The organism is Nonomuraea dietziae (genome assembly GCF_014195505.1).
GTDB classification, from domain to species: Bacteria; Actinomycetota; Actinomycetes; order Streptosporangiales; family Streptosporangiaceae; genus Nonomuraea; species Nonomuraea roseola.
In genome coordinates, this window is the sequence record NZ_JACIBV010000001.1 from 2,682,688 (window position 1) to 2,796,023 (window position 113,336).

General features: G+C 71.2%; 101 protein-coding genes and 4 pseudogenes (2 of these 105 only partly in view). 63 read left to right on the forward strand and 42 right to left on the reverse strand.

Annotated features, from left to right (window positions below):
- The 7 genes and pseudogenes from FHR33_RS12915 to FHR33_RS12940 form a co-directional block, all read left to right on the forward strand.
- Positions 1 to 30, forward strand: partial view of a M20/M25/M40 family metallo-hydrolase gene (locus FHR33_RS12915; protein ID WP_183646490.1) — the final stretch only. Its footprint begins 1,068 nt before the window's first position; the window shows 30 of its 1,098 coding nt (coding positions 1,069–1,098); its start codon lies off the left edge, out of view; the stop codon is at positions 28 to 30.
- Positions 31 to 78: 48 nt separating this feature from the next.
- The gene (locus FHR33_RS12920) at positions 79 to 825 is read left to right on the forward strand and encodes a GNAT family N-acetyltransferase (protein WP_312895504.1); all 747 of its coding nucleotides are present in this window, start codon (positions 79 to 81) and stop codon (positions 823 to 825) included.
- A gap of 111 nt (positions 826 to 936) precedes the next feature.
- Positions 937 to 1,602, forward strand: a pseudogene (locus tag FHR33_RS53245) (Nramp family divalent metal transporter); the annotation flags it as partial.
- 109 nt (positions 1,603 to 1,711) lie between these two features.
- Positions 1,712 to 2,260: an Nramp family divalent metal transporter gene (locus FHR33_RS51725; protein ID WP_312895505.1), complete on the forward strand. Its 549-nt coding sequence runs from the start codon at positions 1,712 to 1,714 to the stop codon at positions 2,258 to 2,260.
- Positions 2,261 to 2,302: 42 nt separating this feature from the next.
- The gene (locus FHR33_RS12930; RefSeq protein WP_183646493.1) at positions 2,303 to 4,114 is read left to right on the forward strand and encodes a zinc-binding dehydrogenase; all 1,812 of its coding nucleotides are present in this window, start codon (positions 2,303 to 2,305) and stop codon (positions 4,112 to 4,114) included.
- Between the two features lie 16 nt (positions 4,115 to 4,130).
- Positions 4,131 to 5,081, forward strand: a complete 951-nt coding sequence (locus tag FHR33_RS12935) for a helix-turn-helix transcriptional regulator (RefSeq protein WP_183646496.1) — start codon at positions 4,131 to 4,133, stop codon at positions 5,079 to 5,081.
- Between the two features lie 34 nt (positions 5,082 to 5,115).
- Entirely contained in the window at positions 5,116 to 6,231 is a 1,116-nt protein-coding gene (locus tag FHR33_RS12940) for a C45 family autoproteolytic acyltransferase/hydrolase (protein WP_183646499.1), read from the forward strand.
- Here FHR33_RS12940 and FHR33_RS12945 read toward each other — a convergent pair.
- Complete coding sequence (locus tag FHR33_RS12945; protein ID WP_183646502.1) at positions 6,156 to 6,854, reverse strand: response regulator; 699 nt, start codon at positions 6,852 to 6,854, stop codon at positions 6,156 to 6,158. The genes FHR33_RS12940 and FHR33_RS12945 overlap by 76 nt on opposite strands.
- Entirely contained in the window at positions 6,851 to 7,957 is a 1,107-nt protein-coding gene (locus FHR33_RS12950) for a sensor histidine kinase (protein WP_183646505.1), read from the reverse strand. Before FHR33_RS12950 ends, FHR33_RS12945 begins: the two co-directional genes overlap by 4 nt.
- Positions 7,958 to 8,056: 99 nt before the next feature.
- Between FHR33_RS12950 and FHR33_RS12955 the strand changes: the two genes are divergently transcribed.
- Positions 8,057 to 9,040: a carboxymuconolactone decarboxylase family protein gene (locus FHR33_RS12955; protein ID WP_183646508.1), complete on the forward strand. Its 984-nt coding sequence runs from the start codon at positions 8,057 to 8,059 to the stop codon at positions 9,038 to 9,040.
- Here FHR33_RS12955 and FHR33_RS12960 read toward each other — a convergent pair.
- The 3 genes from FHR33_RS12960 to FHR33_RS12970 are packed head-to-tail and all read right to left on the reverse strand — an operon-like array spanning position 8,982 to position 12,582.
- Positions 8,982 to 10,409: an AMP-binding protein gene (locus FHR33_RS12960; RefSeq protein WP_183646511.1), complete on the reverse strand. Its 1,428-nt coding sequence runs from the start codon at positions 10,407 to 10,409 to the stop codon at positions 8,982 to 8,984. The genes FHR33_RS12955 and FHR33_RS12960 overlap by 59 nt on opposite strands.
- Positions 10,409 to 11,455, reverse strand: a complete 1,047-nt coding sequence (locus FHR33_RS52570) for an acyl-CoA dehydrogenase family protein (protein WP_183646514.1) — start codon at positions 11,453 to 11,455, stop codon at positions 10,409 to 10,411. Before FHR33_RS52570 ends, FHR33_RS12960 begins: the two co-directional genes overlap by 1 nt.
- Positions 11,452 to 12,582, reverse strand: coding sequence for an acyl-CoA dehydrogenase family protein (locus tag FHR33_RS12970; RefSeq protein WP_183646518.1), 1,131 nt, complete (start codon positions 12,580 to 12,582; stop codon positions 11,452 to 11,454). Before FHR33_RS12970 ends, FHR33_RS52570 begins: the two co-directional genes overlap by 4 nt.
- Before the next feature lie 148 nt (positions 12,583 to 12,730).
- Here FHR33_RS12970 and FHR33_RS12975 point away from each other — a divergent pair, with 148 nt between their 5' ends.
- Genes FHR33_RS12975 through FHR33_RS13000 form a run of 6 tightly spaced genes read left to right on the forward strand, consistent with a single transcriptional unit; the run spans position 12,731 to position 18,074 of the window.
- Entirely contained in the window at positions 12,731 to 14,071 is a 1,341-nt protein-coding gene (locus FHR33_RS12975; protein WP_246451808.1) for a sensor histidine kinase, read from the forward strand.
- Between the two features lie 3 nt (positions 14,072 to 14,074).
- Positions 14,075 to 15,430 carry a sensor histidine kinase gene (locus tag FHR33_RS12980; protein ID WP_183646520.1) on the forward strand — a complete coding sequence of 452 codons (1,356 nt, stop codon included), beginning with the start codon at positions 14,075 to 14,077 and terminating at the stop codon, positions 15,428 to 15,430.
- A gap of 14 nt (positions 15,431 to 15,444) precedes the next feature.
- Positions 15,445 to 16,047 (forward strand): TetR/AcrR family transcriptional regulator, encoded by a 603-nt coding sequence (locus FHR33_RS12985; RefSeq protein ID WP_183646524.1) that lies wholly within the window; start codon positions 15,445 to 15,447, stop codon positions 16,045 to 16,047.
- Positions 16,048 to 16,075: 28 nt separating this feature from the next.
- Positions 16,076 to 17,053 (forward strand): AurF N-oxygenase family protein, encoded by a 978-nt coding sequence (locus tag FHR33_RS12990; RefSeq protein ID WP_183646527.1) that lies wholly within the window; start codon positions 16,076 to 16,078, stop codon positions 17,051 to 17,053.
- The gene (locus FHR33_RS12995; protein WP_312895506.1) at positions 17,050 to 17,850 is read left to right on the forward strand and encodes an SDR family NAD(P)-dependent oxidoreductase; all 801 of its coding nucleotides are present in this window, start codon (positions 17,050 to 17,052) and stop codon (positions 17,848 to 17,850) included. The genes FHR33_RS12990 and FHR33_RS12995 overlap by 4 nt, the downstream gene beginning before the upstream one ends.
- Positions 17,851 to 17,873: 23 nt before the next feature.
- Positions 17,874 to 18,074 (forward strand): hypothetical protein, encoded by a 201-nt coding sequence (locus tag FHR33_RS13000; protein WP_183646532.1) that lies wholly within the window; start codon positions 17,874 to 17,876, stop codon positions 18,072 to 18,074.
- Between the two features lie 73 nt (positions 18,075 to 18,147).
- On the opposite strand, the gene FHR33_RS13005 is transcribed toward FHR33_RS13000, so the two are convergent.
- From FHR33_RS13005 to FHR33_RS13025, 5 genes are read right to left on the reverse strand one after another with little or no spacing between them, the layout of a single operon-like run.
- Positions 18,148 to 18,768, reverse strand: coding sequence for a class I SAM-dependent methyltransferase (locus FHR33_RS13005; RefSeq protein ID WP_183646535.1), 621 nt, complete (start codon positions 18,766 to 18,768; stop codon positions 18,148 to 18,150).
- 38 nt (positions 18,769 to 18,806) lie between these two features.
- Entirely contained in the window at positions 18,807 to 20,183 is a 1,377-nt protein-coding gene (locus tag FHR33_RS13010) for a glycoside hydrolase family 5 protein (protein ID WP_183646539.1), read from the reverse strand.
- Between the two features lie 3 nt (positions 20,184 to 20,186).
- A complete protein-coding gene (locus tag FHR33_RS13015; protein WP_183646542.1) occupies positions 20,187 to 21,011 on the reverse strand; it encodes a carbohydrate ABC transporter permease in 825 nt (274 codons plus the stop codon).
- Positions 21,008 to 21,955: a carbohydrate ABC transporter permease gene (locus FHR33_RS13020; RefSeq protein ID WP_312895507.1), complete on the reverse strand. Its 948-nt coding sequence runs from the start codon at positions 21,953 to 21,955 to the stop codon at positions 21,008 to 21,010. Before FHR33_RS13020 ends, FHR33_RS13015 begins: the two co-directional genes overlap by 4 nt.
- 2 nt (positions 21,956 to 21,957) lie before the next feature.
- The gene (locus FHR33_RS13025) at positions 21,958 to 23,244 is read right to left on the reverse strand and encodes an extracellular solute-binding protein (protein WP_312895508.1); all 1,287 of its coding nucleotides are present in this window, start codon (positions 23,242 to 23,244) and stop codon (positions 21,958 to 21,960) included.
- Between the two features lie 126 nt (positions 23,245 to 23,370).
- Here FHR33_RS13025 and FHR33_RS13030 point away from each other — a divergent pair, with 126 nt between their 5' ends.
- The 3 genes from FHR33_RS13030 (at position 23,371) to FHR33_RS13040 (ending at position 26,351) form a co-directional block, all read left to right on the forward strand.
- Positions 23,371 to 24,387, forward strand: a complete 1,017-nt coding sequence (locus tag FHR33_RS13030) for a LacI family DNA-binding transcriptional regulator (protein ID WP_183646546.1) — start codon at positions 23,371 to 23,373, stop codon at positions 24,385 to 24,387.
- Positions 24,388 to 24,486: 99 nt separating this feature from the next.
- The gene (locus tag FHR33_RS13035) at positions 24,487 to 25,530 is read left to right on the forward strand and encodes a Gfo/Idh/MocA family protein (RefSeq protein ID WP_183646549.1); all 1,044 of its coding nucleotides are present in this window, start codon (positions 24,487 to 24,489) and stop codon (positions 25,528 to 25,530) included.
- Entirely contained in the window at positions 25,527 to 26,351 is an 825-nt protein-coding gene (locus FHR33_RS13040) for a DUF6807 domain-containing protein (RefSeq protein ID WP_312895509.1), read from the forward strand. The genes FHR33_RS13035 and FHR33_RS13040 overlap by 4 nt, the downstream gene beginning before the upstream one ends.
- Positions 26,352 to 26,381: 30 nt before the next feature.
- Here FHR33_RS13040 and FHR33_RS13045 read toward each other — a convergent pair whose 3' ends face one another.
- The gene (locus tag FHR33_RS13045) at positions 26,382 to 26,990 is read right to left on the reverse strand and encodes a TetR/AcrR family transcriptional regulator (RefSeq protein WP_183646552.1); all 609 of its coding nucleotides are present in this window, start codon (positions 26,988 to 26,990) and stop codon (positions 26,382 to 26,384) included.
- An 86-nt stretch (positions 26,991 to 27,076) separates the two neighbouring features.
- Between FHR33_RS13045 and FHR33_RS13050 the strand changes: the two genes are divergently transcribed.
- The gene (locus FHR33_RS13050; protein WP_183646555.1) at positions 27,077 to 27,901 is read left to right on the forward strand and encodes an NAD(P)H-binding protein; all 825 of its coding nucleotides are present in this window, start codon (positions 27,077 to 27,079) and stop codon (positions 27,899 to 27,901) included.
- A 4-nt stretch (positions 27,902 to 27,905) separates the two neighbouring features.
- On the opposite strand, the gene FHR33_RS13055 is transcribed toward FHR33_RS13050, so the two are convergent.
- Positions 27,906 to 29,153, reverse strand: a complete 1,248-nt coding sequence (locus tag FHR33_RS13055; RefSeq protein ID WP_183646557.1) for an MFS transporter — start codon at positions 29,151 to 29,153, stop codon at positions 27,906 to 27,908.
- A 146-nt stretch (positions 29,154 to 29,299) separates the two neighbouring features.
- Here FHR33_RS13055 and FHR33_RS13060 point away from each other — a divergent pair, with 146 nt between their 5' ends.
- Both FHR33_RS13060 and FHR33_RS13065 read left to right on the forward strand, forming a co-directional pair.
- Positions 29,300 to 29,929: a copper resistance CopC family protein gene (locus FHR33_RS13060; RefSeq protein WP_183646559.1), complete on the forward strand. Its 630-nt coding sequence runs from the start codon at positions 29,300 to 29,302 to the stop codon at positions 29,927 to 29,929.
- On the forward strand, positions 29,926 to 30,951 hold the full coding sequence (locus FHR33_RS13065) for a CopD family protein (RefSeq protein WP_183646562.1): 1,026 nt from the start codon (positions 29,926 to 29,928) through the stop codon (positions 30,949 to 30,951). Before FHR33_RS13060 ends, FHR33_RS13065 begins: the two co-directional genes overlap by 4 nt.
- Here the strand turns inward: FHR33_RS13065 and FHR33_RS13070 are convergent.
- Positions 30,909 to 32,033: a hypothetical protein gene (locus FHR33_RS13070; RefSeq protein ID WP_312895510.1), complete on the reverse strand. Its 1,125-nt coding sequence runs from the start codon at positions 32,031 to 32,033 to the stop codon at positions 30,909 to 30,911. The two genes, FHR33_RS13065 and FHR33_RS13070, sit on opposite strands and share 43 nt — an antisense overlap.
- 54 nt (positions 32,034 to 32,087) lie before the next feature.
- Here FHR33_RS13070 and FHR33_RS13075 point away from each other — a divergent pair, with 54 nt between their 5' ends.
- A complete protein-coding gene (locus FHR33_RS13075) occupies positions 32,088 to 32,570 on the forward strand; it encodes a GNAT family N-acetyltransferase (RefSeq protein ID WP_183646564.1) in 483 nt (160 codons plus the stop codon).
- Between the two features lie 66 nt (positions 32,571 to 32,636).
- Here the strand turns inward: FHR33_RS13075 and FHR33_RS13080 are convergent, their stop codons facing one another.
- Both FHR33_RS13080 and FHR33_RS13085 read right to left on the reverse strand, forming a co-directional pair.
- Complete coding sequence (locus tag FHR33_RS13080; RefSeq protein WP_183646567.1) at positions 32,637 to 34,211, reverse strand: ABC transporter permease; 1,575 nt, start codon at positions 34,209 to 34,211, stop codon at positions 32,637 to 32,639.
- A complete protein-coding gene (locus FHR33_RS13085) occupies positions 34,208 to 35,095 on the reverse strand; it encodes an ABC transporter ATP-binding protein (protein ID WP_183646570.1) in 888 nt (295 codons plus the stop codon). The genes FHR33_RS13080 and FHR33_RS13085 overlap by 4 nt, the downstream gene beginning before the upstream one ends.
- Before the next feature lie 179 nt (positions 35,096 to 35,274).
- Here FHR33_RS13085 and FHR33_RS13090 point away from each other — a divergent pair, with 179 nt between their 5' ends.
- The 5 genes from FHR33_RS13090 (at position 35,275) to FHR33_RS13110 (ending at position 44,908) form a co-directional block, all read left to right on the forward strand.
- Complete coding sequence (locus FHR33_RS13090) at positions 35,275 to 37,854, forward strand: helix-turn-helix transcriptional regulator (RefSeq protein ID WP_183646573.1); 2,580 nt, start codon at positions 35,275 to 35,277, stop codon at positions 37,852 to 37,854.
- A gap of 61 nt (positions 37,855 to 37,915) precedes the next feature.
- On the forward strand, positions 37,916 to 40,531 hold the full coding sequence (locus FHR33_RS13095) for a CocE/NonD family hydrolase (RefSeq protein WP_183646576.1): 2,616 nt from the start codon (positions 37,916 to 37,918) through the stop codon (positions 40,529 to 40,531).
- Complete coding sequence (locus tag FHR33_RS13100; RefSeq protein ID WP_183646580.1) at positions 40,528 to 41,376, forward strand: ABC transporter permease; 849 nt, start codon at positions 40,528 to 40,530, stop codon at positions 41,374 to 41,376. The genes FHR33_RS13095 and FHR33_RS13100 overlap by 4 nt, the downstream gene beginning before the upstream one ends.
- Before the next feature lie 280 nt (positions 41,377 to 41,656).
- A complete protein-coding gene (locus FHR33_RS13105) occupies positions 41,657 to 43,738 on the forward strand; it encodes an ATP-binding protein (protein ID WP_246451810.1) in 2,082 nt (693 codons plus the stop codon).
- A 153-nt stretch (positions 43,739 to 43,891) separates the two neighbouring features.
- On the forward strand, positions 43,892 to 44,908 hold the full coding sequence (locus FHR33_RS13110) for a terpene synthase family protein (RefSeq protein ID WP_183646583.1): 1,017 nt from the start codon (positions 43,892 to 43,894) through the stop codon (positions 44,906 to 44,908).
- On the opposite strand, the gene FHR33_RS13115 is transcribed toward FHR33_RS13110, so the two are convergent.
- Positions 44,909 to 45,091 carry a hypothetical protein gene (locus FHR33_RS13115; RefSeq protein ID WP_183646585.1) on the reverse strand — a complete coding sequence of 61 codons (183 nt, stop codon included), beginning with the start codon at positions 45,089 to 45,091 and terminating at the stop codon, positions 44,909 to 44,911. It lies immediately after the preceding gene.
- 94 nt (positions 45,092 to 45,185) lie between these two features.
- On the opposite strand from FHR33_RS13115, the gene FHR33_RS13120 reads away from it, so the two are divergent.
- Complete coding sequence (locus FHR33_RS13120) at positions 45,186 to 46,091, forward strand: proteasome assembly chaperone family protein (RefSeq protein ID WP_183646588.1); 906 nt, start codon at positions 45,186 to 45,188, stop codon at positions 46,089 to 46,091.
- Between the two features lie 17 nt (positions 46,092 to 46,108).
- Here the strand turns inward: FHR33_RS13120 and FHR33_RS13125 are convergent, their stop codons facing one another.
- On the reverse strand, positions 46,109 to 47,014 hold the full coding sequence (locus tag FHR33_RS13125) for a cation diffusion facilitator family transporter (protein WP_183646591.1): 906 nt from the start codon (positions 47,012 to 47,014) through the stop codon (positions 46,109 to 46,111).
- A gap of 75 nt (positions 47,015 to 47,089) precedes the next feature.
- On the opposite strand from FHR33_RS13125, the gene cmtR reads away from it, so the two are divergent.
- Both cmtR and FHR33_RS13135 read left to right on the forward strand, forming a co-directional pair.
- A complete protein-coding gene (cmtR, locus tag FHR33_RS13130; protein WP_425567849.1) occupies positions 47,090 to 47,404 on the forward strand; it encodes a Cd(II)/Pb(II)-sensing metalloregulatory transcriptional regulator CmtR in 315 nt (104 codons plus the stop codon).
- 103 nt (positions 47,405 to 47,507) lie between these two features.
- The gene (locus tag FHR33_RS13135) at positions 47,508 to 48,548 is read left to right on the forward strand and encodes a Gfo/Idh/MocA family oxidoreductase (protein ID WP_183646594.1); all 1,041 of its coding nucleotides are present in this window, start codon (positions 47,508 to 47,510) and stop codon (positions 48,546 to 48,548) included.
- A 25-nt stretch (positions 48,549 to 48,573) separates the two neighbouring features.
- Here the strand turns inward: FHR33_RS13135 and FHR33_RS13140 are convergent, their stop codons facing one another.
- The gene (locus FHR33_RS13140) at positions 48,574 to 49,338 is read right to left on the reverse strand and encodes a tyrosine-protein phosphatase (protein ID WP_183646597.1); all 765 of its coding nucleotides are present in this window, start codon (positions 49,336 to 49,338) and stop codon (positions 48,574 to 48,576) included.
- A 122-nt stretch (positions 49,339 to 49,460) separates the two neighbouring features.
- On the opposite strand from FHR33_RS13140, the gene FHR33_RS13145 reads away from it, so the two are divergent.
- Complete coding sequence (locus FHR33_RS13145; RefSeq protein ID WP_183646600.1) at positions 49,461 to 50,276, forward strand: hypothetical protein; 816 nt, start codon at positions 49,461 to 49,463, stop codon at positions 50,274 to 50,276.
- Here FHR33_RS13145 and FHR33_RS13150 read toward each other — a convergent pair.
- The 3 genes from FHR33_RS13150 to FHR33_RS13160 form a co-directional block, all read right to left on the reverse strand.
- Positions 50,257 to 52,680: a tetratricopeptide repeat protein gene (locus FHR33_RS13150; protein WP_183646603.1), complete on the reverse strand. Its 2,424-nt coding sequence runs from the start codon at positions 52,678 to 52,680 to the stop codon at positions 50,257 to 50,259. The genes FHR33_RS13145 and FHR33_RS13150 overlap by 20 nt on opposite strands.
- A gap of 237 nt (positions 52,681 to 52,917) precedes the next feature.
- Positions 52,918 to 55,023 (reverse strand): M6 family metalloprotease domain-containing protein, encoded by a 2,106-nt coding sequence (locus tag FHR33_RS13155; RefSeq protein WP_183646606.1) that lies wholly within the window; start codon positions 55,021 to 55,023, stop codon positions 52,918 to 52,920.
- 180 nt (positions 55,024 to 55,203) lie between these two features.
- Positions 55,204 to 55,401: a hypothetical protein gene (locus tag FHR33_RS13160; protein ID WP_183646608.1), complete on the reverse strand. Its 198-nt coding sequence runs from the start codon at positions 55,399 to 55,401 to the stop codon at positions 55,204 to 55,206.
- Positions 55,402 to 55,436: 35 nt separating this feature from the next.
- Here FHR33_RS13160 and FHR33_RS13165 point away from each other — a divergent pair, with 35 nt between their 5' ends.
- Together FHR33_RS13165 and FHR33_RS13170 are read left to right on the forward strand one after the other, a co-directional pair.
- A complete protein-coding gene (locus FHR33_RS13165; protein WP_183646611.1) occupies positions 55,437 to 56,243 on the forward strand; it encodes a PucR family transcriptional regulator in 807 nt (268 codons plus the stop codon).
- 115 nt (positions 56,244 to 56,358) lie between these two features.
- On the forward strand, positions 56,359 to 57,333 hold the full coding sequence (locus FHR33_RS13170) for an amidohydrolase family protein (protein WP_183646614.1): 975 nt from the start codon (positions 56,359 to 56,361) through the stop codon (positions 57,331 to 57,333).
- A 6-nt stretch (positions 57,334 to 57,339) separates the two neighbouring features.
- Here the strand turns inward: FHR33_RS13170 and FHR33_RS13175 are convergent, their stop codons facing one another.
- Entirely contained in the window at positions 57,340 to 57,576 is a 237-nt protein-coding gene (locus tag FHR33_RS13175) for a MarR family winged helix-turn-helix transcriptional regulator (RefSeq protein WP_183646617.1), read from the reverse strand.
- Between the two features lie 151 nt (positions 57,577 to 57,727).
- Here FHR33_RS13175 and FHR33_RS13180 point away from each other — a divergent pair, with 151 nt between their 5' ends.
- The 5 genes from FHR33_RS13180 (at position 57,728) to FHR33_RS13200 (ending at position 64,736) form a co-directional block, all read left to right on the forward strand.
- Positions 57,728 to 58,945, forward strand: coding sequence for an MFS transporter (locus FHR33_RS13180; RefSeq protein ID WP_221241078.1), 1,218 nt, complete (start codon positions 57,728 to 57,730; stop codon positions 58,943 to 58,945).
- 10 nt (positions 58,946 to 58,955) lie between these two features.
- Entirely contained in the window at positions 58,956 to 60,512 is a 1,557-nt protein-coding gene (locus FHR33_RS13185) for a gamma-glutamyltransferase family protein (RefSeq protein WP_183646620.1), read from the forward strand.
- A 23-nt stretch (positions 60,513 to 60,535) separates the two neighbouring features.
- Positions 60,536 to 61,078: a hemerythrin domain-containing protein gene (locus FHR33_RS13190; protein ID WP_183646623.1), complete on the forward strand. Its 543-nt coding sequence runs from the start codon at positions 60,536 to 60,538 to the stop codon at positions 61,076 to 61,078.
- Positions 61,079 to 61,111: 33 nt separating this feature from the next.
- Complete coding sequence (locus FHR33_RS13195) at positions 61,112 to 61,429, forward strand: DUF5709 domain-containing protein (RefSeq protein ID WP_183646626.1); 318 nt, start codon at positions 61,112 to 61,114, stop codon at positions 61,427 to 61,429.
- A 163-nt stretch (positions 61,430 to 61,592) separates the two neighbouring features.
- Entirely contained in the window at positions 61,593 to 64,736 is a 3,144-nt protein-coding gene (locus FHR33_RS13200) for an AfsR/SARP family transcriptional regulator (RefSeq protein WP_183646629.1), read from the forward strand.
- On the opposite strand, the gene FHR33_RS13205 is transcribed toward FHR33_RS13200, so the two are convergent.
- The 4 genes from FHR33_RS13205 to FHR33_RS13220 all read right to left on the reverse strand — a co-directional run bounded on the left by FHR33_RS13205 (position 64,679) and on the right by FHR33_RS13220 (position 66,963).
- Positions 64,679 to 65,242, reverse strand: coding sequence for an SRPBCC family protein (locus tag FHR33_RS13205; protein ID WP_183646631.1), 564 nt, complete (start codon positions 65,240 to 65,242; stop codon positions 64,679 to 64,681). The two genes, FHR33_RS13200 and FHR33_RS13205, sit on opposite strands and share 58 nt — an antisense overlap.
- 86 nt (positions 65,243 to 65,328) lie before the next feature.
- Positions 65,329 to 66,000, reverse strand: coding sequence for an HAD family hydrolase (locus FHR33_RS13210; RefSeq protein WP_183646634.1), 672 nt, complete (start codon positions 65,998 to 66,000; stop codon positions 65,329 to 65,331).
- Positions 65,958 to 66,434: a DUF5360 family protein gene (locus tag FHR33_RS13215; RefSeq protein ID WP_183646637.1), complete on the reverse strand. Its 477-nt coding sequence runs from the start codon at positions 66,432 to 66,434 to the stop codon at positions 65,958 to 65,960. Before FHR33_RS13215 ends, FHR33_RS13210 begins: the two co-directional genes overlap by 43 nt.
- Complete coding sequence (locus FHR33_RS13220) at positions 66,418 to 66,963, reverse strand: TetR/AcrR family transcriptional regulator (protein ID WP_183646640.1); 546 nt, start codon at positions 66,961 to 66,963, stop codon at positions 66,418 to 66,420. Before FHR33_RS13220 ends, FHR33_RS13215 begins: the two co-directional genes overlap by 17 nt.
- 302 nt (positions 66,964 to 67,265) lie before the next feature.
- On the opposite strand from FHR33_RS13220, the pseudogene FHR33_RS50160 reads away from it, so the two are divergent.
- Together FHR33_RS50160 and FHR33_RS50165 are read left to right on the forward strand one after the other, a co-directional pair.
- Positions 67,266 to 67,985 (forward strand): annotated as a pseudogene (locus FHR33_RS50160) (CocE/NonD family hydrolase); the annotation flags it as partial.
- A gap of 97 nt (positions 67,986 to 68,082) precedes the next feature.
- A complete protein-coding gene (locus tag FHR33_RS50165; RefSeq protein WP_312895512.1) occupies positions 68,083 to 68,958 on the forward strand; it encodes a CocE/NonD family hydrolase C-terminal non-catalytic domain-containing protein in 876 nt (291 codons plus the stop codon).
- A 4-nt stretch (positions 68,959 to 68,962) separates the two neighbouring features.
- Here FHR33_RS50165 and FHR33_RS13230 read toward each other — a convergent pair whose 3' ends face one another.
- Complete coding sequence (locus FHR33_RS13230) at positions 68,963 to 69,763, reverse strand: DUF4253 domain-containing protein (RefSeq protein ID WP_183646642.1); 801 nt, start codon at positions 69,761 to 69,763, stop codon at positions 68,963 to 68,965.
- A 95-nt stretch (positions 69,764 to 69,858) separates the two neighbouring features.
- Here FHR33_RS13230 and FHR33_RS13235 point away from each other — a divergent pair, with 95 nt between their 5' ends.
- Genes FHR33_RS13235 through FHR33_RS13250 form a run of 4 tightly spaced genes read left to right on the forward strand, consistent with a single transcriptional unit; the run spans position 69,859 to position 73,521 of the window.
- A complete protein-coding gene (locus tag FHR33_RS13235; RefSeq protein WP_183646645.1) occupies positions 69,859 to 71,337 on the forward strand; it encodes a carboxylesterase/lipase family protein in 1,479 nt (492 codons plus the stop codon).
- A 2-nt stretch (positions 71,338 to 71,339) separates the two neighbouring features.
- The gene (locus FHR33_RS13240; protein WP_183646648.1) at positions 71,340 to 72,347 is read left to right on the forward strand and encodes a sensor histidine kinase; all 1,008 of its coding nucleotides are present in this window, start codon (positions 71,340 to 71,342) and stop codon (positions 72,345 to 72,347) included.
- Positions 72,344 to 72,943: a response regulator transcription factor gene (locus FHR33_RS13245; protein WP_183646651.1), complete on the forward strand. Its 600-nt coding sequence runs from the start codon at positions 72,344 to 72,346 to the stop codon at positions 72,941 to 72,943. The genes FHR33_RS13240 and FHR33_RS13245 overlap by 4 nt, the downstream gene beginning before the upstream one ends.
- Positions 72,940 to 73,521 carry an HAD family hydrolase gene (locus FHR33_RS13250; protein ID WP_221241080.1) on the forward strand — a complete coding sequence of 194 codons (582 nt, stop codon included), beginning with the start codon at positions 72,940 to 72,942 and terminating at the stop codon, positions 73,519 to 73,521. Before FHR33_RS13245 ends, FHR33_RS13250 begins: the two co-directional genes overlap by 4 nt.
- On the opposite strand, the gene FHR33_RS13255 is transcribed toward FHR33_RS13250, so the two are convergent.
- Both FHR33_RS13255 and FHR33_RS13260 read right to left on the reverse strand, forming a co-directional pair.
- Positions 73,511 to 74,158 (reverse strand): TenA family protein, encoded by a 648-nt coding sequence (locus tag FHR33_RS13255; RefSeq protein WP_183646657.1) that lies wholly within the window; start codon positions 74,156 to 74,158, stop codon positions 73,511 to 73,513. The genes FHR33_RS13250 and FHR33_RS13255 overlap by 11 nt on opposite strands.
- Positions 74,159 to 74,250: 92 nt before the next feature.
- Positions 74,251 to 75,378, reverse strand: coding sequence for a TIGR03118 family protein (locus tag FHR33_RS13260; protein WP_183646660.1), 1,128 nt, complete (start codon positions 75,376 to 75,378; stop codon positions 74,251 to 74,253).
- Between the two features lie 91 nt (positions 75,379 to 75,469).
- On the opposite strand from FHR33_RS13260, the gene ppgK reads away from it, so the two are divergent.
- The 3 genes from ppgK (at position 75,470) to FHR33_RS13275 (ending at position 81,230) form a co-directional block, all read left to right on the forward strand.
- Positions 75,470 to 76,207, forward strand: a complete 738-nt coding sequence (ppgK, locus tag FHR33_RS13265) for a polyphosphate--glucose phosphotransferase (RefSeq protein ID WP_183646665.1) — start codon at positions 75,470 to 75,472, stop codon at positions 76,205 to 76,207.
- Positions 76,208 to 76,361: 154 nt separating this feature from the next.
- A complete protein-coding gene (gene hrpA / locus FHR33_RS13270; RefSeq protein ID WP_183646667.1) occupies positions 76,362 to 80,225 on the forward strand; it encodes an ATP-dependent RNA helicase HrpA in 3,864 nt (1,287 codons plus the stop codon).
- Positions 80,226 to 80,243: 18 nt separating this feature from the next.
- The gene (locus tag FHR33_RS13275) at positions 80,244 to 81,230 is read left to right on the forward strand and encodes an ADP-ribosylglycohydrolase family protein (protein WP_183646670.1); all 987 of its coding nucleotides are present in this window, start codon (positions 80,244 to 80,246) and stop codon (positions 81,228 to 81,230) included.
- Here FHR33_RS13275 and FHR33_RS13280 read toward each other — a convergent pair.
- The 4 genes from FHR33_RS13280 to FHR33_RS13295 all read right to left on the reverse strand — a co-directional run bounded on the left by FHR33_RS13280 (position 81,193) and on the right by FHR33_RS13295 (position 84,808).
- Positions 81,193 to 82,005 (reverse strand): carbohydrate ABC transporter permease, encoded by an 813-nt coding sequence (locus FHR33_RS13280; protein WP_312895513.1) that lies wholly within the window; start codon positions 82,003 to 82,005, stop codon positions 81,193 to 81,195. The two genes, FHR33_RS13275 and FHR33_RS13280, sit on opposite strands and share 38 nt — an antisense overlap.
- Positions 82,002 to 82,808 carry a carbohydrate ABC transporter permease gene (locus tag FHR33_RS13285; protein WP_183646674.1) on the reverse strand — a complete coding sequence of 269 codons (807 nt, stop codon included), beginning with the start codon at positions 82,806 to 82,808 and terminating at the stop codon, positions 82,002 to 82,004. The genes FHR33_RS13280 and FHR33_RS13285 overlap by 4 nt, the downstream gene beginning before the upstream one ends.
- Entirely contained in the window at positions 82,805 to 84,010 is a 1,206-nt protein-coding gene (locus FHR33_RS13290; RefSeq protein WP_183646677.1) for an ABC transporter substrate-binding protein, read from the reverse strand. The genes FHR33_RS13285 and FHR33_RS13290 overlap by 4 nt, the downstream gene beginning before the upstream one ends.
- 129 nt (positions 84,011 to 84,139) lie before the next feature.
- Positions 84,140 to 84,808 carry a FadR/GntR family transcriptional regulator gene (locus FHR33_RS13295; RefSeq protein ID WP_183646680.1) on the reverse strand — a complete coding sequence of 223 codons (669 nt, stop codon included), beginning with the start codon at positions 84,806 to 84,808 and terminating at the stop codon, positions 84,140 to 84,142.
- A 76-nt stretch (positions 84,809 to 84,884) separates the two neighbouring features.
- Here FHR33_RS13295 and FHR33_RS13300 point away from each other — a divergent pair, with 76 nt between their 5' ends.
- The 9 genes from FHR33_RS13300 to FHR33_RS13340 all read left to right on the forward strand — a co-directional run bounded on the left by FHR33_RS13300 (position 84,885) and on the right by FHR33_RS13340 (position 96,177).
- Positions 84,885 to 86,033: an amidohydrolase gene (locus tag FHR33_RS13300; RefSeq protein WP_183646683.1), complete on the forward strand. Its 1,149-nt coding sequence runs from the start codon at positions 84,885 to 84,887 to the stop codon at positions 86,031 to 86,033.
- Positions 86,030 to 87,646, forward strand: a complete 1,617-nt coding sequence (locus FHR33_RS13305) for an ABC transporter substrate-binding protein (protein WP_183646686.1) — start codon at positions 86,030 to 86,032, stop codon at positions 87,644 to 87,646. Before FHR33_RS13300 ends, FHR33_RS13305 begins: the two co-directional genes overlap by 4 nt.
- Positions 87,643 to 88,572 carry an ABC transporter permease gene (locus FHR33_RS13310; RefSeq protein WP_183646689.1) on the forward strand — a complete coding sequence of 310 codons (930 nt, stop codon included), beginning with the start codon at positions 87,643 to 87,645 and terminating at the stop codon, positions 88,570 to 88,572. The genes FHR33_RS13305 and FHR33_RS13310 overlap by 4 nt, the downstream gene beginning before the upstream one ends.
- Entirely contained in the window at positions 88,569 to 89,366 is a 798-nt protein-coding gene (locus tag FHR33_RS13315; protein ID WP_183646691.1) for an ABC transporter permease, read from the forward strand. Before FHR33_RS13310 ends, FHR33_RS13315 begins: the two co-directional genes overlap by 4 nt.
- The gene (locus FHR33_RS13320) at positions 89,363 to 90,328 is read left to right on the forward strand and encodes an ABC transporter ATP-binding protein (RefSeq protein ID WP_183646693.1); all 966 of its coding nucleotides are present in this window, start codon (positions 89,363 to 89,365) and stop codon (positions 90,326 to 90,328) included. Before FHR33_RS13315 ends, FHR33_RS13320 begins: the two co-directional genes overlap by 4 nt.
- Positions 90,325 to 91,107 carry an ABC transporter ATP-binding protein gene (locus FHR33_RS13325; RefSeq protein ID WP_183646695.1) on the forward strand — a complete coding sequence of 261 codons (783 nt, stop codon included), beginning with the start codon at positions 90,325 to 90,327 and terminating at the stop codon, positions 91,105 to 91,107. Before FHR33_RS13320 ends, FHR33_RS13325 begins: the two co-directional genes overlap by 4 nt.
- Complete coding sequence (locus FHR33_RS13330; RefSeq protein ID WP_183646697.1) at positions 91,104 to 92,546, forward strand: amidohydrolase family protein; 1,443 nt, start codon at positions 91,104 to 91,106, stop codon at positions 92,544 to 92,546. The genes FHR33_RS13325 and FHR33_RS13330 overlap by 4 nt, the downstream gene beginning before the upstream one ends.
- 73 nt (positions 92,547 to 92,619) lie before the next feature.
- Complete coding sequence (locus FHR33_RS13335) at positions 92,620 to 94,581, forward strand: glycoside hydrolase family 71 protein (RefSeq protein ID WP_246451812.1); 1,962 nt, start codon at positions 92,620 to 92,622, stop codon at positions 94,579 to 94,581.
- Positions 94,582 to 94,728: 147 nt separating this feature from the next.
- The gene (locus tag FHR33_RS13340; RefSeq protein ID WP_312895514.1) at positions 94,729 to 96,177 is read left to right on the forward strand and encodes an ABC transporter substrate-binding protein; all 1,449 of its coding nucleotides are present in this window, start codon (positions 94,729 to 94,731) and stop codon (positions 96,175 to 96,177) included.
- Here the strand turns inward: FHR33_RS13340 and FHR33_RS50170 are convergent.
- Entirely contained in the window at positions 96,152 to 96,631 is a 480-nt protein-coding gene (locus FHR33_RS50170) for a hypothetical protein (RefSeq protein WP_246453656.1), read from the reverse strand. The two genes, FHR33_RS13340 and FHR33_RS50170, sit on opposite strands and share 26 nt — an antisense overlap.
- Between FHR33_RS50170 and FHR33_RS50175 the strand changes: the two are divergent.
- Positions 96,597 to 97,013, forward strand: a pseudogene (locus tag FHR33_RS50175) (ABC transporter permease subunit); the annotation flags it as partial. The gene FHR33_RS50170 and the pseudogene FHR33_RS50175 sit on opposite strands and share 35 nt — an antisense overlap.
- Before the next feature lie 394 nt (positions 97,014 to 97,407).
- Positions 97,408 to 97,794 (forward strand): annotated as a pseudogene (locus tag FHR33_RS50185) (ABC transporter permease subunit); the annotation flags it as partial.
- Between the two features lie 111 nt (positions 97,795 to 97,905).
- Here FHR33_RS50185 and yjfF read toward each other — a convergent pair.
- The 6 genes from yjfF to FHR33_RS13375 all read right to left on the reverse strand — a co-directional run bounded on the left by yjfF (position 97,906) and on the right by FHR33_RS13375 (position 105,708).
- Positions 97,906 to 98,874, reverse strand: a complete 969-nt coding sequence (yjfF, locus tag FHR33_RS13350; protein ID WP_183646702.1) for a galactofuranose ABC transporter, permease protein YjfF — start codon at positions 98,872 to 98,874, stop codon at positions 97,906 to 97,908.
- Entirely contained in the window at positions 98,871 to 99,863 is a 993-nt protein-coding gene (locus FHR33_RS13355; RefSeq protein WP_183646705.1) for an ABC transporter permease, read from the reverse strand. The genes yjfF and FHR33_RS13355 overlap by 4 nt, the downstream gene beginning before the upstream one ends.
- Positions 99,863 to 101,395 (reverse strand): sugar ABC transporter ATP-binding protein, encoded by a 1,533-nt coding sequence (locus tag FHR33_RS13360; protein ID WP_312895515.1) that lies wholly within the window; start codon positions 101,393 to 101,395, stop codon positions 99,863 to 99,865. The genes FHR33_RS13355 and FHR33_RS13360 overlap by 1 nt, the downstream gene beginning before the upstream one ends.
- A 313-nt stretch (positions 101,396 to 101,708) precedes the next feature.
- Entirely contained in the window at positions 101,709 to 102,689 is a 981-nt protein-coding gene (locus FHR33_RS13365; RefSeq protein ID WP_183646708.1) for an ABC transporter substrate-binding protein, read from the reverse strand.
- A 589-nt stretch (positions 102,690 to 103,278) separates the two neighbouring features.
- Positions 103,279 to 104,256 (reverse strand): LacI family DNA-binding transcriptional regulator, encoded by a 978-nt coding sequence (locus FHR33_RS13370; protein ID WP_183660059.1) that lies wholly within the window; start codon positions 104,254 to 104,256, stop codon positions 103,279 to 103,281.
- Positions 104,257 to 104,700: 444 nt separating this feature from the next.
- Entirely contained in the window at positions 104,701 to 105,708 is a 1,008-nt protein-coding gene (locus FHR33_RS13375; RefSeq protein WP_312895516.1) for a LacI family DNA-binding transcriptional regulator, read from the reverse strand.
- A 101-nt stretch (positions 105,709 to 105,809) separates the two neighbouring features.
- Here FHR33_RS13375 and FHR33_RS13380 point away from each other — a divergent pair, with 101 nt between their 5' ends.
- From FHR33_RS13380 to FHR33_RS13400, 5 genes are all read left to right on the forward strand, one after another.
- A complete protein-coding gene (locus FHR33_RS13380; RefSeq protein ID WP_183646714.1) occupies positions 105,810 to 107,060 on the forward strand; it encodes an ABC transporter substrate-binding protein in 1,251 nt (416 codons plus the stop codon).
- A 9-nt stretch (positions 107,061 to 107,069) separates the two neighbouring features.
- On the forward strand, positions 107,070 to 107,939 hold the full coding sequence (locus tag FHR33_RS13385; RefSeq protein ID WP_246451813.1) for a carbohydrate ABC transporter permease: 870 nt from the start codon (positions 107,070 to 107,072) through the stop codon (positions 107,937 to 107,939).
- 81 nt (positions 107,940 to 108,020) lie between these two features.
- Positions 108,021 to 108,788, forward strand: coding sequence for a carbohydrate ABC transporter permease (locus FHR33_RS13390; protein ID WP_183646717.1), 768 nt, complete (start codon positions 108,021 to 108,023; stop codon positions 108,786 to 108,788).
- On the forward strand, positions 108,781 to 110,661 hold the full coding sequence (locus FHR33_RS13395) for a glycoside hydrolase family 127 protein (protein ID WP_183646720.1): 1,881 nt from the start codon (positions 108,781 to 108,783) through the stop codon (positions 110,659 to 110,661). Before FHR33_RS13390 ends, FHR33_RS13395 begins: the two co-directional genes overlap by 8 nt.
- 45 nt (positions 110,662 to 110,706) lie before the next feature.
- Positions 110,707 to 110,985, forward strand: a complete 279-nt coding sequence (locus FHR33_RS13400; RefSeq protein WP_183646723.1) for a DUF4031 domain-containing protein — start codon at positions 110,707 to 110,709, stop codon at positions 110,983 to 110,985.
- Positions 110,986 to 111,034: 49 nt separating this feature from the next.
- Here FHR33_RS13400 and FHR33_RS13405 read toward each other — a convergent pair whose 3' ends face one another.
- Positions 111,035 to 111,682 carry a TetR/AcrR family transcriptional regulator gene (locus FHR33_RS13405; protein ID WP_221241081.1) on the reverse strand — a complete coding sequence of 216 codons (648 nt, stop codon included), beginning with the start codon at positions 111,680 to 111,682 and terminating at the stop codon, positions 111,035 to 111,037.
- A 103-nt stretch (positions 111,683 to 111,785) separates the two neighbouring features.
- Between FHR33_RS13405 and FHR33_RS13410 the strand changes: the two genes are divergently transcribed.
- Positions 111,786 to 112,619 (forward strand): alpha/beta hydrolase, encoded by an 834-nt coding sequence (locus tag FHR33_RS13410; protein WP_183646729.1) that lies wholly within the window; start codon positions 111,786 to 111,788, stop codon positions 112,617 to 112,619.
- Between the two features lie 63 nt (positions 112,620 to 112,682).
- Here the strand turns inward: FHR33_RS13410 and FHR33_RS13415 are convergent, their stop codons facing one another.
- Positions 112,683 to 113,336, reverse strand: the 3' portion of a protein-coding gene (locus FHR33_RS13415) for an HD domain-containing protein (protein WP_312895517.1). Its footprint extends 51 nt past the window's final position; only the last 654 of its 705 coding nucleotides appear in the window; its start codon lies off the right edge, out of view; it ends in the stop codon at positions 112,683 to 112,685.

The window sequence follows — 113,336 nt, forward strand, 5'->3', positions numbered from 1 at the left end:
GCGCTGGTCGCCTCCGTGCTGGCGCCCTGACCAGGCCCTTCGCTGACGGCGGGGGCCGGCTCGGATAAATTTCTGAGCGTGGAGGGAGACCGGGTGACGGTGCGGGAGCTGCACGAGATCGGCGAGTTCGCCGACGTGCGCAGCCTGTTCGACGCCATCTGGCGCCCCGACCCCGCCAACCCGCCCGTCACCGTCGAGCTGATGCGGGTCTTCTCGCACGCCGGCGGCTACGTCGCGGGAGCCTACGAGGACGGCGAGCTGGTCGGCGCCTGCGTGGGCCTGCTCGCCTCGGGCAACAGCCTGCACTCCCACGTCACGGGGGCCGTCCCCGGCAGGGGCGTCGGCCACGCGCTGAAGTCGCACCAGCGGCGGTGGTGCCTGGAGCGCGGCATCGACCGCATCACCTGGACCTACGACCCGCTGGTGCGCCGCAACGCCTACTTCAACATCGCCAAGCTCGGCGCCCGCCCCTTCGAGTACGTGGAGAACTTCTACGGCCGGATGGCCGACTCCATCAACGAAGGCGACGAGTCCGACCGCCTGGTGGTCGAGTGGCTGCTCAAGGAGGAGGTCGTGGCGCGGCGCCCTGACGAGGGGGTGGCGGCTCTGGTGGAGGTGGGGGGACGCCCGGTGAGGGAGCCCGCGCGCGGGCCCGTCGTGCTGGTCGGCACGCCCGCGGACATCGAGACGCTGCGGAGGGGGGATCCAGGGGCGGGCAGGGCGTGGAGGCACGCGATGCGCGAGGTGCTGGGCGGTTTGATGGCGGGCGGCGGACAAGTGACGGGCTTTACCAAAAAGGGTGACTATGTGGTGTCAGCCGGGTAGGTCCCGGCTGTGTTCACGCCGACGGTTCCACATCGCGTCCTGCCCCCCGTCACCGTCAGAGACCTACCAGACGCGCCCACCTCTCGGTGGCGGCTCATCGGCCCGGGGCTGGTGGGCGCCGGCGTCGGGCTGGCCAGCGGAGAGTTCATCCTCTGGCCCTACATCGCCTCCCAGGTCGGCCTGATCTTCATCTGGGGCGCGCTGGTGGGCATCGTGACCCAGTGGTTCCTCAACATGGAGATCGAGCGCTACACGCTGGCCACCGGCGAGACCGCGCTGACCGGTTTCAGCCGCTTCTGGAAGCACTGGGGCGCGGTCTTCGTCCTCATGACGTTGCTGTCGAACCTGTGGCCTGGCTGGGTGACCACGTCGGCGACGATGGTGACGTACCTGACCGGCAGCGGCCAGGGCACCGTCCGCTACATCGCGATCGGCATGCTGATCGTGATCGCGCTCGGACTGACGCTGGCCCCCGTCATCTACACCGCGCTCGAGCGGGTGATCTTCATCAAGATCGGCCTGGTGCTCACCCTGATCGTGGTGGCCGTGCTGTTCGCGATCAACGCCGACGCGTGGGTGGCGCTGGGCAGGGGCCTCACGGTCGACGCGAGCTTCCCTGTTCCTCCGCTGGAGTTCGCGGTGCTGATGGGCGCCATCGCCTACGCAGGCGCGGGCGGCGGGCAGAACCTGTGCCAGAGCAACTGGATCCGCGACAAGGGCCTGGGCATGGGCGCCTACGTGCCGCGGCTGGTCAGCCCGGTCACCGGCCAGGAGGAGGCGGTCTCCTCCACCGGTTTCCAGTTCTCCCCGACGAAGGAGAACCTGGCCAGGTGGCGGGGCCTGGTGGCGCTTCGCCAACATCGAGCAGGGCTCGACCTTCGCCGTCGTGTCGTTCGTGACGATCGCGCTGATGTCGATGCTGGCCTACTCCACCGTCTTCGGTCAGCCGGGGCTGGCCAACAGCATCGGCTTCCTGAAGGTCGAGGGCGAGGCGCTGCGCAACACCGTGGGCGCGTGGTTCGGCGTGCTGTTCTGGCTCATCGGGGCGCTGTCGCTGTTCGCCTCCGCGATGGGCATCGTCGACTACACCAGCAGGCTCGCCTCGGACGTGCTCAAGACGGTCTACCTGCGCGAGCGCGCGATCTCGGTCAACAGGGTCTACTTCCTGGTCGTCTGGGCGATGACGCTCATCGGCATCTGCGTCCTGCTGGCCGGTTTCGACCAGCCGCTGATCCTGCTGGTGATGTCGGCCAGCTTCGCCGCCTCGATGATGTTCGTCTACTCGATCCTGCTCATCGTGCTCAACAGGCGGGCGCTGCCGGGGCCGATCAAGGTGCGCTCCTACCGGCTGGCGGCGCTGATCTGGTCGGTGGCCTTCTTCGGCTCGCTGACCGTGCTGACCCTCATCCAGCAGGCGCAGAAGCTCCTGGGCTGACCGCTTGACCTCAAGTCCACTTGAGGAACCAGACTGACCCGCATGAGAATCGTGGAGGCGACGAGTTTCGGCGGTCCCGAGGTCCTTCGGGTGCGGGAGGCCGACGATCTGACGCCGGGGCCTGGTCAGGTCGTGGTGGGTGTGGTGGCGGCCGACGTGCTGTCGGTCGAGGCGCAGTTGCGCACCGGATGGGGCGCCGAGTGGTCGGGCGCGCGGCCGCCGTTCGTGCCGGGAACAGGGGTGGCGGGGCGCGTGCTGTCGGCGGGCGAGGGCGTCGACCCCTCGTGGGTGGGGCGGCGGGTGGCCGCGAGTGTCTCCGGCGGCTACGCCGAGCAGGCGCTGGCCGACGTGGACGGGCTGATCGCGCTGCCCGGCGAGCTCGGCTTCCCCGAGGCGGCGGCGTTGCTCCAGGTCGGGGCGGCCGCGATGAGCCTGATCGAGGCGGCCGAGCTGAATCCCGGCTCACGGGTGCTGGTGACCGGCGCGGGCGGCGGGCTCGGCCTGGTGCTGGTCGAGCTGGCCGCAGCGGCGGGCGCCGAGGTCACCGCCTCCGCCACCGCCGTGGCCAAGAGGCAGCGGGCCGAACGGCTCGGCGCGGCGCACACCGAGCCCAAGGGCGCCTACGACGTGGTCTTCGACGGCGTGGGCGGCGAGATGGGTGCGCGGGCGTTCGAGCTGACCGCCCCCGGCGGGCGCCTGTTCGCCTACGGCGTCATGGAGGGCTCCCCCGCCGCCGTCGATCCCGAGCTCGCGGCGGCGCGTGGCATCACCGTCATCGGCATGGAGCAGGTCCAGTTCACCCCCGAGCGGTTCAGGGCCATGGCGGAGCGGGCCCTGAACGCGGGCATCACGCCGACGGTCGGGCTGGCCGTACCGCTGGACAGGGCGGCGGAGGCGCACGCCGCGATCGAGTCGCGCGCCCTGGTCGGCAAGGCGGTCCTGCTGGCGAGGTCGAGAGCCGTCCGCTACAGGGAGTTCGGCGAGCCCGACGTGCTCAGCCTCGACGAGGTGCCCATCCCCTCGCCTGGCCCCGGCCAGGTCAGGATCGCGGTGAGGGCGGCGGGGGTCAACGCCATCGACTGGAAGTTCCGCAGGGGCTTCATGGTCGTCCCGCTGGAGGAGCCCGCGGGCACAGGACTGGAGGTCTCCGGCACGATCGACGCGCTCGGCGAGGGCGTCGAGGGCTGGAGCGTCGGGCAGCCCGTCTTCGGCAGGGTCGCGACCGGCGGGCTGGCCGACCACGTGCTGATCGAGGCCGCCGAGCTGCTGGCCAAGCCCGAACGGCTGTCGTTCGAGGAGGCCGCCGCGCTCCCTGTGGCCACCGAGACCGCCGTGAGGACGCTGGCCGAGCTCGGCGTCGAGCGGGGGCAGCGGCTGCTGATCCACGCGGTGGCCGGAGGCGTCGGCCTGGTCGCCGCGCAGCTGGCCCTCTCGCGCGGGATCGAGGTCGTCGGCACGGCCAGCGAGGGTCACCACGCGTTCCTCCGCGAGCTGGGCGTGACCCCCGTGACCTACGGCGAGGGCTGGGCCGAGCGCACGGGCCCCGTCGACGCGGTGCTGGACGCCTCGGGCAGGGGCGTGCTGGCCGACTCTGTCAGGCTCACCGGCGACCCCGCCAGGGTGGTCACGATCGCCGACCCCTCAGCGGGCGAGCACGGGGTCCTGTTCTCCAGCGGCTCGAGCGGCCCGAGCGCCCCGTCCGTCGTCGGGGAGGTCGTGGACGGCGGGGCCGTGCGCATGCCCATCGCCAGGACCTTCCCCCTGGAGCGGGCCGCCGACGCGCACCGGCTGAGCGAGCACGGCCACCTTCTGGGGAAGATCGTGGTGATCACGGAAGCAGGCCTTCCGCAATAGGCGGCACACTGGGAACATGCTCGAAACCTCCGCCCGCCTTCTCAAGCTGCTCTCCCTCCTCCAGGCGCACAAGGACTGGTCGGGGCCCGAGCTGGCCGACCGGCTCGGCGTGAGCACCCGCACCGTGCGCAACGACATGGAGCGGCTGCGCAGCCTCGGTTACCCGGTGCACGCCACGCCTGGAGTGGCGGGCGGCTACCGTCTCGGCGCGGGGGCGGCGCTGCCGCCGCTCCTGCTCGACGACGAGGAGGCGGTGGCCGTCGCGGTCGGCCTCGGCAGGGCGGCGGGCGGCGGCGTGGCGGGCATCGAGGAGAGCTCGGTGCGGGCGCTGGCCAAGCTGGAGCAGGTGCTACCGGTCAAGCTGCGGCGCAGGGTCAGCGCGCTCAACGCCTACACCGTGCAGATCCCCGGCACCGTCCCCTCGGTGCCGCCCGAGGTGCTGACGACGATCGCCAACGCCGCGCGCGACCACGAGCGGCTGCGCTTCGACTACACGGGGCACGACGGCTCGGTCACCACGCGCGACGCCGAGCCGTACCGGCTGGTGCACAGGCGCGGGCGCTGGTACCTGGTGGCGTGGGACGTCGAGCGGCGCGACTGGCGGACGTTCAGGGTCGACAGGATCAGCCCGCGCACGCCGGGCGGGCCCCGCTTCGCCCCTCGCGAGCTGCCGTTCGACGTGGCCGAGCACGTCGAACGCGGGGTGAACACCGCGATGTGGCGCTACAGGGCCAGGGTGCTGCTGCACGCGCCCGCCGAGCGGATGAGGGGCCTGCCGACCGGCATGGACTTCGAGCCTGTCGACGAGCACACCTGCGTCGCGCACGTCGGCGGCGACGACCTCAACGGCATCGCGGTGTGGATCGGCGCGCTCGGCGTCGACTTCGAGGTGCTCGACCCGCCGGAGCTGGCCGAGGTGGTGCGAGGGCTGTCAGAGCGCTACCGCAGGGCGGTCAGCGACCGGTAGGCCGACGGTCAGCGGCTCCGCCGACGCTCGGGACATGACCATCACACAGATCGCCGGCGGCGAGAACGACTTCCAGCTCGTGCGGCACCTCAGCGTCGGCGGCAGCCAGTTCGACATCGGCAGGGCCATGGCCGAGGAGATGCGCGACCGGTTCGGCTGGGCGCCGCGGCCGGCCGACAGAACCGTCACCAGGGCGCGCATGGCCTGGTTCGAGCGCCACTGGCCGCAGCATCTCGAACGGCTCGACGGGGTGGCGGCGACCTTCGACCTCGACCCCGACCGCGACGACCTCTGCCTCGACGGGCTGTCGGTGCTGCCCTTCGGTTCGGGCTGCTCGGCGCTGTGGTGCCCGCCGTCCGCCTCGACCGACGGGCACGGCAGGATCGCCCGCAACTACGACTTCTTCACCGCGACCAGCAGCGAGATCATGGGCGGCGCGCCCCTGCCCGGCGAGTTGCCCATGGCCTCCCGCCCCTATGTGATCACCACGACCCCCGAGGACGGCCTCGCCTCGACCGTCATCACGATGAACGACCTCGACGGGGCCATGGACGGCGTCAACGAGGCGGGCCTCGCCGTCGTGCTGCTGATCGCGGACGTCGGCGCCGCGGCGCCCCCGTCGTCGTTCGAGCCGCAGGTGGGCCTGAGCTCGGTCCAGCTGCCCAGGTTCGTCCTCGACACCTGCGAGAACGTGGAGCAGGCCAAGCAGGCGCTGCTGCTGGCCAAGCACTATGACCACGGGACGCCGCTGCACTACCTGATCGCCGACGCCTCGGGCAAGGCGTTCGTCTGGGAGAGCGAGCACATCGTCGAGGCGGGGGACGCGCCGCTGTGCGTGACCAACCATCCACTGCGCCGCCATCCCGACCCGATGGCGCTGCCCGCCGACGACGAGACCACCATGGACACCTTCGGCAGGCAGCGGACGCTGTTCGAGCGGGCCAAGGACGCGCCGCTGTCGCCCTCGCGCCTGTCGGGCGCGCTCGGCGAGGTAGCGGCGGGGGCCGACAGGATGTGGCGGACCACGTGGACGACCGTGCTCGACACCCACGAGCGCACGATGACAGCCCGCTTCTACCTGGGCGACACCCCTGAGGGCGGCACCCGGTTCACCGGTGAGCTGCGCTTGGAGACCAGGCCCGACTCGTAGGCGAGCACGACCAGCTGGGCGCGGTCCCGCGCGCCCAGCTTCACCATCGCCCTGCTGACGTGGGTCTTGGCGGTGAACGGGCTGATCACCATGCGCGCGGCGATCTCGTCGTTGGACATCCCGCGTCCCACCAGCGCCAGCACCTCTCGCTCGCGGTTGGTGAGCGGGGAGAGGTCGGCCACCTCGGCCGCGGGCGCCTGGAGCACGAACTCGTCCATCAGCCTGCGCGTGATCGTCGGGGACAGCAGCGCGTCGCCCCTGGCCGCGACCCTGATCCCGGACAGCAGGTCGGCAGGCTCGGTGTCCTTCAGCAGGAAGCCGGCCGCGCCCGCGCGCAGGGCGTCGAGGACGTACTCGTCGACGCCGAAGTTCGTCAGCATCACCACGTGCACGCCCGTCAGGCGCTCGTCGGCGACGATGCGCCTGGTGGCCTCGATGCCGTCCATGACGGGCATCTGGATGTCCAGGAGGGCGACGTCGGGCCGGTGCCGTACGGCCAGCTCGACCGCCTGGCTCCCGTCGGCGGCCTCGCCGACCACCTCCAGGTCGTCCTCGGCCTCCAGCAGCGCCCTGAAGCCGCCTCTGATCAGCGCCTGGTCGTCGGCGAGCAGCACCCGGATCACGAGCGGACCACCGGCAGCTCGGCCCTGACGGTGAAGCCGCCCTCGGGGCGGGCCTCGGCGCGCAGCCTGCCGCCGAGCGCCGCGACGCGCTCGCGCATGCCGGTCAGCCCGATGCCCGGCTGGTGTTCCTCGTCCGGTACGGCGGCGCCGTCGTCGTCGATCTGCACGATCACCTCTCCCGGCAGGTAGCCGATGCGGACCGAGGCGGAGGCGGGGCCCGCGTGCCTGCTGACGTTGGTCAGCGCCTCCTGGACGATGCGGTAGGCGGCCCTGTCCACCTCGGCGGGCACCGGCCTGGGCGAGCCGCTCACCTCGACCTTCGCGGGAAGTCCCGCCGCGCGCGCCCTGTTCACCAGCTCGGGCACCTGCTCCAGGCCGCTGCCCTCGTCCGAGCGCAGCACCTCGAGCGTGGCGCGCAGCTCCCGCATCGCGTCGGCCCCTGCCTCCTGGATGGCGATCAGCGAGGCCGGCACCTCCTCGCCGCGCTTGCGCGCCAGGTGGGCGGCCACGCCGGCCTGCACCTTGATGATGGAGATGCTGTGCGTGAGTGAGTCGTGCAGCTCCCGGGCGATGCGCAGCCGCTCCTCGCCCGCCCTGCGCAGCGCGGTCTCCTCGCGGGTCCGCTCGGCCTCGGCGGCGCGCTGCTCGACCTGCTCCAGGTAGGCGCTCCACGCGCGGGTGGCCTCGCCGATGACCGCGGCCGCGACGAGCCAGCCGACGACCAGCACCCTGCTCTCGATCGCCGACCTGGGCGAGAGTCCCGCGGCGGCGTCGTGCCCGAAGGCGAACATGCCGGCCAGGAAGAGCACGACTCCCGCCAGCGCGGCGGGGTGCTTGCCCTGCCTGACGGTGGTGTAGACGGCGATGAGCACCGGGAAGGTCGCCACGGCGCCCGGCTGCATGCGCACGGTGTAGGCGAGCATGCAGGCGACGGTCACGGCCAGCACGACGACGGGGAAGCGCCGTCTGAGGGCGAGCACCAGCGTGCCGCCGAGCAGCAGCGCGTAGTCGAGCGGGGCCAGTCCAGGGGAGAGCAGGATCTCCGTTCCGACCTGCCCCGCCGCCACGACGGCGGCCAGCAGCAGATCCCGATCAAACCTCATACCCGCACGATAGACGGATATATGTGCACAGACGTCATACACAGGGAGTACTTCCGCTGAGCGACGACAGCGCAGGGGGCAGAGGCCCACTGTGGGTCCATGACTCGATTCGTCACCCCCGTGGGCAAGAACGTCCGCACCGGCCTGGCAGGGCAGGTCTACGCGCAGGTGAAGGCCGAGTTCGGCTTCGTGGGCGAGCTGTTCGCGGCCCTGTCCCCCGCCCCCGAGGTGCTGGCCGCCACGTGGGCGCTGCTGAGGGAGTCGCTGCTGGCGGGCCCCTCGCGCAGGACGGACAAGGAGGTCGTCGCGCTGTGTGTCTCCGTAGCCAACAGGTGCCCGTTCTGCGTCGACGCGCACGCCGTCTTCCTGCACGCCATGGGTGAGCACGCGCTCGGCGAGGCGATCGCGCGTGGCGAACGGCCCGCTGGGCCGCGCCACGCCCTGCTGCTGGACTGGGCACGGCGGGAGCGCGCCGCCGACCTGCCCGTCGATCAGGTGGGAACCGCGCTGGCCTGCCACTTCGTCAACAGGATGGTCTCCGCGCTGGTGGGCGAGAACCTGCTTCCCGGCGGGATGGACTCCTCCCCCTTCGTCCGGCGGGCGGCGGGCAGGGCGATGTCGCGCACCGTGAGGCGGCGCCGCGTGCCAGGCCTGTCCCTCACCCTGATCCCCCTGGGCTGTGCGCCGTCGTGGGCCGAGGGCTCGCCCGTCGGCCCGGCCTACGCCGCCCTGCGCGCCGCCGCCACGGGCGAGGCGCTGAGCAGGACGGCGAGGCAGGTCGTCCGCGCGGCCGTCGGCGAGCACGAGGCCGGGCATCCGCCGCTGGGGAACGGGTGGCTCGAAGGAGCTCTGGCGGCCCTGCCCGAGCGGGAGCGGCCCGCGACCAGGCTGGCGCTGCTGGCGGCGCTGGCGCCGTACCGGATCACCGAGAGGGAGGTCGCGGCCTGGCCGGTGACCGACGCGGAGCTGGTGCGGCTGCTGGCCTTCGGCGCCTTCGCGGCCGTGGAGCACGTGGAGCGGGCGATCACCCCTTCGCGGCCAGGTACTGCTCCCGCACCTTCGAGCGCGACAGCTTCCCCGTAGGCGTGCGGGGCAGCTCGTCGCGGAACTCGATCACCTTGGGATGCTTGAACCTGGCCAGCCGCGGCTCGAGGTGGGCCAGCAGGTCCTGCGCGGTGACCTGCGCGTGCGGCTGCACCAGCGCCACCACGTTGTGTCCCCACTCCTGGTCGGGCACGCCGATGACGGCGACGTCGGCCACGGAGGGGTGCTCGAGGAGGGCGGCCTCGATCTCGGCCGGGTAGATGTTGACCCCGCCGGAGATGATCAGGTCGGTGCGCCTGTCGCACAGGAACAGGAAGCCGTCCTTGTCGAGGAAGCCGATGTCGCCAGGGGCGTACCACTCGCCGCGCATGCTGGAGGCGGTCTTGACCGGGTCCTTGCGGTACTCGAAGGTGCCGAGACCCGACTTGACGTAGATCATGCCGGGCTCGCCCGGCGGCAGCTCCATGCCGTTCTCGTCGAGGATCTTGGCCTCGAAGGTGGGGGCGGGCCTGCCGACCGTGCCCGGCCTGGCCAGCCAGTCGTGCGGCTTGACGGAGAAGGCGATGGTCGACTCGGTGGAGCCGTAGTACTCGTAGAGCACCGGCCCCCACCAGTCCATGATCGCCTGCTTGACCGCGACGGGACAGGCGGCGGCGGTGTGGACCACCTGCCTGATCGACGACAGGTCGTAGCGCTTCCTGACCTCGGGGGGAAGCAGCAGCATCCGGTGGAACATCGTGGGCACCATCATCGCGTTGGTGACCCTGTACTTCTCGATCAGGGCGAGGATCGGCTCGGGCTCGAAGCGCGGCGCGATCACCAGCGTGTGGCCCAGGTGCAGCGCGAACTGCGTGTGGGCGCACGGCGCCGAGTGGTACATCGGCGAGGTGACCAGGTGCACGCCGGGCCCGGGGCGCAGGTCGCACACCTCGCCGAGGAACCAGACGTAGAGCGGCACGATGGCCTCGGGCTCGGCGCCCGGCAGCGGGCGCTGCACGCCCTTGGGGAAGCCGGTGGTGCCGGAGGTGTACCACATGACCGCGCCGGCGGTGCGGCCGTCGGGCGCGGTGTCCTGCTGTCCTTCGGCGAGCGCGGCCACGTCCTCGGGCCCTGTGACGACCACTCTGGCGTCGCAGTCGCCGACGATGTAGTCGATCTCGGGCTGGGTGAGGTGCCAGTTGACCGGCACGTAGTAGAGGCCGAGCTGGCCGGTGGCCATGAGCATGACGACCTGCTCGACGCCGTTGCGCAGCACCCCCGCCACCACGTCGCCCTGGGCCAGGCCCCTGGCGCGCAGCCCGTGGGAGACCTGGTTGACGCGGGCGAGCAGCTCTCCGTAGGTGGTCGCGGGCTCGGCCACGGCCAGACGGCCGGGGTCGGACCGTGCTATCTCGTAGAACCCGTTCATCACAGCTCCAGCAGGTCGGCCAGCCGCTCTCGGTGGGTACGGGGCGGGCCGAGCAGCACCTCGTCGGCCTTGGCCCGCTTGTAGTACAGATGCGCGTCGTGCTCCCAGGTGAAACCGATGCCGCCGTGCAGCAGCAGGTGGTCGCGGGCCACCTCGAAGCAGGCCCTGCCCACGTAGGCCTGGGCCAGGGCGGCGGCCTCCGGCAGCTCGCCCGGCGACTCGTCGGCGGCCCACGCGGCGTACCTGACGATGGACTCGGCCTGTTCGAGCTTGCAGTGCATGTCGGCCAGCTTGTGCTTGACGCCCTGGTAGGAGCCGATGTAGCGGCCGAAGGCGACGCGGATCTTGGCGTAGCCGACGATGGCCTCGAGGCTCGCCCGCATGACGCCCAGCTGCTCGGCGGCCAGGGCGACGGAGAACAGGTTCCACGCCCGCTCCAGGGCGATGCCGTCGGGCGGCGAGCCGAGCACCCTGCCGCGCGCCCCCTCGAGCACGACCTCGGCCTGGCTCCTGGTCAGGTCGAGCGTGGTCAGCGGGGTGCGGGTCACGCCCTCGCCTGCCAGGTCGATCGCCACCAGCGCGACGCCGTCGTGACGGGTGACGGGGGCGAGCAGGACGTCGGCCTCCCCGGCGTTGACGACCTGGGCCAGCCTGCCGTCGACCAGTGCCTCGCCGTCGCGGGAGGCGGTGACGAGGTCGCTCCCGCCGGGCAGCGGGGCGACCGTGGCCGTCAGCCGGCCCTCGGCGACGGCGGTGAGCAGCTCCTTGTCGGGCACCTGGGTCAGGGCGATCGCGGCCAGCGCGTTGGCCAGGAAGGGGCCGGGCAGCAGCGCGGCGCCGGTCTCCTCCAGGACGACCGCGAGCTCGGTGAGGCCCGCGCCCGCTCCGCCGTACTCCTCGGGGATGATCAGGCCGGACAGGCCGAGCTCCCCGTTGAGGCGCGCGTAGACCTCGGGCCTGTGTCCTTCGCGCGGCGAGAGGCCGGCGAGGAACGATCTGACGGTGGCGCGCAGCTCCTGCTGGTCCTGGCCGAGTACGAGCTTCACTGCTGCGTCCCCACCTTCAGGTCCTTGAACGGCACGGTCTTGTCCACCCTCGGCTCGGGCGGCAGGTTGAGCACGCGCTCGCCGATGATGTTGCGCATGATCTCGTTGGTGCCGCCGCCGAGGGCCATGGCGGGGGCCAGCGAGATCGCGTGGGAGAGCTCCTCGTCGACCACCGACTCGGGGCCGACGAGGCTGGTGGCCAGGTCGGCGGTGTAGAGGGTCAGCTCGGCCAGCAGCAGCTTGGCCGCGCTCCCCCTCGCGCCGGGGAAGAGGCCCGCTCTGGTCTCCTGGGACAGGCGCTGGTTGAACAGCGACAGCGCGCGGGAGCGGATGTGCAGCTCGACGAGCTGGTCGCGGACGAGCGGGTCACCGGTGTCGACGGCCTCGCGCAGCCTGGCCAGCCAGTCGGCGCCGCCGCCCATCCCGACACCCGCCGAGATCGACAGCCGCTCGTGCAGCAGCGTCGTCACCGCGACGCCCCAGCCGTCGTTGACCTCGCCGACGCGGTGCTTGTCGGGGATCGTCACGTCGTCGAAGAAGATCTCGTTGAAGTGGGAGCGTCCTGTCATGTCCTTGAGCGGCCTGACCGTGACGCCCGGGTGGTGCATGTCGACGACGAACATCGTCAGGCCCTTGTGCTTGGGCACGTCGACGTCGGTCCTGGTGAGCAGCAGCCCCCAGTCGGCGTGCTGGGCGACGGAGGTCCAGACCTTCTGCCCGTTGACCACCCAGCCGTCGCCGTCGCGCACGGCGCGCGTCTGCAGGCTGGCCACGTCGCTGCCCGCGCCCGGCTCGGAGAACAGCTGGCACCAGACCTCCTCGCCACGCAGCAGCGGCCGGAGGAACCGCTCGCGCTGGGCGTCGGTGCCCCTGTCGAGCAGCGTGGGACCGCACATCCCGAGGCCGATCGAGAAGATGTAGGTGGGAAGGGCGTAGTCGCGGGCCTCGGCGGCGAAGGCGCGCTCCTCTGCCTGGGTCAGGCCCTGCCCGCCCCACCTCTTCGGCCAGGTGATGCCGGAGTACCCGGCGTCGTAGAGCCTGGCCATGAACTCTCTCGCGTCATCGGTCCGATCCGCGTTGGCGGCCAGCCAGACCCTGGCCGCGCTCCGATACTCGTCAAGGTTCACATGGTCTCCTCGGTATCAGTGCTCACTTACTCTAATCAGTCGCCCGGCCCCCGCATAGAGCAGAGATTTGTCCGGATTTATTGATGAATCTCCGTTAATTAGAGTCGTGGCCACCTAGTGTGATCCTCTGATTACCGGGGGGAGAGGCTTGATCGCACGCTACGCGGGGTCTGTGCGGGGGCGGCTGGCGCTGATGGCGACAGCCGGCGTCACCCTGCTCTGCCTCGCCGTCGGCGCGATGGTCCTGTACGGCGTGCACGGCGCGGCCGTCGACTACAGGACCAACGAGATCGTCAGCGCCGCGCTCCGCGTGGTCCACCTGATCAAACGGGGCGACCTGCCCGAGATCGTGATCACGGACGCCGAGGGCGTCCAGGTGCTCAACACCGGCGGCGAGGTGGTCGCGGCCTCGGCGAACCTCGAAGGGCGGCCGAGGCTGCTCTCCCTCATCCCCGACCCCGACAACGCCAGCCGTACCCAGACGGTGTGCGGGGTGCCCGAGTTCGACCACGAGTGCGAGATCGTGGCCGTCTTCAGGGTCTACGAGCAGGACGGCGACTGGATGGTGTACGCCTACGACGACACCGTCCCCTGGTACGTCCACCCGCTCATGCTGGCCTTCCTGACCGGGATGACGCTGGTGCTCGCCGGGCTCACCTGGTTCGGGACCTCCCGTACGGTCGCGAGGACGCTCGCGCCCGTCGAGGCGATCAGGGCGAAGCTGGACGAGATCACCGCGACGGACCTCGGGCAGCGGGTGCCCGTGCCGTCCAACCCCGACGAGCTCCACGCGCTGGCCAAGACCGCCAACAGGACGCTCGACCGGCTGGAGGCGGCGGTCGAGCAGCAGCGCAGGTTCGCCTCCGACGCCTCCCACGACCTGCGCAGCCCCATCACCGCGATGCGGACCCAGGTGGAGGAGGCCATGCTGCACCCGCGCGAGGCCGACTGGGAACAGACCGGTCGGGCGCTGCTGTCCAGCCTCGACCGCCTCCAGGCGATCGTGACGGACCTGCTCACGCTGGCCAGGCTCGACGCCGGCGCGCCGCAGGCCTGCAGCAGGGTCGACCTGTCGGAGCTGGTCCGCGCCGAGCTGGCCGAGCATCCGCGCAGCAAGAAGGTCAAGACCGACCTATCCCCCGCCGTCGTGGACGGCGACAGGCTGCGGCTGGCCAGGCTGCTCACGAACCTGCTCGACAACGCCGAACGGCACGCCGACTCGCTGGTGAGCGTCACCGTCTTGAGGGAGGGCGGCGAGGCGGTCCTCGAGGTGCTCGACGACGGCGCGGGCATCGCGCCTGGCCAGCGGGAGTTCGTCTTCCGCAGGTTCGCCAGGCTCGACGCCTCGCGCAACCGCGACGCGGGAGGCACCGGCCTCGGCCTGCCGATCGCCCGCGAGATCGCCCGCCACCACGGCGGCACGCTGACGATCGCCGACTCCGACTCGGGTGCGCGATTCGTGCTGCGACTGCCGGCGAAGGACGGGTGACAGATGCTGACCACGTGGTCGGTCCGGCGCAGGCTGACGTTGCTGGCCGGGCTCACCGCCCTGGCGGGCTGTCTGGTCGCCGCGGTGGTGATCACCATGCTCGCGCACCTGGTGCTGACCGACTACCGCCTCGAGCAGGCCGCGGCGGCCGGGCGCAGGACCACCTTCAACGTGGAGAGTTACGCCCCCTCTCTGTCGCCGGTGGTTCCCACCGAGGAGGTCGAGCTGATCCAGGTGACCGACCAGCGGGGCAGGATCAGGCAGGCGAGCGCCCGCCTGCTGAACAAGCCGCCGCTGACCCGCGTCACGCCGACGGGTGACGACGGCAGAGTCGACACCGTCATCTGCACCGACCAGGTGCCAGGCGAGCACTGCCTGATCACCGTGGCCCACAGGGTCAGGGTGGAGGGGGCCTACTGGACGGTCTACTCCTACGTCCCCGTCGTCCCCTGGTACGTCCATCCGCTCTACCTCCTGGGCGTGGCGCTGGTCGTCATGCTGATGACCGGGCTGGCGGCGGGGGGCGCCTCGATGACCGTGCGCAGAGCCCTGGCGCCGGTGCGGACGATCAAGGAGGAGCTCGCCGAGATCACCGCGACCGACCTGGGCCGCAGGGTGCCCCCCTCGCGCCACCGCGACGAGATCTCCGACCTGGCCGACACGATCAACCAGACCCTCGACGGGCTGGAGGCGGCGGTCGAGCAGCAGCGCAGGTTCGCCTCCGACGCCTCCCACGACCTGCGCAGCCCCATCACCGCCATGCGGACCCAGGTGGAGGAGGCCAGGCTGCATCCCGAGGAGGCCAACTGGGACCACACCAGCAAGGCGCTGCTGGGCAGCATCGACAGGCTGCAGGCGATCGTCGGCGACCTGCTCACGCTCTCCAGGCTCGACTCGGGGGCGCCAGGCGCGAAGGAGCCCGTCGACCTGGGCGAGCTGGTGGGAGAGGAGCTGGACCGGCGGCCGAGGGGCAAGGAGATCGTCCGCGATCTGCGGCCTGGCGTCGTGGTGACCGGCGACAGGCTCAGGCTGGCCAGGCTGCTGACCAACCTGCTCGACAACGCCGAACGGCACGCCGAGTCGCGGGTGACGGTCACGGTGGGCCAGCGGGGCGAGCAGGCGCTGCTCGAGGTGCAGGACGACGGCGCGGGGATCGCGCCCGACCAGCGGGAGATCGTCTTCCACCGCTTCACCAGGCTCGACGCCTCGCGCAACCGCGACGCGGGAGGCACCGGCCTCGGTCTGCCGATCGCCCGCGAGATCGCTCAGGCGCACGGCGGCACGCTGACCATCGAGGACTCGCCCTCAGGCGCCCGCTTTGTCCTACATCTCCCTCTGCGCAACGGTTACCACGGGTAATACAGTTTCCCCCTGTGACACGTGGTTTCGGCCGTTTGCGGCGAGAAGACTTACTGAAGACGGCCTGCGAGGTCATCGCGGCCCAGGGATTCGGGCACACCAGGACCCTCGACATCGCCAGGGCGGCGGGGGTCAGCCAGGCGCTGTTGTTCTACCACTTCGAGACCAAGGACCAGTTGTTCGCACAGGCCCTGGTCTACGCCGCCCGGCGCGATCTGGACTCACTGGCCAAGCTGGACCGCGCGGGCGGCACCCCTGTCGAGCGCCTGCGCCACCTTCTCAGGCTCTACTCCCCCACCGGCTCGGCCAGGACGTGGCGGATGTGGATCGACGCGTGGGCGGAGTCGATGCGCAGCGCCGACCTCGAGGAGACCTCGCGCAGGCTCGATCTGAGATGGAAGGAGTCGTTGCGGGCGATCGTGGACGAGGGGGTGGCCTCCGGAGCGTTCGCCTGCGCCGATCCCGACGCGGCGACCTGGCGGATCCTCTCCCTGGTGGACGGCCTGGCCGTCCAGGTGAGCGTGCATCGCAGGGTGCTGTCGCGCCACAGGGTGGCCGAGCTCATCCGGACGGCGACGGCCGCCGAGTTGGGCATCCGCGAGGAGGACCTTTCGTAGCTATTGGATTCTACGTACAATTGCGCTCATGACAGCTGCACCGAGCTCTACCGCCGCCAGGGAACGCGACGAGTCGGTCGCGGAGAGGCGAGCCTACGAGTCCGTCATCGAACGCCTGTCCAAGGCGTCGGTCGACAAGCACTGGGAGCCGTACGTGGACATCCCCTGGGATGACCCCGACTTCCTCATCGATCCCGCCGATCCGCGCTGGGAGCTGCCGCCGGTCGACAAGCTCGGCCGGCACCCCTGGTACCGGAGCCGCTCACCCGAGACCAGGGCGCGGATCGGCCTGTGGCGGGTGGCGACCGCCATGAAGATCGGGCTGCAGTTCGAGAACCTGCTCAAGCGCGGCCTGCTCAACTATGCCTACCGGCTGCCGAACGGGTCGCCCGAATTCCGCTACGTCTACCATGAGACGATCGAAGAGGGACATCACGGGATGATGTTCCAAGAATTCGTGAACCGGACGAAACTCCCGATCCGTGGCATGCCGGGGCCGCTGTCGCTCCTCGCCCAGGTCGCGCCGTGGATCCCGCTGATCTCCACCGAGCTGTTCTTCGTCTTCGTGCTCGGCGGGGAGGACCCGATCGACCACGTGCAGCGGAAGGTGCTCAAGGACGGCTACAAGCACCACCCGCTCGAAGAGGCCATCATGCGCATCCACATCGCCGAGGAGGCCAGGCACATCTCCTTCGCGCGCCACTACCTGCGTCGCAGGGTGCCCAGGATGCCGCGCTACCGGCGCCTGGCGCTCGGGGTGATCTCGCCGGTCATCCTCGGCCTCATGGCCAGGATCATGCTCGCTCCCCCTGGGCCGATGATCCGCGCCTTCAAGATCCCGCCGCAGGTGGTGAAGGAGGTCTACACCGGCAGCGAGGAGTTCAGGGCAGAGCTGCGCGACTCGGTCGGCAAGACCCGCGATCTGTGCTCCGAGCTGGGCCTGGTCAACCCGGTCACCAGGAGGATATGGAAGGCCATGGGCATCTGGGCGGAGCCGCGCGCGTGAGATCACCGAAGACCGCGTTTGTCACGGGGGGCGCCTCGGGCATCGGCAGGGCGCTGGCCACGGCGCTGGCCGCCAAGGGCGTGGCCGTCACCGTCGCCGACCTGGTCGCCCCCGACCTGCGCGGGATGGAGCACGTCGAGCTCGACGTCACCTCCGCCGAAGCCGTCGCCTCCGCCGTACGCGCGGTCAGGCAGCGCCACGGCAGGCTCGACTTCGTCTTCAACAACGCGGGCATCGCGGTCGGCGGCCACGCCGAGGAGCTGACCCTCGACCACTGGAACCGCGCCATCGACGTCAACCTGCGCGGCGTCGTGCACGGCGTGCACGCGGCCTACCCGATCATGATCGAGCAGGGCTACGGGCACATCGTCAACACCGCCTCGATGGCCGGCCTGGTGCCCGCTCCGCTGATGCTGCCCTACACGGCCAGCAAGCACGCCGTCGTCGGGCTGTCCATGGCCCTGCGCGCGGAGGCGGCGGCGCACGGGGTGAGGGTCAGCGTGGTCTGCCCGGGATTCATCGACACGCCGCTGCTGGACAACGCCAATCCCGGCCTGCCGTACACCGAGACGGGGGCGCAGGCCCGCGACGCGGCGGTCATGGCGCAGGGGCGGCTGTATCCGGTGGAGTCGCTGGCGGCCGACATCCTGCGCGGCGTCGCCCGCAACCGGGCACTCATCGTGGCGCCGGCGTCGGCACGGCTGGCCTGGCGCGCCGCCCGCCTCTCGCCCTCGGGCGCCATCCGGGCCGCCGCTCTCGCCATCCGGCGCGTTTCACCTCCCCCAAAACGGACATAAGTCGCATATCGGGGGGTGATTGTGTGAGTTCCAAGTCACGGCAGACCCGCGAGCAGCACGCCTCGCGCGGCGGCACCGAGACCCGTCAGTCATCGACGCCCAAGCCTTCCAAGGCCACGCACGAGTCGGGGGCCGCGACAGAACGGACGACGGGAGGCGGCGCGCAGTCCAAGCGGCTGGCCAAGTCGCAGCTCCCCCTGCGACGCGGGCAGCGATCGAGCTAGCGGGTGAAACCCGGATGCCGGTCCCGCCTGCTCCCGGGCGGGACCGGTACACGGTGACGCCCTTCGCCGGTGTCTAACGCCTCGCCCTGCCCAGGACGTGGGCCATGGGCGGGATGCCGCTCTGCGGAGCGAAGGCGAACCTGTCGGCCTCCTCCACCGCGAACCCCGCCCGCCTGATGACCGCGAGGGTGTCGCGGTTGGGATGGCAACCGCCCGCCATCACCTTCCACGCCGGCGTGATGAGATCCTGGAGCAGGCCGTACACCCTGTTGGCCGAGCGGACGTGCTCGTAGAAGCGCAGCTGCCCGCCTGGTCTGAGGACGCGCGCCAGCGCGGCCAGCGCCCTGGAGGGCGAGGGGACGCTGCACAGCACGAGGGAGCACACGGCGGCGTCGAAGGGCCCCTCGGGCAGCGCCTCGGAGTGGCCCGCCACGACGGTGACCGGCACGGGCGCGGCCGCCGCCGCCCGCGTGGCGTGGGCGCGCAGGGTGTCGTCGGGCTCGACCGCCACCACCTCGGTGACCGCCTGCGGGTAGTGCGCGAAGTTGCGGCCGTTGCCCGCGCCGACCTCGATCACCCGCCCCGACAGGCCGGCCACGAGGCGGGCGCGGTGCGCGGCGCCGCCCCGCTCGTCGGCGATCCTCGAGGCGTCGACGTAGATCCGTGCCAGTCGTGGATGCTGGAAGTCGGACACCTCCTCACGCTACCCGCCCTTCCCTGGCGACGCGGGCGTCACGACGTGCCTCGCAGGTTGGTTCGCAGGAGGTCCAGGAGGGGTTCGCGGCGCGCGCAGGCCTCCAGCGCGAAGGAGTCGGCCAGCGCGCGCAGCCCGTCGTCGTCGAGCCCGCCGAACAGCGCCGCGTATTCGGGCAGCAGCGCCTGGGCCAGCAGGATGTGCCTGATCAGGTCGTCGGTGGTGTAGCGGGCGCCCCACGGATAGGGACGCCATCCGGCGAACTCCCTCTCGACCAGCCGGTGCAGCGGGGCCAGCTCGTCGGCCGACTCCTCCATCGTCGAGCCCCAGCGGTCCGCGCCGAGCCTGCGCTTCTTGTCCATGAAGGCGCCGAACCGCTCGCCGTACGGCCCCGACGCGCACACCAGCCCCTGCAGGCCGACGTCCTTGTAGGTCCACAGCGACCAGCCCGCCCCGTGCGCGTCGTAGATCTCCAGCTGGTCGCGCAGGATCTGGTAGCGCTGCTCGTCCACGACGGGGTCGCCGGTGTAGACGGGTCCGAACTCGCCCACCCACAGCGGCGTGCCCGTCTGCCGCTGGAAGGTCGTCCGCCTGTCGAAGGCCCGCTCCAGCTGCTCGCGGTCGCACCACTCGCCTCTGGTCATGCCCGGGTAGGGGCCGCCGTGCGCGAACCCGGCCAGGGCGTAGTCGTGACAGACGAAGACGGTGTTCTCGTAGACCTCCCTGAAGACGGAGAAGTCGGTGGAGTAGGTGTTGCCGTCGAGGAACAGCACGTGCCCGGGGTCGGCCGCGCGCACCGCCTTGACCAGCCGGTCGTAGAACGGCCCGATCACCTTGCCGGACGGGTCGCCCGGCTCGTTGACGGGGTTGTACCCGGCCACCCACGGATGGTCCTTGTACCGGTCGGCGATCGTCTCCCAGAGGTTGACCACCCTGTCCTGGAAGTGCCTGTGCTGCCAGAAGGCGGCCAGGTGCGTGGGGTTGTCGGAGTGCCAGTGCTGGTTCTGCGAGCCTGGCAGCGCGTGCAGGTCGATCACGCTGTAGACGCCGTGCTCGCCGAGCAGGTCGATCACGCGGTCGAGGTGGCGGAAGCCGTGCTCGATGATCTCGAAGGGGCGGCTGTCGGACTCGAGGTGGTGGTAGTTGACGGGGATGCGCACGCAGTTCATGCCGAGCTCGGCCAGCAGCGCGGCGTCGCCGGGGCCGAAGAAGGCGGTGAGCAGCCTGTCGAAGAACAGCTCGGCGCGCTCCTCCCCGAGCACCCCCGTGACGGCCTCGCGCATCGCCGACTCGTTGGCCGGATAGCCGGTGATGAAGTTCTCCATGTTCATCCAGCCCCCGAGCCCCACGCCGCGCAGCCGTACGGGAGCGCCGTCGGCGGTGAGGAGGCGCTCTCCTGACACGTGCAGAGTCACTCTCTATCCCTTCGTTGCGCCGGCGGTGAGACCGCTGACCAGGTGCCGTTCGGCGACCGCGTAGAAGGCCAGGGCGGGAACCATGGCCAGGACGATGTAGGCGAGGATGCGGGCGGTGTCGGAGGCGTACTGGCCCTGGAACTGCTGCACGCCGAGCGGGATGGTCCACCACTGCTGGTCGGTGAAGACGACCAGCGGCAGCATGAAGTTGTTCCAGCTGCCGACGATGGCCAGCACCGACACCGTGGCGAGGGCGGGCCTGGCCATCGGCAGCAGGATCCGCCAGAAGAAGCCGAAGGGGCCGCAGCCGTCGATGGTGGCCGCCTCCTCGACCTCGTTGGGGATCGTGCGGAAGAAGGCGCGCAGGATGATGATCGTCATGGGCAGGCCGAAGGCGGCCTGCGCGAGGATCACGCCGAGCGGGTTGTCCAGCAGCCCGAAGGTACGCAGCAGCACGAACAGCGGCAGGATCGCCACCGCGAAGGGGAACATCAACCCGACCGCGAAGAGGGTGAAGATCGCCTCGCGGCCCCTGAAGGCGAAGCGGGCCAGCACGAAGGAGGCCAGCGCGGAGACGCCCACCACCAGCAGCGTGGTGGCCAGCGCGATGAACACGCTGTTGCCCAGCTGCCGCCAGAACTCGGGCGCGGCGAGGACCTCGGTGTAGTTGCCCGTACGCCAGGGGTCGGGCAGGCCGAACGGGTTGGTCGACAGCTGGGCGGTGTCCTTGAACCCGCCGACGACCGCGTAGATCAGCGGCACCGCGACGAACGCGCCGAGCAGCGCGGCGACCAGGTGCAGCGGCAGGTGCTTGAGCTTGGTCGTCATCGGTTGACCGTCGCTCCTTCCAGGTCGCGGCGGAGCACGAAGCGCTGGTACCACAGCGCGAAGACGAGGCTGAGCACGAACATGACGACGCTGATCGCGCTGGCGTAGCCGATCTGGAGCCGCTTGAAGCCGAACTCCATCATCGTGACGGCCATGGTCTCCGAGGCGTGGCTGGGGCCGCCGCCCGTGATGATCCAGACCAGGTCGAACAGCTGGACGGTGCCGATGACCGACAGGAACACGCTGATCCTGATCGTCGGGCCGAGCAGCGGCAGCGTGACGTGCCTGAAGACCTGCCAGGGGGTGCCGCCGTCGATCTGCGCGGCCTCGGTCAGCTCCTTCGGGATGCTCTGCCGTCCGGCCAGGTAGAGCAGGGTGTGGAAGCCGAAGTACTTCCACGTCATGACCAGGAACAGGGCGGGCATCACGGTGGAGGTGTCGGCGAACCAGGTGGAGGAGAGCCCGAAGGCGCCGAGGATCGCGTTGGCCAGGCCCCTCTCGTCCGGCGCCAGGATCATCGAGAACAGCACCGCGGTGACGGCCTCCGACAGCACGTACGGCGCGAAGAACAGCAGCCGGTAGCCCGCCCTGCCCCTGAGGCGCTGGTTGAGCAGCAGCGCGATGCCCAGTGACAGCGGCAGTTGCACCGCCAGCGAGGCGAGCACGAGGAAGCCCATGTTGCGCAGGTCGCCCGCGAAGACCTCGCTGGCGAACAGCCGCAGGTAGTTGTCCAGGCCGACGAAGTCCTGGGGCAGGCCGCCCATGCCGTTCCACTTGAAGAAGCCGGCGTAGAAGGCGAGCAGGATCGGGGCCAGCACCAGCAGCGCGAACAGCACCACGGCGGGCAGCAGGAACAGCGCGATGGTCAGCCCGCGCCTGGCGCGGGGCGGCCGCTGGGCCGCCACGCGCAGGGCGGGCAGGACGCCCGGAGCGGTCTTGACCACGCTCACTCCGACTTGGCCGTCTCGGTGATCGACTTGACGACCTCCTCAGGCGTCTTTCCGCCCACGATGAGCTGGGCGACGCTGTCGTTCACCTCCTGGCCGACGGCGGGCGGGTAGGCCTGGTCGAGGTAGAGCTGGAAGCCGCTGGCGCCGGTCAGGTTCTCCACCACCAGCTTGAGCGCCGGGTTGGTGACCGCGTCCTCGGTGCCCTTGATGACGGGGAGCGCGAAGGCGTTGGTGATCGCCTCGCGGTGCCTGGCGGGGTCGGAGATGAACTTCAGGAACTCCACCGCCTCGGCGGGGGCGTCGGCGCCGACCGCGAACCCCTGGCCGCCGCCGAACGCGTCGGTGATCGCGCCCTTGCCGCCCTCGACGGCGGGGAAGGGGAAGAAGCCGAGGTCCTCGCCGAGGCCCTTGCCCGAGCTCTTCTGCACGTCAGGAGCCCACTGGCCCATCAGCTCCATCGCGGCCTTGCCGTTGGAGACGGCGGCCGCCTGGCCGCTGGGGGTGGAGTAGCTCGCGTTCTGGAAGCCGGTCTGGAAGGGTTGCAGGTCGGCCAGCGCCTTCAGGTGCGTGCCCGCCGCCACGAAGTCGGGCCCCGTGAAGTCCTTGGTCTCGGCGGCCTGCTTGAGCGCGTCGAGCCCGGCCACGCGCATCGCGAGATAGGCCCAGTAGTAGTGGCCAGGCCACTTCTCCTTGCCCGCCAGCGCGATCGGGGTGACGCCCGCCGCCTTGAGCTTCTTCACCGCGTCGAGGTAGGCGCTCCAGGTGGCGGGCGGCTCGCTCACGCCCGCCTTGGCGAAGAGCTTCTTGTTGTACCAGAAGCCGACCATCCCGATGTCGGTCGGGATGGCGTAGGCCTTGCCGTCGATCTGGTAGGCGGCCATGGCGGCGGTGCTGAAGGTCGGCAGGATCGGTGCGGCGTCGGCGGTGAGGTCCTTGACCAGCCCGGCTTCGGCCTGCTGCCGGAGCACGCCGCCGCCCCAGGTGGTGAAGACGCTGGGCGCCTTGCCTGAGGCGGTCTGGGTGGCCATCTTCGACTTGAAGGACTCGTTCTCCAGCACCGTGATCTTGACGGTGACGTTGGGGTGCGCGGCCTCGAAGTCCTTGGCCCACTTGGCGTAGATGCCCTTGCCGGGGTCGCTGGTCAGGATGTGCCACCACTCGAGGGTGACCTTCTCCTTCGCCGCCGGCTGCTGTGACCCGGCGGGCTGCTGCGTGTCGGCCGCGCCACCACAACCGGCCAGGAGCAGCGACGCCGCCGCTGCTGCCACCACATGACGTCTCACAGGGGTTCCCTTCTTTGAAAGTTTCGAGTACCCCCCGAATGTTTCGCGCTCGTAGCGTAGGTATGGAGGTAGTTGACCGTCAATAGGCGAGGATCGTCGCCGAAAGTTTCGGTTACACTCCCGGACATGCCAGTGAAGAGGCGGGTGACGATCGCCCTGATAGCCGAGGAGGCAGGGGTTTCGATCCCCACGGTGTCCAAGGTGATCAACGGCAGGCCCGAGGTGGCCGCCGAGACCAGGCGCAGGGTCGAGCGGCTGCTGCACAAGCACGGTTACCAGCGCAGGGTCAGCCAGGACGAGGGCCGCGCGGGCCTGGTCGACCTGGTCTTCGCCGAGATCGAGAGCCCATGGGCGATGGAGATCGTGCGCGGCGCGGAGTCGGCCGCGCACGAGGCGGGCGCCAGCGTCGTCATCTCGGTGCTGCACACCCACGCCGGCCCCGGGCCCGACTGGATGGAGCGGCTGGCCGGCCGCCGTACCGACGGGGTCGTCATCGTCGCCTCGCGCCTGTCGACGGGGGTGCAGGCCCAGTTGAGCGCCCGCTCCCTGCCGTTCGTCGTGGTCGACCCCGAGGGCGAGCCCGCGCCGGGGGTGGCCTCCGTCGGCGCGACGAACTGGAACGGCGGGCTGGCCGCCACGCGCCACCTGCTGGAGCTCGGCCACCGGCGCATCGGCATGATCAGCGGGCCCGCCGACATGCTGTGCAGCCAGGCCAGGATCGACGGCTACAGGGCCGCGCTCGAGACCGCGGGCGTGCCGTCAGCGCCCGAGCTGATCAGGCGCGGCACCTTCCTCGTCGACTCCGGGCACGACCAGGGGCACGCGCTGCTGTCGCTGGAGCAGCCGCCCACCGCCATCTTCGCCGGCAGCGACCTGCAGGCCTTCGGCGTCTTCGAGGCGGCCAGGCAGCGGGGCCTGCGGGTGCCTGAGGACCTGTCGGTGGTGGGCTTCGACGACCTGCCGCTGTCGAGGTCGGCCTGGCCCCCGCTCACGACGGTGCGGCAGCCGCTGCAGGAGATGGCCGCGCTGGCGACCAGGACGGTGCTGTCGATGGGGCGGGGCGAGCAGCCCGAGACCCGGCGGGTGGAGCTGGCCACCGAGCTGGTGGTGCGCGAGAGCACCGCCCCGCCCCGCGCCTCCTGACCTCTGGTTCCGGGCGCGTTCAGGCCGGGGCCTTGAACATCCCCTTCCTCCGGCCTAGGGTCGGGAAAGCGCTTGCCTAACGGAGGGATCCCCCCAGAAATGATCCGTGTCGCCATTGTCGGCAGTGGAGGAATCGCCGGAGCCTGTCACATCCCCGCCCTGCGCGGAGAGTCCCGCAGGGCGCGGATCGTCGCCGCCGTGGACGTGGACGAGGACAGGGCCAAGGCGTTCGCCGCCGAGCACGACATCCCCGCCGCCTACACCTCCCTCACCGACATGCTCGACAAGGAGCGGCCCGACCTCGTCCACATCTGCACGCCGCCCTTCACGCACACCGCCCAGGTGGTGGAGTGCCTGGAGGCGGGGGCGTGGGTGTGGTGCGAGAAGCCGTTGTGCCTGTCGCTGGCCGAGTTCGACGCCATCGCCGCGGCGGAGGGGGCGGCGGGGCCGTACTCCTCCGTGGTCTTCCAGCACCGCTTCGGGTCGGGCGCCCACCACCTGCGCTCGCTGATGGCCGAGGGCGTTCTCGGGCGCCCGCTGGTCGCGCTGTGCGAGACCACCTGGTACCGCCCGCCGGCCTACTACGAGGTGCCGTGGCGTGGCACGTGGGCCAGCGAGGGCGGCGGCCCCACGATGGGCCACGGCATCCACCAGATGGACATGATGCTCTCCATCCTCGGCGAGTGGGAGGAGATCAGGGCGATGGCGGGGCGGCTCGACCGCGACGTGGAGACCGAGGACGTCTCCATGGCCATGGTCCGCTTCTCCAGCGGCGCGATGGCCAGCGTGGTCAACAGCGTGCTGTCGCCGCGCGAGCAGAGCTACCTACGCTTCGACTTCGCCCAGGCGACGGTGGAGCTGCGGCACCTGTACGGCTACGCCAACGCCGACTGGAGCTCGACCTCGCAGGCCTGGAACCCGCCCCAGGACGTGCCGAGCTCGCACGCCGCACAGCTCGGCGAGCTGCTCGACGCCTTCGAGCGCGGCGAGCGCCCCCCTGTCAGCGGCGTCGAGGCCCGCAGGACCATGGAGCTGGTGACGGGCCTGTACGCCTCGGCGCTGACCGGCGCTCCCGTCCTGCGCGCCGAGCTGACCCCCGGCAGTCCCTTCTACCACCGGCTGAACGGAGGACTCTCGCTGTGAAGGACACAGGAAGCGAGCTGGTCGAGACCTTCGACGGCGTCGAGGTCATGCGCTACGTCTACCGTCCCGACATGCCGCTCTTCGAGTCGCCCAAACCGTACTTCCACCCGCTGCGCACGCTCGACGGCGACGTCGTGACCGGCTACCGGCCGCACGACCACCGCTGGCACAAGGGCCTGCAGATGACGGCCTCGTGGCTGTCGGGACAGAACTTCTGGGGCGGCGGCAGCTACGTCCACGCCGAGGGCGGCTACGTGGAGCTGCCGAACAACGGCTCCATGCGTCACGAGGAGTGGCTGGAGCCCGGCGTCGAGCGGCTGACGTGGTGGACGCAGGCGGGCGAGCACTGGGTGGACGAGCGGCGCACGATCGCCACCTCGTCGGGCGAGGACTTCTGGACGCTGGAGTTCGCCACCGAGCTGACCAACGTGCGCGGCGAGGACCTGCTGTTCGGCAGCCCGACCACCAACGGCAGGCCGATGGCCGGCTACACCGGCCTGTTCTGGCGCGGCCCCCGCGCCTTCACCGGCGGCCGGGTGCTGGCCTCCGGCGGCCAGGGCGGCGAGGAGATGATGGGCAGGACCGCCTCGTGGCTGGCCTTCGTCGGCAGGCACGACGAGGTGGACAGGGACTCCACGCTGGTCTTCGTCTCCGAGCCCGGCCAGAGGTGGTTCGTGCGCTCCGAGCCGTTCGCCGCGGTCAACCCGTCGATCGCCTTCTCCGAAGAGGTGCGCCTGGCGGCCGGCGAGACGCTGTCGCTCAGCTACCGCGTCGTCATCGGCAACGGCGCGTGGTCCAGGGAGCGTCTCGACACCCTGTGACCTCAGGGCCCGGCCCTCAGGACCGGGCCCTCATATCTCCCGCGCGCCGTCGAGCCTGTCCCCCGCCCCGTCGGACCTCTTCCCCGCCCCGTCGGACCTCTTCTCCATGCCGTCGAGCATGACGAGCAGGTAGTGGGCCGCGCGCTCCTGGGGCAGGTCGGCGTGACAGGTGAACAGGCTCAGCAGTCTCATCACGTCGGCCACGCCGACGTCGGCCCGCATGTCGCCCCGCTCCTGCGCCGCGGCCACGAGCGCGTCGAGCCGCCCGACCATGCCCGACTTCACCCTGCTGAACTCCGGCATGGCGTCGAAGAGCTCCTGGGGCAGGTCGGCCAGCGCAGCGGCCAGCGCGCCGCGCCCCTGGTCGGCGCTCCACATCACGAACGAGCGCACCGCGGCCCACGGCCCCGGCTCCTGTGCCTCCGCCCTGGTGAGCGCGTCGTCGATCTCGTGGACGTACTGGCCCGCCATGGCCGCGATGAGCGCGTTCCGGTCGGGAAAGCGCCGGTAGACGGTGCCGACGCCGACCTCGGCGCGGCGCGCGATGAGCTCCATCGGGGCGTCGATCCCCCGCTCGGCCACCACGGCCCGCGCCGCCTCCACGATCCGATCCCTGTTGCGGCGGGCGTCAGCGCGCACCCGTTCCTCCTAAGTGGACGACCATCTTCCGGTTAGTGTACCGTCACGGCCTAAGCGGAATCTCATCGTCCACTTACGGAGGATCAATGATCGTTGTGACGGGCGCGACAGGGTCGATCGGCCGGGCGCTGGTGGCCCGGCTGCGCGAGTCGGGCGCCGAGGTCCTGGCGTTGGTACGCCGCGCCGAACAGGGCGAGGAGCTGGGGGTCGACTACGCCGTCGGCGACTTCGAGCGGCCCTCGTCCGTCCCCATGGGCGACAGGCTCTTCCTGAACACCTCGCCGTGGCCCGGCTTCGTCCAGCGTCACAAGGAGGTCATCGACCGCGCCGTCGCCGAGGGCGTCTCCCAGGTGGTGAGCGTGTCGGTGCTCGGCGCCACCCCGGGCGCGCCGCTCAGCGGCGGCCTGCACGGCGAGGTCGACGCGCACCTCAGAAAGTCGGGGGCGGCCCACGCCATCCTCGAACCCGTGGGCTTCATGCAGAGTCTGCCGCGCGAGGTCGCCGACGGGCGCTTCTACGGCTCGTACGGCACGGGCCGCACCGGCTACATCGACACGCGCGACATCGCCGACGTCGCCTTCGCTCTTCTCACCGGACCCGTGGGCGAGAGCGCGACCCATGTCCTGACCGGGCCTGAGGCGCTGTCCCAGCAGGAGATCGCCGCCCGGCTCACCGAGGCGCTCGGCCGTACGGTGACCTACGTCGACCTGAGCGTGGAGGAGATGACCAGGCACGCGCAGGAGCGCCGGGGGATGCCGGAAGCGACCGCCCGCGAGCTGGCCGAGATGATGGCGGCGGTGCCCGACAGCTCCTGGTCGAGGATCACCAGCACGGTCGAGGACCTCACCGGACACGCGCCCAGGTCGCTGGCCGACTATCTCGCCGACCACGCGGCCGACTTCGCGCGGTGAGCCGTCAGGGCACGCCGCGGATCTTCCACACCAGCGCCGCGCCCAGCAGCGCCAGACCCCCCGCGGTCAGGTACAGGACGGGGTAGCCGCCGAGGCCCGCGACGATCGGCCCCGCGATCACCGGGCCGAGCACCTGGGGCCCCGAGTTGGCGACGTTGATGACGCCCAGGTCCTTGGCCCTGCCGCTCGCGGTGGGCAGCACCTGGGTGACCAGCGCGTTGTCGACCGAGAGATAGACGCCGAAGCCGAGCCCGAGGACCACCGCGGCGGCCATGACCACCGGCCACTGCGGCCAGAACGCCAGCATGAGCGCCGGGACCGCGCTGATCAGCCCCGAGAGGGTGACCAGCAGCCTGCGCCTGCCGAGCCGGTCGGAGACCACCCCCGCCGCGACCGTGGTGAGCACCACGGCGCCCGTGTAGAGCAGGATCAGCACCAGCAGCCCGTCGCTGGCCTTCTCGCCGGGGAACAGCCTCTCGTAGCCGACCTCGTCGGTGAGGAAGTACAGCAGGTAGAGCGTGGAGATCGCGTTGCCCAGCATCATCAGGAAGCGAGTGATCCACGCCCAGAAGAAGTCGGCCGACCTCACCCACAGCTGCCCCGGGTCGAACGGCGGGCGCTCGGTCAGCCTGGGGTCCTTGGTCGTCAGCACGAAGGGCAGCACCAGCACCGCCACCACCGCGCCGACCAGGAGGTAGCCGGACCTGGTCGTGGAGGCGACGACGGTGACCAGCACGACGGCCAGCACCACGCCGACCGACTGGGGGACCCCGATCCAGCCGGAGACCTCGCCGCGCTGCCCCACGGGCACGCGGTCGGGCACGCCCGCGCTGAGCGCCGCCTGCGTGGCGTTGAGCGCGGCCTGCGCCAGGCACCAGCCGACGGCGATGCCGAGCACGCTGGTCTGGAAGGAGAGGAACACCATCGCCGCGCCGCCGCCCAGCGCGCCCGCCAGCGTCCACGGATGCCTGCGGCCCCACCTGCCCGTGGTGCGGTCCGACAGCGCGCCGGCGACCGGGTTGGCCAGCATCGCCACGAGCGCGCCCGCACCCGTCACCCAGGCCAGGGCGCTCTCCTTGCCGTCGGGGGCGAGCACGGCGATCTGCTCGGGCAGCAGCACCTGCAAGGGGGCGAAGTAGCCGACGAACAGGGCCAGGTTGGCGGTCGCGATGCCCGCGACCCACCAGGGACCCACCCTGCGCACGGGCTCGGCGAGGGCGTCGCCGGAGGTGGGTGGGGAGACGCTGCTCATCCGGCCTCCGCGCGGGACGATGGGGGACTCGCGGTGCGCCGCATGCTACGCCCTGAGGATCATCTCGGCCACACCTGTGAGCACGGCGGGTGGTGACCAGTGGGACCATGTCTTGGTCGAAGCGGTTCTACGGAAGGTCATGATCGGTGAGGCGGCTAGTCACGGTCCTGCTGCTCGCGTGTGCCGCGCTGGGTCTGGCGGTCACGCCCGCCCAGGCGCACAACGTGCTGACCGGGAGCGACCCCAAGGAGGGGGCGCGGCTCCAGGCCGCGCCCGAACAGGTCACCCTCGAGTTCGACCAGCCGGTACGGCAGGGCTTCGCGCAGGTCACCGTGACGGGGCCGGGCGGAGGCAGGTGGGAGGCGGCCAAGGCGTCGGTGAGCGGCGTCAAGGTCGTCACGAAGCTGAGGCCGCTCGGCCCCGCGGGCGACTACGTGATCGGCTACCGCATCCTGTCGGCCGACGGACACCCCGTCTCCGGCAAGGTGACGTTCGCCCTCACGGTCGCGGGCACCGGCGCCGCCTCCTCCGAGGCCCCGGCGGCGCAACCGTCCGCGCAGGCGGCCGACCTCAGCGCCCAGGCCTCGGAGGCGGCCGCGAACGGCGGCGCAGGCATGGCCATCGTGTGGGTGGTCGGCGCGCTGGTCCTGCTGGGCGGCGGCACGGTCGTCGCACTGCGCCGCGCCGGCCCCGCCCCCTCCCCCGCGCCCGAGGCGGCAGAGCGCTCCCCCGGCCACGAGACGGCCGCCTCGCCGCACAGGGACGCCGCCGAATGACCGTCACCGAGGTCAGGCCCGTCGCCAGGGCGGGCGCGCGGATGCTGGGCGGCCTGGTCCTGGCCGCCGTCGTGTCCGTGGTCGTGGCCAGCACGCTCACCGCGGAGGAGGCCGTCCCCGGCATCCCGATGCCAGGCCCCCTCGTCGAGTACGGCCTGCCGATCGTCAGGGTCGTGCTCGACCTGGCCGCCGCCGTGGTGGTGGGCCTCAGCCTGCTCCCCAAGCTGCTGGGCTTCGACGACCCCGGCTCCACCGAGCCCGTCATGAGCAGGGCCAGGGCCCACGCGGTCACCGCGGCGTGGATCTGGGCGATCACCGCCCTGGTCACGATCGTCTTCTACACCGCCGAGCTGAACCCGGGCGTGGTCCCGAGCCTCGGCATGATCGCCACCTACGTCGGCACCGTGGGCGCGGGCCAGGGCCTGCTGTTCAGCACCGCCTGCGCGCTGGCCTACGCCGGCATCGGGCTGCTGGCCGTCAGGTTCGGCGAGAAGGTGCCCGCCGAGCTGCGGATCGTGATCGCGCTGTTCGGCCTGTTGCCCGTGCCGGTGACGGGGCACGCGGTCGACTCCGTCTGGCACGACCCGATCATGATCTCGATGGAGCTGCACGTGATGGGCGCGGCCGTCTGGACCGGCGGGCTGCTGGCGGTGGCGGCCATGGTCGCGCCCCGCGGCGACCTATTGGCCCTCGCACTGCCGAAGTTCTCCAAGGTCGCCACCATCTCGCTGGCCCTGGTGTCGCTGTCGGGCCTGGTCAGCGGCCTTTCCACGATGGCGCTCACCACCGGCGTCGAGCTGCCTGGCGACCTGGTCGCCTCCGAGTACGGCCTGCTCGTGCTGGCCAAGGTGGCGCTGGTGGCCCTGCTGATCCCGCTCGCCGCGAACATCAGGTGGCGGCTCATGCCGGGCATCGCCGCCCGACGCAAGAGCTCCATCGCGGCCTGGGCGGCGATGGAGCTCGTCGTGATGGGACTGGCCTACGGCGTGGCGGTCGCGCTGACCCGCGCCCCGATCGGCTGATCGGCGGCGCGCAGCCCGAACCTGGTCACGAACCACTCCATGACCAGCCAGGCGATGGCCAGCCCCGAGGCGGCCCACACCGCCGAGGAGGGGGCCAGGGGCGGCGCGGCCAGCAGCGCGTGCTGGACGACCAGCGAGCCGTACACGGCGATGGTCGCCAGCGCGGAGCCGAGCACGGCCCGCAGGTACGGGAGCCTGACCAGGAAGGCCACGTCCACCGCGACGGCCGCGATGATCAGGAAGAACGGCACCGCGGACTCGGGGAAGCCGGTGACGCTGAGCAGCGGCCAGATGGCGGCGCGGTAGGCGACCAGCACGGTGGCCACCAGCGTCGCGGTGCCGAACCTGCCGACCATCATGCGCGCCACCGCCAGCACGATCAGACCCGCGACGGTGAAGTAGACCGGGTAGAGGAAGTCGGGCACCGGCAGCGAGAAGGCGACCATCATGTCACGGTCCACAGCGCGCCCCATCTGGTCGGCGGCGAACTGCATGAGGATCGGCTCGGCCTCGGGCGCGCCCCTGTCCCACGCGGCGATGGCGAAGACGCCGTACTCCTGGTGCTGGGCGGGGAAGAGGATGTTCTCCAGGAAGTAGACGAACAGCGCGCCGAGCACGAGCTTGCCGCCCGAGCCCTGGTACCAGCCGCGGATCACCCCCGCGATCATGAAGAAGGTGCCCAGGTAGAGCATGATGTGCGACGGGCTCCACGAGGTGATGTCGAGCCCGTTGACGCGGTGGTTGATCAGGTCGAGCGGGACCGCGACCAGGAAGACGCCGGTGCCCCACTGGATCAGCCGCAGCGCGGTCCTGTCCACGCCGTAACCGGTGTAGCCGTGGATGATGGTCAGCGCCAGCACGATGGCCGTGCCCGCCGAGTTGAGCAGATGCGGAGGGGCCAGGTCGTCACGCAGCCACTTGAAGTGCCAGGAGACGTCCCATGAGGAGCCCAGCACCTTCAGGGCGAATGCCAGCAGCCACCCGTAGTAAAGGATCTTGAAAAGTTCGGGTGGTGTCTCGCGGCCGGCCTGCCCGCGGGTCCAGTAGGGCAGGGCCCACTCGACAGCTGCTCGTATTCTCACGCCAGCACATCATGCCTGGCCTTTACCTTCTCCGCAATCAGGCATGATTTCCCCATGCGCACAGCCACTCCCGACGACGCGGAGGCCATCGAGGGCGTCAGGATCGCCACATGGAAGTTCGCCTACAGGGGGGTGATCGACGACGACCACCTCGACGGGCTGGCGGTCACCGAGCCCAACGTCGCCCTGCGGCGCCAGGCGCTCGCCTCGGGCCGCACCCGCGCGATCGTGGCCGAGTCCGGCGGCGAGGTGGTCGGGTTCAGCATGTACGGCGACAGCCGCGACGAGTTCTCCGACGCGGAGGTCTACGCGATCTACGTCCTGCCCGGCCATCTGTCCACAGGGCAGGGCCGCGCCCTGATGACGGCCACGGTGGCGGACATCCCCCCGCACCAGACGGTCGGCCTGTGGGTCCTGACGGGCAATCCGCGCGCCCGGCGCTTCTACGAGCGCTTCGGCTTCACCGCCTCAGGCCGGGCGAAGGTGGAGGACGGCCTGGAGGAGATCCACTACGTCCTGGCCGCCCGCCGCCACTAGCGCTTCCACGCGCACGCCGGGACAGGCGGGACAGGGTCGCCCCGCCTGTCCCGCCGTCTCCTGATCTCAGGCGAGCGCCCTGCGCTTCAGCGCGGTGAGCCCCGCGCCCGAGCAGGCGATCGTGATCACGGTCATGACCAGGAGGGGACCCGCGCCGAACTCCTCGCCGGACAGGACCATCGGCAGGTTGGGGAAGGGCACGACGTACTTGGCGATCCAGTAGTCGATGCCCATGATCGGCCCGAGCACCTCGCCGAAGAGGTTGACGAACAGGAAGGCCGCCCAGCTGATCCCTGCCGCCGCCCTGGGCAGCAGGCCGAAGGCCAGCACGCCGACCCCCGCGAGCACCCAGACCGCGGGGATCTGCACAAGCGTCCCGCCCAGCACGCCGAGCGGGTCACCTGCGGCCAGCCCCAGCGTCAGGCCCGCGACCGCCAGGATGAGGGCGCTGCCCGCGAGGGCGAGGAACAGGTGGCCGCCCGCCCAGCGCAGCCGGCTGACCGGCGTGGCGAGCAGCAGCTCGGCGCGGCCCTCGAGTTCCTCCTTGCGCAGCCGCAGCAGGGCCAGCAGGGGGTAGAGGGCGGCGACGTAACCGAGGCTGAGAGCGATCAGCCACAGGTAGGCGTCGGTCATCGACGCCTCGGGCGAGGCGGTGTAGCGGCGCAGGAACTCCTGGACCGAGGCGCCCTGTCTGGACACCTCCGGGATGGAGCGCGCCAGAGCGCCCAGGACCAGCCCGGCCACGGCGTAGCCGACGCTCCAGCCGGCCAGCAGTCCCCTGTGCAGGCGCCAGGCCAGGGACAGGGGGCTGCGCAGCCGCGCCGATCCCGCCGGGCCTGGGCGCTGGGGAATGAGGCCGTGCCCGAGGTCACGGCGACCGGCCAGCAGGTAGGCGAGGGCGGCGGTCAGCGCGGCGAGCGCCAGGGCGGGCAGCAGCGCCGCCCAGTTGTCGTCGCCGTAGGGCCTGACCAGGTGGCTCCAGCCCTGGGGTGACAGCCACTTGAGCCAGGTCAGGCCGCTGCCGTCGGCGGTGAAGCGCACCAGGTAGCTGACGCCGAGGACGAGGGCGGCCAGGCCGATCGCCGCGCGGGCGCCCTCGGTGAGCTGCGCGGCCAGCGCGCCGACGCCGGTGAAGACCAGCCCTGCCGCGGTGATCGCGGCGCCGAAGCTCAGCGACCCCGTGACGTCGAAGCCCGTGGAGATCATGGCGAGCGCGCAGATCAGCCCGGTCGCCACCATCGCGCCCGCGGTGAAGACCAGGGCGGCGGTCAACGGCGCGAAGCGGCCGATGACGCCCGCGCCGACCAGCTCGGCGCGTCCGGACTCCTCCTCTCCGCGGGTGTGGCGGACGATGGTGAGGATCGCGATCAGGGCCAGGACGGTGTAGATGGCGTCGGCGTTCTTCCAGACCGCCATGCCCGCGACCGTGGGCGAGTGGACCTCGCCCGCGAAGGCGGTCAGCGCCCTGTTGGCCGCCATCTCGCGGGCGAAGTCGGCGATCGAGCGCGCGGTGGGGAAGCTCTGCGCGTAGCGGCCTGCCTGCCCGGCGGCGAGTACGGCCAGCAGCGCCATCCAGAAGGGGGCGATCAGCCGCTCACGGCGGATGACCAGGGTGGTCAGCCTCCAGGTCCCTGTCGTCATCGGGCGCTCTTCTCGGATTCGTAGTGACGCATGAACAGGTCCTCGAGGGAGGGCGGCTGGCTGGTCAGGGCGACGATCCCGGTCTCGGACAGGCGGCGCACAGCCTTGTCCAGGTCGTGGTCGGCGACCTGGAAGGTGACGCGGCGTCCTTCGGTGACCAGGCCGCCCGCCCACGGCAGCTCAGGAACGGGCCCCGCGAGCTCGGCGGTGATCCGCGTCATGGTGAGGTGGCGCAGCTCGGCCAGCGTCCCTGACTCCACGGTGCGGCCCGCGCGGATGATGCTCACCCTGTCGCACAGGGACTCGACCTCCGACAGGATGTGGCTGGACAGCAGCACGGTCCTGCCTCGCTGCTTCTCCTCCACCACGCACTGCTGGAAGACCGACTCCATCAGCGGGTCGAGCCCAGAGGTCGGCTCGTCGAGGATGAGCAGTTCGGCGTCGGAGGCGAACGCGGCCACCAGGGCGACCTTCTGCCTGTTGCCCTTGGAGTAGGTCTTGGCCTTCTTGCGCGGGTCCAGCTCGAAGCGCTCCAGCAACTCCTCGCGGCGGGACGCGTCGAGCCCTCCGCGCAACCTGCCGAGCAGGTCGATCACCTCGCCGCCGGTCAGCGCAGGCCACAGGTTCACGTCTCCCGGCACGTAGGCCAGCCGCCTGTGCAGCTCGGTGGCCTGCCTCCACGGGTCGCCGCCGAGCAGCGTGACCCGTCCCGAGGTGGCTCGCATCAGGCCCAGCAGGATGCGGATGGTCGTGGACTTCCCCGCGCCGTTCGGGCCGAGGAAGCCGTGCACCTCGCCGGTCCGCACGGTCAGGTCCAGTCCGTCGAGCGCGTGCGCCCTGCCGAAGCTCTTGTGGAGCGCCTGGACGGAGATGGCGGTGTTCATATCGCTCCTCGAGGGATGTGCTTGCGGCTCAGAACGCTAGAGAGCAGGCGGGGCCGGGGGTATCGGGCATGTGCCCAATGCCGGGGAGCCGGGCTCGGCCATGGAGTGCGCACCTGGAAGGGCTGCCCGGCCCGACCCTGGATCGGCGTATCGGGCGTTCGCCGGATAGGTTGCGACGCATGCTTCACGGGCGGGACAAGGAGTGCGAGCGCGTCGGCCGGTTGATCGAGGGCGCGAGAGAGGGCCGCAGCGCCGCCCTCGTGATCCGCGCCGAGCCTGGCACAGGGAAGTCCGCCCTGCTCGACCACGCCGCCGGGGAGCGCCAAGGCCTGCGGGTGCTGCGAGCCGACGGCGTCGAGACCGAGTGCGAGCTGCCCTTCGCCACCCTCCACCAGCTCCTGCGCCCCCTGCTCGGCGGGCTCGACGCGCTGCCCGAGCCGCAGGCGCAGGCGCTGCGCGGCGCGCTCGGGCTGGCCAGGTCCGAGAGCAGGGACCGCTTCCTCATCGGCCTGGCCACCCTGACCCTGCTGGCCGAGCACGCGCCGCTGCTGTGCCTGGTGGACGACGCGCACTGGGTCGACAGGGCCTCGCTGGAGGCGCTGCTGTTCGCCGCCAGGCGGCTCGACGCGGAGGGCGTCGTGCTGATCTTCGCGACCAGGGCGATGGAGCGCGACGTCCTCGCCGCGGCGGGGCTGCCCCAGCTCCCTCTGGCGGACCTGGACCGCCAGGCCGCTCTCAGCGTGCTGCTCGAGCACGCTCCCGGCCTTCGAGACCACGTGCGCGACCGGATCGTGGAGGAGTCGGGCGGCAACCCCCTGGCGCTGATCGAGCTGCCTCGAATGGATCAGGACTCCCTGCCCGCTGGGCCACTGCCGCTGCCGCACCGGCTCCAGGAGGCCTACCAGGAGCGGATCACCGCGCTCCCTCCCGACACCCGCACCCTCCTGCTCGCCATGGCGGCGGAGGATCTGGCCGCGGCGCTGCGGGCCACCGGGCTCTCCCTCGCCGCGCTGGCCCCCGCCGAACAGGCCGGGCTGGTCGAGGACGGCGTCTTCAGGCACCCTCTCGTACGCGCCGCCGCCTACCAGGGCGCCTCCTTCGCCGAACGCGTCGCCGTCCACCGCGCCCTGGCGCGAGACACCGGCGGGCACCGCAGGGCGTGGCACCTGGCCGCGGCGGCCACAGGACCCGACGAGGAGATCGCGGCCGCCCTGGAACGGACGGCCGCGCAGGCCGGCCAGGTGTCGGGGTACGCCGAGGCCGCGGCCGCCCTCGAACAGGCCGCCAGGCTCACCCCCGCCACACGTGACAGGGTCCGCAGGCTCACCGCGGCCGCCACTCTCACGGCCGACTCGGGACAGAGCGACAGGACCGCGGCGCTGATCGACCAGGCCCGCCGGCTCGGCGGCGCCTCGGCCGAGCTGGCGCGGCTGCGCGCCCGCGTCGAGTTCGAGCACGGCTCCCCCGAGGCGGCCTGGCGGCTGCTCCTCGACGCAGGGCCCGAGCTCCTGATCGAGGCGGCCAGGGTCGCCTGGTCGGTCGGCGACAGCGCCGGGCTGCTCGCCGTCAGGGAGCGGCTCGACGCCGGGCCGGCGGCCATGGTCACCGGCGTGGTCGAGCTGCTGTCCGGCGACCCCGGCATCGGCCTCGACCTGATCAGGCGGCACGCGGGCCTGGCGCCGCCCCGCGGGGGCGCGGACGGACTGCAGATCAGCGCCACGGCCCTCGACCTGCTCGCGGGGGATCTCGTCTCGGCTCGGGACAGCCTGCTGAGGCTGGCCGCCGACCTGCGCTCCCGCGGCGCGATCGGCTGGCTGCCCGGGGTCCTGACCGTGCTGGCCGAGACCGAGTTGCTGCTCGGGCGGACCAGGGACACGACCGCGACGGAGGCGTTGCGCATCGCGCACGACACCGGGCAGGTGCGGCACGCCTCCCACGCCCGTGGCCTGCTCGCCTTCGCCGCCGCGCTCAGGGGCGAGGACCTCGCGCAGGCCGGCCCTGGCACCGGCGACACCGACAGGGACGGGGACAGCGGCGAGTCGGGCAGGGACGGCTCGGGCAGGGACGGCTCAGGCGGGGAAGGAGACTGGGCGGGGCGGGCGCAGGCGATGCTCGACCTCGGCAGGGGGCGCTTCGAGGCGGCGCTCGATCGGCTGGATCTTCTCGCGCACCGTCCGCACGGGGTGTACTTCGTGCCCGACCAGGTCGAGGCCGCCGTCAGGTCGGGCCGTCCGCACCTCGCGCCCGTGGCGCGATTCGAGAGCTGGGCGCGGGCGTCGGGCCGGCCGTGGGCGCGGGCAGTACGGCATCGCTGCCTCGCCCTGCTGGCCGACGAGCCCGAGGAGCATTTCGAGCAGGCGGTGGCCTGCTCGGAACTGCCCTTCCAGCAGGCCAGGAGCAGGCTCCTGTACGGGGAGTGGCTGCGCAGGTCCAGACGGAAGAACCAGGCCAGGACCCAGTTGCGGGCCGCGCTCGAGACCTTCGAGCAGGCGGGGGCGGCGGCGTGGGCCGCGCACGCCCGCGCCGAGCTGCGAGCCGCGGGCGAGGCCGCAGCGCCCCCTGCCGACGACCTGCTGGCCGCTCTCACGCCGCAGGAGCTCCAGATCGTCAGGCTGGCCGCGACGGGCGCCACGAACAAGGAGATCGGCGCGCAGCTGTTCCTCAGCCCCAAGACGGTCGGCCATCACCTCTACCGGGCCTTTCCCAAGCTCGGCGTCTCCAACAGGACCGAGCTGGCCCGCCTGAGCCTGTTCGCCTGACCCCGCTGCTCAGGCGAGGCCGTCTCAGCTGCTTCTCAGGACTGCTCAGTACGCTCGGCCCATGAAGAGAGCAGCCGCGCTGGTCGCGGCGCTGGCCGTACTCGCGGCGGTGGTCTGGCTGGTGTGGCCTTCCACCCCCGAGGTCAGGGGCCAGGAGCAGCGGATCGCCGTCATCGACGGTCCTGAGAACGACCAGCGGGTCGAGCTCGACACGACATATTTCGCGCCCGAGGGCGGCGGCAGGGCACCGGCCGTGCTGCTGGCCCACGGGTTCGGCGGCAGCAAGCAGAGCGTGAGGGCCCAGGCCGTACGGCTGGCCGGGCAGGGTTACGCGGTGCTGACCTGGTCGGCGCGCGGCTTCGGCCGCTCGACGGGGCAGATCGCGCTCAACTCGCCCGACTACGAGGTCAAGGACGTCAAGCAGCTGATCGACTGGCTGGCCAAGCGGCCAGAGGTCCGGCTCGACGCGCAGGGCGACCCCCGCGTCGGCATCGCGGGCGGCTCCTACGGCGGCGCGATCGCGCTCATGACCGCCGCCCACGACCCCAGGGTCGACGCGATCGTCCCGATGATCACCTGGAACGACCTGTCGCAGGCGCTGTTCCCCAACGGCGTGTTCAAGAAGATGTGGGCCGGCCTGTTCTTCAGCAGGGGCGGCCCCAGCGTGGAGACCCAGGGGCTCGGCGCGCTCACCGCGGCGCCGCGGCCGCTGTCGGCGCAGGAGGCCAGGTGCGGCAGGTTCCTGCCCGCCGTGTGCGAGATGTACCAGCAGGCCGCCGCCACGGGCAAGGCGACGCCCGAGGCGATCGCGCTGCTGCGCGAGTCGAGCCCCGCCGCCGTGGCGGCGCGGATCAAGGCGCCCACCCTGCTCGTCCAGGGACAGCGCGACTCGCTGTTCACCCTCGCCCAGGCCGACGCCAACGCCAAGGCCATCTCCTCGGCCGGCACTCCCGTCGAGGTGGTGTGGTTCGACGGCGGGCACGACGGCGGCAACGGCGAGGTCGACTGGCTCGACGAGCTCACCCTCGGCTGGTTCGACCGCCACCTGCGTGAGAACGCCGTCACCGAGACCGCCGACCGCTTCGTCATCACCAGGGACGGCGGCCGCGACCCCGGCACCAGGCAGCGCATCCGCCTGCACCCCGGCGCCGACCGCTATCCCGGCCTGAACGGCACCTCGACCGCGCAGATCCAGCTGGCGGGCCCAGACCAGAACGTCGTCAACCCGCCGGGCGGCAGCCCCGCCTCGATCTCGGCGGTGCCGGGGATGGGCGGGCTGCTCGGCGGCGCCCAGGGCAACCTCAGCCTCTCCCTGGACATGCAGGGCCAGAGCGCGCTCTTCGAGTCGGCGCCGCTGGCGGCCCCGCTGCAGCTCACGGGGGCGCCCACCGTCACGGTCAGGGTGCGGGGAGAGGGCGAGGTGACACTGTTCGCCAAGCTCTACGACGTGGCCGACGCCGCCACCCCGCCGACGCTGCCCGCAGGGCTGGTCGCGCCGGTGCGGATCACGATCCCCGAGGGCAAGGGCAGCGCGGAGGCGACGATCACGCTGCCCGCGATCGACCACCGCTTCGCGGCGGGCCACAAGGTGCGGCTGGCGCTGACGACGACCGACATGGGGTACGCCACGCCTGCCGAGCCCGCGAGCTACGTGGTGGGCCTGGCCTCGCCCGTGCTGGCGGTGCCGACGGTGGCCGCCCTCGAGGCAGCCCCGACCGGGCCCGTGTGGTGGACGTGGGCGCTGCCGCTCGCCGCCGTCGCGGTCGCCGCGCTCCTGCTGGCGACCGGCCGCCGGCGTCCCGCGGGCAGGGGCACGGCCCACGTCCCCGGCGCCGTCGGCGCGGACGCGTCCGTGACGGCCCTCGGCGGAGACGCGTCCGTGACCGCCCTCGGAGCGGACGCGTCCGTGACCGCCCTCGGCGGGGACCCGCGCGTGGACGCCGAGGTGCCGCTGGAGATCAGCGGGCTGACCAAGGCCTACCGCAACGGCGACAAGGCCGTGGACGACCTCTCCTTCCGCGTGGAGAAGGGCCAGGTGCTGGGGCTGCTCGGGCCGAACGGCGCGGGCAAGACCACCACGATGCGGATGATGATGGGCCTCATCCACCCCGACAGCGGCGAGATCCGTATCTTCGGCGACAAGGTGACCCCAGGGGCGCCCGTCCTTTCCAGGCTCGGCTCGTTCGTCGAGGGGCCTGGCTTCCTGCCGCACCTGTCGGGGCGCGACAACCTCACGCTGTACTGGCAGGCCACCGGGCGCCCCGCGGCCGACGCGCACATGGAGGAGGCGCTGGAGATCGCCGGGCTCGGCGCCGCGCTGGAGCGGGCGGTGCGCACCTACTCCCAGGGCATGCGCCAGCGCCTGGCCATCGCCCAGGCCATGCTCGGCCTGCCCGACCTGCTCGTCCTCGACGAGCCCACCAACGGGCTCGACCCGCCCCAGATCAGGGAGATGCGCGAGGTGCTCAAGCGCTACGCGCGCGACGGCCGCACGGTGATCGTCTCCAGCCACATGCTGGCCGAGGTCGAGCAGACCTGCAGCCACGTGGTGGTCATGACCCGCGGCCGCCTGCTGAGCACGGGCCCGGTCTCCGACCTGCTGGCCACCGCCCGCCACAACGGCCACGGCCCGCGCCTCGAGGACGTGTTCCTGGACCTGATCGGAGACAAGTCATGAGCACCGCGGCCGCGGGGTACGACGCGCGCAGGACGCTGCCGCTCCGCGTGGAGATCGTCAGGCAGTTCAAGCGGCGGCGCACGCTGGTCATGTTCGGCCTGCTGCTCGCGCTGCCGTGGATCCTGGTGATCGCCTTCCAGTTCGGCCCGCAGAACCCGAACCAGCAGAACGCCCTGCGACTGTCGGACCTGGCCACGCAGAGCGGCCTCAACTTCGCCGCGTTCGCGCTGTCGGTGTCGGCCAGCTTCCTGCTGGTGGTGGCGGTGGCGCTGTTCTGCGGCGACACCGTGGCGAGCGAGGCCAACTGGTCGTCGCTGCGCTACCTGCTGGCCGCGCCGGTGCCGCGCGACAGGCTGCTACGGCAGAAGCTGATCGTCGCGCTCGGCTACTCGGCGGCGGCGGTGATCTGCCTGCCGCTGATGGCGCTGCTGGCGGGGACGCTGGTGTTCGGCTGGAACGACATCCAGGTGCCGGGGACGGGCGAGACGATCCCGGCCTTCGACGTGCTGCCGCGTTTCGGCATCGTCATCGGCTACGCGCTGGTCAGCCAGCTCGTCGTGGCCTCGGTGGCCTTCCTGCTGTCGACCGTCACCGACTCGCCGCTCGGCGCGGTGGGAGGGGCGGTCGGACTGGTGATCGTCAGCAGCATCCTGCAGGCCGTGGAGGCGCTCGGGACGCTCAGGGAGTTCCTGCCGACGTTCTGGAACACCGCGTGGCTGGACGCGCTGGCGCCGGTGCTCGACTGGGGCGGGATGACCAAGGGCGCGGCGGTGTCGGTGACCTACGCGGTATTGCTGTTCGCGCTGGCCTTCCGCCGGTTCAGGAGCAAGGACGTGGTCAGCTGACTCACCAGTGCGGGGGCTTGTTCTCCAGGTAGAAAGCGTCGGAATCGTCCTCCTGGCGCTCTCCCCAGCCGAGGTCGGTGTCGTCGGCGGTCTGCTCAGGTAGAAATTCACTCACGGCGACAATGCTATCCGGAGGGAGAAACACCACCCTCACACATGTGCGGCACAAGGGACAGTCAAGGCTTGTCGAGGTACAGTGGAGCGCGCGTGAGAAGGTGTCCGGCTACCCCCCGTGAGGCTGCCCATGGCCACCCCGACAGGTTGGCGTCGAGAAGGCAATTTGCCGGCGGAGCTCACGAGCTTCGTCGGCCGGACGAGGCTGCTCGCCAACCTCAAACGCCACTTGTCCGACGAGAACACCAATCTGGTGACCGTGACGGGCATCGGTGGCGTCGGCAAGTCGCGAACGGTTCTGCGCCTGGCGCACCAGGTGCGCGGGCAGTTCGAGGACGGCGTCTGGTTCGCCGACCTGGCCAGGCTGCAGGACGCGGGCATGGTCAAGAACACCATCGCCTCGGCCCTCGGCGTGGCCGACCAGTCGGCCCGCGGTGAGTCCGAGTCGCTGTCGGAGTGGGTCGCCAACCGCAACATGCTGCTCATCCTCGACACCTGCGAGCACCTCATCGAGGGCTGCGCCGAGCTGATCGACGAGCTGCTGCAGGCCAACCCCAACCTGAAGGTGCTGGCCACCAGCCGCCAGTCGCTGCACCTGCCGTACGAGCACGTGGTGCCGGTGCCTCCGCTGGCCGTGCCCGGCGAGGACCCGCACGAGAACATGTTCACCAACGAGTCGGTGCAGCTGTTCGCGGCCAGGTCGGGTGCGGTCGTGCCCGACTTCGTGCTCGACGAGCACAACATCGGCTCGGTGGCCGAGCTGTGCCGCAGGCTCGACGGCATCCCGCTGGCGATCGAGCTGGCGGCGGTGCGGCTGCGCGCCCTGTCGGTCGAGCAGATCCTGGGTCTGCTGACCGACCGCTTCAGCCTGCTCGCCGGCGCGAGCCGTACGGCGCTGCCGCGCCACCAGACGCTGCGCGCGGCCATCGGGTGGAGCCACGAGCTGTGCGAGCCCGCCGAGCGGCTGCTGTGGGCGCGCCTGTCGGTCTTCGCAGGCGACTTCGAGCTCGACGCGGCCAGGTTCGTCTGCTCCGACGACCGGCTGCCCGCCGAGGACATCACCGACCTGGTCACCGGCCTGGTGGAGAAGTCGATCCTGCTCATCAGGAGCGACCACGCGGGCGTGCGTTACAAGCTGATCGACACGCTGGCCGAGTACGGCGAGGAGTGGCTGGAGAAGCTGGGCGAGTCGCAGCGCCTGCGCCACAAGCACCTGGCCTACTACCTGAGCCTGGCGCGCCGCAGTGAGGACGCCTGGTCGGGGCCGCGCCAGATCTACTGGTTCGTGCGCATGCGCCAGGAGCACGACAACGTCAGGCTCGCTCTCGAGCACGCGCTGCGCACGCCGGGCGAGAGCCGGATGGCCCTCGAGCTGCTGTCGTCGCTGTGGTTCATGTGGATCTGCTGCGGCTTCGTCCGCGAGGGCCGCGTCTACCTCGAGCGCGCGCTGCGCGCCAACCCCGAGCCCAGCAAGGAGCGCTGCAAGGCGCTGTGGGTGCTGTCCTACGTGCGCAGCGCCCAGGGCGACAGCGTGGGCGCGCTGGAGGCGGCCGAGAAGCGCAGCAGCGAGGCGGTGCTGGTCGGCGATTCACGCGCGGTCATCCTCGCCTCCAAGATGCAGGGCACGGCCGCGCTGCTCCAGGGCGACCTGCAGAAGGCCAGCGCGCTGCTGGGCATGGCGATCGAGTTCAACACCGGCAACAAGGAGCTCAACCCCGGCCTGCTGCCCGCCATCGTCGAGCTGTCGATCGTGCTCACCACCCAGGGCGAGCTGTACGAGGCCGAGTCGTTGCTCGTCGACGTCCTGCAGGTGTGCAAGGAGCGCGGCGAGCTGTGGGTCAGCTCCTACGCCTACTGGGCGCTGTCGATGCCACTGCTGGCCAGCAACAGGCTGGACAGGGCGCTGGAGAGCGCCCAGGAGGGCCTGCGGATCAAGCGCCACTTCCACGACACCGTGGGCAGCATGATGGTGCTCGAGACGATGGCGCGCATCATGGTGGGCCTCAACCAGCCCGACAGGGCGGCCAGGGTGCTGGGTGCGCTGCACCAGAACTGGCGGGCGGCGGGGCTGCCGATGTTGGGCGCTCCCTTCTTGACAAGTGAGCACGAAAGGGCAGTCAAGGAGTGCCAGAAAACTCTCGGTGAGGAGGCCTACCGTCGAGCCTTCGACGCGGGCACCAAGCTGGACCTCGACGAGGCGACGAACCTCGCGCTGGACGACCTCGACGCGGGACCGGCTCCTGTGTGATCATTTCCTCTATGTCCGAAATACCCCTCCGTTTGGCCTCTTATCTCGCTGACGGATTTGGCGCCTTTATGTCCGGGCATGCCTAAACAATGGCAGTTTTCGCGATCAATTCCGCGGAATGCCACATCCGTCCTCGTGGGAGGCTGCGCACCCATGCCAGAGATGCCGGATTTCTCTCTTCCTGACCCACACATTCCGTTTCCGTCCAAGCTCAATCCCTTCGAGCCCGTCATCGCCGAGCACACCACGTCATGGGCCCGACGACTGCGTCTCATCGAAGGAGAGCGAGCCACCTCCCGCTTCGCCGGCGAGTCCTACTCCAGGCTGGTCGCGAGGCTCTACCCCGAGGCATCGGTGCCCACGCTGGCGCTGGCCGCCGACCTCAACAGCTGGTTCCACGTCTACGACGACCAGTTCGAGCTGGCCGAAGTGGGCTCCGACCCCGACCTGGCCCGCCGGATGGCCGACAAGTTCGCGGCCGTGCTGCGCGGCGAACCGCTGGACGACACGGCGGGGCCGATCCTGCACGGGCTCGCCGACATCCGCGACCGCATGCGGATGCACGCCTCCACGGGCTGGTGGGAGCGGTTCGCCGCCCACCTGCAGGACTGCTTCGAGACGGCCCAGTGGGAGGTGGACAACAGGACCCGTGGGCAGATTCCCGACCCTGACAGCTATGTCGAGCACAAGCTGAACATCGCCTACGTCCCGCCCTCCTTCGACCTCATCGAGTTAGTCGAGCAGTTCGACGTGCCGGCCGACATCCGGGCCAGCGTCCCGTACCAGACGATGGTCCACGAGGCGGGCCATGTGGTGGTCTGCACCAACGACCTGATCGGGCTGCACAGGGAGCTGGCGCAGGGCGAGTTCCACAACCTCGTGATCGTGTTCTGGAACGCTCTAGGCTGCTCGCTCCAGGAGGCGATCGAGCTCGTCAACTCGAAGATCTCCATGCGCGTCGCGGGCTTCCTCGCCGCCAAGGCGGCGATCAGCGCCACCTTCGACGAACTGGGCACCGACTACAACGTCAGGCGTGGCACCATGCGCTGCGTGGCCGGACTCGAGCACTGGATGCGCGGCTACCTCGACTGGGCGCGTGAGTCCCAGCGCTTCTCCGACCCGCTGCTCAGGGGCCAGGTCAAGGGGTTCCATCACGAGTTGATCAGCTGATCAGCCGAGCAGATCGTCGTCGCCGACATGCGGGCGGTGTCCACCGCGCTGGGCACCCCCGCGTGCGGGCGCCCCCGCCTCGCGCTCCTCGTCGAACACCGCGCCTTCTGGCTGTGCCGCCCGTCCCTGCCGGGCCGAGCCTCCTGGTGGCGAACCCCCCTCCGGCTCGGGGTCCTGGTTCATGTTCGGCATTCTCCATCGATATGGTGCCGTGCACGGAATCGTTCCGGCTCGCCGTAGGTTCAGGAGAGAGTACCGAGGGAAAGGCTGATCAACTGTGTTCGACCCGACGGATCTCTACCGGCTGGCCGAGGAGACCCCCGAGCTCATCGACCCGGTGCTGGTGTACCACTTCGACGGCTTCGTCGACGCGGGCGGCGCCGGGCGGCTCGCGCTGGGCCACCTGCTTGCCGAGCTGGAGCACAGCGTCGTGGCGACCTTCGACGTCGACCGCCTGCTCGACTACCGTTCGCGGCGGCCGACCATGACCTTCGACACCGACAGATGGGTCGGCTACGAGGCTCCCGAGCTGGCCCTGCGCCAGGCGCGTGATCTCACGGGCACGCCGTTCCTGGTGCTGAGCGGGCCCGAGCCCGACAGGGAGTGGGAGCTGTTCACCGCGGCCGTCACCTCGCTGGCCGAGCGGCTGGGGGTGAGCAAGATGGTCACCGTGCACGGCATCCCCATGGCCGTGCCGCACACCAGGCCGCTGGGCGTCACCTCGCACGCCAGCAGGCCCGAGCTGATCAACTCCCAGGTGAGCGCGTTCGGCAGGGTTCAGGTGCCGGGCAGCGTGGCGGCGCTGCTGGAGTACCGGATGAGCGAGCTGGGGCGTGACGCGCTCGGCTACGCCGTCCATGTGCCCCACTACCTGTCGCAGGCGGAGTACCCGCAGGCCGCCGTGGCGGCGCTGGAGGCGGTGACCAGGGGCACCGGGCTGGTGTTCCCGATGGAGAGCCTGCACGAGGCGGCCAGGCGCACCACCTCGGAGATCGAGGAGCAGATCGAGTCCTCCGCCGAGCTGTCGTCGGCGATCAAGGGGCTGGAGCAGCAGTACGACGCCTTCGCCGGTGGCGAGGACCGCGAGAACCTGATGGCAGAGAGCACCCCGATGCCGACGGGCGACGAGCTGGCCGCGCAGTTCGAGGCCTTCCTCGCCGAGCGGGACGACCGGGAGGGCTGAGCGCCGCCGGGAGCGGGCTAGTGGTGCCTGGCCCCCTCGTGGTCGACGTGGCCCGCCGGTTCGAGCTGCAGCGTGGAGTGCTCCACGTCGAAGTGCCCCGCCAGGCACTCGTGCAGCCGGTCGAGCAGCGGGCCGCACCTGGTCAGGGCCTCCTCCTCCACCACCACGTGGGCCGACATCACCGGCACCCCCGAGGTGATGGTCCAGGCGTGCAGGTCGTGGACGTCGGTGACGCCAGGCGCCTCCAGCAGGTGCTTGCGCACCTCGGCCAGGTCGACGCCCCTGGGCGTGGCCTCGAGCAGGATGTCGACGGCCTCCCTGAGCAGCTTCCAGGTGCGCGGCAGGATCAGCAGCGCGATGACGATCGAGATGAGCGCGTCGGCGGCGACCCATCCGGTGAGCTGGATGACGATCGCGCCGGTGAGCACCGCCACCGAGCCGAGCAGGTCGCCCAGCACCTCCAGGTAGGCGCCCTTGAGGTTGAGGCTCTCGTCCTTGCCGTCGCGCAGCAGCCACAGCCCGAGCCCGTTGGCCACCAGGCCGACCGCGGCGGTGACCATCATGATCGTGCCGCCGACCGGCTCGGGGTCGGCGAAGCGCCGTACGGCCTCGACGAGGATGTAGCCGCTCAGCCCGAGCAGCAGCACCGCGTTGACGGCGGCGGCGAGGATCTCGGCCCGCTGGTAGCCGAACGTCCTGCGCGCGCTGGCGGGCTTGCCCGCGATCCAGATCGCGAACAGGGCGAGGGCGATGCCCGCGCCGTCGGTGGCCATGTGACCCGCGTCGGCGAGCAGGGCGAGGCTTCCTGACATGATCGCGCCCACGACCTGGACGACCAGGACGCTCAGGGTGAGCGGCAGGACGATCATCAGCCTCTTGCGGTGGTGCGCGCTCGCCGTCGCGTGCCCGTGCCCGTGTCCCATGGTTGCGGCCTCCCCTGTCTATACAGTCAGCCATGTATATACAGTACGGGCTGTATATACAGCAAACCGTGTATCCTGATAATCGTGTTCACTGTGGAGACCCGGCTCGACGCGATGGCCAGGATCGGCAGAGCCCTGGCCGACCCCAACCGCTGCCGCCTGCTCATCGCCCTGCTGCAGGGCCCCTCCTATCCGGCGAGGCTCGCCGACGAGCTGGGCCTGACCAGGCAGAACGTCTCCAACCACCTGGCCTGCCTGCGCGGCTGCGGGCTGGTCGTCGCGGTCCCCGAGGGACGGCAGACGCGCTACGAGATCTCCGACGGCCGCCTGGCCCACGCCATCGAGGACCTCATCCACGTGGCTCTCGCCGTGGACCCCGACCACGTGTGACCCGGGGCGCGAAAGACCGGCGCCGGGCTCAGGCTCGCCGCCGCCCCTGCCGACCTGGCGCGCCCCTTCCCTCACAAGATCAAGCGCGGGATATCGTGGGATGATGAGCGAGATCCGGGTGGGCCTGGTCGGGTACGGCACAGCGGGCGCGGTCTTCCACGCCCCGCTCATCCACGCGACGCCCGGCCTGCGCCTGGCCGCCGTCGTCACCCGCGACCCCGACCGCGCGGCCGAGGTCACCGGCAGGTACGGCGCCACCGCCGTCAAGGACGCCGACGATCTGTGGCCCCGGTGCGACCTGGCCGTCATCGCCTCCCCCAACAGGACCCACGTCCCGCTGGCCACCGCGGCGCTCGAGGCGGGGCGCGCCGTCGTGGTCGACAAGCCCCTCGCGGGGACCGCGCAGGAGGCCCGCGACCTGGTCGAGCTGGCCGCGCGCAAACGCCTCATGCTGACGGTCTTCCAGAACCGCCGATGGGACGGCGACTTCCTGACCCTGCGCCGGCTGATAGCCGAAGGCGAGCTGGGCGAGATCTACCGCCTGGAGTCGCGCTTCGAGCGCTGGCGTCCCAGGCCCAAGGGCGGCTGGCGCGAGAGCGGCGGCGCCGACGAGATCGGCGGCCTGCTCTACGACCTCGGCAGCCACCTCGTCGACCAGGCGCTCCAGCTGCTCGGCCCGGTGCGCGAGGTCTACGCCGAGAGCGACGTGCGCCGGGAGGGCGTCGGCGCGGACGACGACTCCTTCCTGGCGCTGACCCACGACAGCGGCGCCCGCTCGCACCTGTGGGTCAGCGCGCTGGCGGCGCAGCTCGGCCCGCGCTTCAGGGTGCTCGGCTCGGCCGGCGCCTACGTGAAGTACAGCCTGGACCCCCAGGAGGACCGGCTGCGGGCCGGCGCCACGCCCGACGAGCCGGGCTTCGGCGCCGAGCCCGAGGAGCGCTGGGGCAGGCTCGGCACCGACGCCGCCGCCGAGCACGTGCGCACCGAGCCTGGCAGCTATCTCGACTTCTACCAGGGCGTGGCCGCCTGCCTGACCAACGGCTCGCCGCCCCCCGTTGACCCTCGTGACGTCGTGGACGCGCTCATGGTCATCGAGGCGGCTCGCCGCTCGGCCGGCGAGCACGCGATCGTCCGCGTGCGCTAGCCGCCGCACTGCCGTACGGGCGCCCTCAGTCGCGCAGGCGGGAGCGCAGGGCCGCGTTGTCGGCCTCGGTCCAGCCGTTGGCCTCCAGCCACGGGAGCGGCCCGCCGAAGCGGTCGTCCAGCACCCCGAGGAACTGCTCGATGTAGCGCGCCCTGGGCCGGTGGTCGTCGGCGGGCCTGGAGTCGAGGTCGTCGCGGTAGGTGGCGCTGGCGCGGAGCCTGGCGAGGACGCGCTCGAGGCGCTCCCCCGTCGCCACGTAGTCCTCGACGATCGCCTCCCTGGTCGCGCCCGCCACCGACAGCGCCAGCGCGCACAGGACACCCGTACGGTCCTTGCCCGCGGCGCAGTGCACGATCGCCGCGCCGTCGTCGAGCGCCATCACGCGCAGCGCCGAGACCACCGAGTCGGGCCGCTCGCGCAGGTAGCCGTAGTAGAAGCCGGTGACGCGCAGGTCGTCGTCGGTGTCGCGCTCCTGCCACGGCAGCGCCCTGTCGGCGTCGACGTCGGTGTGCCTGCCGCCTTCGGCGAACAGCGTGTGGTGGTGGACGGTCACCTCGGGCACCGAGGTGAGCGGCCCCGGGCCCTCCAGCGAGACCTCTGGCCCCGAGCGCAGGTCCACGACGTGCCTGACCTTGTGCGAGCCGACCAGGAGGTCGACGTCGGAAGGGGTCAGGCCCTGCAGGTTGTCGGATCGGAGGATGCGGCCGTGCCGCGTGGTTCCTCCGTCGGTTGTGGGCAGTCCGCCCAGGTCACGAACGTTGACAGCACCCTCAAGATCAATCCATCGCACGAGATCGAGCCTATATGTCGGGATAAGTCTGTGCGGATTCGCGTTTCGTAACGCAGCATGAAGAGATGGATCCGCGTGCTTTTCCCCCGCGTCTGGTGCTCGATCCTTCCTTGCCTCCGGAGGTGTCGGCTCAGCTGAGAGCGGGCGCACACCTGATGCGCATGGCCAGAGCGGGCCAGCAGCACGAGCCCGCGCGCCACACCGGCCTGCTGTTCGTGCTGCCCGGCTTCCTGCTGCTGGTCTGGATGGTGACCGGCACCGCGGGAATGATCGTCGCCATGGCCGCCATGTCACTGATCTCGCTGTTGCGCTGGATGGCCACGGACGAGACCAACCGCACCGCACGACGCCGGCTCAAACTCGCCTACGACCACGCCGACCGCTACGTCCTTCCTGAGGACCTCGACTATCCCTGCCAGGTGCTGCTGCGCAGGGCGCAGGACGCCGCCGACACCATCATGGGCTCGGAGGTGCACAGGGCGGGCCTCATCGACTCCATCGACAACAGGGTCTCGCTGCCGGAGGAGGTGTGGCAGATCGCCAGGAGGCTGGCCAAGCTGTCGCGGATGCACGAGGAGCACCGCAGGATCGTCCCGAGCGACCTGCCGAGGAACCTCAGAGCCGCCTTCGCGCCCTACACGGGCGCGCTTGACCAGGCCTGGACGTCGCTGTCGCAGCGTGTGCGCAGCCTGGAGGAGTACGCGCTGCAGGTGCTGAGGGCCGACGACGTCTACCAGGCGCACAGGCGTCTGGAGATGCTGGCCGCCCGCACCCCCGACTACCAGCGCCTGCTGGCCGAGAACGTCCGCGACGACCTGGCGCTGCCGCACATCCAGCAGCTGGCCGACCAGGCGCGCCACGTGCGCGTGCTGTTCGAGGAGTCGATCCAGGAGGCCCGCAGGGCGGCGGGCCACCTGCTCAGGACTCCGCTCTCCTGAGCAGTTCGAGCGTCCTGCGCATGCCCGCCTCGTTGCCGAGGCTGCGGTAGATCTCGCGGGCCCGCTCCAGCGGCGGCACCGCCGCGTCCCTGTCACGCGCGTCGAGGTGCGTCTCGCCCAGGTAGCGCAGGCTGCGCGCCATCCACCACTGGTCCCCGAGCTCCTCGAAGGCGGCCACGCTGCGCAGCAGCTCCGTCTCGGCCTCGGCCTTCCTGCCGAGCCTGGCCAGCGCCCTGCCCGCCGACAGGTGCGTGCGCGCCTGCCCCCATGAGTCGCCGAGCGCGGCGAGGATCTCCTCGGCCCGCTTCACCTGGTCGAGCTCGCGCAGCCCGTTGGTAGGATCGCCCACCTCTCCCGCCGCGCGCAGGCAGCGGGCCTCCTCCCAGAGCTCTCCCCTGCTCCTGAACATCTCGCCGGCTCTGTCGAGGCTGAAGCCCGCCTTGGTGAACAGGTCGGCCGCCGCCCTGAGGTCTCCCTCCCTGCGCAGGCCCCGCGCCTGAGCGGCCAGCACCTCGCCGTAGGCGCGCAGCGTCTGGGCCTCGGAGTAGCGGTTGCCGTCGCGCTTGAAGACCTCCAGCGCGTCCTCCAGCAGTTCGCGCGCCTCCTCAGGCCGCCGCTCGGCCAGGCGGAGCTCGGCGAGGTTGCGCTGGGTACGCGCCATCCACCAGAAGTCCTCCTCGCCCTTGAACGCGGTGATCGCGCCGATGAGGTAGCCCTGGGCCCTGTCGAGGTTGCCGTCGTTGAACAGCCGCATGCCGATCGTGCGCATGGCCCTGGCCGCCCACCACGACTCGCCAAGCTCGGTGAAGATCTCCAGCGCCTCGACGGCGCCGTCGCCGGCGCTCACGGCGGTCCTGTCGAGCAGGGCGATGCCCAGCGCGCGCCTGTCCCCCATACGGCGGGCGGCCTCGACCGTGATCTCGGCGACCTCGCCCCAGTCGCTCCAATAGGCGCGCAGCGAGTGGCAGAGGGAGCAGAACGCGCGGCCGAGGCCGAAGACCAGCTCCCACAGGCCCATCGACCTGGCCAGGTTGATCATCGCGATGAGGCTGAGCCGCTCGGCGTTGAGCCAGTCGCTGGCCTGCGCCTGGCCTTCGAGGTCCCCGACGCGGCCCGTCCTGCCCCAGTCTTGGGGCCACCGGGCCTGCGCGGCGGCCTCGGCGCGGCGGCGGTAGCCGTACAGGACGCGCTCGATGGCGGCGTCGCGCCTGTCCTCCTCCAGCTCCGCGGCGAACAGCCGCACCAGGTCGTGCAGGCGGTAGCGCATGGCGCCGGTCTGGTCGGCTCCTGAGGTCTCGGCGAGCTGCACGTCGACCAGCGCCTCCAGCTGGTCGGCGCCGTCGAGGACGGAGATGTCGAGCAGCTCGCCCGCCACCCAGCCGGGGACGTCGGGCGAGGTGAGCGAGGACAGCAGGCGCAGCAGGCGGCGCTGGATGCCGGTGCAGTCGTCGTAGCTGAGCTGGACCGAGGCGCGCACGCTCTTGTCGACGGTGCGCGCCAGCTCCAGCTGGTCCAGGCGGCGGCGCTCGTCGGCCAGGCGGCCGGCCAGCTCGCGCATCGACCAGCTCGACCTGGTGGCCAGCCGTCCGCCGCAGATGTTGATGGCCAGCGGCAGGTAGTCGCAGATCTTGACGATCTCCTTGGCCGAGGCCAGGTCCTCAACCACGCGCGCGCCGCCGGCGAGCCTGGCCAGCAGCTCGACGCCCTGTGCCTCGCTGAAGACGCTGAGCTGGGTGTCGTAGGCGTTCATCAGGAACAGCGGCTGGCGGGAGGTGACCACCACCGCGCAGCCGGGCTCGGCGGGGATGAGCGCCTTGACCTGCTCGGCGTCGTCGACGTTGTCGAGGCCGATGAGGATCCTGCGCCCCTTGGTCCAGGTCAGCCAGAGCCTGCGCAGCTCCTCCAGGCCGCCGGGGTCGGTGGTCAGCCGCACGCCCAGGGCGCGCAGGAAGCCGATCAGCACCTCGTCGGGCCTGATGCCGCGCAGGCTGGCGTAGAGCCGGCCGTCGGGGAACCAGTCGGCGATCTCCTGCCCGAACCTGGCCATGAGCGCCGACTTGCCGACGCCGCCCCTGCCGTACACCGACACCACCAGCGGCGGCGCCAGCTCGTTCGCCTGACGCCTGGCGCCAAAGACCTTGCGCAGCTCGGCCAGCGCCTCGGTACGCCCCGTGAAGTGCTCGGGTGAGGGCGGCCACTGGTCGGGCGGGCGCCACAACGGGTCCTCGGGGCGCGGCTTCGGCTCGTTCCTGCTGGTCGCGGTGGTGGCCCAGGTCGTCACCCCGACCAGGACGGCCGCCAGCCCCGTCACGCCGATCTTGGCGACGGGCGGGATCTCCCACTCCAGCGAGGCCGCCAGGACGCTCGCCGCTCCCGCCGCGGCCCCCGCGGCGACCGGCGCCACCCACGCCCGCCTCCTGCGCCGGGGTCTCGGATCGTCCTCCGTCAGTCGCAGCGGCCCCGTCACCACGCACCCCCTTCGGGGGTGATTCAAGCCGATCAGGTACGGCCCGCGCCAGTCTTGGCGCACTGTCCACCCCATCGACATCCCGCGTCCACCGTCACCCCCTGACGCCGTCGATTTCTCGCGTCACCCAGCCAGGGGGATGGGGTACGGCCCCTGCCGTACCCCATCCGCCGGTTACAGGCCCGCCACGTGACAGGTGGCTGTCACGGACTTGGCGGGGTCGGACTCCGAGGTCGCGGTCAGCTTGACCTTGGCCAGACGGCTGCCGCCGTCGGCGCGCAGGGCGTTGACCGTGACGGACTCGTGCTTGCCGTTGCCGACCGAGGCGAGGGCGTTGGGCAGCTGGGCGCTCCAGCCGCTGCCCTCCACGGAGGCGCTGAGGCGGTAGACGTCGCCGCCGAGGTAGGCCGAGACGTCCTCGGGGTGCGCGGCCGTCGCGGCGGCCGTCCTGCCGGTGTTGAACAGCGGGAACTTGCAGGTGGACAGGCCCTTGCCGGTGGGGATGCCGGCCGCGGGCAGCAGCTTCACCCCGCGCCTGTGCGGGCCCGCGCCGTCGAGGGAGCGGACCGCGACGGTGTAGGACAGCACGCCCTGGCGGTCGCGGTGCACGTCGGTGACGTAGAAGTGCAGGCGGTTGCCCTCGTCGACGTACTCGTACTCGCTGCCCGAGTCGGTGCCCGCGTGGAAGAGGGCGTCGGACAGCTGGCGGTAGTCGCCGATGGTGATCGGGACCTTGGTGCCGTCGGGCAGGACGTAGTCGGTCATGCCGATGTCCTGCGGGTTGGCGTCGACCACCCACTCGAACGGCGCCCTGTCCTGGTTCTTGGTCTTGGCCAGGAGCACGCCGGAGTCGGGGGTGAAGGAGTCGGTGCCCATCCTGTCGACGACCTCGACGGTGTAGTTCTCGTAGCCGCCGCCGTCGCACAGCGGGTCGGTCTGCCACACACAGCCGGGCGAGTTGTCACCGGAGTCGAACTGGATGTTGAGGCCCATCAGCCCGTTCGGTCCCGGCTGGACGGCGCGGGCGGTGACCCTGGCGGTGACCAGGCCGGACTCGTCGAGCGCGTCGCGCGACAGGCGCAGCACGTTCTGCTCGTCGACCATGTTGAGCTTGATCTTGTTGCGCAGCATGTGCTGGGCGCCCATCGAGCCGCCCGAGGTGGGCGGGATGAGCCAGCGGCTGTGCGGACCCCCCGGACCGTTGAAGCTGCCCCTGCTCAGCATCTCCCACACGCCGGTGTAGGCCCTGCGGACCGGGTTGGCGTAGGGGTTGTTGTAGTTGTCGAGCACGCCCAGGATGTGGCTCAGCTCGTGCGCGTAGACGCCCATGCCCGAGCTCTCGGCCTGCACGGAGTTGACGCCGATCTCGGCGTTGGGCCAGAAGTTCGAGCCGGCCTGCCAGGAGGTCCAGTCGACGTAGCGGGTCTTGACCCAGTTGGGCAGCGCGGGGTCCTCGGGGCCCCACTCGTCGGGAACGGCCTCCTTGGTCGGGAACTTCATCATCCCGAACTCCTGCCAGGTCGCGGACTCGTCCTGGCCGGCGCTGAGGTAGAAGATGAAGTCGAACTTCTTGGCCTCCTCCTCGCCGATGGCGCCCACCCACAGCGCCTTGCCCTCGGTGCGCAGGTTCTTGTTGCAGGAGTCGCCCGCGGGGCAGCCGGTGCCGCCCTGGAACTCCATGGCGTACTCGTGGTCCTTGCCCGACAGCGTGTAGGGGCCGAAGCCGGTCAGCTCCACGCCGTAGCGGCCGCCCGAGTCCTCCATCCAGTACTCGTGGATGGTGTGACCGCGGTTGAGGGTGCCAGGGGTGTTGAGGAAGTCCTTGTAGAAGGTGGCGACCTGGTCACGCGGGATGTCGTGCGCCTCGGCGCTGGGGTTGCTGTAGATCGTCGAGCCCTTGGGCTGGGTGACCACGAACGACTGGTTGGGGTAGTCGAGCAGCACCAGCGCGCCCTTGAAGGTGCGGGTGGAGCCCTTGACGCTCGGGTCGGCCCAGTTGGTGCCGGGGATCTTCTTGTAGTCCGCCCACGTCATGTGGTCGGGGTTCTTCCAGTTCTGCGGGTCGATCGGCGCGACGGGGGGCGAGGGGCGGCCGCGCAGCGACGGCTCGGGCTCGGGCTCGTCACGCTGCCACGGCTGTGTCTGCGGCCAGTGGTCCTGGCGCCAGGGGATCTCGGGGTCGCCGGGGGGATCGGCGGAGGCGGGGGTGGCCGCAAGGCCTACGGGGACCAGCACGAGTGCCGCCAGCAGGCCTTTCAGCAGCTTCTTCGGGAGATTCACGCTCTAGGACGCTATAGACGCACTTGACGGAGATCACCGATCAGTTGTAGGGAAGAATGCGCTCCTCTTGTCCGACACTTGCCGAAAAGGCCAGGTAGTGCTCCAGCGCAGCGTCGACGACTTAGCCATCCGCCTCGGGCGGCCCCTGTTGCTGGAGGACCGCTTCCAGCGCGTGATCGCCTACTCCGAGCAGGACGGCGCGATGGACGACATCAGGCGCGACTCGATCCTGCGCCGCCACACGACGCCCGAGGTGCGCGGGTTCCTGCACGCCGCGGGCATCCTGGAGGCCACCGAGCCGCTGCGCACCCCCGGCGCGCCCGCGCTCGGCCTGCTGCCCAGGGTCTGCGTGCCCGTGCGCCATGACGGCGCCCTCATGGGCTTCCTGTGGTTCATCGACGCGGGCCCCCGCCATGTCGGCCGCCGACATCGACGAGGCCAGGGCCTCCGCCGCCGCACTGGCGGTCGCGCTGTTCCACGAGAGCCTCGCCGAGCACCTGGCCTCGCACCGCGAGCTCGAGGCGGTCACGGGCGTGCTGGCCGGCGACCCCGGCGCCTCCCGCGCGCTGATCGAGGCGGGTTTCCCCCAGGCGCTCGCCGTCACGGCGCTGGTGGCGGCGCCTCTCGCCGCCGAGCCTTCCGAGGCGGCCAGGCTGGCGCTGGAGCAGGGCATGCTGACCGTACGGCGCCGCCTGGGCGGCCTGCACCTGGTGCGCTACGACCACGCCACGCTCCTGACCACCTCCCCTCCTCCCGCAGAGGAGGTGCACGCCGCGATGGCGCTTCCCGTGGTGGTCGGCGTCGGCCGTCCGAGGCCCTCGCTGGCCGAGGCCGACGCCTCCTACGCGGAGGCGCTGCACGCCGCCCAGGTGGCGGCCAGGGTGCCGGGTCTCGGCAGGACCGTGGAGTGGACGCGGCTCGGGGTCTACCGGATGCTGACCCACGTCCCGAGAGCCGACCTGCACCCTGGCCTCGAACGACTGCTCGCCGACGCCCAGCACCTGCCCCTGCTGGAGACCCTGGAGACCTACCTCGACCTGGCCGGCAGCGCCGTCGCCACCTCCCGCCGCCTGCGCCTGCACCGCACGTCGCTGTACTACCGGCTGCAGCGGGTGGAGGAGCTCGCCCAGACCGACCTGAAGGACGGCGGCGAGCGCCTCAGCCTCCATCTCAGCCTGAAGCTCGCCCGCCTGTCCGGCCGCTACCGCCCCCGCTCCTGACGCCGGCCTCCCGGGACCTCCGCCGCCTCTCCCGCCTGCGAGAACCCTCTCGCTCGGCGCCTTCCGATCAACGGTCGTGATTGATTTGCCACCGCGAGTGCCTTTTAATCACACAATGGGAGTGTTGACGCGGGGATTCGGCATGCGTCCGCCCGCGCCCGTCATCCTCCACTCCGCCCCTCTCGTGCTTCCCGTCGCCGCCCCTCCCCTGCGCGACGGCGCCGTGGTGGTCAGGGGCGAGCGCGTGCTCCAGGTGGGCCCGAGGCCCGACCTGCTCGCCCTCTTCCCCGTCGAGGAGGAGATCCGCTGGCCCGGCATGATCACGCCTGGGCTGGTCGACGCCTGCCGTACGGGGCCGCTGGGCCCGGGGGTGACGTGGGCGGCCGACGTGGGCGAGCACGACAGGCCGGGCGGCGTCACCTATCTCGAGGTCGGCTGCGCGAGCGAGCAGGCGTGGGAGGAGCGTGAGCGTGACGCGCTGATCACCGCCCTCCGCGAGCACGCGGGCCCTGTGGGGGTGGCGGCGCACGCGGCCGATCCACAGGTGCTGGAGGATCTGGCGGTGCTGGCACGGACGTTCGGGTTCCGGCTCATGGCCGACCTGCGCCGTCGCTCCCCCGCGGTGCTCGACGAGGCGGGCGTGCTCGGCCCGCACTGCCACCTCACCCGGCCCGGCCTGCTGGGGCCGGGCGAGCGCAAGCTGCTGCGCCTTCGCGGCTGCTCGGTCGCGCTGCCGGGTGGCGACGCCTCGGCGCTGGTCGAGGAGGGCAACCCGATCGCGATGGGCGGGCCTCCCCTGGCCGCGGCCAGGGCCGTACGGCAGGCCACCCGGCTGACGCGGCTGGAGCGGGTGCTCGTCGAGGCGGCGACCCTCGGAGGGGCGCGGGCGCTCGGCAGGGCGGCGGGGCCAGGCAGGATCGGCACGCTCGGACCCGGCAGCAGGGCCGATCTGGCCGTCTTCGACACCCGTGGGGGCCGTCACCCCTACGCGGCGCTGCTCGACCAGCCTCCGGTGCTCGGCACCGTGATCGGCGGCGCGCTCACCCCCGCGCCGTCCGGCGGGGCCGAGCGGCGCGAAGAGGCGGGCTGACGGCGCCTACGCCTGCTCCACCGTGCCGAGCAGCTCCCTCAGGGTCTCGCGCTGCTCCTGCGACAGCCCGCCGAACAGCTCGCGGGCGACCTCTCGCCTGGCCTGCCGCGCCTGCTCGTAGACCTCCTCGCCACGCGCGGTGATCAGCAACAGGGTGGAGCGGCGGTTGGCGGGGTCGGTCTCCCCGCGCGAGGCCGACCAGATCGTCGTGCTCGAGGCGGGGCGGATCGCCGAGCGCGGCACGCACGAGCAGCTCATGGCTCTGGACGGCCGGTACGCCGCGCTTGTCCATCGAGAGGATGTCCCAAACGTGAATCCGGTCACAACCGGAATCGGTTTCTAAACCCCTACGTTCCAAATCTCGCCACCCCCTTTCCCAAGAGATTGCACTTCCTTGCTGCTCAGCTCGCTCAAGCACCACAACTACCGACTCTGGGCCGGCGCCGATCTCGTCTCCGTGACAGGCACCTGGATGCAGGTGCTCGGCGTCAACTGGCTCATCCTGGAGGCCACGGGCTCGGCGACGAGCGTGGGTCTCAGCCTGGTCCTTCAGGCGCTTCCCACCCTCGCCTTCGGCCTGTGGGGCGGCGCGCTCGCCGACAGGCTGCCCGCCCGCCCGGTGGTGGTCGCCTCACAGGTCGCCCAGGGACTGCTGGCCGTCGTGCTCGCCGTCGTGGCGATGACGGGCGTCACCTCCGTCCTGCCCGTGTACGGCGTGGCGCTGGCGGGAGGGCTGGTCACCGCGCTCGGCGGCCCCGCGCTCGGCCGCTTCGGCGCCGAGGTCGTCCCGCCCGCCGACCTGCCCAACGCGATGGCGCTCGGCTCGGTCATCAACTCCGCGGGCCGCATCCTCGGCATGAGCCTGGCGGGTGTGCTGCTTCCCCTCACGGGCACGGGCGGCCTGTTCGTCATCAACGCCATCAGCTTCCTGGCCGTCATCGGCGCGCTCGCCGCGATGCGCGCTGGAGAGATGTACCTGCTCGCCAAGGCGCCGGCGGGCACCGGCGGCATCCGTGACGGCCTGCGTCACGTGCTGCGCACCCCCTGGCTGCTGGTGGTGCTCGCCCTCTCCCTCATCCTCGGCAGCCTCGGCCGCAACTACCAGGTGACGATGGCCTCGATGGCGGCCGGACCGCTCGGCGCGGGCGCGGTCGGCTACGGCCTGCTGTCCACGGTCTTCGCGGTCGGCACCGTGCTCGGCGGCATCTTCGCCGCGAGCAGGCCGCGGCTGACCATGCGCCTGCTACTGGTCATGGCCTTCCTCGCCAGCGTGGCCCAGGCGCTCAGCGGCCTGGTCCCCGGGCTGTGGCCCTTCGCCGCGCTGCTGCTGCCGATCGCCGCCGGCGCGGTCGTCATCGACACCACGATCGGCGCCAGGGTCCAGCTCGGCAGCCCCGACGAGCTGCGCGGCCGGGTCATCTCGGTGCTCGGCCTGGTGAGCGCGGCGGCAGGCGCGCTGGGCGGGCCGCTGCTCGGCTGGCTCAGCGACGCCATGGGCCCGCGCCTCGCGCTGCAGATCGGCGGTGTGAGCACCACGGCCGCCACCCTGCTCGCCGCGCTGGCGCTGGCCAGGGTGACGGGCATCAGGATCCTGCGCGCGAGGACCGCGTAAGGTCTGATCCGTGCAGAACACCCGATATGCCCGGTCCGGCATGGTGTGCAGTGTCGACCACCTCGCCTCCGCCGCAGGTCTGACCATGCTCGACCGCGGCGGCTCGGCCGCCGACGCCGCCATCGCCACCAACGCCGTCCTCGCGGTCACCGCCCCCCACATGTGCGGGCTCGGCGGGGACCTGTTCGCCCTCGTCCACGACGGCGGCTCCGGAGGCAGGGCCGAAGGCTCCGTCACCGCGCTCAACGCCTCGGGACGCGCGGGCTCGGGCGCCGACCCCGGCAGGCTGCGGGCCGAGGCCCACACCGTCATGCCCCTCCGCAACGACATCAGGTCGGCGCCGGTGCCGGGGGCCGTGGACGGCTGGCTCGCGCTGCACTCCAGGTACGGCAGGCTCCCGATGGCCACGGTCCTCGCCCCCGCGATCGACCTGGCCGCGCACGGCTTTCCCGTCTCACCCCTGCTGGCCCCCATCGCCTCGGCGCTGGCCCACCACCCCGACTTCGCCGCCGTCTCCTCGCCGGGACAGCTGATGACCAGGCCGGGCGTGGCCCGTACGCTCGAGGCGATCGCCTCCTCCGGCAGGGAGGGCTTCTACCAGGGCGAGTTCGGCCAGGGCCTGCTCGAGCTCGGCGCGGGCGAGTACGTCCCCGACGACCTGGCCAAGCCGACGGCCGACTGGGTGGAGCCGCTGCGCGTGCGGGCCTTCGGCCACGACGTGTGGTCCATGCCGCCCAACTCCCAGGGCTACCTGCTGCTGCTGTCGCTGGGCGTCGTCGACGGCCTCGACCTGCCTCCGACCCCCGATCACGCCCTCTGGGCGCACCTGCTGGGCGAGGCCGCCAGGATCGCCGGTCACGACAGGCTGTCGCTGCTGCACGAGCACGCGCGGGACCTGGTGTCGGAGACCGAGATCGCCAGGCGGCGCGCCATGGTCGACCCCACGGCCCGGCTCAGGGTGCGCGGGCTGACCGCCGAGGGCGACACGACCTACCTGTGCGCCGTGGACGGCGACGGCATGGGCGTCTCCCTCATCCAGTCGAACGCCTCTGGCTTCGGCAGCCTGCTGGTCGAGCCGCGCACCGGGATCAACCTGCACAACCGCGGCATCGGCTTCTCCCTCACACCCGGGCACCCGGCCGAGTACGGCCCTGGCCGCCGCCCTCCGCACACGCTCACCCCCGCCCTCATCACCAGGCAGGACGGCTCGCTTCGCTCGGTCGTGGGCACCATGGGCGGCGACGCGCAGCCCCAGATCCTGCTCCAGGTCATCACCCGCCTGCTCAGGCACGGCCAGACGCCGGGGCAGGCGATCTCGGCCCCGCGCTGGCGGCTGGGCACCGGCGGCACCGGCTTCGACACCTGGGACGCACCCGACGAGACCGTCATGGAGCTGGAGGAGGGCGCGGGCTGGGCCGACGGCCTGTCCGCGCTCGGACATCCGGTGGCGGGCATGCCGTACGGGACGGGATTCGGGCACGCCCACCTCATCGACGTCCTGCCGGACGGGGTTCTCGCGGGCGCGGCCGACCCGCGCGCCCGCATCGGCGCCGCGATTGGACGCTGACCCCCTGGGTAGCACCGGCTCCCATGGGAACCGACGTCATCACGATGATCACCAGTGACCACCGCGCGATCGAGGCGCTGTTCGAGCGGCTCAACAGCAGGCAGGGCGACCCCGAGGCCGACGTGGCCGAGCTGGCCGCCCTGCTCACCGCCCACGCAAGGGCAGAGGAGGACAGGGTCTACGCCGAGGTCCAGCCCTCCGAGGCGCACCACGGCGTGGAGGAGCACAAGGAGGCCGAGGTCCTCCTCGACGCGCTCAAGCACGCCACCCCCGGCACCCCTCAGTTCTCCGAGACCCTCGTCAAGCTCGTCGAGTCCGTGAAGCACCACGTCGAGGAGGAGGAGAGCGAGATCCTCCCCGCCCTTCGCGAGTCGCTCAGCCAGAAGCAGCTGGAGCAGCTGGGCAAGGCCTTCAAGGAGCGCAGGGAGAGCGAGCTGCTCGCCCTGCGCCCGCCCGCTCCCTCCAAGGAGGAGCTGTACAAGCAGGCGCAGGAGGCCGACATCCCCGGCAGGTCGACCATGGACAAGGATGAGTTGGCCGAGGCCGTCAAGAAGGCAAAGTCCTAGGGTTTCGGGCCTCGTGCGGGGTAGTGAGCCGCTATGACCGAAACACCGCCGGACCGCTACGGCATGAGCGACGAGCAGGAGATCGAGGTCGAGGAGTGGACCGACGACCTCGGCCAGAACCATGTGATCGAGGAGGACGACCCCCAGCACCAGGACACCGTGGCCGAGCGGCTGTGGCGGGAGGCCCCCGAACGGGAGAGAGCGCCCCGCGAGGAGCACAGGCTCCTCTCGCCCGACGAGGGCCTCGCGCCCGACGTCGAGAGCGAGGAGATCGGCGAGGACGTGGGGAGCGACTCGGGCGACCTGTCGGCAGAGGAGCGCGCCGTCCGCATCGACCCCGAGCAGCCGTGAGGACGCTGACGCCGGACCGGTTCCCACCGGTCCGGCGTCGGCGTGCTCGCCCCTGTACCCACATCGCGTAGGCGGGGCGGACGCGGCGCAGTGGGCGGCGGGCCGGCCTGGCCGCGCGGCGACCCGCTGCAGGCAACGTTCGCCTGCCCTTAAGGTCGGTCGTATGCGCTTTGGTGTGCTCGGCCCCGTGACAGCCTGGACCGACGAGGGACAGGTCGTCGCGATCCCGGGCCTGAAGGTGCGCGCGTTGCTGGCCGCCCTGCTCGCCGCCGACGGACGGGTGGTCTCCGCCGACCGGCTGGTCGACGACCTGTGGGGGGACGAACCTCCCGGCAACCCCTCGGCCGCTCTGCAGGTGCGGGTCTCGCAGCTGCGCCGCGCGCTGGAGGACGCCGAGCCAGGCGGTAAGAACCTCGTGCTCTCGCGCGCTCCCGGCTACGCGCTGCAGGCCGCCCCCGGCGCGGTCGACGCCGCCCGCTTCACGGCGCTGACCGAGGAGGGCAGGTGGGCGGAGGCCCTGGAACTGTGGCGGGGCGCCGCGTTCGCCGACTTCGCCGACTTCGAGTTCCTGAGGCCGGTGATCGCCCGACTGGAGGAGGCGCGCCTCAGCGCCGTCGAGGAGCTCGCCGAGGCGCGGCTGGCGGCGGGAGAGCCCGTCGAGGTGGCCGAACTCGTGGCCGCGCATCCGCTCAGAGAGCGGCTGCGCGCCGTCCACATGGCCGCCCTCTACCGGGCGGGACGGCAGAGCGAGGCGCTGGCCAGCTACGGCGAGCTGCGCGAGAGGCTCGCCGACGAGCTGGGCCTCGACCCCTCGCCCGCGCTGGCCGACCTGTACGCCCGCATCCTGCGCCAGGACCCCGCGCTGAGCGGCAGGGCCGAGCGCCCCGCGACGAACCTGCCGGCCGCCGTGAGCGATTTGATCGGGCGCGAGGAGGCGGTGGCCGAGGTGCGCGCCCTGCTGGACACGAGCAGGCTGGTCACGCTCACGGGCTCGGGCGGCGTGGGCAAGACGAGCCTGGCGCTGGAGGTCGGGCGGCGGCTCACAGGGGCACATCCCGACGGCGCGTGGCTGGTGGAGCTGGCGCCCTACGACCGGCTCACGCCGTCGCTCGCCGAGGCCGTGCTCGTCGCGCTCGACATCCGTGAGGACTCGGCGGGCACCATGGAGCGCCTGGTCGAGGCGTTGCGCGGGCGACGCCTGCTGCTGGTGCTCGACAACTGCGAGCACGTGGTCGAACAGGCCGCCCTGCTGGCGGAGACGCTGCTGCGTTCGGTGGAGGGCCTGCGCATCCTGGCGACGAGCCGGGAGCCGCTGAACGTGGCGGGCGAGGCGCTGTGGAGCGTGCCCGCGCTCGAGCTGCCCCAGGGCTCCGAGCTGTTCACGGTGGCCAAGGCCGACGCCGTGCGGCTGTTCATGGCCAGGGCCACCGCCTCAGCCAGGGGGTTCGCCCTCGACGAGGGCAACGCCGAGGCGGTCGCGCAGCTGTGCCGCAGGCTGGACGGCATCCCGCTGGCGCTCGAGCTGGCCGCCACCCGCGTCAGGGCGCTCGGTGTCCAGGAGCTCGTGGCCAGGCTCGACGACAGGTTCAAGGTGCTGGCCGGCTTCCAGCGCGGCGCTCCCGCCCGGCAGCAGACGCTGATGGCGATGATCGACTGGAGCTGGACCCTGCTCACCGACGACGAGCGGGTCGTGCTGCGCCGCCTGGCCGTCCATGCCGACGGCTGCACGCTGGAGGCCGCCGAGGCGGTGTGCGCGCAGGACGGCGTCGACGTGCTCGACACGCTCGCGCGGCTGGTCGACAGATCGCTGGTGGTGGTCGTGGAGGGACCTTCGGGGGTGCGCTACCGGCTGCTGGAGTCGGTGACGGCCTACTGCCTGCACCGCCTGGACGACGCGGGCGAGGCCGTACGGATACGGCAGGCGCACGCCGGCTACTACACCGCGCTCGCCGTACGGGCCGAGTCGTATCTGCGCGGGCCCGAGCAGGCGCGCTGGATGCGGCGGCTGGACGCCGAGGCGGCCAACCTGAGGGCCGCGCTCGACGCCGCCCCCGTGGCCGACGCCCTGCGGCTGGTGAACGCCCTGGCCTGGTACTGGTTCCTGCGCGGCAGGCTCGGCGAGGCACGTCGCTCGCTGCAGGCCGCGCTCGCGGCCGCCCAGGCCGCTCAGACGGGACAGGCCGCTCAGACGGGACAGGCCGCTCAGGCCGCTCAGGCGGGTCAGGCCGTGGGGGGCGACGCCTCCGCCGCCGACAGGGCGAGGGCGCGGGCCTGGAGCGCGGGGTTCGCGCTGCTGCTCGGCGAGGACGTCGACTGGAAGCAGGCCCTGGATCTCGCCGATCCCGCCGACCGGGCCAGGGCGGAGTGGTTCGTCTCCCTCGGCATCGCCGACCTGCCGACCTCGCGCGCCCTGGTCGACAGCGCGCTGGAGACCTTCCGCGAGGTGGGCGACAGGTGGGGCGTGGCGGCGGCGCTGAGCAGGCACGCCCGCGACGCCTTCACCCTGCGCGACCTGGAGGCCCTCGAGCGCGACGGCGGCGAGAGCGCCGCGCTGTTCGCCGAGCTCGGCGACAGCTGGGGACGGCTGCAGGCCACCGAGTGGCTCGGCGGGCTGGCCGAGATCCACGGCGACATCGAGGCGGCCACCCGGCTGTTCACCGAGGACCTGCGCATCGCCGAGGAGCTCGGCCTGTGGCCCGATGTCGTGGGCAGGCTGTCGTGGCTGGGCTGGATGGCCATGAACGAGGGCGACCACGACGCGGCGATGGACCACTGCGGCCAAGCGCTCAAGCTGGCCACGGGGCAGGGCTACCGCGAGGGACAGATCTTCGCCGAGATGGGTCTCGGCTTCTCCGCCCGCAGGGCGGGCAGGCTGGATCTGGCGCGCACCCACCTCGACCGGCTGCTCGACGGCGTCCCGAGGGACGGCGAGCCCCCGCTGTTCCTGCCCACGACACTCGTGGAGCTGGGCTTCGTCCACGAGCTGCGGGGCGACGCCGAGGGCGCGCGTGAGCTGTTCCTCGAGGCGTTCGCCGCCGCCAGGAGGATCGGTGACCCCCGCACGACGGCGCTCACGGTCGAGGGGCTCGCCGCCGCGTCAGGGCCGCAGGAGGGCGCGAGGCTGCTCGGTCTGGCCGCGTCGGCCAGGCTGGCGCACCGCACCCCCGCCAGCCGTACAGAGGAGGACGAGGTGCGGCGCATCACCGCGAGGATCGAGGCCGCGCTCGGCCCCGAGGCGTTCGCCGCCGCCTACGCCGCCGGCTGCGAGCTGACCTTCGACGACGTGGCCAGGGACACGGCGGCCTGAGACGACACGCCCTGAGACGACGCCGCCTGAGACGACACGCCCTGAGACGACGCGGCCTGAACGGCCAGGTGCTCGGCCAGGCGCTCGAAGAACTCCAGCCATCCCGCCCTGGCCTGCTCGGCGTGCTCCTGGTCGGTGTTGACGCCGAACTGGTGGAAGCGCATCGTGGTGCCGCCGCCCTCGCCCTCGTCCAGGGTGAGGGTCACCACCGAGGCCGGGGCGTCGCCGGGGTTGTCGGGGTCGCCGGTGGTGAAGACCAGCCTGCCGGGGCCCGCGACCTCGCGGTAGGCGCCCTGGAGGGTGACCTCGAAGCCCTCGTCGCCGACCAGCGTGGCCTGCCAGGCGCCGCCCGGCCTGACGTCCAGGGCCACGCGGTCGGCGGGGGTGGTGAAGATGCGGGGGCCGAACCAGCGGGCGAAGCGCCCGGGGGTGGTCCAGGCGGCGTACACCTGCTCGCGGGGGGCGTCGAGGTGAAGGACGATCTCGTACTCGGCGGTCTGCGTCATGGCCGGCCTCTCAGGGGCTCGAAGGTGGATCACTTCCGACGTGACCCACAGTGCTCCTCGCCCCTTACGATCGCCTTCCGGTGGCCTTAAGGCCTGCCTGCCTCGTTCAGTGCGCGCACGGCGGGCAGCACGCCGTACAGGTCGTCGATGATCACGTCCGCCGCGGCGGCCTCGGGCCTGTCGGCGTGCAGGTGGCCCCACGGGCCCCTGCGCAGCAGCGCGGTGCGCATCCCCGCGCGCGCGGCGGGCAGCACGTCGTTGTCGAACCTGTCGCCGACGTAGAGGATCTCACCGGGCTCCCTGCCCGCCACCGCGGCGACCTTGGCGAAGAACTCGGGGGCCGGCTTGGCCACGCCCCAGCCGTCGGAGGTGTGGATGGAGTCGGCCGGCAGGTCCATGGCCACCAGCGCGTCGTAGGCCCTGGTGGGCTGGTTGCCCGCGATGACCACCTGGACACCCGCCTGCCTGAGGCCGTCCAGGGCCTCGCGCACGTCGGGGTAGAGGTCGTCGGCGTCGAAGTGGTTGCGCAGGCTCTCGGGCTCGTCGCGCGCCCATGCCGCGATCTCGGCCTCGAGGTCGAAACCGGGTCGCAGGATCTGGAAGCTGTCGCGGTGGGAGCGGTCGAGCGCGGCCATCCCGCCGAGCACGCCCATGAACGTCAGCCGGGTCACGCCCAGCCTGTCGGCCCAGCGCGACCAGATGCGCGTCTCGTCGATCAACGTCTCGCCGACGTCGAACACCACTGCCCTGACCACCATCGATCCTCCCTGATCCGCCCCAACTCTACGGTCTCGCCGTCGCGGGCGGCCGAGGGGGCGGTCAGCGCGGCGATCGCGGGGATCGGGAAGAGCAGCAGGTAGAGGTTGGGGATCCACCAGGCGAGCGAGAAGTCACCGCGAAGGGTCCAGAACGCGATCGCCATCAGCCCCGAGGCCATGGTCAGCACCAGCGAGACCAGCATGAGACCGGCGCCGCGCGCGCCGCCCGTCCTCAGCAGCCACAGGCTCGTCAGGCCCGTGGCGCTGGCCAGGAGGTCGATCCAGAGAAAGGACCAGTTCCAGTCGGCCATGAGCGGGTTGCCGTAGTCGGCGAAGGCCCACTCCGGCGGGATCAGCCCCAGTCCCGTGACCGAGAAGTAGACGACGAACCCGAGGTCCGTCACGAGCATGAGGGCCTTAGTCGCGCGCAGCACGGTCGATCGCCTCCATGAGGTAGCGGCGGGTGCTCGCGTGCAGTCCGGGTGCGGGCTCGCCGAGGCCGAGCAGCCTGACGGCCCACCATCCGTCGACCGCCAGCCGTACGACGGTCGCGGCGGCCGGGTCGATGCCGTCGTCGACCAGCCGCGCCTGCCACGCGGCGAACCGCCCGCGCAGCGGTTCAAGGCCCGCCGGATCGACCAGCACGCCCGCCAGCAGCGCCGCCGTCACCCTGTCGGCGGGCGCGGCGGTGTGGTCCTCGGGGATCGTCGCCGCGACGTAGGCGCGCAGGAAGTCCCCCGGCTCGCTGCCCGCGCCGGCCAGGGCGGCGTCGAAGGCGGAGGTGAGCCTGTCGACCATGGCGGCCACCATGGCCTGCTTGGTCGGGAAGTGGTAGAAGAGGCCGCCCTTGGACACCCCCGCGCGCTTGGCCACGGCCTCCAGCGTCAGCGATTCGGCTCCGTCGGTGAGCAGCACCTCGGCGGCCGCGTCGAGCAGCCGCTCTCTCGAACTGGGTCTTGGCACGCCTCGAAACTATACCGGTCAGCCGGTGCACTTTGGAGGGAGATCTTGCCAGGGGCATCCCGATCATCGACATTGCGCTAGTAGCCCCCCTGCAACGGAGGACCCGCGTGCCACAGTTACGAGCCGCCCTCGTCGCGTTAGCCCTCGTGGCGACGACCGCCCCACCAGCCCATGCCGCCACCCTCACGATCGCCGGCGACCGCTCGCAGCCGGTCTTCTCCTACGCCGACGCCATCCGCGAGCACGTCTACGTGGAGGCGCCGATCGACAGCGACGCCGACGGCCGCCTCGACAGGGTCAGGGTGGACATCATCCGCCCGAGGACCGCGGACCGGATCCCCGTGATCATCGACGAGAGCCCCTACTACGACAACTCGGGCAGAGGCAACGAGAGCGAGCGCAAGGTCTACGACGCCGAGGGCAACCTGGCGAAGTTCCCTCTGTTCTACGACAACTTCTTCGTCCCGAGGGGCTACGCGGTACTCAACGTCGACATGCTCGGCACCACCAGGTCCGACGGTTGCCCGGCCACGGGAGGTCAGGCCGACGTCGTCGGCGGCAAGGCGGTCATCGACTGGCTGAACGGCAGGGCCCCCGCCTACCGCGCCGACGGCACGCCCGCCCACGCCACCTGGACCACGGGCAAAGCCGCCATGATCGGCAAGTCGTACGACGGCACGCTGGCCAACGCCGTGGCCGCCACCGGGGTCGAGGGGCTGGAGACGATCGTCCCGATCTCGGCGATCAGCTCGTGGTACCGCTACCAGCGCTCGGGCGGCGTCGTCTACTCCTACGACTACGCCTCATGGCTGGCCAACGTGGTCGACACCGACCCCGACGCCAAGTGCGCGGCCGTACGGGCGGACATGGACGCGCGCGACGGCGACGACACGGGCGACTACAACCCGTTCTGGGCCGAGCGCGACTACGAGAAGGACGTCGCGAACGTGAAGGCCAGCGTGTTCGTGGTCCACACGGTCAACGACCTCAACGTCAAGCCCGACAACTTCTCCGCCTGGTGGAAGGCGCTGGGCAGCAGGGGCGTGCCGCGCAAGATCTGGGTCGGCCAGTACCAGCACGTGGACCCCTTCGACTTCGAGGGCCGCCGCGGCCCTGTGGGTGGACACGCTGCACCAGTGGTTCGACCACTGGCTGCTCGGGGTCGACAACGGGATCATGAGCAAGCCCCGCGCCGACGTGCAGGTCGGCCCCGCGCAGTGGATCACCCAGCGGGACTGGCCCGCGCGCGGGGCGATGAGGGTGCCGCTGCGGCCCTCCGCCGACGGCTCACTCGGCCTGCTGCCGGCCCGCAGAGGCGCGACGGCGGCCTTCACCGACGTACGGATGCCCGAGACCGAGATGGTCGCCGACGTCGGCACCGCCAAGCCGGGCAGGCTCGCCTTCACCACCGGCGCGCTCCCCCTCGACCTGCGCCTGTCCGGCACGCCGGTGGTCGACCTGCGCCTCGCGCTGGATCGGCCGACCGCGAACCTGACCGCGCTGCTCGTCGACTTCGGCGACGACACCCGCCTCGACTGGCGGCGCGGCCAGGGCATCACCACGCTCGCCGAGGAGGACTGCCACGGCGAGTCGACCGCCGCCGACGACGGCTGCTACCGCAAGGTCGCCACGAACCTGGCCACCCGCCCGCTGGAGATCGTCGCCCGCGGCTGGCTCGACGTGCAGAACCGCGACTCGCTGTCCTCGCCCAGCCCGCTGACGCCTGGCGCCTTCACCCAGGTCGAGTGGGAGACCCTGCCGCACGACTACGTCTTCAAGAAGGGTCACAGGCTCGCCCTGGTGATCGCGGGCACCGACTCCACCTACAGCGGCGAGCGCGCCACCGGTGCGGCCGTCACGGTCGATCTGGCCAGGAGCAAGGTGACCGTGCCCTTCGCGCTCAGCGCGCCGCTGGCGGAGGTGCCCACCGGCCCCTCCACGTGGCGCGGCCCGCAGGAGGTGGAGCTGCCGACGCCGGAGCACGCCTTCCACTAGCGAACTAGTCCCACCAGAACGACCAGCAGAACTGTCCCCTGATCTGTTCGGCGTAGCCGTACAGGTCGCCCGCGCCCTGGACGACGTTGTCGGGACAGAACGCCCAGTGCTCGGCCGCGACGTGGATCGCGTGCTCGGGGCTGACCGGCGGCGCGGCCACACTCAGCTCCAGCGTGTTGAACCCCAGCGCGACCACGCGCGCGCCGAAGCGCTCCTCCCAGCTGCGCACGACCGCGGCCAGCGGCACCATCCACTCGTTGTGGTGCAGCGCCCCCTGCCAGCCCATCACCGCCAGCGCGTCGGCGCCCCTGCGCGCGGCCGCCAGTCCGAGCGGCATGCCGCGCTCGCCCAGCACGCCCGCGTACCAGTCGGCGACCGATCCGGGATCGGCTCGCAGCTCCCCAGGCTCGGCCAGACCGGGGCACAGCGGCCCGAACGGCTCGATCTCGGCCAGCGACTCCACCGGCACCTGCGCGACCCAGTCTCGCCACACCTCGCTCATGAACCCGGCGGCGGTGAAGGTGTCGATGAGATCGGGCGAGTCGGGCGCGACCTGCGCGGACGACCACGGCTGCGCCGACTCGTCCAGCAGCACGGGCCACAGACCCGAACGCGGATGCTCGGCCCGCATCGCCGCCCACAGCCCGTCTCGCGCGGGCTCGTCGCTCATCCAGAAGGCCGGGCGCCTGGCGGGCTGCTCCGGCCACACGACGTCGCCCGCGGGCAGCTCGAAGGAGAGCGACCGCCCGCGGCCGCCGTCCTCGAACAGCCGGCAAAGACTCGCCGGTAGCTGGTGAGTGTTCATGTCTCGGAAGATGGTAGTCCCCCGGGACTTTTGTCCTGAGGGACACGGGATCGATGAATCTTCTGCGCAGGTCGCGGCTGCGCGAGCCTCGAGTCATGAGGATTCTGCTCGCTCTCGCGTTCCTGCTGACGGGGTGCGCCGCCGTCGACGACCCCACGGTGGTGGAGACCGCCTCGGGCCCCGTCAGGGGCACCGTCACCGGCGCCCACCGCCTCTTCCAGGGCATCCCGTACGCCACCGCGGCCCGATGGGAGTCGCCCCGCCCGGCGAAGGCGTGGAAGGACGTGCGGGACGCCACCAAGCCTGGCGCGATGTGCCCCCAGGTGGGCTCCGACTACGCCAAGATCACCAGCTCCACGGAGGACTGCCTGTTCCTCAACGTCACGACGCCCCGCGAGCCCGGCGGCGGGCGCCCCGTCATGGTGTGGATCCACGGCGACGGCGCGCTGGGCGCGGGCCACCTCACCGACGCCCGCAGGATCGCCGCGAAGGGCGTGGTCGTGGTGACGATCAACTACCGCCTCGGCGTCTTCAGCGGGTTCGGCTTCCCCGGGCTCGCGGACTCTGGCACCTACGGCCTCCAGGACCAGCAGGAGGCGCTGCGCTGGGTGCGCCGCAACGCCGCGGCCTTCGGCGGCGACCCGGGCAACGTCACGGCGTTCGGCGTCTCCTTCGGCGCGCTGGCCATCGGCGGCCACCTCACCTCGCCCGGCGCGAAGGGCCTGTTCCAGCGCGCCATCATGCAGAGCGGCGAGACCATGATGGACATGCCCGCGGGCGCCATGATCCCCGGCCTGCCGGCGCAGCCGTCCTTCGCATGGCGCTCCCGTGCCGACGCCGAGGCGGTCGGCGCGCACTACGCGGCCCAGCTCGGCTGCTCCGACCTGGCGTGCCTGAGAAGGCTGCCGGTGGAGAGGATCCTCGCGGTGCCGCAGATCATGAACGCCTTCCAGGTCTACGTCCACGGCAACAGGGTCCTGCCCGAGATCCCCTCCAAGGCGGTCGAGGAGGGCCGCTTCCACCGGGTGCCGGTGCTGGCGGGGGCGACCAAGGACGAGCACCGCATCTTCGTCGGGCTGGCGGGCGGGAAGGTCGACTATCCGGAACTGGCCGAGGCGGCCTTCCCGGGCAAGGACGTGCTGAAGGAGTACCCGCCCGGCGACGACCCCGCGCTCGCGTGGGCCCAGGTGATCACCGACAGGATGTGGGCGCGCGGCACCCACGCCCAGAACACGGCGCTGGCCAGGCACGTGCCCGTCTACGGCTACGAGTTCGCCGACAGGGACGCGCCGATGTTCCTCGACATCGGCAGCGACGGCTTCGACTGGGGCGCCTACCACGCCGCCGAGCTGGCCTACCTGTTCGAGGAGAGGCGGGCGAAGCTGGAGCCGGCGCAGCGGCGCCTGGCCGACCAGATGGTGGGGTACTGGACCGCCTTCGCCCGCAAGGGCGACCCGAACGGGGCGGGCCTTCCCGCGTGGCCCACGCTGAAGGGGGGCACGCAGTCGCTCGCGCCGGGCAGGATCGAGCAGATCGACTACGCGGCCGAGCACAACCTGGCGTACTGGAGGTGACGATGAGACCCGGTCCCTCGGCGTTCTACGTCTGGATCGCCGTGGCCTGGTTCCCCGCCTACGACCTGCTCAGGCAGCCGTCGTGGGTGGGGGCGCTCGGTCTGGCGGTCTTCGCGGCCGCCTACCTGGCCGCGATCCGGATGGCGTTCGGCGAGGGGCCGGCGTGGGCGCCGCTGGTGGTGCTGGCGGCGGTGACCTTCGCGCTCGGCATGGCCTACGGCGGCAAGTGGCTCTACCTCTGCCCGCTGGTGTCGATGGCGTGCGGCGTGGTGGTGCGGGGTCGGGCGGTGCCGTACGCGCTGGCGGGGGTGACGGTGGTCTCGATGCTGGTGACGCTGCGGTCCGGCGGCGGAGAGGACGCGGTGGCCGCGGTGGCCTGGGGGACCTTCGTCGCAGGGGTCGTCGTGCACGTCACGCTGAAGCTGTTCGAGGCCAGGGAGGAGCTGGCCAGGGCGGCCGTGCTGAGGGAGCGCGAGCGCTTCTCCCGCGACCTGCACGACCTGCTCGGGCACACGCTGTCGCTGGTGGTGGTCAAGGCCGAGGCGGTGCGCAGGCTCGCCACCCGCGACGCCGACGCCGCCGCGCGGCAGGCGGGCGACATCGAGCAGATCGGGCGCAGGGCGCTGGCGGAGGTCCGCTCGGCCGTGGCGGGCTATCGGGGGCGCGGCCTGGCCGACGAGCTGGCCGCCGCCCGCCTGGCCCTGGAGGAGGCGGGGGTGCGGGCGGAGGTCATGCTGGAGGAGGCACGGCTCTCGCCCGACGCGGACGCGTTGCTGGGCTGGGCCGTCAGGGAAGGGGTGACGAACGTGATCAGGCACGCGCGGGCGACCGGTTGCGCCATCACACTCAGGGACGAGGGGGAGCGCGTGCTGCTCGAGATCGCCAACGACGGCGCGGCCCAGGCCTTCACGAGGGGGAACGGGCTGAAGGGCCTGGCCGAGCGGGGCGCGGCCGTCGAGGCGCGCGCCGAGGACGGCAGGTTCGTGCTCACGGTGGCGGTGCCGAAGTGATCAGGGTGCTCATCGCCGAGGACCAGGGCATGATGCGCGACGCGCTGGCGCTGCTGCTCGGCCTGGAGGACGACATCGAGGTGGTGGCGCAGGTGGCCGACGGCTCGGCGATCGTCGCCGCCGCCGAGCGGGTAGGCCCCGACGTGGCGCTGCTCGACATCGAGCTGCCGGGCCGCAGCGGGCTCGACGCCGCCGCCGACCTGCGCGGCAAGGGCATCGTGGTGCTGATCCTCACCACCTTCGGCAGGCCCGGATACCTGCGCAGGGCCATGGAGGCGGGCGCGGCGGGGTTCCTGGTGAAGGACGCGCCCGTCGAGGAGCTGGCCGCGGCGATCAGGCGCGCCGTGGCGGGCGAGCGGATCGTGGACCCCGCGCTGGCCGCCGCCGCGCTCAACGCGGGCCCGAGCCCGCTGACCGACAGGGAGCGCGACGTGCTGGCCGCCGCGATCGACGGCTCCACCATCGCCGATCTGGCCACCAGGCTGCACCTGTCGGAGAGCACGGTGCGCAACCACCTGTCGTCGGCCATCGGCAAGACGCACACCAGGAACCGGATCGAGGCCGCTCGCATGGCGCGGCACAATGGGTGGTTGTGACCTCCTACGACGCGGTTCTCAGCGACCTCGACGGCGTGCTGCGCCAGTTCGACCACGTGGCCCAGGCCGACATCGAGGCCCGCTACGGCCTGCCCCTGATGAAGACCGCCTTCGCGCCCGAGCGCATCCTGCCGGCCACGCTCGGGCAGATCACCGAGGCGCAGTGGGTCGAGTCCGTCGCGCTCGCGCTCGGCGGCGACGAGCGGGCCCGCCAGGCCGTCGCCGAGTTCGCCGAGGTCTCCTTCTGGGTCGACGAGGAGGTCAGGGCGCTGCTGGCCAAGGCGCAGGAGCGGGTTCCTCTCGTCCTGCTGACCAACGCCATGGACACGCTCGAGGAGCACCTCGACCGTCTCGGCCTGACCTACTTCGCCGACGCCGTGGTCAGCAGCGCGCGGGTCGGCCTGGCCAAGCCCGACCCGCGCATCTACGAGCTGGCCGCCCAGGTGGCCGGCGTCGCCCCCTCGCGCTGCCTGTTCATCGACGACAGGCTGGAGAACGTCGAGGCCGCCAGGGCGCTCGGCATGATCGGGATCCACTTCACCGAGGCGGGTGACCTGGCGAGGGCGCTCAGCCTCTAGCCATGTCGAAGAAGCGCTTCTCCAGCTCGACCGCCCTGTGGAAGACGCTCAGCACCTCCTGGCGGTGGTCCTCGTCCAGGCCGGGCCCGAGCCTGTCGAGCTCGCCGCGCAGGAAGTCGACCCACTGCCTGAACTCGGGGCCCTCGTGCAGCTCGATCCACTCGCGGTGGACGAAGTTGTCGGGGTAGGGCTGGGTGGCGCGCGAGGCCCAGCCGAGGTAGGTCCACTCGGCCACGCACAGGACCGCCACGATCAGCACGTAGTCCTGGCTGGTCCTGGCCTCGTCCATCAGCGTGCGGAAGTCCTCGGTGACCGGCTCGAGGACCGTCGCGCCCGTGCCCGCTCCGAGGGCGTCGAGCGCGCGGTGGAAGTAGGTCTTCTCCTCCGTCGTGGCCACCTGCCCGAGGAAGCGGCCGTACGGCACCCGCGCCTCGAAGCTGTCGGCGCAGGCCACCGCGGCGCCGAGCAGCGCGGTGAAGGTGTCGACGAACTGGTAATCCTGGCTCAGGTAGCGCCGCATGTCGTCGTCGGGCACCGTGCCCTTGGTGATCGCCTCCGCGAACGGGTGGGTGACCACCTCGGTCCAGGTGGGTTCGCACCGGGCGCGCAGCCACTCGCTGAAGTTTCCCTCGCTCACGCCCGCACCTTACCCACATCTCGGGTCCCTGAGCGTCCCGGGTGTCCGGTACGGCCCGCGCCTGCCGTACCGGACGGTCCCGTGGCGTTTCCTCAGTAGCCGTAGCCCGAGCTCGGGCTGGCGGCGGGCGCGGGCGCGCCCGTGGAGGGCGCCTTCGTCGAGGGAGCGGTCGAGGGGGCCGGCCGGCGGGCGCGGTCGCCGGTGGGGCGCAGCAGGCCGAGCAGGCCGTGCTGGGCCCCGTCGATGCCCGCGGCGAACCAGAGGGCGTTCTCGCCGCCGTTGGCCGCGGTGCCTGGCTCCAGGTCCCACAGGCCGGGCAGCACGATCGCCCGCCCGCCCGCGTCGCGCAGCGGGCCGAGGTGACGGCCGTTCCTGAAGGCGTGGATGCGGCCGTCGCCGAAGTTGCCGACCAGTGTCGCCCCCGCGTACTGCCCGAAGCCTCGCGGCGCGACGGTCACCGCCCACGGCGCGTTGAGCGGCCCGCGGGCGGCGAGCCGTCCGGTGAAGCGGCCGGAGGCGTCGAAACGGCTGACGAACCCCTTCCCCCTGCCCGCCACCGACTTGCCCGTGGACGCGTCGCGCAGGGCGTACGACACCCAGACCGCACCGCGGGCGACCGAGACGTTGAACGGCGCGTAGCCCGAGGGCATGGAGGGGTCGGCGAACTGGCGGCGGTCCAGCCGTACCCGCCTGAAGTCGTCGTCGAAGACGTGCACGCGCCCACCCGCGAAGTCGGCGGCCAGCAGGAACGCGCCCTCCTCCGTCCGCATCATGGCCAGGCCCTTGTAGTCGGCGCCCCTGGAGAAGGCGGCGATGACGGCGTTCTTGGCGTCTGCCTCGGCGTTCCACCCGCTGATGGCGCCGCTGGGGCTGGCGAAGACGAACGTGGCGGGCCTGCCCTTGACGGTGAAGCCCTCGGTCGGGTTGAAGACCTGGCCGGTGGGCGCTCCACCCGGCACGACGACCTCGGTGGCCTCCTTCCTGCCCTCGCCCGAGTAGACGGTGGCGACGCCGGTGCCCGTGGCCGAGACCCACAGGGTCTTGCCCATGGCCAGGCCCCACGGGTTGACCAGCTTGGGATCGGTGGTGCGCGCCTTGCCCTTGACGTCGGAGACCAGGTTGACGACGTCGAACCTGGTCTGGTGACGCGCGGCCGCGGCGGGGGCCGTGGTGCCGAGGATGAGCGCCGCTGCGCAGAGTATGACGATGCGTGGCCGCATCCTGCCTCCTTGGTATGTGCGCTTGTGAAGCGAGGTACGCGGCCGGGCGGCGTCGGGTTCATCCCGACTTTTCCAGGGCAGGTCTGGGGGCATGGACGTTCTCGGCATCGACATCGGCGGTTCCGGCATCAAGGGCGCACCCGTCGACCTGGAGAAGGGCCGGCTGTCGGCCGAGCGGCTGCGCATCCCCACGCCGCAGCCCGCCAAGCCCGACGGCGTCGCCGAGGTGGTGGCGCAGATCGTCAAGCACTTCGAGTGGAAGGGCCCCTTCGGCGTCACCTTCCCCGGCGTGGTCGTCGACGACGTCGTGCGCACCGCCGCCAACGTGCACCACTCGTGGGTGGGCGTCGACGCGGCCCAGCTGTTCGGCGGGGCGACGGTGCTCAACGACGCCGACGCCGCGGGCCTGGCCGAGATGAGGTACGGCGAGGGCAGGGGCCGCAAGGGCACCGTGCTCATGCTGACCTTCGGCACCGGCATCGGCAGCGCCCTGTTCGTGGACGGCGTCCTGGTGCCCAACACCGAGCTCGGCCACCTGGAACTGCACGGCAAGGACGCCGAGCACCGCGCATCCGACCGGGCACGCGAGGATCACGATCTGTCGTGGGACAAGTGGGCCGAGCGCGTCGAGGAGTACCTGAGGCACGTGGAGATGCTCTTCTCCCCCGCCCTGATCGTGCTGGGCGGCGGGGTGAGCAAGAAGGCCGACAAGTTTCTGCCGCACGTGAAACTCGACACCCCTGTCGTCCCCGCCGCGCTGCAGAACGAGGCGGGCATCATCGGCGCCGCCCTGGCTACCCGCGAGGGGTCGCAGGCGCTGCCCACCTGAACGACCCGGCGCCGTCGGGCGGCCTGCTCCGAAGGCCGCCCCTGGCGCGGGGCGCCGCTGCCCGTCCGGCGGTGCGGGCGGAAATTGAGATGCGGGTTCGGGAATGAGTCGGGCACGATGGGCCGTTGGTCCGCATGCATATCCTGATAGCAGTATGGGAACGCCTTCCTTGACCTCCTCGCTCACCGAGCTCCACTCACGCCTGCCCGAACTGATGCCGCGCGACCAGCGGCGGCTTCGGCGCAGGCTCGACGGCGCGCGCCGAGTACGCTCCCGCGAGGCGCAGCAGAAGATCGCCGCCGAGATCCTCGCCGACGTCGAACGCGCCGAGCAGCGCGTGACCCGCCGCCGCGAGGTGGTCCCCGTCGTGAGGTATCCGGAGAACCTGCCGGTCTCGCAGCGCAAGGACGACATCCTCGAGGCGATCCGCGACAACCAGGTCGTGATCATCGCGGGCGAGACCGGCTCGGGCAAGACCACCCAGATCCCGAAGATCTGCCTGGAGCTGGGCAGGGGCGTGCGCGGCGTCATCGGCCACACCCAGCCGCGCAGGATCGCCGCGCGCACGGTGGCCGAGCGCATCGCCGAGGAGCTCGACACCACGCTCGGCGACGTCGTCGGCTACAAGGTGCGCTTCACCGACAAGGCCAACGACTCCACGCTGGTCAAGCTGATGACCGACGGCATCCTGCTGGCCGAGCTGCAGAACGACAGGCTGCTGGAGCAGTACGACACGCTGATCATCGACGAGGCGCACGAGCGCAGCCTCAACATCGACTTCATCCTCGGCTACGTCAAACAGCTGCTGCCCAGGCGCCCCGACCTCAAGGTCGTCATCACCAGCGCCACCATCGACCCCGAGCGCTTCTCGCGCCACTTCGACGACGCGCCGATCATCGAGGTGTCGGGGCGCACCTACCCCGTGGAGGTGCGCTACCGGCCGCTGGGCGAGGACGACGACCAGACGCAGGGCATCGTCGACGCCTGCAAGGAGCTCGTGCTGGAGGGCCAGGGCGACATCCTGGTGTTCCTGTCGGGCGAGCGGGAGATCCGCGACACCTTCGACGCGCTGACCAAGGCCGAGTTCCGCAACACCGAGGTCCTTCCGCTGTACGCGCGGCTGTCGGCGGCCGAGCAGCACAGGGTCTTCCAGTCGCACACCGGCCGCAGGATCGTGCTGGCCACCAACGTGGCCGAGACCTCGCTGACCGTGCCCGGCATCAAGTACGTCGTGGATCCCGGCTTCGCGCGCATCTCGCGCTACAGCCACCGCACCAAGGTGCAGCGCCTGCCGATCGAGGCGATCTCGCAGGCCTCGGCCAACCAGCGCAAGGGCCGCTGCGGCCGTACCTCCGACGGCATCTGCGTCCGCCTGTACGAGGAGGAGGACTTCCTCGCCAGGCCGGAGTTCACCGATCCCGAGATCCTGCGCACGAACCTGGCCAGCGTCATCCTGCAGATGACCACGATCGGCCTGGGCGACATCGCGGCCTTCCCCTTCGTGGAGCCGCCGGACCAGCGGCAGGTGCGCGACGGCGTCAACCTGCTGCAGGAGCTCGGCGCCTTCGACGCCGCAGGCGGCCTCACCGCCATGGGGCGCAAGCTGGCCAACCTGCCCGTCGACCCGCGCCTGGCGCGCATGGTGCTGGAGGCGGAGAAGAACGGCTGCGTGCGCGAGGTGATGGTGATCGCCTCCGCGCTGTCCATCCAGGACCCTCGCGAGCGCCCCTCCGACAAGCAGCAGCAGGCCGACGAGAAGCACCGCCGCTTCGCCGACCCCGAGTCCGACTTCCTGTCCTACCTCAATCTGTGGAACTACCTGAAGGACAAGCAGAAGGAGCTGTCCTCCAGCGCCTTCAGGCGGATGTGCCGCTCGGAGTTCCTCAACTACCTGCGGGTGCGCGAGTGGCAGGACATCTACAGCCAGCTGCGCCAGGCGCTCGGCGCCGTGCCGAACAGCCAGGCCGCCTCGCCGTACCAGATCCACGTCTCGCTGCTGGCCGGGCTGCTGTCGCACCTGGGCGTCAAGGACGTCGTCGACAAGAAGGCCGTCGAAGGGCGCAGGCCCATCCAGGAGTACATCGGGGCGCGCAACGCGCGCTTCGCGATCTTCCCCGGCTCGGCTCTGGCCAGGAAGCAGCCCGCGTGGGTGATGTCGGCCGAGCTGGTGGAGACCAGCAGGCTGTGGGCGCGGGTCAACGCCAGGATCGAGCCCGACTGGGTGGAGCCGCTGGCCCAGCACCTGATCAAGCGCACCTACTCCGAGCCGCACTGGGAGAAGAAGCAGGGCGCGGTCGTCGCCATGGAGAAGGTCACGCTGTACGGCGTGCCGCTCGTCGTCGGCCGCAAGGTCGGCTACGGCAGGATCGACCCCGAGCTGTCGCGTGAGCTGTTCATCAGGCACGCCCTCGTCGAGGGCGACTGGGACAGCCACCACGCCTTCCTGAAGGAGAACCGCAGGCTGCTCGGCGAGGTCGAGGAGCTGGAGAACCGCGCCCGCCGCCGCGACATCATGGTCGACGACGAGGCGCTGTTCGACTTCTATGACCAGCGGGTGCCGGCCGACGTGGTCTCGGCGGCGCACTTCGACTCCTGGTGGAAGAGGCAGCCCGACAAGGCGCTGCTGACGTTCTCGCCCGAGATGCTGGTCAACGAGGGCGCCGACGTCAGCACCCGCGACTATCCCGACACCTGGCGCCAGCTCGGCCAGCGGATGAAGCTGACCTACCAGTTCGAGCCCGGCACCGAGGCCGACGGCGTCACCGTGCACATCCCGCTGCAGGTGCTCAACCAGGTCAACGCCGACGGCTTCGACTGGCAGATCCCCGGCCTGCGCGAGGAGCTGGTCACCGCGCTGATCAGGTCGCTGCCCAAGAACATCAGGCGCAACTTCGTGCCCGCGCCCAACTACGCCAAGCAGGTGCTCCAGCACGTCAAGGCGGGCGGCGAGCCGCTGCTCGAGGCGCTGGAGCGCGAGCTGCTGCGGCTGACGGGCGTGCGGGTGCCGCGCGAGGCGTGGCAGCTCGACCAGCTGCCCGACCACCTGCGCGTCACCTACCGGGTGATCGACGAGCGCAAGCGGACGGTCGCCGAGGACAAGGACCTCGACGCGCTCAAGAGACGTCTGGCTCCCAAGCTGCGCCAGACGCTCTCGCAGGCGGGAGACGGCCTGGAGCGCACCGGCCTCACCACGTGGAGCGTCGGGACCCTGCCCAAGGTGTTCGAGCAGGGCCGGATGAAGGGCTACCCCGCCCTGGTCGACGCGGGCTCCTCGGTCTCGGTGAAGATCTTCGAGACGCAGGCCGAGCAGCGCAGGTCCATGTGGCTCGGCACCAGGCGGCTGCTGCTGCTCAACGTCACCTCGCCCGCCAAGTCGCTGCTCGGCGGCCTGTCCAACCAGGCGAAGCTGGCTCTGTCGCGCTCGCCTCACGGCGGCGCGGTGGCGCTGTTCGAGGACGTGGTCAACGCCGCGGTCGACAAGCTGATGCGCGACGTCGGCGGCCCCGCGTGGGACCCTGTCTCCTTCGACCGCCTCTACCAGCACGTCCGCGCCGAGCTGTACGACACCTCCAGGGAGATCCTGGCGAAGGTCGAGCAGATCCTGGCCGCCTGGCACGAGGTCAACCTCAAGCTCGGCGCGCTGCGCTCCGACGCCTCGACCGAGGACGTCAGAGACCAGATGGGCAAGCTGATCTTCCCCGGCTTCATCACCGCCACCGAGGCGAGCCGCCTGCCTGACATCTCCCGCTACATCAGGGCGATCGACCGGCGTCTCGCCAAGCTCCCCGAGGAGCCGTGGCGCGACGTGGAGTGGATGGACAAGGTGCACAAGGTCGAGGACGACTACCTCGACGTGCTCGACAAGCTCCCTCCCGCCCGCCGCGGCGACCCCGACGTGCGGGAGATCCGCTGGATGATCGAGGAGCTGCGGGTCAGCTTCTTCGCCCAGACCCTCGGCACCCCGACCCCCATCTCGGAGAAGCGCATCACCAAGGCTCTGGAGAAGCTCCTCCCCTGAGGCCTACCATGTCCCCTCATGGATCGGTTGGAGCGCATTCGCGGGTCTCTGCTCGGCGGCGCGATCGGCGACGCCCTCGGCGCGCCGATCGAGTTCGACTCGATCAGGGAGATCCGCAAGCACCACGGCCCGGACGGCGTCACCGGCTACGTGCCCGACTGGCGGGGCAGGGTCGGCTTGGTCACCGACGACACGCAGATGACGCTGTTCACGGTCGAGGGCCTGGTCGGCGGCGGTGACGTGGAGTCGGTACGGCAGGCCTACCTGCGCTGGCTCGACACCCAGGACCACTCCGCTCCCCCGCCGCCCGACCGGCCGTGGCGTACGGGATCGCTGCGCGAGCAGGGGTGGCTCTACTCCAGGCGGGCGCCGGGCAACGCCTGTCTGTCGGGGCTGCGCCAGCCCTTCCCCGGCCCTGCCCCGATGGGCGAGCCAGGCCCGGTCAACCCCGGTTCCAAGGGCTGCGGCACGGTCATGAGGTCGGCGCCCTTCGGGCTGGTGGCCGAGCCCGCGGCCGCGTTCAGGCTGGCCGCGGAGTGCGCGCAGATCACCCATGGGCATCCGACCGGCTACCTGGCCGCGGGGGCGTTCGCGGCGATCACGGCCTGCCTGGTGGAGGGAGCGCCGCTGGCCGAGGCCGTACGGCGCGCTCTCGACCTGCTGCCGGGCGGCGACGAGACCAGCATCGCGCTGCTGGCGGCCTCGCGGGCCCCTGACGAACGCACCCCTGAGGCGGTCGAACGGCTGGGCGGGGCGTGGGTGGCGGAGGAGGCCCTGGCCATCGCCGTCCACTGCGCGCTGGCCGAGCCCGATCCAGCCAGGGCGCTGCTGCTGGCCGTCAACCACTCGGGCGACAGCGACTCCACGGGCGCGATCTGCGGCAACCTGCTCGGCGCCGCGCACGGCACGGCCGCGCTGCCCGCCGAGTGGCTGCGGCCGCTCGAAGGACGCGAGACGATCGAGGAGCTCAGCCTTTCACTGAGCCGCGCAGCACACCCGAGATGACCCAGCGCTGGGCGAAGACGTAGACGATCAGCACGGGCGCCAGAGCCATCAGGTAGGAGGCGAACGCGACGGTGTAGTCGGTGTTGAACTGCGACTGGAAGACGTACTGCACCAGCGGCAGCGTCTGCGCCTCCGACAGCACCACCAGCGGCAGCAGGAAGTCGTTCCACGCCCACAGGAAGGTGAGGATGCCGACCGTGGCGTTCATCGGGGCGAGCAGCGGGAAGATCACCCGCCAGAACACCGTCCAGGTGCCCGCGCCGTCCACGCGCGCCGCCTCCTCCAGCGACACGGGGATCGAGCGGATGTAGCCGACGTAGAGGAAGATGTTGAACGCCAGGCCGTAGACGACGTACAGCAGGATGAGCCCCGCCTGGTTGTCCAGGCCCAGCATCGAGGTCTGCTTGACCACCGGCAGCATGATGATCGGGAACGGCACGAACAGCGCGGAGACGAAGTAGTAGTACAGCCCCTTGAACAGGCGGCGCTCCATGTTGCGGGCGATGGCGTAGGCGACGAGAGAGTTGGTCAGCAGGGTGAGCAGCACGGCGGAGACCGTGATGAGGGCGCTGGTCAGCGCGGCGCGCGGATAGCCGGTCAGCTCCCAGGCGGTGGCGAAGTTGCTCCAGCGGATCTCGCTCGGTAAGGCGAGACCCGAGCCCGTCAGCTGGTCGGGCGACTTGAGCGCGGTGACGACGGTGAAGTAGAGCGGGACCAGCACGGTCAGCGAGCAGGCGGCCAGCAGTCCGGTGAGCCACCAGTTGACGCGGGTCACAGCTGTTCCCTCCGTTGCAGGATCCTGAGCTGGAAGATCGAGACCAGCACGATGACGACGAAGTAGACGATGGCGTTGGCGGTCTGGTAGGCGTACTCCCCGCCCTGGAATCCGCCGGTGTAGATGAGCAGCGACACCGAGGTGGTCGCGGTGCCGGGGCCGCCGTTGGTGAGGGCCACGATGTGGTCGAAGACCTGAAGGAAGTTCTTCAGCGACAGCACCATGTTGACGGTGAAGAACGGCGCGATCAGCGGGAAGACCACCGAACGGAAGCGCCGCCACGAGCCCGCCCCGTCGATCCGCGCGGCCTCGTGCAGATCCTCGGGGATGGTCTGCAGCCCGGCCAGATAGATGATGATGTTGAAGGCCACGGCCTGCCACACCGCGACGACCACGACGCCGATCCACGCCAGCTCGCCGAGCAGCACGGGCACGTAGTTGGAGAACAGGTAGTTGAAGATGTAGCCGACGATCAGGATGGCCAGCACGTTCGGGATGAAGAAGATGCCGCGCAGCGCGGTCCTGAACCTGATGCGCGCGCTCAGCCCCACGGCGATCGCCAGGGCGATCACGTTGGTGAGGATCGTCGCGACGACGGCGAACTGGAAGGTGAACAGGTAGGCGTCGAGGATCCTGTCGTCCTTGAAGAGGTTGACGTAGTTGCGCAGGCCGACGAAGGCGTGCTCGCCGTAGCCCGGGGAGTCGGTGAGGCTGTAGTAGACGCCCTGCAGCACCGGCACGGTGTGGAAGACGAAGAAGAGCACGAAGGCGGGCAGCACCATCCAGTAGAAGGCCCTGCTCATGACCTGCGCTCCATGACCTTGTCCCACTCGCTGTCGAGCTCGGCGAGGAAGGCGCGCGAGTCCCCGTCGATGAGGAAGCGCTGCAGCAGCCGCTCCAGCTGGACGGCCAGCGGGATGTGGTGGTCGGGGAAGCCGGCCAGGCGGCCCCGCTCGAAGTAGGGCAGCACCTCCCGAAGGACCGGCGAGCCGGCCTGTCTCAGCGGAGGGATGGCCACCTGTTCCTCGGCGTAGGCCTTCATCACCTCGGGCCGCATCAGGTACTCCACGAACGCCATCGCCTCCTTCGGATGCCGCGGCTCGCGCGCCATCGTCACCGCGACGTCCACCCCCGACACCAGCCGCTGATCCTGTACGGCGGGCAGCGCGAACGTGCCGAGCTCGAAGGCGGGCTCCAGGCCCTTGATGGCCGGGATCGCCCAGCTGCCCTGCAGGTACATCGCGGCCCTGCCCTCGGCGAAGGCGCGGTTGCCCTCGTCGTAGCCGCGTGAGAGGCGGTCGGGCTGGCCGTGGGAGTAGAGCTCCTTGAGCTTCTCCGTCACCTGCGGGTAGGCGCTCAGGAAGGTGGCCAGGCCCGCCCTGCGCCTGGCGAAGAAGTCGGCGGGCGCGAGGTTGGCGGCCAGGGCGTTGAAGGTGGGCAGCGCGGTCCAGGCGTCCTTCAAGGTGAGGTAGAACGGCGTCACCCCCGCCGCCCTGAACGTCCTGGCGGCCGCGATGAGCTCCGCCCAGCTGCGGGGCGGCTCGACGCGGTGCCTGGCGAAGAGGTCCTTGTTGTAGATCACGACGTTGGCGTTGGAGGCGAAGGGCAGCCCGTTCACCTCTCCGCGCCCGAAGGTGCCCAGGTCGTTGAGGATCTTCTGCACCGGCGGGTTGACCACCTGGGCGACCCTGTCGCGGCTGAAGTCGTGGAAGACGCCCGCCGCGGCCAGCTCGCCGAAGACGCCTGCCCCGTTGAGCGTCAGCACGTCGGGCACGTCCTGCCTGACCAGGCGGGTCCTGAGGGCGGTCTCGGCGTTGGGCACGTGGCGCTGGACCACCCTGACGCCGGGGTGCTCGCGCTCGAACTCCTCGATGATGCGGTCGAAGGTCTTGACGGCCTCGGGCTTGAACTGGAAGAAGTCCAGCGTGACGGCGGAGCCTGGATCCTGGCCGCACGAGGACGCGAACAGGGCGGCGGCCACCAGAAGGGCGATGCTGCGGGCCATGGCGACTCCTTGGGGGGTGGGCCTGCCACTGCCCAGCGCGCACGGGTTCTATCCCGCCGGCCGCGCTTTCACGGCCGCGGCCCCGCGCGCCGGGAGGCCGCCCTGACGGCCTCCCGGCGCGTGGCGCCCTCAGAGGTCGCGCTCCTGCTGGTCCAGGATGGCCAGGGCGACCGACACCGCGGTGCTCGCGTCGCCCGCCTCGATCGCCGCCAGCAACTCGTCGTGCGAGGTGTCCGAGCCGAGCACCACCCGCTCCATGCAGTGGTCCTTGCGCACGCTGTCCCGCAGCACCTCGCTCATGCTGCGGTAGAGGTCGCCGAGCACGGGATTGTGCGCCGCCTCCGCCACCAGCAGATGGAAGTCCACGTCGGCGTCGGCGAAGGCGTCCACGTCCACCGACCGCCCCGCCGAGACCCTCCGCTCGAGCGCCTCCCTCATCCGTTCGAGGTCCTCGGGCGTGCGCTTGGTCGCGGCCAGGCGCGCCGCCACGAGGTCGAGTCCGCGCCGCACGTCGATGATGTCCATGGCCGCCGCCCTGTCGAGCCGACGCCGCAGCGCCACCTGCGACTCGTCGCTGGCGGTCACGTAGGTGCCGTCACCCTGCCTGGTCGTCAGCAGCCCCGCGTGCACGAGCACCCGTACGGCCTCGCGCACCGACAGCCTGCTCACGCCCAGCGAAGCGGCCAGCTGGCTCTCTGACGGGATCTTGCTTCCCACCGGCCACGCCCCGCTCACGATCTCCTGGCGCAGCTCGCCGATCGCGGCGTCGACGAGCGAGATCCGGCCCACGTTCCGCATTCATCCTCTTCTCTAAACATCTGATGTCTGATTATTCTAGTCCGGAGTTCTCCTCAGATTAAGGGGATCACCTCCCATGGACTCCGTGCTGTTCACCAATATCCGCCCACACGACCTGCTGGTCGTCGACGGCCGCATCGCCGACCCCTCGACGAGGCCGGAGAACACCGTGATCGTCGACGGCGGCGGCGCGCTCGCGCTGCCCGCCCCCGTCGACGCCCACATCCACCCCGACAAGACGACGTGGGGCCACACCTGGCTCAGCCGTACGCCCGCCTCGACCCTGCGAGAGCTGATCGAGGGCGAGGTGAAGGCGCGGGCGGGCATGACGGCCTCCGTGGCCGAGCGGGCGGGGGCGCTGATGGACAGCGCCGTCGCCAGGGGCACCCGGGCCTGGCGCGCCCACGTGGACGTGGCCCCCGAGTACGGCCTGGCCAACGTGCACGGCGTGCGGGAGGCCGCCGAGGCCCGCAGGCACCTGCTCGACGTGCAGATCGTCGCCTTCCCCCAGCTGGGCCTGCTCACCCGCCCAGGAACCGCCGAGCTGATGGAGCGTTCCCTCGGCGAGGGCGCCGACGTCATCGGCGGCCTCGACCCGCTCGGCATCGACGGCGACCTGCACGGCCACCTCGACGTGCTGTTCGGCCTCGCCGAGCGGACCGGCGCACCGCTCGACATCCACCTGCACGACGGCGGCGAGCAGGGCCTCGCACAGGTGAGGGAGATCGCCCGCCGCGCCACGGGCACGCGCGTGACGATCAGCCACGCCTTCTGCCTGGCCGAGGCGCGCGAGCTCGACGACCTGCTGGCCGAGTCGAACGTGGCGCTGACCACCTGCGCGCTCGGCGCCGACCCCGTGCTGCCCGTCGGCCCGCTCACCGCGGCGGGCGTGCTGCTGGCCGCCGGCTCCGACGGCGTGCGCGACCCGTGGACGCCGTTCGGCGACGGCGACATGATCGCGCGGGCGCACCTGCTCGCCTACCGCACCGACGCCAGGACCGACGAGGAGCTGGCCGCGTGCTACGCGGTCGCGGCGCACGGGGGCGCCGCGCTCCTCGGCCTCGAACGGGTCGATCTCAAGGCCGGGGACCCGGCCGACTTCGTGCTGGTGCCCGCCGCCTCGCTCGCCGAGGCCGTCGTGGACCGGCCCGCCCCTCTGCTCGTCGTCCGAGGCGGGGCCGTGATCGCCCGCGAAGGACGCCTTCTCGAAAGGTCCCCCCGATGATCCGTCGTGCCGTACCCCTCGCAGGGCTGGCCCTCGCCCTCGCCGCCTGCGGCGCGGGGCCCCAGACCCAGCAGGCCCCCGCCTCCGCCGCGCCGGTCGCCCTCGACCTGAAGACCTCCACCGCCGCGGCGGCCAAGGGTCTGGACAAGGTCACCTGGAACCTGCCCTACGAGCCGCAGACGCTCGACCCGATCAGGTCGTTCAACTACGCGGAGAACACCGCGCTGGCCAACATGTGCGAGAGCCTGCTGCGCCTCACCCCCGACTTCACCATCGAGCCGGGCCTCGCCGAGAAGGCCGACAACCCGACGCCCACGACGTGGGTCTACACCATCCGCGAGGGCGTGACGTTCTGGGACGGCAAGCCGCTGACCGCCCAGGACGTCGCCGCCAGCCTGAAGCGGCACCTCGATCCGGCGCTCGGCACCTGGTGGAGCGACTACTTCTCCACCGTCGAGAAGGTCGAGGCGACCGGGCCGATGCAGGTCACGGTCACCCTGAAGCAGGCCGACGTGCTGTTCAACCAGGCGATGGCGACGGCGGCGGGTGCGATCGTGTCCAAGGAGTACGCCGCCAAGAAGGACCTCGGCTCCCCCACGGGCGGCCTGATGTGCACCGGCCCCTTCGAGTTCGGCGCGTGGAAGTCGGGCGACTCGCTGTCGATCGTCCGCAACGACGCCTACTGGGACAAGGCGCTGACCGCCAAGTCCAAGGAGATCGTCTTCCGCTTCATCGCCGACGAGACGACCGCGGTCAACGCGCTGCGCTCGGGCGAGGTGGACGGGCAGTACTTCTACCTGCCGCCCGCGGGCCTGGCCCAGCTGCGGGAGTCGACGACGGGTTCGGTCACGCTGGGCAAGTCGCTGACGTTCTGGACACTGCTCAGCGCCGCCAAGGACGGCCCCTACGCCGACCCGAAGGTACGGCAGGCGCTCTCGCTCGCCCTCGACAGGGCGGCCATCTCCAAGGTCGTCTTCCAGGGCACCGCCGCCCCGCAGCGCACGCTGGCCGGCGCGGAGTACTGGGGCTACGAGCGGGCCACCTTCGAGAAGGCCTACCAGGCGCTCCCACAGGAGACGCAGGACCTGGCCAAGGCCAAGCAGCTGCTCACCGAGGCGGGCTCGCCCACCGAGCCGATCACGATCGCCATCCAGGGCAGCGCGGCCACCCACGAGCAGACCGCCAACCTCATCAAGGCCACAGGTGAGGCGCTCGGCCTGAAGATCGACATCAAGGTCGTCCCCGTCGAGCAGTACGGCAACCTCTACTCCGACCCGAAGGCGCGCGAGGGCGTCGACGCCTTCTTCTCCACCTGGTACGGCAACGTGCCCGACCCGCTCGACATCTACACGGTCTTCCAGGCGGGCGGCCGCACCAACTTCAACGGCTACCCCGCGGTCGACGCCGACATCAAGAAGGCCCGCGCCGAGGCCGACCCCGCCGCCAGGGCCGCCCTCGTCACCGGCATCCAGGACAAGGTCACCCGCGACGTGGCCTGGATGCCGCTGAACAACCTGCCTGTCATCCTCTACATGAGCGACCGCGTCACCGGCGCCGTGCCGTCCTTCCCCTACCTGTACTACCCGTGGGCCGTGGGGCTGGGCGCGAAGTGAGCTTCCTGCTGAAGCGGCTGGCGGGCCTGGCCGTGGTGCTGCTGGTGGCCTCCTTCCTGGTCTACGGCCTGCTGTACCTGGTGCCCGGCGGCCCGATGGCCTTCCTGCTCGGCAACAGGAGCGGCACGCCCGAGCAGGTCGCCGCCATCAGGGCGCAGTACCGCCTGGACGACCCGTTCCTGCTGCGCTACCTCTCGTGGCTGGGTGACGCGCTGACCGGTGACTTCGGCAGCTCGCTGGTCTACCGGCAGGAGGTGGCCGCGCTCATCGGCTCGAGGGTGGCGACCACCGTCCTGCTGGTCGGCTACGCGACCGTGCTGATCTCGGCGGGCGGCATCGCCATGGGCCTGCTGGCCGGGCTGCGCGGCGGCAGGCTGGACACCGCGATCGGGGTGCTGTCCTCGCTGTTCCTGGCCACGCCGCCGTTCGTGGTCGGGGTGCTGCTGGCGATCGTGTTCTCGGTGGGGCTCGGCTGGTTCCCCGTCTTCGGACCTGGCGAGGGCCTGCTCGACAGGCTCTACCACCTGACGCTGCCCGCGATCACGCTGAGCCTGGCCAGCGCCGCGTTCCTGGCCCGCATCACCCGCGCCTCGGTGCGGGAGGAGCTGAACCGCGAGCACGTGGAGACCGCCCGCGCCCGCGGCTTCGGCGAGCGCCACATCGTCCGCCGCCACGTGCTGCGCAACGCCTCGATCCCGGTGGTCACGGTCACCGGGCTCAACATCGCGGGACTGATCGCGGGCTCCGTCGTGGTGGAGAACATCTTCGCCCTCGACGGCCTCGGCTCGCTGTTCGTCCGGGCGATCCTCCAGCGCGACTTCGCCATCGTCCAGGCCGTGGTGCTCGTGCTGGTGACCGCGTTCGTCCTGATCAACCTTCTGGTGGACCTGTGCTACTCAGCTCTCGATCCGCGCCTGTCGCGGTGAGCCGCCTGGGCGGTCTCGGCACGGCGGCAGCCGCGCTGCTGGCCGTCGTGGCGGTGACCACGCTGGCCGCTCCGCTGCTGGCGCCCTACGACCCCGACTTCCCCGACCTGCTCAGCGCTTTGGCGGGCAGCTCCTCCTCGCATCCGCTCGGGGCCGACGCGCTCGGCCGCGACGTGCTGTCCAGGCTCATGTACGGCGCGCGGACCACGCTGCTCGGCCCCGCGCTCGTCATCTGCGTCTCCAGCGTGGTGGGCACCGCGCTGGCGATCACCGCGGCGTGGGCGGGCGGCCGCGTGGACGCCGTCATCTCGCGCGTGCTCGACGTGCTGTTCGCGGTGCCCGGCATCGTGTTCGCCCTGATCACCGTGGCGGTGCTCGGTCCCGGCATCCCCGGCGTGGTGGCGGGGCTGGCCGTGGCGTACACGCCGTACGTGGCGCGGGTGGTGCGCTCGGCGGCGCTGCGGGAGCGCAGCCTGCCGTACGTGGCCGCCGCGTGGGTGCAGGGCCGCTCGGCCTTCGCCATCTGCGTGCGGCATCTGCTGCCCAACCTGCGGCCGATCATCGTCGCGCAGTCGGTCTCGGCGCTCGGGTTCGCGGTGATCGACGTGGCCGCGATCTCCTTCCTCGGGCTCGGCGTGCAGCCGCCCGCCGCCGACTGGGGGCTGATGGTCAAGAGCGGGTTCGACAGCGCCATGCGCGGCCAGCCGCTGGAGGCGATCTCCGCAGGGGTGCTCATCGCCCTGGTCGTCGCGTCGGTGAGCGTGCTCGGCGACCGTCTGGGGAGGACCGTATGAGCCTGCTGACGATCTCCGGCCTCGCGCTCGCCGTCCCTTCGGCGGGCGAGTGGCGGACGCTGGTCGAGGAGGTCGACCTGACGATCGGCGCCGGCGAGGCCGTGGGCCTGGTCGGGGAGTCGGGGTCGGGCAAGTCGATGACGGCTCGCGCGGTGCTGGGGCTGACGCCTCCGGGCGCGCGGGTCAGCGGCAGCATCGTCTTCGACGGCGCCGAGGTCACCTCGCTGGGCGCCAAGGAGCTGCGCGCGCTCAGGGCCAGGCGCATCGGCATGATCTTCCAGGACCCGAGGGCGCACATCAATCCAGTGCGCAGCGTGGGCGACTTCCTGACCGAGGCCATGGTGGCCAACCTGGGCCTGCCCGCCCGCGAGGCCGCCGCCAGGGCCGTACGGCTGCTGGCGGAGGTGGGCATCGGCGACGGGGCGCGGCGGCTGCGGCAGTACCCGCACGAGCTGTCCGGCGGGCTGCTGCAGCGGGTGATGATCGCCTCTGTGCTCGCGCTCGAACCTGACCTGATCCTGGCCGACGAGCCGACGACCGCCCTCGACGTGACCACGCAGTCGGAGGTCATGGCGATCCTCGACGAGCTGCGGCGCGAGCGCGGCATGGCGATGCTGCTGATCACGCACGACCTGGAGCTGGCGGCGGCGACGTGCGACAGGCTCGCGGTGATGTACGCGGGCAGGATCGTCGAGGCGCGGGAGGCGGGCTCGCTCACCGCCGCGCCCCTGCACCCCTACACCAGCGGTCTGCTCCTGTCGCGCCCCCGGCTGGAGGAGACCGTCCACCGCCTGCTGGTCATCCCCGGAAGGCCGGTGGCCGCCTTCGAGGCCGACCCTGGCTGCGCCTTCGCCCCGCGCTGCGCGCACGCGCTGGCCGCGTGCGGTGAGGCGCGGCCGGTCTTCGACGGCACCGTCGCCTGCACCCGCTCGGCCGAGCTGACCCTCCAGGGGGAGTCATGACCGTCATCCAGGCCGAACGGCTGCGCAAGGTCTACGGCGAGGCCGTGGCGGTGGAGGAGGTGTCGTTCACCGTCGAGGAGGGCGAGTCCCTGGCGATCGTGGGCGAGTCCGGTTCGGGCAAGACCACGGTGGCCAGGATGCTGCTCGGCCTGGAGACCCCCACGAGCGGGACGATCACCGTCTGCGGCCGCCCGCGTGCGGCGGGCAGGGTCTCCTCCAAGGAGCGGCGCAGGCGTGCCAGGGAGATCCAGATCGTCTTCCAGGATCCCTACTCCTCCCTGGACAAGCTGCAGCGGATCGGCGACGTGATCGCCACCAGCCTGTCGCTGCACTTCACCCTCACCCCCGCCGAGCTGCGCAGGCGCACACTCGAACTGCTGGAGTCGGTCGGTCTGGCCGAGCGGCACGCCGCCATGCTGCCCAAGCAGCTGTCGGGCGGGCAGCGGCAGCGGGTGGCCATCGCCCGCGCGATCGCCGTCGAGCCGCGCGTGCTGGTGCTCGACGAGGCGGTGGCCGCGCTCGACGTCTCGATCCAGGCGCAGATCCTCAACCTGCTGGCCGACCTGCGCGCGCCGGGCGGCATGAGCTACGTCTTCATCTCGCACGACCTGGCCGTCGTCAACCAGATCAGCGACAGCGCCATCGTCATGCACAGGGGCGCGGTCGTGGAGCGGGGTCCCACCGCGGACCTGCTGCGCGAACCTCAGGAGGACTACACCAGAGCCCTCCTGGCCGCGGTCCCCAGGCCAGGCTGGAAACCATCTCGGAGAGGCACGTGAGCACCACTGTTGTCAGGGCGTCGTACGTCATCGGCTTCGACGGCGCCGACCACGTCGTCCACCGCGACGGCTGCGTCGTCTACGCGGGCGACTCGATCGTCCATGTCGGGTCCTCCTACGACGGGCCCGCCGACGAGGTGATCGACGCGGGCGAGGCGATCGTCGGGCCCGGCTTCATCGACCTCGACGCGCTGTCCGACATCGACCACGCCCTCATCGACACCTGGCATGCCTCCTCCGACGGGCTGACCTGGTCGGCCGAGTACGCCGCCGGGCGCAGGGCCGCCGTCTTCCCGCTGGAGGAGACGCTGTTCATGCGGGAGTACGCGCTCACCCAGCTGATCCGCAACGGCATCACCACCGCGATGCCGATCGCGGCCGAGACACACAGCGCGTGGGCGGAGTCGTACGAGGAGTTCGCCGGCGTCGCCGAGATCGCCGGACGGCTCGGCCTGCGCATGTACCTCGGCCCCAGCTACCGCTCAGGCGTGCCGGTGGTCAGGGACGGCGCTCGCGACGTGCACTGGGAGCCCGAGCTCGGAGAGAAGGGGCTGGCCGAGGCGGTCAGGTTCGTCCGCGACTTCGACGGCGCCTACGACGGCAGGCTGCGCGGCGCGCTGCTGCCGTGCAGGATCGAGACCGTCACCCTTGACCTGATGCGCGCCACCGCGCGCGCCGCCGAGGAACTCGACTGCCTGGTGCGCCTGCACTGCATGCAGGGGCTGTCCGAGCTGCGGCTGCTGCGGGAGTGGTACGGCAGGCACCCGCTCGACGTGCTGGAGTCGGTGGGACTGCTCGGCCCCAGGCTGCTCATCCCGCACGCCCTCTACCTCGGCGCGCCCGAGACGCCTTTCGAGGGCTCGCCCGACCGGCTCGCCGCGCTGGCCGGCATCGTGCACTGCCCGCTGACCACCGTCAGGTACGGCGACGCGCTCCAGGACTTCGACCGCTACCGGGCGGCGGGGGTGAACGTGGCGCTGGGCACCGACTCCTTCCCGCCCGACATGATCCGCAACATGGACTACGGCAACAACCTGGCCAAGCTCGTCACCGGGCGGCTGGAGGCCGGCTCGGCCGCCGACTACTACCGTGCCGCCACGCTGTCGGGCGCCCGGGCGCTCGGCCGCGACGACCTGGGAAGGCTGGCGCCGGGAGCGAAGGCGGACCTGGTCGTGGTGGACCTGTCGGGCCCGCGCACCGGCCCGGTCGACGACCCGATCAGAACCCTGCTGATGAACTGCTCGGGCGCCGACGTGACGACCGTGGTGATCGACGGCAGGGTCGTGATGCGCGACGGGGTGATCCCCGGCGTGGACGAGAAGGCTTTCATGGCGCGGGCCCAGGCGTACTTCACCGAGATGAAGGCCGCCTACTCGACGCGCGACCACCTGCACAGGCCGGTGGAGGAGCTGTTCCCTCCGTCATTTCGGCCGGCGTGAGGGTTTCGGTCCGAAACCCGGTGGACCGGTGATCCGTCAGCCTATGATCTTGCCCGTTGTCACGCGGTATGTCATGACATATCGCTACATGAAGGGCACGATGAGTATGCGCCTACGCGCGATCACCCTGTTATTGGTCCTCCTGGGAAGCACCGCCGCGGCGGTCACCCCCGCTGTCGCGGAGGCGGAGAAGACCGTCTCCTTCGCCTCCGCCGAGGACAGCTACGTCAGCCAGGCAGGGCCGGGAAAGACGCACCACACCGTCACCTGGTTGTCGGTCTGCACCACCCCGTGCGATGGCGCCGCCGCCTCCGAGCGCGGCGCCTTCGTCCGCTTCGACGTCAAGGACGTGCCGGCCAACGCCGTCAACGTCACGATGACCCTCGACGTGCAGTCGGTCAGGACCACCGACACCACACTGGAGGTGCGCCCGGTCAAGGGCGAGTGGACCGCCGACTCGCTCACGTTCGACAACCGCCCCGCCCTGGGGGAGGTCATCACCACTCACAAGGGCCTGACAGCGGGCGGCACGGCCAAGCTCGACGTGTCGTCGGCCTTCACCGGCAACGGCGCCTACGACTTCGCCCTCACCTCCCCCTCGGGCGCCCACGGCGTGCTGCACTCCTCGCGCGCCACCTCGGGCCAGGGCCCCAAGCTGACGATCGGCTACGACACCGAGGCGGCCACCCCGGCGCCCACCGGCCCGCTGCCCTTCGCCATGCCCTCGACCGCCACCCTGCGGGCCTCCGAGCGCAAGGTCTTCGCGCACTACTTCACGCCGTACCCGATCTCGCTGAACAACAGGGCGGGCGCCGACGACTACTACACCAAGCACTACCTGACCCCCACGGGCGAGAGCAACAAGCACCTCGCCTACGGCGGCCTGCTGCGCGACCGGCCGATCCCGCGCGGCGTCCTGTCCGGCGACTGGCAGCTGGCCGACATGAAGCAGGAGATCGAGACCGCCGTCGAGGCGGGACTCGACGGCTTCACCGTGGACGTGCTCTCCCTCACCAGCGCCCACTGGGACAGGCTCAACACCCTGATTAAGGCGGCCGACGCCGTCGACCCCGGCTTCAAGATCGTGCTGATGCCCGACATGACCTCGCTGAAGACCGACGCGGCCACGCTGGCCGCCGCCATGGCCAAGCTCGCCACGGCCAAGTCGGTCTACCGCCTGCCGGACCGGCGCCTGGTGATCTCCCCGTTCAAGGCGGAGGGCCAGTCGGCCGCCTGGTGGACGAACTTCATGAAGATCATGAAGGACACCCACGGCATCACGGTCGCCTTCGTCCCCGTCTTCCTGAACTTCCCCTCCAACGCCGCGGCCTTCGCGCCGATCAGCTACGGCTTCTCCAACTGGGGCAACCGCAGCCCGGCGGGGCAGAGCGGCATCGCCTCGAACATCGCCAAGGCGCACGAGCTGAAGAAGATCTGGATGCAGCCGGTCTCCGTCCAGGACGAGCGTCCCAACCAGGGCATCTACGACGAGGCCAACAACACGGAGAACCTGCGCGTCACGTGGGAGAAGTCGATCTCGGGCGGCGCCGACTGGATCCAGCTGACCACCTGGAACGACTTCTCCGAAGGCACCCAGTTCGCGCCCTCGGTGCACAACGGCGGCGCCTACCTGGACATCTCCTCCTACTACCTGACCTGGTGGAAGACCGGCAAGGCGCCGGCGATCACGCGTGACACGCTCTACCTGACGCACCGCACGCAGTTCGCCGCCGCCAGGCCGACGTCGGGCACGCAGACCAAGTTCATGCTCCCGCGCTCGGGCACCAGCGCCCCGCGCGACACGGTGGAGGTGCTGTCCTTCCTCACCCGTGCCGCCACGGTCAAGGCGAGCATCGGCGGGGTCGAGAAGACCTACGCGGGCCAGGCCGGGCTCCAGGCCAAGACCTTCCCCCTGGCGTACGGGACGAACAAGGCGTCGGTGGGCGCCGTGACGGTCACCTCGCCCTGGCAGGTGAAGAAGGACTTCACCGTGCAGGACCTGCAGTACCACGCGGTGAGCAGCGGGAGGAAGTGACCTGATACGGGCGGGTCCCCCGCGGGCCCGCCCGTGTCCGATGGCCGCCGCCAAGCAAAAATGAATACGGTTTTCATTCTGTGTTAGGGTGCGGAGCTCGAATCCCCTTGGCGAAAGACCGGCATGCGCTCCCTTCTCATTCCTCCCGTGATCCTCTCCCTGATCGCCCTGACCGGCTGCTCGGCCATGCCCGGCGCGGCGGACGCCGGAGCCGGCCGCATCGACCTGGTCATGCTCCAGCCGCCCCGCTCCGGCCTGAACCCGCTGAGCGACGACGCGTTCAAGCTGTCGCGCTGGAGCACGGCCGAGACTCTGGTCAACCTCGACGCCGCGGGCGATCCCCAGCCGGCGCTCGCCACCGGCTGGTCCCAGAGCGACCGGCTGACGTGGACATTCACGATCCGAAGGGACGTGAGATTCCATGACGGCACGCCGCTGACCGCCGAGCGCGCGGCGCGTTCCCTGCGCGCCGCCGCCGCTGCCGCGCCCAAGCCCAGAATCCTGGACGGGGTCGAGCTGACGGTGACGGCCGAGGACGACAAGGTGCTCGTGGCCACCGCCACGCCCGACCCGTTGGTGCCGCACCGCCTGTCCAGTCCGCAGCTGGCGATCCTGGCCGAGAAGGCGTACCAGGGACGCACGGTGAACCCCGTCGGCACGGGCACCGGCGCGTTCGTGCTCACCAAGGTGGACGGCACCTCTGGCGCCACTCTCGAACGCAACGAGCGCTACTGGGGTCCCAGGGCCAAGGCCGCCGGCATCGAGGTGCGGTTCGTGCCGGACGGCACGGCCCGCGCCGCCGCGCTGAGGACCGGCGAGGCCGACATCGTCGAGGCCATCCCGGTCTCGCAGGCCGCGCTACTGGACTCCCGGACGATCAGCGAGGTGCCGATGCCGCGCACCAACACCCTCTACCTCAACACCGCGAGAGGCGCGTTCAAGGACCCCGGCCTGCGCGCCGCGGCCCGCGCGGCCATCGACAGCAAGGCCCTGGTGACCGGCGTGTACGAGGGCCGGGCCGACGTCGCCGCCGGTCTGCTCGGTCCCGCCCTGCCGTGGAGCGCGCGGCGTCCGGCCCGCCCCGCCACCGTCGAGCCAGGCCCGGCGAACGGAACGAAGATCACTCTGGCGACCTTCACCGACCGGGCCGAGCTGCCCGAGGTGGCCGCGGTCCTGCGCCAGCAACTGGAGCGGGCCGGATTCGAGGTCGAGCTCGTCGTGCGGGAGTACGCGCACATCGAGGCGGACGCCCTTGAGGGCGCTTTCGACGCCTTCATCCTGTCCCGGGCGACCGTACTGGACTCCGGCGACCCGGTCGCGTACATGGTCAGCGATTTCAGCTGCGAGGGGTCCTTCAACATCGCCCAGCTGTGTGACGAGCGGGTCGACGCCGCGCTCGAGGAAGCCGCCCGCACTCCGGCGGGAGAGAAACGCCGGCGCGCGATCCTGGCGGCGGAAGCCGCGATCCTGAACACCGGCGCGGCGATCCCGATGCTGCACGAGCGCGTTCTGCAGGGAGACGCGAAGGGCGTCACCGGCTCGGTCAAGGACCCGCGCGAACGCCTCCTGATCACCACCGACACGCACGCTCGATGAGCCGCCTGGGTGCATCGCTGAGCAGGTCCGTCGCGATCGCGGGCGCGGTCGCCCTGGTAGGCGCGCTGCCGTGGCTGTCGGGCAGGGATCCCGCGCTGTCGTTGCTGCGGGCCCGCTCGGCCGAGCAGGAACCGACCGCCGAGGCGCTCGCGGCGATCCGGGCCGACCTGGGGCTGGACGCGGGGCCGGTCGCGCATACCTGGCGCTGGCTGTCCGGGTTGCCGCGCGGCGACGCGGGCGTCTCCTGGGTGTCCGGTCGTCCGGTGCTGCCGGGCATCGCGTCCGGGCTCGGTGTGTCGCTCACCCTCATGGCGGCGGCCATGGCGGTCGCGGTGGTGGTGGCCGTCGCGCTGTGCGCGCCGACCGCGCTCAGGGCCGCACGCGGCCATGCCCCTGGCGGACACGGCGCCAGCGCGGCGATGCTCGCCGCTATCCCGGAGTTCCTGCTCGCCACCGTGTCCCTGATCGTGGTCGCCGTCTGGCTGGACTGGCTTCCGCCGTACGGCTGGCAGGAACCACGCCACCTGATCCTTCCCGCGATCGCGCTGGGCGTGCCGGCCGGCGGACTCCTCGCTCACCTGGCCGATGACGCGTTGCGGGGCGCGCTACGCGAACGATGGGTACCCACCTGGCGTGCGGCCGGGTTCCCCGCGAAGACCGTCGCGCGGGCCGCCGCGCGGCGCGCCATGCCCGCCCTGCTTCCCCAACTCGGGCTCGTGGTGGTCGGCCTCACTGGGGGAGCCGTCGCCGTGGAAAAGATCTTCGCCATACCCGGTCTCGGCCGCACCGCCCTCGGCGCGGCCGAAGCGCAGGATCTGCCGGTACTGCAGGCGGCGGTGCTGACCCTCGTCCTGCTGGGCTTCGCCGTGGGAGTCGTGGCCAACCTGCTCAGGCGTGGCCTGCTCGGCGCCGCGCTCACGGGCGCCGCCGCCGCCCGACACCTCGGGCCCACGCGGCCGAGCGCTGCCCGCGCTGCTCGCCGTCGTGCTGCTTGCCGTCATCGGCTGGGGACTCCTGCGCGACCCGGCCGCGCTCGACACCGCCGCGCGGCTCGCCACCCCCTCCGGCGACGCGCCGTTGGGCGCCGACGGCCTGGGCCGCGACGTGCTGGCCCGCGTGGGCCACGGCGCGCTGGCGACCGTGGGGGTCGCCGTCCTGGTGTGCCTGGCCGCTTACCTCGTCGGCCTGGTCGTCGGGCTCCTGCCCTGGCTCACGGCGGGCGCGGCGGAGATGGTCAACGCCCTGCCACCGGTGCTCACCGGACTGGTGGTGGCCGCGTTGTACGGGCCGGGGGTCCTCGGGGCCTCGTTCGCCGTCGGGCTGGTGGCATGGGCCCCGCTCGCCATGCACACCGCGGCGCTGCTGGAGGAGGCCAAGGCGGCACCACACCTGACGGCCCAGCGCGGGCTGGGCTCCTCGGAGCTGCGGATCTTCTGGCGCCACCTGCTGCCGGCGGTCGCGGGCCCGGTCGCCCGCCACGCGGTGCTCCGGCTGCCCGCGATCGCTCTCGCCGTCGCCTCCCTCGGATTTCTCGGTCTGGGCGCCCAGCCGCCGTCCTCGGAGTGGGGACTGATGCTGGCCGAATCGCTCCCCTACGTGGAACGCGCCCCTTGGGCGGTGCTCGCCCCCGCCGCCGCGCTCGCAGCCCTCGCCGCACTCGCGGTCACTGTCGCCGACCGCCGGCAGGTCGCCGGTGACGACAGGCCACGCCGGCCGGAGCCTCGGAGGTCAACGGGAGCTCCTGGAGGAGAACAGGCGCTGCAGGACGATGAAGACGAACAGCAGCAGACCGATGAAGATCTTGGTCCACCACGAGCTGAGCGTGCCCTCGAAGCTGATGATCGTCTGGATCAGGCCCAGCACCAGCACGCCCAGCACGGTCCCGAGCAGCAGCCCCGACCCGCCGGTCAGCAGGGTGCCGCCGATGACGACGGCGGCGATCGCGTCGAGCTCCATGCCGACGGCGTGCAGGCCGTACCCGGAGAGCATGTAGAACGACAGCAGCACCCCGCCCAGCGCCGAGCAGAACCCGCTGATCGTGTAGACGGCGATCTTCGTGCGGCCCACGGGCAGCCCCATGAGCAGCGCCGACTGCTCGCTTCCCCCGGTGGCGTAGACGGCCCTGCCGAGGCGGGTGTAGTGCAGCACGTACGCCGCCACGGCGACCACCACCGCCGCGATGATCACGCTCGGTGAGATCCACATCTCCGCGAACAGGTCGATCCTGGTCTGCGCGAAGGCGGTGAAGGTCGCGTCCTCGATCGGGACGGACTCGGTGCCGATCGTGTAGCACAGGCCCCTGGCCAGGAACATGCCCGCCAGCGTCACGATGAACGGCTGGATGTCGAAGGCGTGGATGATGTAGCCCATCACCAGCCCGAGCCCCGAGCCGATCAGCAGCACCAGCGGGATCACCACGTAAGGCGGCCAGCCTGGGCCCGACATCAGGGTGGCGGCGATCATCGTGGACAGCGCGACCACCGACCCGACCGACAGGTCGATCCCGCCGGTGAGGATGACGAACGTCATCCCGACCGCGACCACCAGCAGGAAGGCGTTGTCGACGAAGACGTTGAGAATCACCTGGCCGCTGGCGAACCCCTCGTAGCGGATCCCGCCCGCCACGAACATCGCCGCGAACAGGCACCCGGTGACCAGCGCGGGCAGGTACCTCTGCCGGGAGGCGAGCGCGCTCATGCCGCCACCTCCTGGGCCCCCGCCGTACGGGCGCGGCGCTTGAAGACCTTCTCGCGGAAGGCCGCGGACTGGAGCAGGCAGACCACCGTCACCACCAGCGCCTTGAACAGCAGCGTGGTCTCCGGCGGCACGCCGATCGAGTAGATCGTCGTGGTGAGCGTCTGGATGATGAGCGCGCCGAGCACCGTCCCCGCCAGTGAGAAGCGCCCGCCGGCCAGCGACGTGCCGCCGATCACGACGGCCAGGATGGCGTCGAGCTCGATCCACAGCCCCGCGTTGTTGCCGTCGGCGCTGGAGACGTTCGAGCTGATCATCAGCCCGGCGACTCCCGCGCACAGCGCCGCGAACGCGTAGACCATCACGATGATCCCGCGCGCCCTGATGCCGGCGAGCCTGCTGGCCTCCGCGTTCCCTCCGACCGCCTCGATCAGCATGCCGAGCGCGAGCCTGCGGGTCAGGAACGCCGTGACGGCCAGGACGGCCAGCACCAGCAGGATGCCGAACGGCACCGTCAGCAGGTAGCCGCCCCCGATGAGCTTGAAGGCGGGGTCGTTGACGGTGATGATCTGCCCGTCGGTGATCAGCTGGGCCAGCCCACGCCCCGCGACCATGAGGATCAGGGTCGCGATGATGGGCTGGATGCCCGCGTTGGCGACCAGGAACCCGTTCCACACGCCCAGCGCGACCGAGAGGCCGAGCGCCAGCACGACGGCGGTGAACACACCGGCGTCCTGGCTGATCTGCAGGCAGGCCAGCGCCCCCGAGATCGCCACCACCGAGCCGACCGACAGGTCGATGCCGCCGGTCGCGATGACCAGCGTCATGCCGAGCGCCACCAGGATCAGCGGAGCGCCGAATCGCAGAATGTCGATCAGGCTCCCGTACAGGTGCCCCTCGCGCACCTGGATCGAGAAGAAGCCCGGTGTGAAGAGCACGTTCACCGCCAGTAGCGCGGCCAGGATCACCAACGGCCAGAGCAGGCGTCGCATCAGGGCCGCCCTCCGCTCGCGATCGTCTCCATGAGCACCTCCGTGGTCAGTTCCTCGTCGTTGGGCAGCTGGGCGACGAGCCTGCGGTCGCGCAGCACGCCCACCTTGTGGCTGAGGCGCAGCACCTCCTCCAGCTCGGCGGAGATGAACAGCACCGCCATCCCGCCGTCGGACAGCTCCACCACCAGCCGCTGGATCTCGGCCTTGGCCCCGACGTCGATGCCGCGCGTGGGCTCGTCGAGGATGAGCAGTCTGGGCTCGAGGATCAGCCACCTGGCCAGCAGTACCTTCTGCTGGTTGCCGCCGCTGAGGTTGCGCACCAGGTGCTCGGGATGGGGCGGGCTGATCTTCAACGCCTTGATGTACTTCCCGACCAGCGCGTCCTGCTGCTCGCGCGGCACCGGCCTGGTCCACCCCCTGGTGGCCTGGAGTGCGAGGATGATGTTCTCCCTGACCGTGAGATCGGGAACGAGCCCGTCCGCCTTCCTGTCCTCCGAGCAGAAGGCGATCCCGTGGCCCATCGCCGCGCGCGGCGTGCGCAGCGCGGCCGGCGTCCCGCCGACCGCGATCTCTCCCCCGCCCGCGTGGTCGGCCCCGAAGAGCAACCGCGCCACTTCCGTACGGCCTGAGCCGAGCAGCCCCGCGAGTCCGACGACCTCGCCCTCGTGAATGGTGAGCGTGAAAGGCTCGATCGCTCCCGGACGGCCCAGCTCGCGCGCCTCGACCAGCGGCGCGTCGAACCTCTTCGCCTCGCCGTGCAACCGCTCGAGCTCCTTGAGCTCCTGGCCGATCATCTTGCCGACCAGCTCCACCTGGGACAGCTCGCTGACCAGGTACTCGCCCACCCGCCTGCCGTTGCGCAGGATCGTCATACGATCGGCGATCTCATAGATCTGATCCAGGAAGTGGGACACGAAGAGGATCGCGATGCCCTCGCCCTTGAGCGTCCGCATCACCTTGAACAGCTGCGCCACCTCACCCGCGTCCAGGCTGGAGGTCGGCTCGTCGAGAATCAGCACGCGCGCCTCGATGTCGACGGCGCGGGCGATGGCGACCATCTGCCGCACGGCCAGGGAGTAGGCCTCCAGCGGCGCCGAGACGTCCAGGTCGAGATCGAGCCTGGCGAGCAGTTCGGCGGCCCTGGCGCGCATCCGCTTCCAGTCGATGCGGCCCCTCTTCCTCGGCTCCCTGCCGATGAAGATGTTCTCGGCCACCGAGAGGTTCGTGCAGAGGTTCACCTCCTGGTAGACCGTGCTGATCCCGGCCCGCTGCGCCTCCAGCGGCCCGGTGAAGGCGACGGGGACACCGTCGAGGTCGATGGTGCCGGTGTCGACGGGATGGACCCCGGTGAGCACCTTGATCAGGGTGGACTTCCCCGCGCCGTTCTCCCCCATCAGCGCGTGCACCTCACCGGGCAGCAGCCGGAAGTCGACACCGTCCAGGGCCTTCACCCCGGGGAACTGTTTGCCGATCCCGGTCATGCGCAGGATCGGCTCGGGTACCGCCATCACGACGTCCCTCTCCTTCTTCACGGGGCGCCCCTCCTGGCCGCCCACCCTCTTCACCGCCCACCCGACAAGCGGCCCTTCCTCCACGACCCGCCCGGCCTCCAACCGGAGGATGCGAGCGCCCAGGGAGGGACACCCGGAGCCGGAGAGCCGGCTCCCGGACACTCCGGGCGCCGGCGACCGGAAACTCCGGGGATCGAGGACGCGGCCCGGAGGCCGGAGTGTCCGGGAGCCGCAGGCCCGAGGCGCGCCGAGCTCCGGAGACTCGAGCCTCAAAGCCCGGAGACGCTCCGGGCCCGGATACATCACGCCCGAGGCGCCCCGTGGGGCCGTTCGGTCAGTACTTGCGGTTCGGGAGCGCGGTCTTGGCCTGCTCCTGCGTGAACGTCGTCTCCTCCGTCACCACGCGAGCCGGCACCGTCTCACCCTTGACGACCTTCTTCGCCAGGTCCATCAGCTGCGGGCCGAGCAGCGGCGAGCACTCGACGATGTAGTTGATCTTTCCGTCGGCCAGCGCCTGCATGCCGTCCTTCACCGCGTCCACGGTGATGATCTTGATGTCCTTGCCCGGCACCTTGCCCGCGCCCTCGATGGCCTCGATCGCGCCCAGGCCCATGTCGTCGTTGTGCGCGTACAGCACGTCGATGTCGGGGTTCGACTTCAGGAAGGCCTCCATGACCTCCTTGCCCTTCGCCCTGGTGAAGTCGCCGGTCTGCGAGGCGATGACCTTGAACTTGGGGTCCGCGCCGATCACCTCGGCGAAGCCGGCCTTGCGGTCGTTGGCGGGTGCGGAGCCCGTGGTGCCCTGAAGTTCAACGATATTCACGGGGTCTGTGGAATTGTTGAACGATTCGACGAGCCATTTACCCGCCTTGCGGCCTTCCTCGACGAAGTCGGATCCGAGGAAGGTCTTGTAGAGAGTGGTGTCCTTGGAGTCCACCGCCCTGTCGGTGAGGATCACCGGGATCTTGGCGTCGCGCGCCTCCTTCAGCACGGTGTCCCACCCCGACTCCACCACCGGCGAGAAGGCGATCACGTCCACCTTCTGCTGGATGTAGGAGCGGATGGCCTTGATCTGGTTCTCCTGCTTCTGCTGGGCGTCGGAGAACTTCAGCGTGATGCCGCTCTCCTTCGCCGCCTCCTGGACGGACTTGGTGTTGGCCGTACGCCATCCGCTCTCCGCGCCCACCTGGGAGAAGCCCATGGTGATCGAGCCGTCGTCCGCACCTGACGCGCCGCCGGAGCCTCCTGAACCGCAGGAGGTGAGCGCGGCCGCCGTGAGCCCCGCGAGCACCAGGGCCGAGATCCTCTTCAACACGTTGGGGGGTGTCCTCTCTGATTGTTAGCGCTAACATTCGCGTCTGCGACGTCGCGCCTCGCTCCTGATCCGGTACGACCACCAGGCCGTACCGGTCCTGCCACTTCATCCGGCCGAGCTACGGCGCCAGGCCGTACCTCGCCCTCGCCACCCGACCGGTTCGCGTCACCGGCCAGGCCGTGCCGCACCGGTGCCTCCTGACTGGCACGTGCTGCCAATCAGGCCCTGCTGCACCAGTCGGCCCGTCTCGCCCTACCAACCAGGCTGTACCGCACCGGACCAACCAGGCTGTACCGCGCCGGCGCCGCTGCCTCGTCCTGCGCTACCGGCTACGTCCCACTTTGCTGTCGGCACCTGACCGGTTCGTGCCACCGGCCAGGCCGTACTGCGCTGTTGCCTCCTGACCCGTATGCGCTGCAAGCCAGGCCCTACCGCACCGGCCGGCCCGTCTCGCGCTGCGAGCAAGCCGTGCGTGTCACCGTTTTCTGGCCGGCACGCGCTGCCGGTCAGGTCGTAGCCTGTCGTTGCCTCCTGGCCGGGAGCGCGTCCTAGCCAGACCGTCTCCGTCCTCCCGGCAAGCCGGGTACGGCTACCGCCCCGCCGTACTCGCCCTCGCCACGAAGGAGGGCGACACCACGAGCCTTTCGCGCTCACCCGAGCCCCCGATCTGCCGCAGCAGCACCTCGATGCTCTGCCTGCCGACCGCGTCGAAATCCTGTCTGATGGTCGTGAGCGGCGGGGAGAAGAACTCCGACTCGGGGATGTCGTCGAAACCGACGACGCTCACCTGGTCGGGCACCCTCACCCCCCGCTCGGTGAACGCCCGCAGCACGCCCAACGCCATCTGGTCGTTGGCCACGAACACCGCGGTGACGTCCTTCATGTTCGCCAGGCTGCGCCCGGCCTCGTAGCCCGAGCGCGGGCTCCAGTCCCCGGCGAGCGGTTCGGGTCCGTCACGACCCGCCGCGGCCAGAGCCGCCCGCCATCCGGCCACCCGTCCCTCGGCCTCGAGCCAGTCGGACGGCCCGCGCACGTGCCAGACCGTCTCGTGCCCGAGCGACAGCAGGTGCTCGGTGGCGAGCCTGCCGCCCTCGACCTGGTCGACGCAGACGACGGGGACCCCGCCTGCCTGTCCGCCCTCGACGGCGACGGTCGGGATGCCGCCCGGCAGGTCGGTCAGCGCCGTGGCGGCCGAGCGCTGGGGCGCGACCACGACGATTCCGTCCACACCCTGGTCGGCGAGGTAGTCGAGGGCATCGAGCACCCCTCTCCTGTCGATCGATTTGAGGCTGACGATGCTGACGAAGTATCCGGCCGATCTGGCGGCCTGTTCGATGCCGTAGACCGTGCTGGCGGGGCCGTACAGGGTGGTGTCGAAGCTGACCACACCGAGCGTCCTCGAGTGCTTGGTGACCAGCGCGCGGGCGACGAGGTTGCGGCGGTAGCCGAGCTTGCCGATGGCCGCGAGCACCCTGGCGCGGGTCTCTCCGCGCACGTTGGGGTGGTCGTTGAGCACCCGTGAGACCGTCTGGTGCGACACGCCCGCCTCCTTGGCCACATCGGCCATGACTGGCGGTCGGCGCGCATCGGTCGCTCCCACGGCTTGCTCCTTTCTTGTCTGGGCAAGACTGTGAGCGCTAACACTAGGGAGCGTCAAGGGTCTGCACGATTACGGTCCGGTCACACGAAACCTGCTGTTAACGCCCCTTGACGGCCGACCCGCCCGCCTCGTTAACTGGTGGCCCGCCCAGGACGGCGCCCAAGGCCGGCGTCAGAGCGTGGAACCACATGGTGGAGGTGACTGCCGCGAGGAAGGGAACACCGGAACCCCGCGGACATGGAGGGTCGACAAGCCGCAGAGCCAGACAGCCCGTGGAAGATCACTTTCCTGACGCAGGCGGCCGCCGTCGGGCGACCAGCAGCGGGGCCGCGGAACGGCACCGGCCCCGCCCCTCCCCGCGCCCACACGCCTCGCGGGGGAACGATCGGGAGAACCGGAAGGCGGGAGCTGTCACGACCGGCCCGTGGAGTCGCGGATGACCAGCTCGCACGGCATCCGGTGGACACCGGGCGTGGCCCTGCCGTCGATGGCGGCGAACAGGTGCTGGGCCGCGGTCCTGCCGAGCATCTCGAGGTTCATGTCCACCGTGGTCAGCGCGGGTCGCGTCTCGGTCGACAGGACCTCCCAGTTGTCGTAGCCCACCACCGCGAGGTCGTCAGGCACCCGCCGTCCGCGCTCGCGGGCGATCTCCACGAAACCCGCCGCGATCTGGTCGCTCCCGCAGAACACCGCGTCGATCTCAGGCTCGGCCATCAGCAGCATCTCGGCGGCATGCCGCCCCCACCGCTGCGACCATGGCCCGCACAGCGTCTGTCCCGTCTGCGCCACCCCCGCCTCGGCCAGGGCCAGGCGCAGCCCCTCCTCGCGGTCCCTGGCGGCCTTGTAGTGCGCGGGGCCCGTGACGTGCGCGACGCGCCGCCGTCCCATGGCCAGCAGGTGACGTACCGCCATGGCCGCCCCGCCCACGTCGTCGGGCACGAAGGAGACGTCGGCGGGATCCTCCGAGGGGCCGTAGGCGTAGACCACCGGCACCGGGACGTCGCTGCTCACCGACGGCCGGGGGTCGGTGCTCTCGCCGACCACGATCAGCCCGTCGATCCTGCGCGAGAGCAGCGCCCTCAGATGGTGCTGCTCCCTGATGGCGTCGCCCCTGGCGTCGCAGAGCAGCACCGCCATCTCGCCCGCGCCGAAGGCGTCCTCGGCGCCGAGGAGCACGGGGATGCCGAACCTGCCCGCACTGTCGGAGGTGAGCAGCCCCACGGTGCGGGTCTGGCCGGACAGCAGCCCTCTGGCCAGTTCGTTGGGCTGGAAGGCGAGCTCCCGCGCCGCCTCCAGGACCCTCTGGCGGGTGGAGTCGCGCACGTCCTGCCGTCCGTTGAGCGCCTTGGAGGCCGTCGCGATCGAGACGCCCGCCAGGGCGGCCACATCGGTAATGGTCGGCCGAAATCCTTTTCGCACACCAGAGACAGTACATGCCATTGACACCGCTCAGTGTTTCTCTTACGTTTCCGAAAACCTTTTAGTTCGCTGCGGGGGACGGTTTCAGAGGAGAGACAGCCATGAGACGTGTGGTGACCGGAATCGCGCTCGCTGCATTGTTAACGCTAACAGCATGTGGCGGCGGCGAAACGCCGCAGGAGGGCGCCGCCGTCACGATCACGATGTGGACCAGGGCCGCGACCCAGGCGCAGAGCGAGCGCCTGGTGAAGGCCTACAACGCCGGCCACAAGAACCAGGTGAAGCTGACCGTCATCCCGACCGACAACTACCAGCCACGGATCGCGGCGGCGGCCGGGGCCAAGCAGCTTCCCGACGTCTTCGCCGCCGACGTGATCTTCGTGCCGAACTACACCTCGCAGGGCCTCTTCCTGGACATCACCGACCGGATCGACGCCCTGCCGTACAAGGCGGGTCTGGCGCCGAGCCACATGAAGCTGGGCACCATGGACGGCCGCCAGTACACGCTCCCCCACACCCTCGACCTGTCGGTCTGGTTCTGGAACAAGGACCTGTACGCCAAGGCCGGGCTCGACCCGGAGAAGGGCCCGAAGACGCTGAAGGAGTTCGCCGAGCACGCCACGGCCGTCCAGGACAAGCTCGGCGGGGACGGCAAGGTCCACGGCACCTTCTTCGGCGGCAACTGCGGCGGCTGCTACGTCTTCACCTTCTGGCCCTCGGTCTGGGCGGCCGGAGGGCAGATCATGAACGCCGAGGGAACCGCCTCCCTCAACGACCAGGCGGCGATGAGCGAGGTCTTCGCCATCTGGCGCGGGCTCTACGACAAGGGCGTGACGGGGCCGACGGCCAAGGAGGAGCAGGGACCGACCTGGACCGGCTACTTCGCCAAGGGCGAGATCGGCGTCATGCCGATGCCCTCGACCACGCTCGGTCTGATGCCCGCCGACCTGAAGATCGGGGTCGCCCCGATCGCGGGCCCCTCAGGGGGCGAGTCGACGTTCGTCGGCGGGGACTCGGTCGGGATCTCCTCCACCACCGAGCACGCCGACGCGGCGTGGGAGTTCCTGTCGTGGACCGTCTCGGACGAGGCGCAGGTCGAGGTCATGGCCAAGAACAAGGACGTGCTGGCCAGGACCGACCTGGCCGCCAACGCCCACTCCGCCAAGGACCCCAGGGTGGTCCTGATCAACTCGCTGGTCGCCAAGGGGCAGACGCCGTACGCGCCGCGTTTCGGCCAGACGTTCAACGACCCGCAGGGCCCGTGGCTGCGGCTGGCCCGTGAGGCGATGTTCGGCGACACCACCAAGGTGGCACGGCTCAACGCCGAGGTCACCGCCTCGTTGCAGCAGTAGGAGAGACCCTTGCGACTGACCGCCGCCCGTTCCAGGCGGGCGATGGGCTGGGTCTACGCCGCGCCCACCGCCCTGATCGTCGGCGTGCTGTTCCTCGCCCCGCTGGTGCTGGTGGTGTGGATGTCACTGCACCGCTGGCCGCTGCTCGGCAGCGCCGCGTTCAACGCCCCTGCCAACTACCTCAAGATCGCCGGCAATCCGCTCTTCCTCGACGCGGTGCTCTTCACGCTGAAGTACACCGTGATCACCACGGTCCTGCTCTCGCTGGTCGCCCTCGGCCTGGCCCTGCTGGTGCAGGAGCGCAGGCCGGGGATCACCTTCTTCAGGACCGCGTTCTTCCTGCCTGGCGCGGTGGGCTTCGCGGCCGCCGCGCTGCTGTTCTACGGCCTGCTGAACAACGACTTCGGACCCATCGACCCTCTCCTGCGGGCCGTCGGCCTCATCGACGAGCCGGTCAAGTGGATCGGCACCCCCGACATGGCGCTGTTCTCGACGATCGCGCTCGTGGTGTGGCGGTTCGCGGGGTTCAACATGCTCATCCTGCTGACGGGGCTCCAGGCGATCCCCGTCGAGGTCTACGAGGCGGCCAGGAGCGACGGCGCAGGGCGCTGGCAGATCTTCACCAGGATCACCCTGCCGCTGCTGCGCCCGACGCTGGCGTTGATGCTGATCCTCAGCGTCACGGGCTCGCTGCTGGCCTTCGACCAGTTCTTCGTCTTCACCAACGGCGGCCCCGACAACAGCACCGTCTCGATGGTCATGGTCATCTACCGCGAGGCGTTCTTCCGCTTCGACCTCGGCGGCGCGGCGGCGCTGTCGGTGGTGCTGCTGGTGGCGCTGGTCGGCCTGAATGCGCTGATGATGCGGAGACTGCGATGAGGAGAGAACCCGACGCGGCGAGCGGAGCGGCCCGCGAGGGACGAACGGCCCGCGCAGAGAGTGAGGAGAGGTGAACGACCGATGACGCGGCGTTACACCACCCTGTCGGCCCTGGCCGTGCTGTTCCTCTTCCCGCTGGTGTGGAGCGGCTGGGCCTCCTTCGAAGACCCGTCGAACTACCTGGAGATGGCCCGTTTCGGCGAGGGCGTCGGCACCTACGCCACCAACAGCGTGCTGGTCTCGGCCATGACGGTGGCGGGCACGCTCGTCGTCGCGGCCCTCGGCGGCTACGCCTTCGCCCGGTTCGACTTCCCCGGCAAGAACCTGCTGTTCCTGGCCACGCTGGCGATCCTCATGGTTCCCTACGCCACCATCCTCATCCCGCTGTACGTCCTGCTCGGCTACCTCGGCCTGCAGAACTCCCTGGTCGGGCTCTCGCTGGTGTTCGTGATGTTCCAGCTGCCCTTCGCCCTGTTCATGATGCGCAACGCCTTCGAGGCGGTGCCGCGTGAGCTGGAGGAGGCGGCGATGGTCGACGGCTGCGGCACCTTCCTGGCCTTCCTGCGCGTCCTGCTGCCCGCCGTACGGCCGGCGCTGGTGACGGTCGGCCTGTTCGCCTTCCTCGCCTCGTGGAACGACTTCTTCGCGCCGCTCATCCTGCTCAACGACGGCGCGTCCTTCACCCTGCCGGTCGCCGTGGTCAGCATGACGCAGCAGACCTTCGGCGCCATCGACTACGGCGTGTTGCAGGCGGGCGTCATGGTCATGGCGCTGCCCTGCCTGATCCTCTTCGTCCTCCTCCAGCGCCACTACGTGCGCGGATTCATGTCAGGAGCTCTGCGTGGCTAACCCCGTCCTGCCCTCCTCCGGCGCGCTGTCTCCTCTCGGGCTCGACGCGGTCAGGCTCGCGCCCGGTTTCTGGGGCGACCGCGTGGCGCTGAACAGAGAGGTCACGATCGCGCACGCCCATGAGTGGATGGAGCGCGAAGGCTGGATCGGCAATTTCCGCGGCGAGCTGCCCAGGCGCGGCAGGGAGTTCAGCGATTCGGAGATCTACAAGCTGCTCGAGGCCATGGCCTGGGCCGGTCATCCGGATTTCGCCGAGCTCGCGCTCACCGTGGTCAAGGCACAGGAGGGCGACGGCTACCTCAACACCAGGTGGAGCGGCAGCCGCTACACCGACTTCGAGTGGGGCCACGAGCTCTACTGCTACGGCCACCTGATCCAGGCGGGGGTGGCCAGGCTGCGCACGCACGGCCAGGACGCCTTCACCGAGGCCGTGCGCAAGGCCGCCGACCACGTCTGCCGCCGCTTCATGGACGGCACGGAGACCTGCGGGCACCCCGAGCTGGAGATGGCCATGGTCGAGCTCTACCGGGCGACCGGGGTCGAGCGCTACCTGGAGCTGGCCCGCCGCCTGCTGGAGCGGCGCGGGCTGCCCGCGCTCGGCCCGATCCACCTGGGCGCCGCCTACTTCCAGGACGACCTTCCCGTACGGCAGGCGACGACGCTGCGCGGGCATGCCGTACGGGCGCTCTACCTGGCCTGCGGCGCGGTCGACGTCGCGGTGGAGACCGGCGACGACCAGCTGATGGAGGCGGTGCGGTCGCAGTGGGAGCGGGCGGTGGCGCGCCGTACCCATCTGACGGGCGGGATGGGCTCGCGCCACGCCGACGAGGGGTTCGGCGAGGACTTCGAGCTGCCGCCCGACCGCGCCTACGCCGAGACCTGCGCGGGGATCGCCTCGATCATGCTGTCGCACCGGCTGCTGCTGGCCACGGGCGAGGTGGTCTACGCCGACCTGGCCGAGCGGACCCTGTTCAACGTCCTGGCGACGGGGGTGGCGCTGGACGGGCGGTCGTTCTTCTACTCCAACCCGCTGCAGGTGCGGGTGCCTGCCGAGCCGTCCGACGGGATCAACCTGGGGCACAGCGGCGGGCTGCGCTCGCCGTGGTTCGCGGTGTCGTGCTGCCCGAGCAACATCGCCCGCACCTTCGCCTCTCTGGGCTCCTACCTCGCCGCCGCCGACCCTTCAGGGCTGCGGATCCACCACCACACTCCTGCGGTGATCGAGGGCGCGGGCCTGCGCGTGGCGGTCGAGACCGGCTACCCCTGGTCCGGCGGGGTGGGGGTGCGGATGCTGGCCGACGGGCGCGGGCGGCTCTCCCTGCGGGTGCCTGCGTGGGCGGAGGGGGCGACCGTCGGGTACGGCCCCGCTCAGGCAGCCGACCTCGCGCGGCGGGAGGCGCCCTTCCCAGCAGGCGCCCGCGACGAGGTCGCCGCGCGCACGCGGATCGTCAGGGACGCGACGCCGGGATACACGGCCGTCGAGGGTGAGTGGCGGGCAGGCGACGTCGTCACGCTCGACCTGCCGATGGCCCCTCGATGGACCTTCCCCGACCGCAGGGTGGACGCGCTGCGCGGCACCGCCGCCGTGGAGCGGGGCCCGCTGGTCTACTGCGCCGAGTCCGTCGCCGACGAGCCGCCGCTGGCCGGCCTCTCGGCCCGCCTCACTCCCCCGGTCGAGCACGCCGGACCTTCGGGCGTGGTCGAGCTGGAGGTCGAGGCCGTGCTCGGGGAGGAGGAGAGTGCGGGCTGGCCCTACAGCTCGCGACCTGCGCAGCCCGCGACCACCGGTACGAGCCTGCGGCTGGTGCCGTACCACCGGTGGGGCAACGCGGGCCCCGCCACCATGCGCGTCTGGCTGCCCACGACCGGTTAGGGGGCCCGGGCCCTGCCGGTCGCGGATGGTTCTACGCTGGACGCCGTGAGCGTGCTGATCGATCCGCCCAACTGGCCAGGGCCCAGGGGCCTGCTGTGGTCCCATCTGGTCAGCGACACCTCCCTCGAGGAGCTGCACGCGTTCGCCGCCCTGCTCGGGGTGCCGGAGAGGGCCTTCGACAGGGACCACTACGACGTGCCAGAGACCGTCCACCAGCGCGCCGTCGCCCTGGGCGCCGAGCCGGTCAGCTCGCGCGAGCTGCTGTCGCGCCTGATCGCGGCCGGTCTGCGCCGCCGCAGGCGTCGCGAACCCGCCTCTGGCTGACCCCGCGCCTCCGAGGAGGCGCGGGGTCACGGGTCGTGCGGCCGTCACCTCAGCCTGGCGGTCGGGGCTGGTGGCGGCTGAGGAAGGTGTCCACTCCGTCGGCGATGAGGCGGTCGGTGAGATCCTGGCCAAGGGTCGCGCCGATGGAGCTCACGATCAGATGGGGGTAGACGGTCAGGCCGAAGAACTGGATGACGGCGACCTCCATGTCGGCGATGGCCAGCTGGCCGCGTGCGCACAGGTCGCCGAAGACCTCGCCGAGGGCGGCGGCGGACCGGCCCGGCCCGCGCTGCTGGTAGGACCGGCCGAGCTCGGGGAAGCGGCGCAGTTCGCTCGTGACGAGGTTGCGCAGCGCCAGCCTCGAAGGATCGGTGGCCGCCTCCACCATGGCGCGCGCGGTGCGCGTGAGGGCCTCGCGCGCGTCCCCGGTGTCGACGAGATGGGCGCGGACCTCGGCCAGTGTCGCGTGCGCCTCGTCCATGGCCTGCCCGATGACCTCCGTGAACAGCTCTTCCTTGCTGCGGAAGTGGTTGTAGACGGTCACCTTGGACACGCCCGCCGCGGCGGCGATCACGTCCATGTTGGTGTCGAACCCGTCACGGACGAACATGTCGCGGGCGGCGGCCACGATGGCCTGCCTGTTGCGTTCGGCGCGCTTGCCCGACGGGGCGGGCGATCTGCTGGTGTCTCTGGCCACGGCCGCCATCCTACCCAGAACTTAACTATTGAGTACAGGCCAACTGTCCTGTACCGTACAGTTAAGTTTGTTGGAGCTGGCAACCCCTTGACCGGAGGACCCGATGATCTCCCCCTCGACCGTCACCACCCCTGGACGGCATCTGCGAGTGCCCGGAGCCCGCCTGCACTACGAGGTGCGCGGCCAGGGCCCCCTCGTGGCGCTCGTCGGCGCGCCGATGGACGCCACGTCTTTCGCGCCGTTGGCCGAGCTGCTCGCCACCGACCACACCGTGCTCACCACTGATCCTCGCGGCATCAACCGCAGCCCGCTCGACGACCCGAGCCAGGACTCCACGCCGGAGCTGCGTGCCGACGACCTGTCCCGCCTGCTGGCCCACCTGGACGCCGGTCCTGCCGTCGTCTTCGGTTCCAGCGGGGGCGCCGTCACCGCGCTGGCGCTCGCCCAGAGCCGTCCCGACCAGGTCCGCACCGTCATCGCCCACGAGCCGCCGGTGGTCGAGCTGCTCGACGACCGCGACCTGATCCACGCCCAGACCGACGACGTCATCGCCACCTATCTGTCCGGTGACGTCGTCGGGGCCTGGACGAAGTTCATGGCCCATGCCGACATCCACCTGCCCGAGGGCGCGATCGAGCACATGTTCGGCGGGGAGCGCGACCCCCAGCAGGTCGCGGACGAGCGTCGCTGGTTCGCGCACGAGCTGCGCGCGACCACCCACTGGCGGCCCGACCTGGACGCCCTCCGCGCGACCACGACCCGCATCGTGGTCGGCATCGGAGAGGACTCGGCCGGGCAGGAGTGCGACCGCACCTCCAGGGCGCTGGCCTCGGCCCTCGGCATCGAGCCCGTAATGTTCCCCGGCGACCACACCGGCTTCGCGGACGGTCCCGAGCCCTTCCTCCCCCCGCTGCGCGCGCTCCTGCGCACGAGCTGAACGGCGACCGGCCGCCGTCAAGACCACCGGCGCGCCGTCGCCCCGGGGGTCGAGCCGGTCAGCTCACGTAAGCTGCTGTTCCGCCTGATCGCGCCCGGTCCGGGCCGCCGCGGGCGACGTGAAGCCACCCCCGACCGCTCCCACGCCATCGAGGAGGCGCAGTTCGGCGCTCACGTTGGCCCTGGCGCGCGCCTCCCACAGGTCGTGGGCCCTGGCGGTCCGATAGAGGCGGGGCGCGTCGAGCAGGCGTCGCAGCACCTGGGCCCTGCCCGCCCTGAAGAGCTCGTCGGGAACGTGGCGATACTCCTCGCGCACCGCCCGCGCGTAGGCGTCGTAGTGCTCCCCCGCCAGCACCGCCAGGTCGGCGTCGCACAGGACGGCCCCGTTGGCGTCGCCCGCCCCCGCGGGGTCGTAGCCGGGGTCGTGGATGACGGTGAGGCGCACGAGCCTGGCCACCTCGGCGACCCTGCCCTCCGCCACCCCGCACCTCGGCAGCAGGGCCTGGGCGAGCTGGGCGCTGCGCTCCTCGTCCCATGCGGGCCTGCCGTCGTAGATCGCGTCGTGGAACCAGGCGGCCAGCCGTACGGCGTCGGCGTCGTCGGCGACCGGCGCCAGCGGCTCGATCGCGGCCAGGACGGCCCGCAGGTGGTCAAGGGTGTGGTAGCGGCGGTGCGGTTCGGACCAGCGGGCGACCAGCTCGGCGCCCACGGCCGTCGC

What these genes read in the sequence shown, in the direction of transcription:
- FHR33_RS12930 (WP_183646493.1), top strand. Translation starts at nt 2,303, where the DNA reads ATGAGAATCGTGGAGGCGACGAGTTTCGGCGGTCCCGAGGTCCTTCGG.
- FHR33_RS12935 (WP_183646496.1), top strand. Translation starts at nt 4,131, where the DNA reads ATGCTCGAAACCTCCGCCCGCCTTCTCAAGCTGCTCTCCCTCCTCCAG.
- FHR33_RS12940 (WP_183646499.1), top strand. Translation starts at nt 5,116, where the DNA reads ATGACCATCACACAGATCGCCGGCGGCGAGAACGACTTCCAGCTCGTG.
- FHR33_RS12950 (WP_183646505.1), bottom strand. Translation starts at nt 7,957, where the DNA reads ATGAGGTTTGATCGGGATCTGCTGCTGGCCGCCGTCGTGGCGGCGGGG.
- FHR33_RS12955 (WP_183646508.1), top strand. Translation starts at nt 8,057, where the DNA reads ATGACTCGATTCGTCACCCCCGTGGGCAAGAACGTCCGCACCGGCCTG.
- FHR33_RS12960 (WP_183646511.1), bottom strand. Translation starts at nt 10,409, where the DNA reads ATGAACGGGTTCTACGAGATAGCACGGTCCGACCCCGGCCGTCTGGCC.
- FHR33_RS12980 (WP_183646520.1), top strand. Translation starts at nt 14,075, where the DNA reads ATGCTGACCACGTGGTCGGTCCGGCGCAGGCTGACGTTGCTGGCCGGG.
- FHR33_RS12990 (WP_183646527.1), top strand. Translation starts at nt 16,076, where the DNA reads ATGACAGCTGCACCGAGCTCTACCGCCGCCAGGGAACGCGACGAGTCG.
- FHR33_RS13015 (WP_183646542.1), bottom strand. Translation starts at nt 21,011, where the DNA reads ATGACGACCAAGCTCAAGCACCTGCCGCTGCACCTGGTCGCCGCGCTG.
- FHR33_RS13030 (WP_183646546.1), top strand. Translation starts at nt 23,371, where the DNA reads ATGCCAGTGAAGAGGCGGGTGACGATCGCCCTGATAGCCGAGGAGGCA.
- FHR33_RS13035 (WP_183646549.1), top strand. Translation starts at nt 24,487, where the DNA reads ATGATCCGTGTCGCCATTGTCGGCAGTGGAGGAATCGCCGGAGCCTGT.
- FHR33_RS13050 (WP_183646555.1), top strand. Translation starts at nt 27,077, where the DNA reads ATGATCGTTGTGACGGGCGCGACAGGGTCGATCGGCCGGGCGCTGGTG.
- FHR33_RS13055 (WP_183646557.1), bottom strand. Translation starts at nt 29,153, where the DNA reads ATGAGCAGCGTCTCCCCACCCACCTCCGGCGACGCCCTCGCCGAGCCC.
- FHR33_RS13065 (WP_183646562.1), top strand. Translation starts at nt 29,926, where the DNA reads ATGACCGTCACCGAGGTCAGGCCCGTCGCCAGGGCGGGCGCGCGGATG.
- FHR33_RS13075 (WP_183646564.1), top strand. Translation starts at nt 32,088, where the DNA reads ATGCGCACAGCCACTCCCGACGACGCGGAGGCCATCGAGGGCGTCAGG.
- FHR33_RS13080 (WP_183646567.1), bottom strand. Translation starts at nt 34,211, where the DNA reads ATGACGACAGGGACCTGGAGGCTGACCACCCTGGTCATCCGCCGTGAG.
- FHR33_RS13085 (WP_183646570.1), bottom strand. Translation starts at nt 35,095, where the DNA reads ATGAACACCGCCATCTCCGTCCAGGCGCTCCACAAGAGCTTCGGCAGG.
- FHR33_RS13090 (WP_183646573.1), top strand. Translation starts at nt 35,275, where the DNA reads ATGCTTCACGGGCGGGACAAGGAGTGCGAGCGCGTCGGCCGGTTGATC.
- FHR33_RS13095 (WP_183646576.1), top strand. Translation starts at nt 37,916, where the DNA reads ATGAAGAGAGCAGCCGCGCTGGTCGCGGCGCTGGCCGTACTCGCGGCG.
- FHR33_RS13100 (WP_183646580.1), top strand. Translation starts at nt 40,528, where the DNA reads ATGAGCACCGCGGCCGCGGGGTACGACGCGCGCAGGACGCTGCCGCTC.
- FHR33_RS13110 (WP_183646583.1), top strand. Translation starts at nt 43,892, where the DNA reads ATGCCAGAGATGCCGGATTTCTCTCTTCCTGACCCACACATTCCGTTT.
- FHR33_RS13115 (WP_183646585.1), bottom strand. Translation starts at nt 45,091, where the DNA reads ATGAACCAGGACCCCGAGCCGGAGGGGGGTTCGCCACCAGGAGGCTCG.
- FHR33_RS13125 (WP_183646591.1), bottom strand. Translation starts at nt 47,014, where the DNA reads ATGGGACACGGGCACGGGCACGCGACGGCGAGCGCGCACCACCGCAAG.
- FHR33_RS13135 (WP_183646594.1), top strand. Translation starts at nt 47,508, where the DNA reads ATGAGCGAGATCCGGGTGGGCCTGGTCGGGTACGGCACAGCGGGCGCG.
- FHR33_RS13160 (WP_183646608.1), bottom strand. Translation starts at nt 55,401, where the DNA reads ATGAGGGCGCCGTCATGGCGCACGGGCACGCAGACCCTGGGCAGCAGG.
- FHR33_RS13165 (WP_183646611.1), top strand. Translation starts at nt 55,437, where the DNA reads ATGTCGGCCGCCGACATCGACGAGGCCAGGGCCTCCGCCGCCGCACTG.
- FHR33_RS13170 (WP_183646614.1), top strand. Translation starts at nt 56,359, where the DNA reads ATGGGAGTGTTGACGCGGGGATTCGGCATGCGTCCGCCCGCGCCCGTC.
- FHR33_RS13190 (WP_183646623.1), top strand. Translation starts at nt 60,536, where the DNA reads ATGGGAACCGACGTCATCACGATGATCACCAGTGACCACCGCGCGATC.
- FHR33_RS13195 (WP_183646626.1), top strand. Translation starts at nt 61,112, where the DNA reads ATGACCGAAACACCGCCGGACCGCTACGGCATGAGCGACGAGCAGGAG.
- FHR33_RS13200 (WP_183646629.1), top strand. Translation starts at nt 61,593, where the DNA reads ATGCGCTTTGGTGTGCTCGGCCCCGTGACAGCCTGGACCGACGAGGGA.
- FHR33_RS13205 (WP_183646631.1), bottom strand. Translation starts at nt 65,242, where the DNA reads ATGACGCAGACCGCCGAGTACGAGATCGTCCTTCACCTCGACGCCCCC.
- FHR33_RS13210 (WP_183646634.1), bottom strand. Translation starts at nt 66,000, where the DNA reads ATGGTGGTCAGGGCAGTGGTGTTCGACGTCGGCGAGACGTTGATCGAC.
- FHR33_RS13230 (WP_183646642.1), bottom strand. Translation starts at nt 69,763, where the DNA reads ATGAACACTCACCAGCTACCGGCGAGTCTTTGCCGGCTGTTCGAGGAC.
- FHR33_RS13235 (WP_183646645.1), top strand. Translation starts at nt 69,859, where the DNA reads ATGAGGATTCTGCTCGCTCTCGCGTTCCTGCTGACGGGGTGCGCCGCC.
- FHR33_RS13240 (WP_183646648.1), top strand. Translation starts at nt 71,340, where the DNA reads ATGAGACCCGGTCCCTCGGCGTTCTACGTCTGGATCGCCGTGGCCTGG.
- FHR33_RS13260 (WP_183646660.1), bottom strand. Translation starts at nt 75,378, where the DNA reads ATGCGGCCACGCATCGTCATACTCTGCGCAGCGGCGCTCATCCTCGGC.
- ppgK (WP_183646665.1), top strand. Translation starts at nt 75,470, where the DNA reads ATGGACGTTCTCGGCATCGACATCGGCGGTTCCGGCATCAAGGGCGCA.
- hrpA (WP_183646667.1), top strand. Translation starts at nt 76,362, where the DNA reads ATGGGAACGCCTTCCTTGACCTCCTCGCTCACCGAGCTCCACTCACGC.
- FHR33_RS13275 (WP_183646670.1), top strand. Translation starts at nt 80,244, where the DNA reads ATGGATCGGTTGGAGCGCATTCGCGGGTCTCTGCTCGGCGGCGCGATC.
- FHR33_RS13285 (WP_183646674.1), bottom strand. Translation starts at nt 82,808, where the DNA reads ATGAGCAGGGCCTTCTACTGGATGGTGCTGCCCGCCTTCGTGCTCTTC.
- FHR33_RS13290 (WP_183646677.1), bottom strand. Translation starts at nt 84,010, where the DNA reads ATGGCCCGCAGCATCGCCCTTCTGGTGGCCGCCGCCCTGTTCGCGTCC.
- FHR33_RS13295 (WP_183646680.1), bottom strand. Translation starts at nt 84,808, where the DNA reads ATGCGGAACGTGGGCCGGATCTCGCTCGTCGACGCCGCGATCGGCGAG.
- FHR33_RS13300 (WP_183646683.1), top strand. Translation starts at nt 84,885, where the DNA reads ATGGACTCCGTGCTGTTCACCAATATCCGCCCACACGACCTGCTGGTC.
- FHR33_RS13305 (WP_183646686.1), top strand. Translation starts at nt 86,030, where the DNA reads ATGATCCGTCGTGCCGTACCCCTCGCAGGGCTGGCCCTCGCCCTCGCC.
- FHR33_RS13320 (WP_183646693.1), top strand. Translation starts at nt 89,363, where the DNA reads ATGAGCCTGCTGACGATCTCCGGCCTCGCGCTCGCCGTCCCTTCGGCG.
- FHR33_RS13325 (WP_183646695.1), top strand. Translation starts at nt 90,325, where the DNA reads ATGACCGTCATCCAGGCCGAACGGCTGCGCAAGGTCTACGGCGAGGCC.
- FHR33_RS13335 (WP_246451812.1), top strand. Translation starts at nt 92,620, where the DNA reads ATGACATATCGCTACATGAAGGGCACGATGAGTATGCGCCTACGCGCG.
- yjfF (WP_183646702.1), bottom strand. Translation starts at nt 98,874, where the DNA reads ATGAGCGCGCTCGCCTCCCGGCAGAGGTACCTGCCCGCGCTGGTCACC.
- FHR33_RS13355 (WP_183646705.1), bottom strand. Translation starts at nt 99,863, where the DNA reads ATGCGACGCCTGCTCTGGCCGTTGGTGATCCTGGCCGCGCTACTGGCG.
- FHR33_RS13370 (WP_183660059.1), bottom strand. Translation starts at nt 104,256, where the DNA reads ATGGCCGATGTGGCCAAGGAGGCGGGCGTGTCGCACCAGACGGTCTCA.
- FHR33_RS13380 (WP_183646714.1), top strand. Translation starts at nt 105,810, where the DNA reads ATGAGACGTGTGGTGACCGGAATCGCGCTCGCTGCATTGTTAACGCTA.
- FHR33_RS13390 (WP_183646717.1), top strand. Translation starts at nt 108,021, where the DNA reads ATGACGCGGCGTTACACCACCCTGTCGGCCCTGGCCGTGCTGTTCCTC.
- FHR33_RS13410 (WP_183646729.1), top strand. Translation starts at nt 111,786, where the DNA reads ATGATCTCCCCCTCGACCGTCACCACCCCTGGACGGCATCTGCGAGTG.